Here is a 115,343-nt window from a genome sequence, read left to right as displayed (position 1 = left end):
GCGGGGACACCCTCGGGGTTTTCCAACTCGACGGCGGACCGATGCGTGCGCTGCTGCGCTCGATGAAGCCGGACTCCTTCGACGACATCAGCGCGGTGCTGGCCCTGTACCGGCCGGGCCCGATGGGTGCCAATGCCCACAACGACTATGCCGACCGCAAGAACGGCCGTAAGCCGGTTGAACCCATCCACGCGGAACTGGCCGAGCCACTCGAGGACATCCTCAGCGAGACCTACGGCGTGATCGTGTACCAGGAACAGGTCATGACCATCGCGCAGAATCTGGCCGGGTACAGCTTGGGTCAAGCAGACCTTCTGCGCCGCGCGATGGGCAAGAAGAAGAAGGAGATCCTGGACAAGGAGTTCGGACCCTTCGCCGAGGGCATGCGGGCCAACGGTTACGGCGACGCTGCGATCGCCAAACTGTGGGAAACGCTCGTCCCCTTCGCCGACTACGCGTTCAACAAGGCGCACTCGGCTGGCTACGGCCTGGTGTCCTACTGGACGGCCTACTTGAAGGCCAACTACCCGACCGAGTACATGGCCGCGCTGCTGGAGTCGGTCAAGGACAACAAGGACAAGAGCGCGATCTACCTGGCCGAATGCCGGCACATGGGCGTCAAGGTCCTGCCACCCGACGTCAACGACTCGCAGTCGCGCTTCACCGCGGTGGACGACACGATCCGCTTCGGGCTGTCGGCGGTGCGCAACGTCGGCGAGGCGGTCGTGGAGTCGATCATCGCCTCCCGCACGGCGAAGGGACGGTTCGGCGACTTCGAGGACTTCCTGGCCAAAGTCGAGGCCTCCGCGTGCAACAAGCGGGTGGTGGAGTCGCTGATCAAGGCCGGGGCGTTCGACTCTCTGGGCCACACGCGGCGGGGTTTGATCAGTGTCCACGAAGCCGCCGTCGACGAGGCGCTGAGCACCAAGCGCGCCGAGGCCATCGGACAGTTCGACCTTTTCGGCGACATGGCCCAGGACGAGCAGAGCGAGGAACTCGCGCTGCAGATCCCAGTCGGGGAGTGGGACAAGGCGGTGCTGCTGGCCCATGAGCGGGAAATGCTCGGGTTGTACGTTTCCGACCACCCGCTGTTCGGTCTCGAGGCGCAGTTGCGTTCGCTGGCCGACGGGGCGATCGCGGACCTCACCGGATCGGACAACGCCGACGGCCGGGTGGTCACCATCGCGGGGCTGGCCACGCAGGTGGCGCGCCGCATCACCAAGGGCGGCAAGCCTTACGCGCAGATGGCCATCGAGGACCTCACCGGCGAGATCCAGGTGATGGTCTTCCCCAAGGTGTACGAGGCGGTCTCGCCGTACTGCCATACGGACGCGATCCTGGTGATCAAGGGACGTCTGGACATCAGCGAGGACTCACCGCGGCTGATGGCCATGGAGGTGTCCGCCCCGGACCTGTCCGTGGACCGCAATAGTCCCTTCGTCGTCACCGTGGCGGCTCAACAATGCACCCCGGACACCGTGGAGCGGCTCAAGTCGGTCCTGGGCTCCCACCCGGGTGCCAGCGAGGTCCACCTGCAGATGGTGTCGGGCGGGCGCACCACGGTGCTGCGGCTCGACGAGGGCTTCCGGGTCTCCGCGACCTCGTCGCTCGGCGCGGACCTCAAGGCCCTGCTGGGACCGCACTGCATCCCGAACCCGTGAAGCGGTCACTGCTACCGGCCGGGGTGATCGCCCGGTACGTGGTGCTGGGTGCGGGGCTCGGGATCCCCGTCGGGGTTCTCTGGGTGTGGTGGGCACCACGGGTGCTCGTGCGGTCCTTGGCTGACGCCGATTTCGTCGATGCCTACCCGCAGGGCTTCGCCGTCGCGGATCTGACGCTGGGCACCTTGCTGCTCGCGGCCGGGCTGGGGATCGGCCTCGTGGCGGCTGTGCGTCTGCACCGCACGGGCTTCGTGGGCGGCTGGGCGCACGTCGTCGGCGCCATCGTCGCGGCGACGGTGTGCGCAGCAGTGGGCCGGGTGGTGGGCTGGTGGATCGCGGGTCGGGCCGCGGTCGAGCAGTCCGACGGGACGATCGCGCTGCCGGTCACGGTGGGCGCCGAAGGGGTACTGATCCTCGGTGCGTTCATGGCGCTGCTCGTGGTGGTGCTGGGCGCGGCCTTCTCGCGGGACCCGGTCACGAACGGATCGGGGCCGTCCGGGCCTTCGTGAGGGATATCAGGTCGTCGGGTTTGAGTTCGATGTCCAGTCCCCGGCGCCCGCCCGACACGTAGATCGTCGAGTGATCCAGCGCCGAGGCGTCGATGATGGTGGGCAGGTGCTTGCGCTGACCGATGGGCGAGATGCCGCCGACGACGTAGCCGGTGGTTTTCTCCGCGACCTTGGCGTCGGCGATCAACGCCCGCCCCGCCCCCAGTGCCGCTGCCAGGGCCTTGAGGCTCGGCTGGCTGCTGACCGGAACGCAGGCGACCACCAACTGCCCGTCGACGTCGGCCACCAGGGTCTTGAACACCCGCGCGGGGTCCAACTGCAGCGCCGCGGCCGCCTCGAGCCCGAACGCGGTCTCATCCGGGTCATGGCCGTACTCGTGCGCGGCGTACGGAGTGCCTGATTCCTGCAAGGCGACCAGCGCGGGCGTCGATGCGCTCTTCTTCTTGGCCGACACACCGATGAACCTACCCCGGACGGGCTTGGCCGGACCATGGCGGTGAGGGCGGCTTCGTACGATGGTCACATGCTCGCCCGCATCGACCTGAGAACCGGACAGTCGTTCGACGTCCCCCGCGCCGCGCCGCAAGGCCAGGCCGCGGCGGTCGCGCACATCATCGACCAGGTGCGCCACGGTGGAGCTGAAGCGGTGCTGGCCGCAGGAGAGCGCTTCGACGGGATCCGTCCTGCGTCGTTGCGGGTGCCGGCCGATGTGATCGCTGCGGCGGAGCAGGCCCTCGATCCGCTGGTCCGCAAGGCGCTGCTGACCGCCATCGACCGCACCACCCGGGTGCACAGCGACCAGTTGCCCGCCAACGGTGTGACCGAACTCGGTCCGGGGGCCATCGTCCGGCAGACGTGGCGGCCGGTGCGCCGCGTCGGGTTGTACGTCCCCGGCGGCCGGGCGGTGTACCCGTCCAGCGTGGTGATGAACGTGGTCCCGGCCAGGGTGGCCGGCGTGGAGTCCATGGCGGTGGTCAGTCCGCCGCAGACCGACAACGAGGGCTGGCCGCACCCGACCATCCTGGCCGCATGTGCGCTGCTGGGCATCGACGAGGTGTATGCGGCCGGTGGCGCGCAGGCCGTGGCCATGTTGGCTCTCGGGGTGGAGGGCTGCGAACCGGTGAACATCGTCACCGGCCCCGGCAACATCTACGTCACCGAGGCGAAGCGGCTGCTGAGGGGTCAGGTCGGCATCGACAGCGAGGCCGGTCCCACCGAGATCGCCGTCGTCGCCGACGACAGCGCGGACCCCGCGTACGTCGCCGCGGACCTCATCTCGCAGGCCGAGCACGACGTGGTGGCCGCATCCGTGCTGATCACCGATTCCGAGGCCCTGGCCGACGCCGTGGACCGCGAACTGGCGCTTCAGGTGGCTGCAGCCAAGCACAGCGAGCGCATCCGGGAGGCACTGACCGGTCGGCAGAGCGCCGTGGTGCTCACCCGCGACCTGGCCCAGTCGCTGGAGTGTGCGGACGCGTATGCGGCCGAACACCTCGAGATCCACACCCGCCATGCCGCGCAGGATGCTGCCGCGATCCGCAACGCCGGTGCCATCTTCGTGGGCCCGTACAGTCCGGTGTCGCTCGGTGACTACCTGGCCGGCTCGAACCACGTGCTTCCCACTGCGGGGTGCGCCTGCCACTCCAGTGGCCTGAACGTCACCACCTTCCTGCGCAGCGTGCAGGTCGTGGAGTACGACCGTGCGGCCCTGGCGGGGCTCACCGACGAACTCGAGGCGCTCGCCCTGGCCGAGGATCTGCCGTCGCACGCGTGGGCGGTCACCGTCCGGCGCGATCACGGGGCCGACGCGTGAGTGATCTTCCCCTGCGCCCCGAACTCGTCGGGCGCACTGCCTACGGTGCGCCGCAACTCGAGGTCCCCATCGCGCTGAACACCAACGAGAACCCCTACCCGCCTCCGCCGGAGATGATCGCGCGCATCGGTGCGCGGATCGACCCGTACCTGAACCGGTACCCGGACCGCGACGCCGTGGGGCTGCGCGAGGCGCTGGCCGGGTACCTCACGGGCCAGACCGGGGTGCGGGTGACCGGTGACCGGGTGTGGGCGGCCAACGGGTCCAACGAGATCCTGCAACAGGTCCTGCAGGCGTTCGGAGGACCCGGGCGGACCGCACTGGGCTTCCAGCCGGGTTACTCGATGCACGAACTCATCAGCCATGCCACGGGCACGGGCTTCGTGCCGGTCGCCCGGGATGGTCTGACCCTGCCGCCGGGACGCATCGTCGACGCCGTGCGCGAGCACCGGCCGGACGTGCTGTTCCTGTGCAGCCCCAACAACCCCACCGGCGACTCGCTGCCGCTGGCGGCGATCGAGGACGCCTACGCCGCCGTCGCCGAAACCGACCGCGGCATCGTGGTGGTGGACGAGGCCTACGCGGAGTTCGCCAGTGTGCCGAGCGCGGTGGGCCTGCTACCCGGACGCCCCCGCTTGCTCGTCACCCGGACGATGAGCAAGGCCTTCGCATTCGCCGGCGCGCGCGTGGGTTACCTGGCGGCCGACCCGGCGGTCATCGAGGCGTTGTTGCTCGTACGGTTGCCGTACCACCTGTCGGCGCTGACCCAGGCCGCCGCACAGGTGGCCGTGGAGTTCGCCCCCCGCCTCACCGAGCAGATCCACCTGCTGTGCCACACTCGCGACGAGTTCGTCGCACAGGTCGTTGCGCAGGGCTGGAACTGTCCGCCCTCGGATGCGAACTTCGTGCTCGTAGGGCCCTTCACCGACCCGGCGGCGGCGTGGCAGCGCCTGCTCGAACAGGGCATCCTGGTGCGCGACGTCGGACTGCCACGCTGGTTGCGGGTGACGATCGGCACCACCGAACAGATGACCACCCTGGCCGCCGCGATGGCCGGCCTGGAAGACCTCAGGGAGACCCCATGAGCCGTACCGCGCGCATCGAGCGGACCACGAAGGAGAGCGAAGTGCTCGTCGAGCTCGACCTCGACGGGACCGGACGCTCGGAGATCTCCACAGGGGTCCCGTTCTTCGACCACATGCTGGACCAAGTGGCCCGCCACGGCGGTCTGGACCTGGTCGTCCGCACCCGCGGTGACCTCGAAGTCGACGCCCACCACACCGTGGAGGACACGTCGCTGGCGTTGGGCCAGGCCCTGCGGGAGGCGCTCGGCGACAAAGCCGGAGTGCAGCGCTACGGCAACGCGATGATCCCGCTGGACGAGGCGCTGGCGGTCTGCGTCGTCGACCTGTCCGGCCGCCCGTACCTGGTCCACGAGGAACCGGACCTGGTGGAACTCATCGGTACGTATGACACCACCCTGACCCGCCACATCTTCGAGTCCATCGTGGCGACCGCGAACATCACACTGCACATGCGTGTGCAGTCCGGCCGCAACGCGCACCACATCGTCGAAGCACAGTTCAAAGCGTTCGCGCGGGCTCTGCGGCAAGCGATCGCGGTGGACCCCCGGGTCAGCGGCATCCCCTCGACCAAGGGCACTCTCGGCTCATGACCACCGTGGTCGTGCTCGACTACGGCTCGGGCAACCTGCGCTCGGCGCAGCGCGCGCTGGAAGCCGCCGGCGCCCAGGTGACGGTGACGGCCAGCGCCGACCAGGCTGGTGCTGCTGATGGCCTGGTGGTGCCAGGGGTGGGGGCCTTCGAGTCGTGCATGCGTGGACTGCGGGCCGTGGGCGGTCAGCGGATCATTGATCGGCGCCTGTCCGGCGGGCTGCCGGTGCTCGGCATCTGCGTCGGGATGCAGATCATGTTCGAGGCGGGGGAGGAGCACGGCCTGGTGTCGCCCGGGTGCGCCCAGTGGCCGGGCCGGGTGACGCAACTGACGGCGCCGGTCCTGCCGCACATGGGGTGGAACACGGTCAGTCCGCCCACGAACTCCGCGTTGTTCGCGGGGGTGTCGCAGCAGCGGTTCTACTTCGTGCACAGCTACGCCGCCGCTTCGCTGGACCTGCCGGACGCGGGCACTGCGGCGGTGAAGCGCCCTGCACTGACGTGGACCGAGTACGGCGGACGCTTCCTCTCGGCGGTCGAGAACGGACCGCTGACCGCCACGCAATTCCATCCGGAGAAGTCCGGTGCAGCAGGAGTCCAACTGCTGCGCAACTGGCTGGCCACGCTGCCGGGCGCCCGCGCCGGCCGACTGTGAGTCCCGGCGCCGGCGCGCACTGACGCTCGTCGTGCGACGAACGTCAACCAACTGCATGGGCCCCACCCAACGCCGGGCTCGTTGCCGGGCCACTCCGAGCGCGGGAATACCTCCGGCATCGGTGGTGTTGAGATACCCATACAGGGTATAGGAGAGACTTCATGGCAACCACAGACCTGACCGCTGAGACCTTCATGACGACCGTCGAGGGCACCGGAATCGTCCTCGTCGACTGGTGGGCCGCCTGGTGCGGTCCGTGTCGCATGTTCGCCCCGGTGTTCGAGCAGGCCTCCGAGGACCACCCGGACATTGTGTTCGGCAAGGTCGACACCGAGTCCGAACAGGCGCTGGCCGCGCAGGCGCAGATCTCGTCGATCCCGACGCTCATGGCCTTCCGCGATGGCATCCTGCTGTACGCGCAGCCCGGTGCATTGCCGGCGCCGGCGCTGACCGACCTCATCGATCAGGTGAAGAAGCTCGACATGGACGCCGTGCGCGCGGAAGTGGCCAAAGAGCAGGCCTGAAACAGCGCGTCGCAGTGGTGGCCCGCACGCCGCTCCTGCCTAGAGTGTGCTCGTGGCAGACCTGGAGTTCCGAAGTGACGTGACGGTGGAGTTGGTGCGGGCGGCCGCGCAGGACGCGGACGTGCTGTTCGCGGCGAGGGTGTCCACCAAGGGCGAGCAGTCCCTCGAGGATGTGGGGGGAGACGCCGAGCGGTCCCAGGGTCTGATCAACTACCTCATGCGGGACCGCCACGGTTCCCCGTTCGAGCACAACTCGATGACCTTCTTCGTGAGCGCCCCGATCTTCGTCTTCCGGGAGTTCATGCGCCACCGGATGGCCTCCTACAACGAGGAGAGCGGACGTTACCGCGAACTGCAGCCGGTGTTCTACGTCCCGGGCCCCGAGCGCAAGTTGGTGCAGGAGGGCAAGCCGGGAGCCTACGACTTCGTCGACGGCACCGCCGAGCAGTACGAAACCGCCGTGGCGCAGACGAAGGCGGCCTGCGAGCAGGCGTATGCCGCCTACCAGGCGATGCTGGCCGCCGGAGTCGCCCGGGAGGTCGCCCGTGGCGTCCTGCCTGTCGCGACGTACAGCTCGATGTACGTCACCATGAACGCTCGCTCGTTGATGAACTTCCTGTCGTTGCGCACGAAGCGCCCCGACGCGGCCTTCCCCTCTTTCCCCCAGCGGGAGATCGAGATGGTGGCTGACCGGATGGAGCAGTTCTGGACCGAACTCATGCCGCTGACCCACTCCGCGTTCGAGCGCAACGGCCGGGTCGCCCCGTAGGTGCCTGGCTGGCAGGTAGCGTGGAGGCCATGCATCAGCCACTGGGCACCGTGATCACCGCGATGGTCACGCCCTTCGAAGTGAACGGCGCGCTCGACGTCGACGGCGTCGCGGCTCTGGCCACCCACCTCGTCGACCTCGGGAACGACGGACTTGTCGTCAACGGCACGACTGGGGAGGCTCCGACCACCACGGATGCTGAGAAGGCACAGGCGGTGCGCACCGTCGTCGACGCCGTGGGCGACCGCGCCCGGGTGATCGCCGGGGTTGGCACCAACGACACCGCGCACAGCGCGGAACTGGCGCGCCAGGCGCAGGCCGCGGGTGCCCATGGCCTGCTGGCGGTGACCCCGTACTACAACAAACCCCCGCAGGACGGAATCCTGCAGCATTTCCGCGCTGTTGCGGACGCGACCGACCTGCCCGTGATGCTCTACGACATCCCCGGCCGCAGTGCGGCCGAGATCGCGACGGACACGCTCATCGCCCTGGCCGAGCACCCCAACATCGTGGCCGTCAAGGATGCCAAAGCGGACCTGGCCGCCTCAGCGCGGGTGCTGACCGCCACGGACCTGCTCTGGTACTCCGGTGACGACGTCCTGAATCTGCCGTTGCTGTCGTTGGGGGCGACCGGGTTCGTCAGTGTCAGCGGCCACTTCATCGCCCCGGCACTGGTGGCCTTGCGCGATGCCTTCCTCGCCGGTGATGCCGAGACGGCACGAGCCGTGCACTTCGCCACTCTGCCGGTCACCGATGCGATCTTCGTGACCCAGGCGGCCATGACCGTCAAGGGGGTACTGAACCGGCGCGGGCTGCCCGCCGGCCCGGTGCGCGGCCCACTGGTCGCGGCGTCGGTTGCTCAGGTGGACGGGGTGGTCGCAGCGCTGGAGGCCAGCGGTGCCTGAGGCGGCGCCGCCACTTCCCGATGGCGGGCTGCGGGTGATCGCACTCGGCGGTCTCGGCGAGGTCGGCCGCAACATGACGGTCTTCGAGTCCGAGGGCCAGATCCTCATCGTCGACTGCGGGGTGCTGTTCCCCGAAGACTCCCAACCGGGCGTCGACCTGATCCTGCCGGACTTCGAGTACTTGCGCGATCGTCTCGCCGACATCGTCGGGGTGATCCTCACGCACGGCCATGAGGATCACATCGGTGCCGTGCCGTTCCTGCTGCGGGAACGTCCGGACATCCCCATCTACGGCTCCCGGCTGACCCTGGCCCTGCTTGAGGCCAAGTTGCGCGAACATCGCCAGAAGCCCCCGTTGCACGTGGTGGTGGAGGGTGACACGCAGCGGCTCGGGGCCTTCCGGGTGGGCTTCCTGGCCGTCAACCACTCCATCCCCGACGCATTGGCGCTGGTCATCGACACCACCGCCGGCCGCGTGCTGCACACCGGCGACTTCAAGATGGACCAACTGCCCCTGGACGGGCGCATCACCGACCTGCGCGGTTTCGCCCGGGCGGGCGAGGAAGGCGTGGACCTGCTGCTGGTGGACTCCACCAATGCCGAGGTCGGCGGTTTCGTGACGTCGGAGTCGGAGATCCTGCCTGCCCTCGAGCAGGTCATGGTGACGACCCCGAAGCGGGTGATCGTCGCCAGCTTCGCCAGCCACGTCCACCGGATCCAGCAGGTCATCGACGTCGCCACCCGCAACGGTCGCAAGGTGGCACTGGTGGGCCGGTCGATGGTCCGCAACATGAACATCGCCCGCGACCTCGGATACCTGCAGGTGCCCGCGGGCACGCTGGTCGCGGCCGATCGGATGGGGGATCTGCCCGACGAAGAACTGGTGCTGGTCTGCACCGGGTCCCAGGGCGAGCCGATGGCGGTTCTGTCACGGATCGCGGCGCACGACCATGAGATCCGCGTCGGCGCCGGGGACACCGTGGTGCTGGCGTCCTCTTTGATCCCGGGCAACGAGAACGCCGTGAACCGTGTGATCAACGGCCTGACGGTGACCGGAGCCCGAGTGGTGCACAAGGGCAACGCCCTGGTCCACGTGTCGGGTCACGCCGCCGCGGGTGAGCTGCTCTACCTGTACAACGTCGTCAAGCCCGCGAACGTCATGCCGGTGCACGGCGAGGTCCGCCACCTGCACGCCAACGCCCGGCTGGCGCATCAGACGGGTGTTCCGCGCGACCGCATCATGATCGTCGCCGACGGCACCGTCGGGGACCTCGTGGACGGGGTGGCGGCAGTGGCCGGCGAGGTGCCCTGTGGTTACGTGTACGTCGACGGTGCCAGTGTCGGTGACATCACCGAGGGCTCCTTGAAGGACCGTCGAATTCTCGGCGAGGAGGGCTTCATCTCCGTGGTGGTGGTCGTGGACCACGTGGAGGGCAAGATCCTCGCCGGCCCGGAGATCCACGCCCGGGGTTTCGCGGACTCCGACGACGTCTTCGACGCGGTCGTCGGCGAGATCGCGGCCAAGATCGTGGGTGCGCTCAAGGACGGTGTGACAGATCAGCACGCTCTGGGGCAGGTGGTGCGGCGCACCCTCGGCAGGTGGGTCAACGCTCAGCACCGGCGCCGGCCGATGATCGTGCCGGTGGTCATCGAGGGCTGAGGTCCGGCTGTCGCCCGCGCGACACGACCTGCTTCGCACCGCGCGGCGGCACGGGGGTGTCCCCACCGGCAGATACGCTGGACCTCATGGCTTCCCGCACGTCCACTCGTGGTTCGCGATCCGGCTCCGGCCGGTCGTCGAGTTCCAGACCCCCTGCCAAGAAGGCCACCGGTGCGTCGGCGGCCAAGAAGGCGACTGCCCGCAAGACCGGGGGCTTCGGTGCTTTCCTGCGCGCGGTGATCCGGGCGCTGAGGACCGCCTGGCTGGCCACCGCCCACTTCATGGGTGCGGCAGTGCGTCGCGTCGGTCATGGTGCCCGTGATCTCGATCCGGCCCTGCGCCGCGACGGGATCGGGCTGCTGTACGCGATTCTCGCGGTGGTGGTCGGCGCCGTGGCCTGGTGGGGCGCGCGCGGCGGGCTGGAGCCCGCCATCTCCTTCGTGGTCAGCGGTGCGGTGGGCGCCCTTGATGTCCTGGTGCCGGTGTTCCTGGTCTGGATGTCGTGGCGCACCCTGCGCCATCCCGAGCGCCGGTTCAAGGCTCACCACCTGATCGGTGGTCTGCTGGTGCTGTTCTCCGCTGCGGGTCTGGTCCACGTCATCGCAGGAGCGGCTCAGCCTATCGACGGCCGGGAGGCCATGCGCTACGGCGGCGGCTGGGCGGGCTGGTTGGCGACCACGCCGTTCCTGTCCCTGTTGGGACCGATCCTCACGGGCGTCATCCTCTTCCTGATCCTGGTGGCGGGTCTGCTCATGGCCACCGGCACCTCGGTGGCCGATCTGCGCCAGCGCATCGCCGGTGTGAACACCTCCGCGGCCACCGGGTGGGTGAAGCAGCGGCTGGGGTCGGTGTCGAAGCGCGATCAGGACATCCCGGAGGACCTCGCCGGGGACGAGGCGTTCGTCAGCCCGGTGGCGTCCGCCCCCGAGCCGGCAGAGCCCGTGGACGACACCACGCAGCACATCGACCTGACTGATATGGGGCCGCTGGCACAGGACCTGACGGTCGAGGTCGACCCCGCGGACATGATGGACTCGTTGGACCTCGCGGTGGCCGAACAACTCCTGCTCTCGGGGGATGTCGTCTACCGGCTCCCGCCACTGGATCTGTTGAAGCCGGGCCCGCCGCACAAAGCAGCCACCTCGGCCAACGACCTGGTGGTCGCCGCCCTGACCGGCGTGCTCGACCAGTTCGAGGTGGACGCGCGGGTGACCGGGTTCAGCCGTGGTCCGACAGTGACCCGGTACGAGGTGGAACTCGGCCCGGCGGTCAAGGTCGAGCGGGTCACCGCCTTGAGCAAGAACATCTCGTACGCGGTCAAGAGCCCGGAGGTGCGCATCCTCTCGCCGATCCCCGGCAAGTCGGCCATCGGCATCGAGATCCCCAACACCGACCGCGAGAACGTCAGCCTCTCCGACGTCCTGCGCAGCCGTATCGCCCAGTCCGACAGCCACCCGATGCTGGTGGGCCTCGGCAAGGACGTCGAGGGCGGGTACGTGTGCGGGAACCTCGCGAAGATGCCGCACCTGCTGGTTGCCGGCGCCACCGGCGCGGGCAAGTCGGTGTGCATCAACACCCTCATCAGTTCGGTGCTCAGCCGCGCCACGCCCGACGAGGTCCGCATGGTGCTCATCGATCCGAAGCGGGTGGAGTTGAGCATCTACGAGGGCATACCGCACCTGATCACCCCCATCGTGACCGACCCGAAGAAGGCCGCGGACATCCTGCAGTGGGTCGTCAAGGAGATGGAGACGCGCTACGACGACCTCGCGGCGTACGGCTTCCGGCACATCGACGACTTCAACAAGGCGGTGGCTGCCGGCACCGTGGTTCCGCCGCCAGGCACCCAACGCACCCTGCAGCCCTACCCGTATTTGCTGATCATCGTCGACGAGCCCGCCGACCTCATGATGGTGGCACCGCGCGACGTCGAGGACGCGATCGTACGGATCACGCAGTTGGCGCGGGCGGCGGGTATCCACCTCGTCCTGGCGACGCAGCGGCCCAGCGTGGACGTCGTGACCGGGCTGATCAAGGCGAACGTGCCCTCGCGCCTGGCCTTCTCCACATCCAGCCAGACCGACAGCCGCGTGATCCTCGACCAACCAGGTGCCGAGAAACTCATCGGTCAGGGGACGGGTTGTTCCTGCCGATGGGCGCCAGCAAGCCCATCCGGCTGCAGGGCGCTTTCGTCCCCGAACATGAGATCCGCAGCATCGTGTCGCACTGCAAGGCCCAGATGGCCCCGGTCTACCGGGAGGACATCCAGCAGGCGGCAGGTTCGCGGGCGATCATCGACGACGACATCGGCGACGACCTGGAGCTGGTGTGTCAGGCCGCCGAGCTCATCGTCAGCACGCAGTTCGGCTCCACCTCCATGCTGCAGCGCAAATTGCGCGTCGGCTTCGCCAAGGCGGGCCGGCTGATGGATCTGCTGGAGGTGCGAGGCGTCGTGGGCCCGAGCGAGGGTTCGAAGGCGCGCGAGGTGCTCGTGACCCCGATGATCTGCCGGCGGTGATCGCCGACCTGCGCGGGGTGGGCGGCGACACCCCGTGACCCGCCCGTCGGTTGCGATCGTGACCCTCGGTTGTGCCCGCAACGAGGTCGACTCCGAGGAGTTGGCCGCGGACCTGGCACACGACGGCTGGGATCTCGTCGACGACCCGCAGCAGGCGGACACGGTGCTGGTGAACACGTGCGGTTTCATCGAGGCGGCCAAACGCGATTCGATCGACACCGTCCTGCAGATGTCGGATCTCCCGGGCAAGGTCGTGGCCGTCGGTTGCATGGCCGAACGGTATGGCGCGACGTTGCAGGAATCCTTGCCCGAGGCCGACGCGGTCCTCGGCTTCGACGCCTACCCGCAGTTGCCCGCCGCGCTGCGCAGGGTCCTGGCAGGGGAGCACCTGCCCTCGCACGTCCCCCTCGACCGGCGCCACCTGCAACCCTCAGCACCCGCCGAGCGCTCCGGCGAACAGACTGTCCTGCCGGGCCATGTGGGGGTCCGGCGCCGGCTGTCCGACGGCCCGGTCGCCTCGGTGAAGTTGGCTTCTGGCTGCGACCGGCGCTGCACGTTCTGCGCCATCCCGTCCTTCCGGGGGGCGTACGTGTCGCGGCGCCCGACCGACATCGTCAACGAGGTGGCCTGGCTGGCCGGGCAGGGAGTGCTGGAGGTCAACCTCGTCAGCGAGAACTCCACGTCGTACGGCAAGGACCTCGGGGACCTGCGCCTGCTGGAGTCCCTGCTGCCTGAAGTGGCCGCGACACCCGGCCTGGAGCGGGTCCGGTTGGCCTACCTGCAACCGGCGGAGATGCGCCCGGATCTCATCCGGGTGATCGGGACCACCGTCGGCGTCGCACCGTACTTCGACTTGTCGTTCCAGCACGCCAGCCCGTCGGTCCTGCGGCGCATGCGTCGGTTCGGAGGTGGCGACGACTTCCTGGCCCTGATCGACAGGATCCGGGAGGTCAACCCGGACGCCGCGATCCGGTCCAACGTGATCGTCGGATTTCCGGGGGAGACAGCGGCAGATGTGGATCTGCTCGTGGACTTCCTCAGCCGGGCCCAACTCGACTTCGTGGGGGTGTTCGCCTACTCCGACGAGGAGGGAACGCAGGCCGTGGACTTCCCCGACCACGTCGATCCCGACGAGATCGACCTGCGCGTCGACCTGATCGCGGACGTGGCTGACGAGGTCATGGCGCAGCGTGCGGCGGCGCGTGTCGGGCAGTCCGTACGGGTCATCGTCGCGGCTGGGTCATCGCAGTTCCAGGGGCCGGAGGATGGCACGACACGACTACGGGGGCCGGCGGAGCGGCCCGTGGTCGTGGCCCGTGTGGTGGATTCCGAGGGTGCGGATCTGGTGGCGGAGACCGCATGACTGAGCAGTCGCCCCGGTGGGGTCGCCCCGACCCGATGGCGGACCCCCCGAGCCCGTCGCAGTGGCGGAACCTGCCCAACGCCCTGACGATGCTGCGACTGGCGCTCGTCCCGGTGTTCGGCTACCTGTTGCTGGCTGCGGACTCCGATGGCGCACGGTGGCTGGCGGCTGTGGTGTTCGTGGTCGCCAGTCTCACCGACCTCGCCGACGGGGCGATCGCCCGTTCGCGCAACCTTGTGACGACCTTCGGCAAGGTCGCCGATCCGATCGCCGACAAGGCGCTCACGGGGGTGGCTCTGCTCGGGCTCAGCTGGCTGGGTGAGTTGCCGTGGTGGATCACAGTGGTGATCCTCGGCCGGGAGATCACGATCACCCTCACCCGGTTCATCGTGATCCGGCACGGGGTGATCCCCGCCAGCCGCGGCGGCAAGGCCAAGACCGTCTCACAGATGCTGGCCATCCTGCTGTACATCGTCCCGGTGGCAGGCTGGGTCGCCGATATCCGGGGTTGGGTCATGCTGATCGCCGTGGCGCTCACCGTGCTGACGGGGATCGACTACGTGGCGCGGGCGGTGCACCTGCGCCGGAACAGTGAGCGGACCGCGATGAAGAAGGCCCGGCGTGAGCACGGCGCGTGACTTACTCGACATCCTGCGTGACCGCGGGCAATCGTTGTGCACCGCGGAGTCCCTGACCGGGGGGCTGTTGTGCACCGGCCTGACGGAGATCCCCGGGGCCTCCGACGTGGTCCGAGGTGCAGTGGTGGCCTACACGATGGCGGTGAAGCGCGACGTCGTGGGCATTGACCCGGAGATCCTGCGCGTCCACGGTGCGGTGTCCGCCGAGACCGCGGCCGCCATGGCTGATCGCGCCTGCGGCCTCTTCGGCGCCACATGGGCGTTGAGCACGACCGGCGTGGCTGGGCCGGCGTCGCAGGAGGGCAATCCCGTGGGAACGGTGTTCGTCGGGCTGTCCGGGCCACGCCGCGAGGTGGTCGAACTGCACCTGCGCGGCGATCGCCAGGCGATCCGCGAGCGGACCTGTGAAAGCGCCATGCGACTTCTGCTGGGGCTGTGGAATACCCGGGGTAGGCCTTTTCGTTGCGGTAAATGTGGTGTTAACACTGTTGGCGCACAGATGCTGATGTCACACCCGTCGTTTACATTCGTGCTGTAGGAGGAGGAGAGATGGTCGTTCTCCGGCAAGTCGTCGGCGATGAGTTGCGTCGCCGCCGCATGGATCAGGGGAGGACGTTGCGTGACGTTTCCACGGCCGCGCGTGTCTCCCTCGGCTATCTCTCCGAGGTCGAACGCGGCCAGAAGGAGGCGTCCAGCGAATTGCTGGCCGCCATCTGCGGTGCTCTTGAAGTGCCTTTGAGTGAGGTCATGCGCTCGGTCAGCGACAACGTCGCCCGCGCCGGCAACTGATGATCCGAACGGGGACGCGACGGGTCTTGACTCCGTGATCACCGCCGTGTGACCCATCTTGACGTCCGCTCGCCTGTCAGTCTTCCGCTTGCGCGTGGGACCGCAGACGCTGCCCTCCGATACGTACAGGGTTTGCTTCGTCTGGCCGGCGAACTCGACAATCGGCGCACTGCGATCCCACTCCGGGCGGCATGGGGGCCCGGTCCGCCGCCACGGGGAAGGTCCTGTGACCATCGGCCGTCGAGGCGCGGATCACCGCAAACCTGAGGGGGTGAGCCTGAGGCCTGCGTCCACCAGCACGTCCCGCATCTGTGCGTCAAAGGCCTCCTCGCCGTTGATCCGCCGGATGCCCAGGCGGGGCCGGCGTTCCCGCAAGGCGTCGACAAGGACCAGCGCGCTGTTGGCCGTCGCCGCCGGCCAGACCAGCAGCGACCGCGCAGCCGCATCGAGGTAGAAGTGCGGGCCGTCTGCGGCGAGCAGGACCAGCGCCCCGGACTTGCGCAGGGGGCGGCCGCCGGCGACCTCTGGCCACGGCACACTGACGCCCAGCGGATTCGCCGGATCGGTGGCGGCCAGCAGGACCGGCTCGCTCGCACGTTCCTGGCGCAACTGCTCCAGGGCCGGGGCCGTGGTGAACTGCGCGCCGCCGAGGCCCTCCACCGCGTAGACCTGTTGGCAGCGGCCAGCGTCGTCGAGGCGCCGGAGCACCCCGAAGAGGGCGTGGAAGCCCCCGGGTACCCGCTCGGCGCCGACCGCGCTGCGGTCGAGCACCCCCATAGCGGTCGAGCAGGGTCTGCGCCCACACCAGCGGAGTGTCCGGCTGCCCCGGGCGGAACACCGCCGACCACCGGCCTGGCAGCGGTGGCGCGGTCGCACGCCGGCTGCGGACACGCCCGCCGGGCCGCCGGTAGGACCGCAGAGCGGCTAGTGAGTCGTTGGTCAGCATGCTGCGCCAGACCAGGCCCCACACGGCCGCCTCGAGGGCGTCCGTCGCGAGATCGGGCAGCCGTTGCGCCAGGTCGCGGACGAACCACCCACCCCCGTGCCGGACCACGTCCCACAACTGCGCCTCGACCTCGGACAACTCCTCGGTGTCCGGGACCGGCAACAGGTCCTCGAGCCCCGCGGGGACGAACGTGATCAAGGCGTCCCGGGCGCCCAGCCTCCCGGCCCCGCACCAGACGATCTCGCCGGCTGCGGTGAGCTGGTCGAGGTGATGAGGCTCGTATCCGGCCACACGGGCGGGCAGCAGATCCTGCTCCCAGACGGTGGCTGCGGCGACATAGCCGGTGAGGCGTCCGAGGGCTGCTCGCAGCGCGCCCGGGCCCCGTCCCGGTGACGTCACCCGCTGCCATCGCGGCAGGAATCCGCACAACCGCTCCACGGGCACGGGTTCCTGCGTGCCGCGCAGCAACGCCGCAGTCCGACGGCGGATACGCTGCAGCACCTCGGGGTCCACCCACTGCCCGTGCTCACCCGCTGCGGAGAACCGCCCCCAGCGCAACAGCCCGGCGGCCTTGCGGCGTTGGAGGAGCTCGTCGACCACGCGCACGCCCAGTCCGAGGTGTGCCGCGGTCTCAGCGGTGGTGAACGGGCCGTGGGTGCGGGCGAAGCGGCCGATCAGGTCACCCACGGGATCGGCGACCGGTTCGGTGAACACGAACGGGACCTCCGGCGGCAGGACGACACCCAGTGCGTCGCGCAACCGCGGCATGTCCTCCACCGCGGCCAGCACCTCCCGGCCGGCGACCCGTACCCGGAACGCCCGGCGGGCAGCGATGAGTTCTCCGACCAGTTCCGGATCGACCTCTCTGACCCCCAAGTCGTCGTCGTCGGTGAATCCCACTGTGCGCAGGAGATCCGCGAGGTCGTCGGCCATCCGCACGCGACCCGGTTGGCGCCATTGCACCTCGGCCTCGACCTGGTCGATGGCCTCCTGCGGGATGATCGAGCGCAGGTCGGTGTCGCTGAGCAGGTCGGCCAGCAGCGCGTGGTCGAGTTCGAGGGCCGCTGCCTGCTGGCCGAGGGGGTTATCGGCCTCGTACATGAACACCGAGACGTAGGAGAACATCTGGGTCTGTGCCATGGGACTGGGGGTGTCCGTCCGCACCACGTCGACGCCGATGAGGCCGTCGCGCACCTCTCGCATGACCTGCTTGAGAGTGGGCAGGTCGTAGACGTCATCCAGGCATTCGCGCACCGCCTCCAGCACCATGGGGAATGCGGGGTAGGTGCCGGCCACCGCCAGCAACTGCGCCGAGCGCTGACGCTGCTGCCACAGCGGGGTGCGTTTGCCGGGTGCGTTACGCGTCAGCAGCAGGGCGCGGCTCGAACACTCCCGGAACTTCGCGGCGAACAGAGCGCTGCCCGTGACCTCTCGGCTCACCTGCGTGGTCAGGTCGTCGGGATCGAGTAGCACCGCGTCCACGACGGCGTCCCACCAGGCCTCGTCCTGGTCGGTGTCGAGCAGGCGCAGCACCAGCCCGTCGTCAGTGGCCATGATGTTCGCGTCCACACCGAAGGTCACCCGGATCCTCGCCGACGCCAGTAGGGCCCACGGTGCGGTCACCCGCGCACCCCATGGTGCGTGCACCACCATCCGCCAGTCGCCGATCTCGTCGCGGAAGCGCTCCACAAGCACCCGCCGATCTGTGGGCAGCACGCCGGTCGCGCCGAGCTGTTCATTGAGGTACGCGACGAGGTTCTCACGGGCGAACGTGTCCAGGTCGGTGTCGGCCAGTCGGCGTGCGGGTGACTGGGCCTCTGCCTCCCGCAGGAACGCCCCAATCGCTGCACCCATCTCCGCGGAACGGCCTTGTGCATCTGCGTGCCAGAAGGGGAGTTTGCCGGGCCGACCCGGAGCCGGCGTCACGAGGACCCGGTCGAAGGTGATCTCCTCGATACGCCACGACGAGGCACCCAGGGAGATGACGTCACCGACCCGCGACTCGTACACCATCTCCTCGTCCAGTTCACCCACGCGACCGTCCTTGGTGCCCGCGATGAACACCGGGAACAGGCCGCGGTCCGGGATCGTGCCGCCCGAGATCACCGCCGTTCGCTGGGCGCCCGCGCGGGCGGTCAGAAGGTCCGCGGTGCGGTCCCAGACAAGGCGTGGACGCAACTGCGCGAAGTCGTCGGACGGGTAGCGCCCCGAGAGCATGTCGAGGATCCCCTCGTACGCGTTGCGCGGCAGGGCGGTGAACCCGGCGGCGCTGGTGATCACCTCGTGGAGTTCGTCGACGTGCCAGTCCTGCATCGCCACCATTGCCACGATCTGCTGGCTCAGCACGTCCAACGGGTGCCGGGGGAGGCGGGTCGGTTCGATGCGCTGTTCCCGCATCGCCTCCAGCGCCACGGCGGTGGCCAACAGGTCCCCGCGGTGGGTCGGGAAGAACACGCCGCGGCTGACGGCATCGAGCCGATGGCCGGCGCGGCCGAGGCGCTGCAGGCCCGACGCCACTGACGGCGGGCATCCCACCTGCACCATCAACTCGATGCTGCCCATGTCGATGCCCAGTTCCAGGCTGCTGGTGGCCACCACCGCGGGCAGTCGCCCGGACTTCAGGTCGTCCTCGATGTGAGCGCGCTCGGACTTGCTCACCGAGCCGTGGTGAGCTCGCGCCACGACGTGCTCTGTCCTCGGGCAACACCGGCCTGGGCCATGAGTGAGGCGGGCACGGCATCGTCGGACGGCTCGTCGGCAGCCAGTTCGTTGAGGCGGCTGGACAGCCGTTCGCAGACCCGCCGGGAGTTGGTGAACACGATCGTCGAGGTGTGCTGCTCGATGAGCGACAGGATGGACATCTCGACCGCCGGCCAGATCGACGCCCGCCGCGGCTGGCCGTCCTCGACCGGCTCGTCGAACGCCGTCATGTCGGGCAGGGGTACGTTCACACTCAGCTCGACCGCTTTGCGCAGACCCGGATCAACCACGCGCACGTCGTGACCGGCATGCAAGAAGTGCGCGACCGTGTCCACGGGCCTCACGGTGGCCGACAAGCCGATCCGTTGAGCGGGCGTTCCTGTGAGCAGGTCGAGGCGTTGCAGTGAGAGGCTCAGGTGGGACCCGCGCTTCGTGCCGGCCACCGAATGGATCTCATCGATGATCACCGTCCGCACGTCGGACAGGAATGCGCCGGCGCGTGACGTCAGCAGCAAGAACAGCGACTCGGGCGTGGTGATCAGTATGTCCGGCGGCGTGCGGGCCATGCGCTGCCGCTCGGCGGCCGGGGTGTCGGCGGTGCGGATAGCGGTGCGGACCGTCCCCGTCTGCTGCCCCATGTCGCGCGCCACCCGCTCGATCCCGACCAGGGGGGCGCGCAGGTTCCGTTCCACGTCGGCGGCCAGCGCCCGCAGTGGCGAGATGTACAGCACCCGGCAGCCCAACCCCGGTTCGGCGACCAGCCCGTCGAGTGCCCAGAGGAACGCCGCCAGCGTCTTGCCTGATCCGGTGGGGGAGACCACCAGGGTGTCGGACCCCGTGGCGATCGAGTCCCAGGCCTGCACTTGCACCGCCGTGGGGGCGGCGAAGGCCTGGCTGAACCAGACACGTGTGGCCTCGCGCATGCGCGGGTGAAGGTCGGCAGTGGGCACATCGACATTCTGCCGCCGGGGTCTGACGCCGGGCCCGTCGGTGCGTGGCCGGCCCGCCGGTGCCGGCCGCCCTCCTCGGGCGAAGGGCGGGAGAGGTTCGTACATCGGGGAGCGAAGCAACCGGGGTTGGACCGCTCCCGGGTAGCGGTATCGCTCCCGCCTTGGGCTGGGAGCGGGCGCCGCCGGGCCCGACTGCGAGACTGGTCCGGTGCGACTCACGGAGTTCTGGGCCCGGATGGAGCAGGTGCTCGGAGCTGGCTACTTCGCGTCGTGGGCCCACGATCACGTGCTGACCGAACTCGGCGGGCGCACCGTGGAGCAGGCACTGCGCGACGGGGAGGACGCGAAAGCCGTGTGGCGGGCGGTGGTGGCGAACCTCGGGCTGCCGCCGCGCTGGCGCTGACTGGGCGTGTCGGCTTCCCTGTCGAACAGGCGTTCGTTATTCTTTCCACAGGAACGGCGCGGCGCGGTACGCATGTCGCACCTCCTGGGTAGCGTCGCAGACGAAGCCCACGCACGACGTAGCGGAAGGATCCACCGACATGGCCCAGGACAGTAAGAAGAAGGTCGCGCCGGAACGCGCGAAGGCGCTGGAGCAGGCGCTGGCCCAGATCGACAAGCAGTTCGGCAAGGGATCGGTCATGCGCCTCGGCGACGAGGGCGGACCCCGATCGAGGTGATCCCGACCGGTTCGATCACGCTGGACCTCGCGCTGGGCATCGGTGGGCTCCCGCGCGGCCGCGTGGTGGAGATCTACGGCCCGGAGTCCAGTGGTAAGACCACAGTGGCCCTGCATGCGATCGCGAGCGCGCAGAAGGCCGGCGGCATCGCCGCCTTCATCGACGCCGAGCACGCCCTGGACCCGGAGTATGCGGCCAAGCTCGGGGTGGACATCGACGCCCTGCTCGTCAGCCAGCCGGACACTGGTGAGCAGGCCTTGGAGATCTCCGACATGCTGGTGCGTTCCAGCGCCATCGACATCATCGTCATCGACTCGGTGGCGGCGCTGGTGCCGCGGGCGGAGATCGAGGGCGAGATGGGCGACAGTCACGTTGGGTTGCAGGCTCGGCTGATGAGCCAGGCGCTTCGCAAGATGACCGGCGCGCTCAAGGGCACCGGGACGACGGCGATCTTCATCAACCAGTTGCGCGAGAAGATCGGCGTGATGTTCGGCTCACCGGAGACCACCACGGGTGGGCGTGCCCTGAAGTTCTACTCCTCGATTCGGCTGGATGTGCGCCGGATCGAGACGCTCAAGGACGGCACCGAACCCGTGGGCAACCGCACTCGCGTGAAGGTCGTCAAGAACAAGGTCGCACCTCCGTTCAAGCAGGCTGAGTTCGACATCCTCTACGGCATCGGCATCTCCCGCGAGGGCGGATTGATCGACCTGGGTGTGGAAGAGGGTCTGGTCCGCAAGTCCGGGGCTTGGTACACCTACGAAGGCGATCAACTGGGGCAGGGCAAGGAAAACGCGCGGGCGTTCCTTCGTGACAACCCGGACCTGACAGACGAGTTGGAGAAGCGGCTCAAGGAGAAGCTGGGCATCGGCGCGAGGCTGGACGCACCGGCCGATGAGGTCGTCGACCTGACGGCCGGGGTGCCGGAGCCGGGGCCGCTGGACCTGTGAGCGAGCAGTCGTCCGATCCCAAGGAGGTCGGCCGCCTGATCGCACTGCGGCAGTTGGAGGCCCGACCGCGTACGCAGCGGGAGATGCACGAGATCCTGTGCGCCCGGGGGATACCCTCCGACGTCGCCGACGAGATCGTCGACCGGTTCGTCGAGGTGGGTTTGCTCGACGACCGCGCCTACGCCCGGCTGTGGGTCGAGTCGCGGATGCGCACCCGTGGTCTGGGTACCGCCGCACTGCGCCGGGAACTGCGCTCGCACAAGGTGCCTGATGTCGTCATCGACGAAGTGCTGTCGGGCGTGGACGTGCAGGACACGCTGGAGGCCGCGGTCGCGCAGGTTCGCGGGCGCGTGGCGCGTTGCCTACTCCCGCTGGACCTGAAGGACGAGCGGCGCCTGGTCGCGTTCCTGCTGCGGCGGGGCCACTCGCTGGACGACGCCCGAACGGCCATCGCACGTGCGGTCGAGGAGGTCACCTCGGAAGCCGTGTGAACAGCCGGCACGTACCCTGGAGGGACCATGCCCCGCACCTATGAAGTGCGCACCTACGGGTGCCAGATGAATGTTCACGACTCCGAACGCCTCGCCGGACTGCTGGAGGAGGCCGGCTACACGCGTGCCGCGGACGAGGCGACGCCGGATCTGATCGTGTTCAACACGTGCGCGGTGCGGGAGAACGCAGACAATCGCCTCTACGGGAACCTGGGGCACCTGCGGCCGTTGAAGCAGGCTAACCCGCAGCTGCAAATCGCCGTCGGTGGGTGCCTGGCACAGAAGGACAGGTCGACCATCGTCGATCGCGCACCCTGGGTGGACGTGGTCTTCGGCACCCACAATCTGGGCTCGTTGCCGGAACTGCTCGAACGAGCCCGCTTCCGCAATGAGGCGCAGGTGGAGATCCTGGAGCAACTCGCCGGCTTCCCGTCCAACCTGCCGACCCGGCGGGAGTCGGCGTACAGCGGCTGGGTGGCGATCAGCGTCGGGTGCAACAACACGTGCACGTTCTGCATCGTGCCGTCTCTGCGTGGCAAAGAGCAGGACCGCGCCCCCGAGGACATCCTGGCCGAGGTGGAGCACCTCGTCGCGGACGGCGTGCTGGAGGTGACCCTGCTCGGGCAGAACGTCAACGCCTACCGGTACGGGGGGACGCACGGGTTCGCCGAACTGTTGCGCGCCTGCGGCAAGGTGGCGGGGCTGCGCCGGGTGCGGTTCACCAGCCCGCACCCGAGGGACTTCACCGACGACGTGATCGATGCCATGGCGTCGACGCCGAACGTCATGCCCCAGTTGCACATGCCGCTGCAGTCGGGCAGTGACGAGGTGTTGCGCAGGATGCGGCGCAGTTACCGCGCTGACCGATTCCTAGGGATCCTGCAGCGAGTCCGGCGGGCCATGCCCGATGCGGCGATCACCACCGACATCATCGTGGGGTTCCCGGGCGAGACCGAGGAGGACTTCCAGCAGACCCTCGACGTCGTGCGGGAGGCACGGTTCGCCGGTGCCTTCACGTTCCAGTACTCACCACGGCCCGGGACCCCAGCGGCCGACTACCGGGATCAGGTGCCTCACGACGTTGTCCAAGCGCGGTACGTGCGACTGGTGGACGTCGTTGAGCAGATCTCCTGGGAGGAGAATCGCGCGCTGGTGGGTGAGCAGGTCGAGGTCCTGGTGGCCGTGGGGGAGGGGCGCAAGGACGCCCACACGCGGCGCACGTCCGGCAGGGCTCGCGACGGGCGCCTCGTGCACTTCCTGGACCCCCAGGATGTTGCCCGTCCCGGGGATCTCGTGACAGTGCAGGTGACGTACGCCGCGCCCCACCACCTCGTGGCCGACGGGGAAATGGTGCACGTGGAACACACGACGGCCGGGGATCGGCATGCGGCTGCGGCACAGCAGGCTACGCCGGGCGTCTTGCTCGGCCTGCCCACTGTGCGTGCCACGTAGCGACTACATAGAGCACGCCGTACTGGTCGTCCACCGCGAGGACCTCGGCCTCGTCGACCGCGGCCACGCAGCCACCGAGGGCCCGCCACGACAGCGCCTGCCGCACCCACAGATGCGGCGGTCTGCAGATCCAGGTCCGCCAGCGCCACGGCATCGCCGCCTCGAAGGGCGTCCATGACACCGGTGTCGAACGGGACGGCCCGGTCGTCGAGATGTCCGGGAGCCTTCTCCGAGCGCGACGAACTGCCGTCCCCCATGACCAGTACCCCATCGAAGTCGGCGAGGCGTTCGGCAGCGAGTTGGGCGCCCAGAACGTGCGCCGGACGCCCCGCCAGCAGCCAACCGGCGATCGCGACGGGCAGGGGCTCGGCGCATCCCGCGCCCACTGTCACTCCGTAGCCGCTCAGCGACCATGAATCCAAGGCATGGTCGGCGTCACCGGGCACCAGCACAGCCAGCGCCTCGGCGTCCCGGCACACCAGATCCACCCCGCGGCGAGCGGCGCTGCGGATGGTGTCAAGGTCGCGGGTGGCCCCGGTGGCCACGTCCGGCATCAGCAGGGGGGCGGTGGGCAGAAACGCGATCCGGGCCGAGCCCACCCCGGGACTCAGCCCTCCTCCGGTTTCTTCGCCACGGCGCCCTTGAGAGTCCCGGCGGCCTCGGTGGCCTTCTGGGATGCCGCAGCGGCCGCGCTCTGGGCGTGGCTGACTGCGCCGGACACCGCCCCGTCGACCTTCGCCGTGACCGCGGAGGCGCCGCCACCTGTTTTCTCGTCGATGGTGTCAGCCACCTTGTCCAAGGCAGCGGCGATCTTGTCTCCCTGCTCGTCGGCTGCGGCCACCGCCTTGTCCACCAGGTCGTCGGCCTTCTTCTTCATCTCGTCGAACGTGCTCACAGATGTCTCCTTCGCCGGGATCCGCGCGGCGTCCCCAGGATAGGGAGGACAATCGGGGGGTGTCGAACGAGACGACCCCGGTGCTAGCGATCGTGGGACCCACCGCGTCCGGCAAGTCGGCACTGGCGATGCGGGTAGCTGAGCGGTGGGACGCCGAGATCGTCAACGCCGATGCCTTCTGCGTGTATCGCGGGATGGACATCGGAACAGCCAAGCCCAGCCCAGGCGACCGCCTGGCCGTGCCGCACCACCTCATCGACACCCATGATGTCGAGGACCCACTGGATGTCGTCTGGTTCCGCGACCGGGCCCGCGAGGCCATCACGGCTGTGCGAGACCGCGGCCGGACCCCACTGCTGGTCGGTGGGTCGGGGCTCTACGTACAAGCGGTGCTGGACGATCTGCGGTTCCCGGGGACCGACCCGGTCGTGCGTGAGCGTCTCGAGGGTGAGTTGCGGGGGGTGGGTCCGGAGCGGATGCACGCCCGGCTGGCTGAGGTCGACCCGGCCGCCGCGGCCGCGATCCTGCCCACGAATGCCCGCCGGATCGTGCGCGCCCTGGAGGTCAACGAGATCACCGGCGAACCGTTCACAGCGACACTCGCCACAGGCGGGGAATGGACGCCCACCCTGCGCGTCGGGTGGGATCCAGGAACGGACGCCGTCGACCGGGCCATCGGACTGCGGGTCGATCAGATGTGGGACGCAGGGCTGGTCGGTGAGGTGCTCGGCCTCGCGGAGCGCCTGCGGCGGGCCAGGACCGCATCGCGTGCGGTGGGCTACCGGCAGCTCCTCGACGCACTGGACCGCGGCGACGATCCGGACACCGCCCGTGAGCAGGTTGTCGTCGCCACCAGGAGGCTTGCCCGCCGCCAACGTTCCTGGTTCCGGCGTGATCAGCGCGTTCGCTGGGCGGAATCCCTGTCGCAGTTCGAGGCGATCCTTGGCACTCTAGAGCCATGAGTACGCGCAGAGTCGCCTTCACCAAAGGCCATGGCACGGGCAATGACTTCGTGCTGCTTGCCGACCCGCGCGACGAACTGCAGGTCACGCCGGAGGCGGTGCGGGCGGTCTGCGACAGGCGGTTCGGGATCGGTGCGGACGGCCTGATCCGGGTCGTCCCGGATGGCGACAGCTGGTTCATGGACTACCACAACGCCGACGGGTCGATCGGTGAGATGTGCGGCAACGGTGCCAGGGTGTTCGCCGCCTTCCTGCACAGGGAGGGTTTCGTGGACGGTGACGAGTTCAGCATCATCACCCGCGGTGGCAGCCTGCGGGTGCGCATGGACGCGGACATCACCGTCGACATGGGCCCGGCCAGGAACAGTGACTCGGCGGTCACGGTGCAGGTCGGTGACCGGGTGTGGCCAGCAGATGCTGTCTTCATGCCCAACCCCCACGCGGTCACCTTCGTCGACGAGCTGGACGACGTGGGGGACCTTCACGATGCGCCGACTGTGCGGTCGTCGGTGTTCCCGGAGGGTCAGAACGTCGAGTTCGTGGAAGTCCTCGAACCCGGCCGCCACGCGCGGATGCGGGTGCATGAGCGCGGTGTCGGGGAGACCCTGTCCTGCGGCACCGGGATCTGCGCGGTCGCGGACCGGGTGCTGGCGCGGGCGGGGGTCGAAGGTCCGGCCGAAGTCCGGGTGGATGTGCCGGGCGGGAGTCTACGGGTGACACGCACTGCACACGGCACGCTGGATTTGACCGGCCCCGCCGTACTGGTAGCCGATGGCACCCTCGGCGAGGATCTCTCGGAGTTGTTCTTGTGACCGACCTGCGTATTGAAGATCAACTGGCCGATCGTGAGGCGCTGCGCCGCGTCCCGGGGCTGTCGACCGAACTCGAGGACATCACCGAGGTCGAATACCGGCAGGTCCGCCTGGAGCGGGTGGTCCTGGTGGGGGTGTGGACACATGGCAGCGTGCAGGACGCTGATCGGTCACTGGCCGAACTCGCGCGGCTGGCCGAGACCGCCGGTTCGGTGGTGCTCGAAGGGGTGACGCAGAGGCGCTCAGTGCCCGACCCGGCCACCTACGTGGGATCCGGGAAGGCCCGGGAACTGCGTGACATCGTGCGGGCCACCGGCGCCGACACCGTGATCTGCGATGGGGAACTCACCCCCGGACAACTGCGCAAACTGGAAGCCGTGGTGGGGGTGAAGGTCGTCGACCGCACCTGGCTGATCCTGGACATCTTCGCCCAGCATGCGCGCAGCAAGGAGGGCAAGGCACAGGTCGCCCTGGCGCAGATGGAGTACATGTTGCCCCGGCTGCGCGGTTGGGGGGAGGCCCTCAGCCAGCAGGGCGCGGGTATCGGCACCCGTGGACCTGGCGAGACCAAGATCGAGACCGACCGCCGTCGCATCCGCGCGCAGATGACCCGGCTGCGTCGCCAGTTGCGCGGGCTGGACCGGGTGCGCTCGTCCAAGGCGGCCCGACGTCGCCACTCCGACGACCCCTCCGTGGTGCTGGCCGGCTACACCAACGCCGGCAAGTCGAGTCTCTTGAACCGGCTCACCGGAGCGGGCCTGCTCGTGGATGACGCGCTGTTCGCCACACTGGATCCGACCGTCCGCCGAGGCCGCACGCCGTCGGGCCGGAACTTCACCATCACTGACACCGTCGGTTTCGTGCGGCACCTGCCCCACGAACTCGTGGAGGCCTTCAAGTCCACGCTGGAAGAGGTCGCCGCGGGCGACCTGCTGCTCATCGTCATCGACGGCACCGACACCGACCCGTTCGGGCAGTTGCAGGCCGTGCGTGACGCGATGCGGGACAGCGACCCCCACCGGGCAGAACTGGTAGTGGTCAACAAGGCCGACGTGGCCGACGCGGATATCCTGGCGCAGATCCGGCGCGAGATCCCGGCGGTCCTCGAAGTCTCCGCGCTCACCGGCGCCGGGATCGATGACCTGCTCACCGCCTTGGACGAGCGCCTGCCCGATCCGCGCATGAGCGTGGACCTGGTGATCCCCTACGAGCGCGGCGATCTCGTCGCACGGATGTACGCGGTCGGTACCGATGTCAGCGTGGACCACGAGGAGCGCGGGACCCGGGTGCGCGCGAAGGTGCCCGCGGAACTGGCCGCCGCGATGACACGGTCCGCGGTCGATGGCCAGGAGTCACTGGAACACGAGGGTCATACACAGGCCGGTCCCTGACCGGGGCGCATGCCTGCCAGACTGAACCGGTGACCTCGGACCTGCAGCACCTCCTCGACCTGGTGGTCAGCGACCTGCACGGCAGCAGGCGCCCCGGGCAGCAGGAGATGGTCCAACTCACGGCGGACGCTCTGTCCTCGCAGCGCACCGTGCTGATCCAGGCCGGCACCGGTACGGGCAAGTCGGTGGGGTATCTGGTGCCCTCAGTGGCGCATGCCGCCGCAGCCGAGCCGGGGAGATCGCGGGTGGTGGTGGCCACCGCCACCCTGGCGTTGCAGCATCAGCTCGTCGAACGGGACCTACCGCGGGTGGTCGCGGCCCTGGCTGATGAGTTGCCACGCGAGGTGCGTTTCGCGACCCTGAAAGGCCGGAGCAACTACCTGTGCCTGGCCCGCACCGCAGGCGGCGAGGACGCCGATCAGCAAACCCTCGACCGCACGGAACTGGAACGCCAGGCCGAGCGCGTGCGGGCGTGGGCAGGGCGCACAGGGACCGGGGATCGCGATGAACTCGAGGACGTCTCGGGCCTGGTGTGGGGTGCCTACTCGGTCACCGCGTTGGAGTGCTCACGCGGCTCGGGGTGCGCTTTCGTCGAACAGTGCTGGGCTGAGAAGGCCATCGCCGAAGCGCGTGCTGCTGACATCGTGGTCACCAACCACACCCTGCTGGCACTCAACGCGGTGCAGGAGGCCATCGTCGGGGAGCACGACGCCGTAGTCGTCGATGAAGCCCACGCCCTGCCGGCAGCCCTGCAACGGGCGGCGACCAACGAGTTGAGTGTGGAGGCGGTGCAGCGGGCGGCGCGGCGGACCCGCGCAGCCGGCTGCGCCGAAGAGGCCGATCGCCTGTTGGACAGCGGTGACGCTCTCGAGACCGTACTGCAGGTGTGGGACGCGCCGGAGGGCCGGCGACTGGCCGATCTGCCGGCGCCAGTACTGCAGGCTCTGACGGCGGTCCGGGAGGCCGCGAGCATCGCTGGGGCGGCCCTGCGGCGGTTGACGCAGGGGGACGCTGCAGCGCGGCAGCGGGCCCTGGGCGGGGTGGAGGAAGTGGCCGATGCAGCAGGTGAACTGCTGTCCGCCGACGAGTCGCGAGTGATGTGGCGCCGGCGCGACCGCCTGGTCGTCCTTCCGCTCGACGTCTCCGGGGTGGTCCGCGACGGGATCATCGGGGAGAGGGCGGCGGTGTTCACCTCGGCCACGCTGCAACTCGGCGGGTCGTTCGCCACGGTCGCCGAGCAACTCGGCCTGCGCAAAGGGGAGTGGGTGGGACAGGACGTCGGCAGCCCGTTCGACTACTCCGCGCAGGGGATCCTGTTCGTGCCGGACCGGCTCGCGCCCCCGGGGCCCGGCTGGCCCACCCCGCAGGCGCTCGGCACCGCCTGCGATCTGGTCGTGGCAGCAGGTGGCCGTGCCCTGGTGCTGATGGCCTCCTGGGCCGGTGTGGCGGCGATGGCCGATGCACTTGGTGCGGTGGTCCCCGGCGACCTCATCGTCCAGAAGCGGGGAGAGCCGACGGGTCCGTTGATCCGGTCCTTCTCCGAGCAGGAGGACAGTGTCCTGGTGGGGACCCTGGGGTTGTGGCAGGGGGTCGACGTACCTGGCGCGGCGTGCACCCTCGTGGTCATCGACAAATTGCCGTTCCCGCCGCCGACCGATCCTGTGGTCAGCGCTCGACAGGCCGCTGTGGACGCCCATGGTGGCTCGGGATGGATGCAGGTATCCCTTCCGCAGGCTGCCGTGACACTCGCCCAGGGCGCTGGCAGGCTCATCCGGACCACGCAGGACCGCGGTGTCGTGGCGATCCTCGACAGCCGGCTGGCGAATCGGCGCTACGGCAGCTACCTGCGCCGGAGTCTGCCGCCGTTCACATTCATGACCGACACCGCGAAGGTGTGCGAGGCCCTGCGCCGCCTCGATGCCGGCCTGAGTACCTAGATCCGGCGCAGGACCGCGACGACCTTGCCCAGGATCTGGGCCTGGGAACCGTCGATGGGTTCGAATGCGGGGTTGTGCGGCAGCAGCCAGACGTTTCCGTCCCGGCGCTTGAAGGTCTTCACCGTGGCCTCGTCGTCGAGTAGCGCCGCGACGATGTCGCCGTTCACGGCATCGGGTTGGCGGCGCACCACGACCCAGTCGCCGTCGCAGATCGCTGCCTCCACCATGGATTCGCCTACGACGTTGAGCAGGAACAACTCGCCGTCGCCCACGAGTTCCGCGGGCAGCGGGAAGACCGATTCCACCGACTGCTCGGCAAGGATGGGCCCGCCCGCAGCGATTCTGCCGATCAGGGGGACGTATCGCGGTGTCGGCTTGGCGTCCCCACTACCGGTCACGTCGATGTCGCCGGGGGAGAGAACCTCGAGGGCACGTGGCCGATGGGGATCCCGGCGCAGATAGCCCTTCCGCTCGAGCACCTTGAGCTGGTAGTTCACGCTCGAGGGGCTGGTCAGGCCCACGACCTCGCCGATCTCGCGCACCGACGGCGGGTACCCGCGGGTCTCCACCGCGTGCTTGATCTCTTCCAAGATGCGGCGCTGGCGTTCGGTGAGGCCATCGGCGCCGGCGGGGGCGTCGGGGAGTTCAACGACTTCGGACTGTTCCCCAGCAGGGTCCACCTGCCCGCTGCGGGCGGTTCGCGACATGTCAGCCTCCTCGTCTGTGGACCCGGACGAACGTCCGTTCCAGGTGTCACGCTAGCGGGCTGCCGACCGAATATCAAACATGTGTTCGACATCTGTGGAAACGTGTCGCACCCTTCTGGTAGACATCGAACATGCGTTCATGAAGAACGTGTGTTCGATTGATAGGAGTGATCATGGCTACCATCAGCGCTTCCCCCGGGATGGTCCGTGGATCCCTGCCCTGGGCGCGCACCCGGGGTCGTGCGGTCGGCCTCGGAGAACCCGTCCACCCGCCGGAGCCGGCAACCGGTGACGTGCCAGTGCCGGTCACCGACGCGTTCCCATGGCGGCTCGTCGCGGCCATGGTGACCGCCTTCGTGGCGACGCTGTTCTTGAGCGGCCCCATCTCGCAAGGGGCGACATCCGTGGTCGCTCGAGTGCCCGCCGCGGCTTCGGCGGTGGCCCCGGAGTCCGTCGCCCATCCGGCCCGCACGGTCGCAGCGGGGGACACCCTGTGGGCGATCGCTGAGGACTGGACGCCGCAGGCGGACCCGCGCGCGACGGTCGAGGCGATCCGCTCCCTCAACGGTCTTTCCCCTGAGCATCAACTCCAGGCCGGCGAGGTCCTGCTGCTACCGGTCGGCTCCTGACGCGCCGGTCTGGAATGGGGCGAATGGGACAGGCCGCGACACTGTCGCCGAAGTGCTTGCGCGCAATGCGTGAGGCGCATACGGTTGCCACCACATGTAGTACTTACACCGATGTGATTCATCCACAGGTTGTGGTCGGCTCGGCACAGGTTGTCCCCAGGAAATCCGCCGCCGCGTCCACAGCACACCGCGTAGATGGCCCGCGGAGGTCGTGGCACCCGCCAGGTTTGGAGACCAGATGCACTGCCCGTTCTGCCGAAGCGACGACTCCCGGGTCGTCGACTCCCGGCTGGCCGACGACGGCGCGGCCGTGCGGCGCCGTCGGCAATGCATGGCGTGCCAGCGCCGTTTCACCACCATTGAAGTGGCCGCGTTGAACGTGGTGAAGCGCTCCGGCGTGGTGGAGCCGTTCCGGCGCGAGAAGATCATCAGCGGCGTCCGGAAGGCGTGCCAGGGCCGGCCGGTCTCCGAGGACGAACTCGCCGTCCTGGCCCAGCAGGTCGAGGACACGCTGCGGGACGTCGGCAGCGCGGAGGTGCCGGCGCACGAGATCGGGCTGACCATCCTGGGTCCCCTCCGCGACCTCGACGAGGTCGCCTACCTGCGTTTCGCGTCGGTGTACAAGGCGTTCGACTCGCTCGAGGACTTCGAGCAGGAGATCGCCGCATTGAAGGCCAGCACACCGCGCAGCGGTGTCCGGAAAGTGCGGATCGATATCACCGAGGGGCACAAACGAGCCCTCGCCACTGTTGTCCAGAAGGAGGACACATGACCGACCAATCCATGCCCAGGGCTCGCACGGCGGGTGCGAAGGGCTCCGAGGTGACCGTGCAGACCACTGGTCTGACGATCGAGCGCCTGTACACGACCCCCGGCGTGCACCCCTACGACGAGGTGGAGTGGGAACGCCGGGACGTGCTCCAGACCAACTGGAAGACCGACGAGGTCGTCTTCGAGCAGCGCGGGGTCGAGTTCCCGTCCTTCTGGTCGATCAATGCTTCGACCATCGTGACCACGAAGTACTTCCGCGGGGCGTTGGGCACCGATCAGCGGGAGTGGAGCCTCAAACAACTCATCGACCGGGTGGTACTGACCTACGTCAAGGCGGGCCGTCAGCACGGGTACTTCGCCACCGAGCAGGACGCTGAGGTGTTCGAACGCGAACTGACGTGGATGCTGCTCAACCAGGTCTTCTCGTTCAACTCCCCGGTGTGGTTCAACGTGGGGACCAATTCCCCGCAGCAGGTCAGCGCCTGCTTCATCCTGTCGGTCGACGACACCATGGATTCGATCCTGAACTGGTACCGCGAGGAGGGCCTGATCTTCAAGGGCGGCTCGGGCGCCGGGCTGAACATCTCGCGCATCCGCTCGAGCAAGGAGTTGCTGCGCTCCTCCGGCGGCACCGCCTCGGGTCCGGTGTCGTTCATGCGCGGCGCCGACGCCTCGGCCGGCACCATCAAGTCCGGCGGGGCCACTCGGCGGGCGGCCAAGATGGTCGTGCTCGACGTGGACCACCCGGACATCGAGGAGTTCATCGAGACCAAGGTCAAGGAGGAGGAGAAGATCCGTGTCCTGCGCGACGCCGGCTTCGACATGGACCTCGGCGGCAAGGACATCACCAGCGTCCAGTACCAGAACGCCAATAACAGCGTGCGCGTGTCCGACGAGTTCATGCGGGCCGTGGAGACCCGCGACGAGTTCGGTCTGCGGGCCCGTACCAACGGCGAGGTGATCGAGACCCTCGACGCCAAGGCCCTGTTCCACCGCCTGGCGGAGGCCGCGTGGGCCTGCGCCGACCCCGGCATCCAGTACGACGACACCATCAACGACTGGCACACCAACCCGGAGACCGGGCGGATCACGGCGTCCAACCCGTGCTCGGAGTACATGTCGCTGGACAACTCCTCGTGCAACCTGGCCTCGTTGAACCTGCTGAAGTTCCTCAAGGAGGACGGCAGTTTCGATGCCGCCACCTTCGGCAAGGCCGTGCAGCTGATCATCACCGCGATGGACATCTCGATCTGCTTCGCCGACTTCCCGACGGAGTCGATCGGTCAGACAACGCGTGATTACCGCCAGCTCGGCATCGGCTTTGCCAACCTGGGCGCGCTGCTCATGGCCTGCGGCCTGCCCTATGACTCCGATGCGGGGCGGGCTCTGGCCGGGTCCATCACCAGCCTCATGACCGGCGCCGCGTACAAGCGGTCGGCGGAACTGGCGGGCGTGGTCGGGCCGTACGAGGGTTTCTCGCGCAACGCTTCCGCGCACGCCCGTGTGATGCGCAAGCACGCCGCCGCGACCGACAGTGTGCGATCGGTGTCGTCCCTGGACGGTGACGTCCTGCGTCTGGCCTCCCAGATGTGGGAGGAGGGCAACAGCATCGGGGCCACGAACGGCTGGCGCAACGCGCAGGCCAGCGTGCTGGCACCCACCGGGACCATCGGCTTCATGATGGACTGCGACACCACGGGCATCGAGCCGGACTTCTCGCTGGTGAAGTTCAAGAAACTGGTCGGTGGCGGGTCGATGCAGATCGTCAACCAGACGATCCCGCGTGCGCTGGCCAAACTCGGGTATGCGGAGGAGACCGTCGAAGCCATCGTGGAGTACATCGCCACGCACGGACGTGTTGTGGTCGCCCCCGGGCTCAAGCCCGAGCACTACCCGGTGTTCGACTGTGCGATGGGTGAGCGCGCGATCAGCCCGATGGGTCACGTGCGGATGATGGGCGCGGTCCAGCCGTTCCTGTCCGGCGCGATCTCCAAGACGGTCAACATGCCGGAATCGGCCACGGTGGAAGAGGTCGAGGAGATCTACTTCCAGGGCTGGAAGATGGGTCTGAAGGCGCTGGCGATCTATCGCGACAACTGCAAGGTGGGCCAGCCGCTGTCGGATGCGAAGGCTGAGAAGAAGGCCGCGCCCGCCGAGGTGGTCGTCGAGCACCGCCCGGTGCGCAAGCGGCTGCCGAAGGTCCGTCCGAGCCAGACCATCTCGTTCAGCGTCGGCGGCGCCGAGGGCTACATGACGGCCGGTTCCTACCCGGACGACGGCCTGGGTGAGGTGTTCCTCAAACTCGGCAAGCAAGGCTCGACGCTGGCCGGTGTGATGGACGCGTTCTCCATCGCCACCTCGATCGCTCTGCAGTACGGCGTTCCGCTGGAGGCGTTCGTCTCCAAGTTCGTCAACATGCGCTTCGAGCCGTCCGGGATGACCGACGACCCGGACATCCGCATGGCGCAGTCGATGATGGACTACATCTTCCGGCGGCTGGCGCTGGACTACCTGCCCTACGAGAAGCGTGCGGCGCTGGGCATCTTCACCGCCGAGGAGCGTGCCGAGCAACTCAACGAGTCCGGCGGCCACGCGGCGCAGTCACCGACGGCCGCGCCGGAGCTTGTCGAGGAAGATCTCGGACCGGCCACGGCAGAACGCAAGCTGGGCGCCACGAGCGTGCCGAGTTCGGTGCACTCATCGGCTGAACTGCTCGAAGCGATCACCGGCAAGACCGCCGACGCGCCGCTGTGCATGACGTGCGGCATCAAGATGCGTCCGGCCGGTTCCTGCTACGTGTGCGAGGGTTGCGGCTCTACCAGCGGCTGCAGCTGACACAGTCGGGGGAGGGCGGCTCGGTCCACGAAGACGGGTCGCCCTCCCTTTTTCAAGCCGGATCAGCCGCGGGGGGACGCTCCGGGTGGCCAGCCAGGAGCCGGCGATCACCAGCGGGAAACCGATGAGCATCCCCGTGGTGACCTGCTCGGACAACACCAGCACGCCGAGCACCAGGGCCACGGCCGGGTTGATGAAGGTGATCACGACCGCGCGCACAGGCCCGGCCGCGGCGATGAGCCGGAAGAACAGGATGAAGGCCAGTGCCGTGCAGACCAATCCGAGAACGAGCAGCGATCCGATGGTGGCTGCCTGCAGCGGCATGGCGGCCACCAGCGCTGGACCGCCCGGGGGCAAGTAAGCGATCGTCACGATCAGCACGGAGACCGTGATGGTGCCCAGGGCCGGCGCCGGGTTCTGCTGTCGGTCGATGATGATGGGTGCGATGGCGTAGCACGCGGCCACGGTCAGCATCTCGAGGATGCTCAGCGGGTCCAGATGTCCGCCGCGGGCGTCGAATCCCACCAGAGCCCCCACGCCGATGACCCCGAGTCCCATCCCTGTCAGCCGTACCGGTGCCAGATTGCGGCGGTCGCCGAGCAGGGCGGTGAGGACCGCCCCGATGATCGGCACAGCGGCCAGCAGCAGGCCGGCCAGTGCGCTGGAGATGCGCACCTCGGCATGGCCCAGCAGCACCCATGGGATGCCCATTTCCAGGACTGCGAAGATGGCGGCGGGCCGCCAGTGGCGCAGAGCCGGCCTGAGTGCGCCGGTGTGCAGGGCCAACGGGAGGAGCACCACCAGTGCCAGTGCAGTGCGGCCCAGCACCATGGCCGCCGGCGGGACCTCGGCGACGGTGATCTTGATGAAGAGGTAGGGCAGGCCCCAGATGACCGACATCGCCACGAACAAGGCCCAGGCCTGAGTCGACATGTGGTCATGGTGATGGGCGCGCGCACCGTCCGCGGCCGGGGTCGTGGGTGCGGACGGTGGCTCGGACGGGAGAGCCATGGGCCTGATCCTATGAGCCTGATCGCGCACAGGGGCCACCTGCGTGGGCCTGGGGCAAAGACCTGTCCAGCGGCCTCACCAGCCGAGCGGGGCCGGGCTGGCAGAGTGGACCTCGTGAGACTCGACGTCATTGGTGACCACGATCCGCGGGTGCCCTCATGAACGCGTTCCTCGACAGCGGAGAGGTTCTGCTACATATCGGTCCGCCCAAGACCGGCACCACCGCGCTGCAGCACTCCCTGGCTCAAGCCCGGCCGGAGTTGAAGGCGCAGGGTGTGCTGTATCCGGGCAAGCGGTTCTCTCACTGGACGCCTTCATGCTCCGCGCTCGGCATCGCCACCACGGCCCATCCAGCCGACCCGCCGGTCGCGCCCGAGGTGTGGCAGAGGTTCATCGCCCGTGTCGCCCGGCGCAAGGACCGGGCGGTGGTGTCCAGCGAGCAGTTCGCCGACGCCGCCCCTGCCCTCGCCACCAGGATCGTCGACGACCTCGGCGGGCCGGGTGCGGTGCGGGTTCTGCTGACCCTACGGCCCTTGGCCCTCATCCTGCCGAGCTCGTGGCAGCAGTCGCTGAAGTCGGGGGCCCCGAAGCCGCTCCCCGGGCCCCTGCGGCATGCGAAGTCGCGGGTCGTGAAGCCGTACGAGCACTGGTTGCAGGAGACGCTCAGAGGGAAGAACGCCACGTTCTGGGGCCGCTTCGACTACTCGGGTTTGCTCGCCCGGTGGGCGCAGATCGTGGGTGCGGACCGGGTTGCAGTGATCGTGGTGGACTCCGGTGACCCATTGCGGATCCTGCGCGACGCCGAGGGCGTGATCGGACTCATCCCCGACACGCTGCAACGGGTCACGACCAAGACCAATCGTTCGCTGACCTACGAAGAGGCGGCCCTGGTGCGCCAGTGGCTGGTGGAGCTGGAGCGCAAGGCACCCATGCCCACCGAGCAGTACCACCAGTGGATCCGGCGCGGGGCCTTGTGGGGTCTGGTCGACGGCCGCCAGCCCGGCGTGGACGAACACGCCATCCGGACACCGGCGTGGGCGCTGGAAGAGATCGACGCGCGGACTGCGGCGATGACCGCAGCGATCCGGCAGTCCGGCGCAGCGGTCTACGGAGACCTCGACAGCCTGGTGGTGCCGGCAGCCCCGTCGGCGGATGTCGAGGGCGAGGTCAACACCGTGCCGGTGGACGTGGCCATCCAGTTGCTCATGGGCTTGGCCACTATGGCAGCCAAGGACGCCAGCCACCGCTGACCGGCGGTCAGGGCAGCGGGAAGGTGGTGGCTTTGTCGCGGGTGACGGTGACGACGCCGTCGGTCACGGAGATCCCGGGTGCGGTCTCGCCGGCGGCGAGCACGCTGATCCAGGTCCGTTTCTTGCCCTTGCCGATGATCCCGCCCCGTTGCAGGGTCGTTCCTTTGACCAACTCGCCGTAGCCGTTGGTGAACCACCCGTCCGCCCGGCTGCCGCCCGGGCGGTACGTGCGGACCGTGCCCCCGCCCCGGAACAGCATCCGGGCCTGGGCTGTGGGGGAGACCAGGATGGCGCCCCGCGATGACGTCGACACCTTTACACCGTTGGGCACCTGCCAGCGCTGGTCGGCGCGGATGCGCTTGCGGGCCTTGATCGTGTCCACAACCACCAGCGAGTCGAGGGCGGTGTCGTAGTACACGCAGCGGGTGATCCGGGCGGCCAGATAGGTCCGGTCCTTCAGGCACGTGCGGCCGTACGGGTCCTCGGTGGCCGCCAGCACCGACGATCCGGTGGAGGCGGCCTGCGAGGCCACCAGCGGGAGTCCCAGGGTGCCGGTGGCGGACTTCTTCTTCGGCTTCTTCTTGGGCTTCTCCGTCACGCGGATGACGCTGTGGCCGGAGCGGCTGACCATGTAGTCGCGTATGGCCGAACTGTCGTAGCGATACGGACCCGGATCGCCCACGAACTCGGTGCCGTAGCTGTTGAACGTCACCGAGCCGAGGTCGCTGTGCACGTGCGCCGTCACGTAGGGCCGCGACACGCGCACCGAATAGAACGTGGGCCGGTGCCCGTCGACGTTGGTCCAGCTGTTGCGGCCGAAGACATAGCCGCCGCTGAAGACCTCGTACAGCGACTGCGGGGGCGCGCCCTCGGCCCCCTCGGTGGCCGCCCACCGGGCCTCGGAGTCGGGGGCGAACCACTTGGGAGCCAGGGTCGCCCGATGCGTGTCCCCGGTCATGACCAGGTGGAAGTTCGGGTCCACGGCTGCCGCGAGGAAGCGCTGCACGCGGTTGGTGGCGGCGTAGACGCGGTCGTACGGCACCCCGCAGCGGTCGTAAATGGGCGCGAGGTTCTGCAGCAGCCGCAACGTGTAGTAGGCGTACCACGGCGAGCCCTCGCGGTCGCTGCCGTCGTTGAGGATCAGATAGTCGGCCAGGCGGTCGAGGTTCGCCGCAGCCCGGTCGCGCTGCTCGGTGTCGCCGAGGTAGCAGAAGGCCGCCAGCGCCGCACCCTGGGAGTGGATCCCGGTGTTGTTCGTCCCGCTGCCGATCTTGAAGGTCCTGATCTGGGTATTGGCCTCCTTACGGGTGGCCTTCACGAACTTGGCGCCGTTGCTGATGTCGGAGGCGCAGGTCAGCGTCCACAGGCGTTCGCCGGCGATGATCGGCTGCGTCACCGACCAGGTCCGCTGCTTCTTCTTGCGGTGCTTGCCCAGCCAGTCACCGATGAGCCCGAAGAACCTGTCCACCATTGCGGTGTCGTCGCGGCGCGCCCCGGTGTACAGCAGCGGCACTGCCCAGTGCAGACCGTTGACGTGGGTGTTGCCCGAGCCGTCGAGTGTCTTCTGGGGCTTCCAGTCAGGTTTGGTCCCGAGCCGGTAGTAGCCGTATTGCCCGAGATCGACGATGCCGTCGTCCATGATCGAGTCCGCCTCCGCGGCATCCCCCTTCCGGTTGGGGATCAGCAAGCGGCACCAGGCGTCCTCGCGGATGTTCTGCCCCATGGGAATGCCGTACGGGCCGGGAGTCGCGCTGGGGGTCGGGGTCGTGCTGGGGGTTGGGGAGGTGCTGGAGCTCGGGGAGGTGCTGGAGCTGGGCGTGGCCGACGGATCGGGGTCGCCGGGAGCCGCCAGGGCGCCTTGCGACACGCCCGCGGTCAGGGCGAGCACTGTCAGCACGATCACCGGTGTGCGCATACCTTTGTCCTATCAGAGTTCCCGCGGATGGCAGGTGAGCCCAGCCACCAATGCCCCATCTTCGGACGACAGCGGCGCCAAGGGAGTTCCCGTGCAACCGAAAGAGGCCGAGCAGATCGTGGAATTGCTGCGAGCCCGGCGCATCATGGCGCATGTGCACCCCACGGGTCTACAGAAGCGCGCGATTCGCGTCGTGCTGCCCGGTGGTCGCGAGGCGATCTGGGACGCGGACTCCGCGGCCGGTCTGGAGGCACAGATCCTCGCCGATGGCATGTTGGTCGGCTTCGTCCCGCTCATCGCGGGGTCGGAGGACTTCGACGCCACGCAGGCCGCGCAGGCCATCGCGACGGCCGACTACGGGCTGGGATAACTGACCGCAGGGATCCACAGATCCGCGATGGGGTCTGTTCGGCGCAGCGCTGGGCGCGGCAGCGTGGGGGAATGACCTTGCGCCTGGACACCCCCGAGGCGGCTCTGGCCGCCATCCCCTACCTGCTCACCTTCACCCCGGCCGACTCCCTGGTCCTCCTGCTGCTCACTGAGCACAGGAACCTGCAGGTCAGCTTGCGCGTGGACCTGCCGGCCGCCAGCGACCCGAACTGGCTGCTGACCGTTCTTCAGGGGATCCCGGATCCGGTCCCGGACGCAGTGCTGCTGATCGGGTACGCCGACGCCTTCCCGGCAGAACACGCACAGGCCGTGGGCGAGTGGGTGATGCATGCGTTGGCGCCGGTCATGGACGTGATCGATCTGCTGGTGGTGAACGGCGGCGGGTTCAGCTCCGCGCTCTGCGACGGCGACCGCGGGCAGGTCAGACCATGATGCAGGTGACCGAACACCCGGTCGTCGCCGAGTGCATCGCCGCCGGGATGACGTGCGCCCCGCACCGAGACGTTCTCGTGGCTGCGGTCGAGCACATCGACGACGAGGTGACCGAACAGGTGCGCCGCACGCTGCGGCAATCCGTGCGAGGGGACTACCGCCGGCGGCGCGATGAAATGGAAGAGACCGCCCTGAGCCTGCTGTTGTCCGACGGCCCGTTGTCTGCGCAGGACGTTGTGTGTGTGGCCAGGGCGTGCCGCGACGTGCACGTGCGGGATCCGCTGCTGAAGATCCTGCTCGCCGAATGTTCCGACGACCGGTACGGCCTCAGCCGCGTTCGCACCCGCCTGGTGTACTGCCTGCGTCACACACCTGGCCGGCATGCCGGCTCTGTCGCAGCGACGTTGGCGCTGGTGTGTTGGGCAGACGGTGATGGGGCCGCAGCGCTGGTGGCCGTGGACCGCGCGATGGAGTCAGACCCGGCGAACACCTTGGCGCCGCTCGTGGCTGACGCGCTGCAGAACAGTCTGCCGCCGGACACCTGGGCGACGATCACCGGTGATATCCCGCTGGAGGTAATGCGCGGCAGGAGGCGGCGCAGCGCGAGCCGGCCGCGGGACTTATCGTCGGGTCATGCACCTGGCACAGGATCCGGCAGCGGACGAGCTGCTGGACATCGACCCGTTCGCGCTGCTCGTCGGCATGCTTCTGGATCAGCAGCAGCCGATGGAGCGTGCCTTCGCCGGCCCTTACCGGATCTGCCAGCGCCTCGGCTGGGAGCGCCTGGATCCCGCGGCCGTGGCGGAAGTGGGAGAAGAGCGCCTGATCGACGTCATGAAGCAGACCCCGGCGGTACATCGTTACCCGGCGAACATGGCGCGCAGAATCGTTGCGCTCGCCGAGGTAGTCGTGGCCGACTATGCGGGGGATTGCGGGCTCATCTGGGCTGGTGATCAGGCACACGACGTCTACTCGCGGCTGCGGGCGCTGCCGGGTTTCGGGGAGGCGAAGGCCAAGATCTTCCTGGCGCTGCTGGGCAAGCAGCGCGGTGTGACGCCCTCAGGCTGGCGCGAGGTGTGCGCACCCTATGGCGCGGAGGGGACGACGCTCTCCGCCGCCGACGTCGTGGATACGCGAACCCTGTCAGCGGTCCGGGCCACTAAGCGAGAACTGAAGACACGCGGTTCCTGATCGGGCATCTGCCAGGGGAATACGGCAGGCGTGCCAGAATGTTGACCTGGGTGTGCAGCCGTGTTGCTGCAACAGTCCTGAGAGACCCGATCCTCGACGAGAGGTTGTTACGTGCCGATTGTGAAGTCGAAGAAGGCCGCCTCCGCGGCCAAAGCGACGCCGGCGAAGAAGTCGCCGACGAAGCCCACCGGCACGGCGGCGAAGAAGACTCCGGCGAAGAGCGCGGCCAAGCCCGCCGCCAAGGCCGCGGCCAGCGGACCCACAGCGAAGAAGGCGGCCGCGAAGAAGGCGGCCGCGAAGAAGGCACCGGCCAAGAAGGCCACAGCCAGAGGTCGCAAGACCGCTGAGGCGGATCCGGTATCTCCCACCGAGCTCACCCAGGCCGCGGAACTCGAGCAGGACCTGGAGAAGGAACTCAAAGAGGACCTGAAGGGCATCGAGGAGGAGAAGGAGAAGGAGAAGGAGGCCACCTTCACCCTCTCCGACAGCGACGACTCGGACGAGCCGGTCGCGCAGGTGACGCAGGCAGGTGCCACCGCGGACCCCGTCAAGGACTACTTGAAACAGATCGGCAAGGTCCCTCTGCTCAACGCCGAGCAGGAGGTGGAACTGGCCAAGCGCATCGAGGCGGGCCTGTTCGCCGACGAGAAGTTGGCGGAGAACCCGGATCTGGACACTGAGACCCGGATCAAGCTTGAGTGGATCGCCGAGGACGGCCGCCGGGCCAAGAATCACCTGCTCGAGGCCAACTTGCGACTGGTGGTGAGTCTGGCGAAGCGGTACACCGGTCGCGGAATGCTGTTCCTGGACCTCATCCAGGAGGGCAACCTGGGCCTGATCCGTGCGGTCGAGAAGTTCGACTACACGAAGGGCTACAAGTTCTCCACGTACGCCACGTGGTGGATCCGGCAGGCGATCACCCGTGCCATGGCCGACCAGGCCCGTACCATCCGCATCCCGGTGCACATGGTCGAGGTCATCAACAAGCTCGCGCGCGCAGCGGCAGATGCTGCAGGACCTCGGTCGGGAGCCGACCCCGGAGGAGCTGGCCGCCGAACTGGACATGACCCCCGACAAGGTGGTGGAAGTCCAGAAGTACGGCCGTGAGCCCATCTCGCTGTCCACGCCGCTGGGCGAGGACGGCGACAGTGAGTTCGGTGACCTCATCGAGGACTCCGAGGCCATCGTGCCCGCGGATGCCGTGTCCTTCACCCTCCTTCAGGAGCAGTTGGAGTCGGTTCTGGACACCCTCTCGGAGCGTGAGGCAGGAGTGGTCCGGATGCGCTTCGGACTGTCCGACGGCCAGCCGAAGACCCTTGACGAGATCGGCAAGGTCTACGGCGTCACTCGTGAGCGGATCCGCCAGATCGAGTCCAAGACGATGAGCAAACTCCGCCACCCGTCCCGCAGTCAGGTCTTGCGGGACTACCTGGACTGATCCGCCGGGGTTGCGCACACCAGGGTGTAGGTCCCCAGGTACACCGAGGGGCCGACCGCGTCGATGTGCCAGCCGGCAGCGGTCAGTTCCGCCAACTGCAGAGGATGCCGGCTCAGAGCCACGGTGCGCCGCACCTGCCCCAGTGGCGCCAGCGGTTCGAGAATCCGGATGTGCCCCCGGGATACCCGGGCCATCTCGTGCAAGATGAGCCTGCGCCTCTCGGGCGCCAGGAGGCCAAGGAAGGCCGAACTGACGACCATGTCGAAGCGCCCGTCCGGAAAAGGCATCGCGTCCGCGTCGGCGCACACGCGCCGTACCGAGCGCCCCTGGGCGAGCATGGCCAAACTGCGGTCCAGGCCCGTGTAGTCGTCGACGTCCGCGGCGGCGGCGGCGGTGCCGCACCCGACATCCAGGACTGAGCCCGAAACGCCGACTACCAGTCGGCGGCGCGTTCGCCCCCAGCCCGACAGTGTCATCGCCGGGTCGTAGAGCGGCGCCAGGAGATCACCGGGCGCCATCACGCCACCCGGGACCGACGTGCCGGCTGGTGTGCCGCTCCACCAAGCGCCACCCCGTCCGGCACGTGCGTGTGCTGTCTCCGCCCACGGCACATGCGAACCTTCGGCCTTGTGCTCGGCCAACATCTCGGCCCACAAGGGCTCGATGAAGTGATAGGTGACCCAGCGCTCCACATCGTGGTAGCGGTCGAACCCGCGGGGCGTCAGCCGGTAAGTCCCGTGATCCGGGCGCACCAGACCGGCAGCGACGAGGGGAGCCATGGCCGCTCGGAGCAGTCGCACCCAGCCGCCGTAGGACTGCGCCAGGGACGACGGGCGGATCGCGCCGGCATAGGCCTGCCAGAAGGCGTCATACGCCATGCCGCCCAGGCTCCCCAGGTGCAGCCAACGGGCCAGGGGTGGTTCGCCCGATGCCACCGCGTCGATGTAAGTCAGCAGGCCGAAGTGGTTGACGTAGAAGTCGTGGCCGGCGAAGGAGGAACTCCCAGCGCCGAAGCCCATGAAACGCCGACGGGTGATCGAGGTGTACGACGCGGCCCCGATCCTGTTGAACGTCCACACGGAGCGCCGCTGGTACCCCATTTTCGCGGCCAGGGCGCTGACCTCGGCCAAGACCGCGTGTTCGCGCCGGCGGTCATGGCGGGCCACGCCGAACGGCGTGTAGCCGAACCGCATCAGCGGGTAGGTGCTCACCTGATCCACGCCCTCTTCGAAGCACACCCGCACATCGGCCAAGAATGCGCCGGGGTGCTGGGACGGTTCCTCAAGGGCGACGTCCACGATCAGGTCGACGTCCACGCAGTCGAACAGTTCGCGGGCGTTGGCCATCGCGGTCCGTGCCATTGCCGCGTCGTGCGGTCGGCGGAGGTGCCGTAGGACGGGGTCGTGGAAGGACTGCGCCCCGATGCTCACCGCGGTGAAGCCGATGTCCCGCAGCGTCTTCAGGCGCTCGGTGGTGCCATGCAGGGGGAGGACTTCGATCGCCCGCTCGCCCGCCACCGGAATCCTCGCGAGGACTTCGGCGAGGCGATCGGGATACAAGGTCGGCGTCCCGCCACCCACGTACAGAGAGACGAACGGCCCGGGGGAGCCAACCTTGTACATGTCGATCTCGTCGAGCAACGCCGCGAAGTAGGAGTCGGCGAGATCAGCCCGGGCGAGGACTTTGTTGTAGGGGCAGAACGGGCAGATCCATTCGCAGAAAGGTACGTGGACGTAAGCGCCGACAGCGCCGTCGAACGATGCCATGACCTCCGACGGCCGCAGACCCACCGCCTGCGGCTGGGGCATGACTCCATTGTGGCACCGGCGCCAGGACGACGCCGACGGCCATCCCACGACGGCAAGATCAGCGGTTCGTTGTCACCCGCGATCACAGGTGGTCGTCTGGTGGTGGTGTTTGTCGTACCCCGTGGGTAGGTTCGTACTGTTCGAATCGGTGGGGGTGGTGGTGGTGTTCGAGGTGTCGCGGCAGGTGGCCCGGCGGTTGTCGCTGGCCGCGGAACTGCCCGCCGAGCATCCTGCGGTGTTCGATGAGATCGGCGGGTTGGTGGATGGGTTGCCGGACCCGCAGTGGTTGTGCGCGGAGCAGCGGGCGGGGTCGATGGCGGTGGCGGCCCGGTTACGTGACCGGTTCGACGCCTACCTGGCCGACCTCGCGGCCGCCGCTGATGAGCACGCGGATGCCCGGGTGTTGCACGCCGGCAGCACCGGGATGCTGGTCGCGGTGGCCACCGGCGCCAATCCGCAGACCGGTTCGGGTCTGGTGGCCCGCGGGAATGCCCTGCAGCACCTGCCGGTGGTGCATGCGGCGTTCCGGGCCGGGCGGATCTCCGCGGCGCATGTGGGGGTGATCACCGCGGAAAGCCCCCGGATCCCCACCTTCGCCGACCTGGAGGCCGAGGTGGTCACGATCGCCGAACAGGTCGAACCGGCCGAGTTGCGCCGGTTCCTGCGGCTGCTGGCCGACCAGTGCCGCCCGCAGGCCCGCGACGACCAGGCCCAGGCGCTGCACGCCAAACGCAGCCTGTCGCTGTCGGAAACCCCGGACGGGATGTTCCGCCTCGACGGGTACCTCGACCCGGTCGCCGGGGCGAACCTGCGCGACGCGTTGGCCCCGTTGATGGCCCGCACCGGCCGCGACGACCCCGCACCCCCAAACAGCGCCGCGCCGACGCGTTGGGCGACCTGGTGGCCGCGGGGGCGGCGAACCGGCACCCGCTGGGGGTGTCCCAGGTCAGCGTGCTCGTCGATCTGGAAGATCTGTCCGCCGGGGACCACACCCAACTCGACGACGAGTCGGTGCTGGGCACCCGGATGTCCGACCTGCTCACCTGCACCGCGATCGTGTCGGTGATCCTGGGCACCCGCCGGGCAGGGGTGTTCGTGCCGCTGGCCCTGGCCCGCGGCAAACGCGGGGCCAGCACCTCCCAATGGCGGGCCCTGATCGCCCGCGACCGCGGCTGCATCCGCTGCGGGCGGGCCCCCCGCTACTGCCAGGCCCACCACATCCACCACTGGGCCCACGGCGGGAAAACCGACCTGTCCAACATGGTCCTGCTGTGCCAGACATGCCACCACGACCTGCACTTCGGCCACTACACCATCACCATGAACCAGGGCATCCCCCACATCACCCCCACCACCAGCCGCGCACCACCCCGCACCGCCTGACCGAGCAGATCAGCGCGGGAACTTGACGGTGCGGCTCGGCTTGCTGCGTCCCGCGTCGGACTGGGCGATGACGTAGAACCACGACGTCTTGGTTCGCTGTGCCTTGATCTTCGCGGCGGTCTCCGTGGTGCGCTTGACGATCTTGAACGACGTTCCGTTCGTGGAGCGGTATACGAGGTACCGGTCAACCGGCGAGCCGTGTTCCTCAGCGGCCCGCCAGCGGACCTTGACGAACTTCTTGCCCCAGCGCTGTACGCGTGGCTTGCCCGGCGCCGCAGGCGGGTTCTGCGTGACTGTTCCCGGGAAAGAGGGCTGCTGGTATTGCGGCGGGTCTGACGGGGTGGGCGCAGGTTCTGTGGGGTCGGCGGGTGCATCGGCGGGTGCGCCGATCGTGAAGTCGGGACCGACGGCCCAGGCCAGCGGCACTTCCTGCCCGTCCACGGGACGGACCCGCCATCGGTAGGTCCCGGGGGCAGGCGGAGTGTCGACGCTTGTGCCGTAGGCGAGGTTGTCCGTCTTGACGGACCTGGCTGCGGCCCAAGTGGTAGCCGTGTATTGCAGCTCGTACTTCATGACCCCGCCTGGGCTGAAGGAGGAGTCCAGGGCTTGGGACGCTGTGAGCGCGTCCCCCCACCGCAAGACGGCATTTCTCCCACCGTCGGTGGACGTGGCGCTCAGGTCCCCGGCGGGAGCGCTGTGTTTGGAGAACCTACCCACGTACGCCGGGTCGTTGATGGCGTAATCATCAACGAGGCAGATGAGGTCGTCCTCCGCGATGCTGTCGTACACGCAAGGTTCGACGTGCCAGTAGTAGCTGCGGTTGGGGCCGTTGTCGTCGTACGTCTCGGGGGGGACCAGCATGGCCGCCCTGGTCTGGTAGGTCGCAATCAGGTTCGTGAAGTCTCCGTCGAGGGCGACGGTGACCGCGTAGCCGTCGGCGCCGGCGGCAGGTTCCCAGCTGAGCAGCGGAACGTCTGTGCCCGACATGGACAGTTCGTCAGGCATGGCCGGATACCACATAACGCCCGAACCGGTGACGGGATCGGTCACGGTGAACGTGAGCCATGAGCCCAGGGGAGCACCCGGCTCGGGGCGCTGGTTGGACCATATGCCGTAGATGGTCGTACCCGGGTAGTCGGGCCCGGTGCCCACGTCCACCGCCCGGACGCGCACCGCGTAGGGAGCCCCCGACTCCATCGGCAGAGCGACCCGGAAGTACTGCGCCTGGGCATCCGGGTCGCCCGGAATGGTCGGTGCCGTCACGGTGAAGGTTCGCGGGTCCCCGCCCACGGATGTGACAGTCGCAGGGAACGGGTCCACGACGACCTGGTCCCCGGCTTCGTTGAGGAACCGGACGTAGACGAAATCGCCGGTCTGGATGTCATCACTCTGGATGGCCACCTGGTCGGGGCCCGGGCTGGACCACTCACTTGCCCCGACCCACGAGCGGACGGGGGATTGGACAGTCGCGCAACTGGAAAGGGCTGAACGGCGTGCGTAGCTGCTCTCGAACGGGGGTGCGAACGCGGAGTGCGGTGTCTTGCAGACCACACCGTCGATCACGTCGGTGCTCAGGGGATCGATCTCCACCTCGTAGTGGGAAGCACCCGGCACCGGATCCCAGGTGATGGCCACGCGGTTCAGCGGGGGTGTGTTCCCGCCGCTGACGAGGCGCACGTTCTCCACGCGAGAACCCGGACTGGCTGCGGCGGCACCGGCCGGTTCGTCGGTGTTCGTCCACCTGCGGGTGAACTCCCGTGTCGCGCTCCACGCGCCCTCGTCGCCGTTGGCCGCAACGGCGCGCACATGCCAGTAGTGGGTCTTGGCCGTATAGCTGAACGTGCGCACATACGTCGTGCCGTGGACCCCGCGGGGCACCGCTTCATCGCCGGGATCGGTGACCGTCACGAACTGGTCATCAAGGGCCACCTCGATCTCGTAGCGATCCGCGCCCGTCACCGGCGACCAGGCGAAGACCGGTTGGTCGACGGTGGCGCCGGCGGTGGGTGTCGAGGAGGTCGGTGCCGGCAGGGTCGCGGCGTTCGCGGTCATTGGAGGCGCCACCAGGGCCATTGCGGCAACCAGGATCGCGGCGGCCGTCCATCGGGGCTTCATCACACCATCCGTCCTCTCACCTGGGCACGAAGACCTTCGCGGGCCGGCCTTCACCACCACGACTGACCGCATTGACCATGAACCAGTACTTCTGCTTCGTGCTGACCCGATAGGCAGCACGCAGGCGGTCTACAGTGTTCAGGGGCTTCCAGCGCTTGCCGTTGCGGGAGTAGAACACCTGGTACCCCTCGACCGGGAAGTAGCGGGGTTTCGGAGCCTCCCAGGTGAGGGTCACCCGCTTGCCCTGGCGCACCGCCCGCAGGTGCTTGGGCTGACCAGGTTCGGCCACTCGCAGCCGGAAGGAACGTGTCGCGCTCCAAGGCCGGGCCTGCCCGCTGCCATCCACGATGCGCACGCGCCACTCGTACCGCTGCCCGAAGGACAGGCGCGGGCCCGGTGCTGCTTCGGTCTCGGACTGCATGTACACGGGAAGATCGGTCAGGACCCCGGTCTCCGGCCAATCCCCGCCGACATTGCGCAGTTGGACCTCGTATCCGTCGATGCCGCCGATGGAGTCGTAGGAACGACGCAGGTTCTTGTTCACCTTCATGGCGGTACGGCTGAACGGCGCCCACCCGACCCGGGACCAGGGGCCGAACCGCTTCGCCCGGTCCGTCCGCGTCAGCGGCGACAGTTTCTTGAACGAGCGATAGGCCCCGGTGCGATGCACGACCTTGTTGGACGACACACATGCGTCCATGGCGTCGTCGCCCTGACAGGGCACCACGTACCAGAAGTAGGCACGCTCGGAGTTGTCCTCGGGGATCCGCTCCAATGGGATGAACCGCGTGTTGGTCGTGGAGTACTGACCCACCTCGGTGGTGAAGTTGCGATCGGCGGCGATGACCACCTTGTAACTCGTGGCCCAGTCCACTGGTTCCCAGGCCATGACCGGGGCGTCGAGGAACACCGTCCCGTCAGCCGGAGCCAGCAGTCGAGCGGGCTCACGTCCCGAAGTCCCCTTCATGGGGTCGCCGTTGACTGTGAAGAACTGCGGGCCGGGTGGTGTCTCTGTGGCCCGCCGGGCTTCGTCGGACCAGAGCGAGTAATTCTCCGTGCCGGCACTGGTGAGATCGACGGCGCGCACACGCACCCAGTAGTTGCCGGCCTCGATCTGGCAACCGTAGTCGCCGACATCGTCGATCAGGCTCAGACCGGGGCCACCCTGCGACGTAGGACCTGTCTGGGGCAGGGTCACCGACTCGATGTTCGGCGTCAGCACCGTGTGCGGTGTCAGGCACACGACGGAGTCCTCGGGGGAGTACGAGGGGACCAGGTCGGGATCCATGTCGTAGGCCGGATCGAGTTCCACCACGTAGTACGACGCATTGGCGACAGGTTCCCAGGAGATCTGGATGGCGTTGATGGGCGCCTGCACGCCCGGATCGGGCAGGAAATCCTCCACAGTGACCTTGTCGGGCCTGGCCAGCTCCCGGGCTCCGCTGTGGGCGTCGGGCACCATCCAGCGCTGCGTGAACTCACGGGTCTTCGACCACCGGGTCTTCAACCATGGGGTCGGCGGTTCGGCTAGTGCGCGTACCCGCCACCAGTACGACGCGGCGGGCCATTGCTCGGTGTCGATGAACTGCGTGGCGCCGGTCTTGATGGTCTCCACGATGTCCGCGAACCGACGGTCCTGCGCGATCTGCACTTCGTACAGCGAGGCGCCGGACACCGGCCGCCACCTCAAGTTCGGGTACTGGACCTTCGCATGGTCCCTGGGCCCGACCATCACGGGTCCCGGAGGTTCCTTGGCAGCCTGGGTGGGGGCACTGGCTACGGTGAGCGCGACGACCGGCGCCAGCACCGCAGCTGCTACTCGGAGCAGGATGGAGGCCACGCTTTTCCTTCGGCACGATTTACCGGACCCTTGACTGGCGTGGGTCGTCCGGGTGCCACAGCCATAGACTCGGTGTCCGTGAGCCAGTGGACCACTGACGGCGACGGTGCCGTCCTGCGTATGACCTTCTGCGACCCCGCCAGCCGGAACCGGCTGACCACCCCGATGCTGGAGGAGGCGCGGGCGATCCTCACCAAGGCGGTGCTGGAAGGTGTTCGGGTCGCCATCGTGCGGGCGGAGCCGGTCAAGGGCACATGGTCCAGCGGGCACGACATCAGTGAGATCCCGCTGGAGGCCTCCGAACACGTGTGGGCCAACCCGTTGGAGGGCTTCCTGGAGTACTTCCGCCGGCTGCCTATCGCGACCATCGCGGAGGTGGGCGGGGATGTGTGGGGCGGCGCGTGCGAACTGGTGCTCAGTTGTGACCTGATCGTCGCCACCGCAGATACCCGCATGGCGATCACCCCCGCGCGGTTGGGCGTGGGGTACCCCCCGTCAGGTGTGGCGCGCTTCCTGGCGTGCCTGCCGGCGCAGATCGTGGCACGGATGTTCCTGACCGCGGAGCCGATCACCATGCAGACGGCCTTCGAGCTCGGTGCGGTCACCCAGACGGTCGGGCGGGCCGAGGACCTGGAACCCGCCGCCCGCGCCTGGGCCGAGAAGATCATCCGCAATGCGCCGCTGACGATCGCCGCCACGAAAGCGGCGCTGGCGGAACTGTCGGATGCTCATCTGCCGCCCGAGGTGGCCCACCGGGTGGACGAGACGGTGGCCCGGGCGTGGACCAGCAAGGACCTGGCCGAGGGTGTCAAGGCCTTCGAAGAACGCCGGCCCCCGGAATTCCGGGGGCACTGAGCGTCAGAGGCGCTGAGCGTCAGACCTCAGTTCGCGCTCTCGTCCATGCGGTCGGTCTCGTCATGGATGGTCGCCGCCAGCGGTTCGAGCGCCGGGAGGTGCTTGCGTGCGTGGTGACCGCAGAAGAGCAACTCACCGCCGGAGCTGAGAACGACCCGTACATAGGCCTGCGCCCCGCACCGGTCGCACCGGTCGCTGGCCGTCAGCGGACTGGGCGTCAGTGTCGTCATCACTGGAACCACCTCCTCGCGGTAACTTGCCCTTCACCGTACTTAACACTGTTACAAGCATCGGGGATTCCCGCATCAAGGATTAACTGTGTTTCGCGGCAAGCGAATCCATCCACACACGCGGGTGCTTGGCCGTAGACCGGGTAGTCGGCCTCTACTGTGGATGAGTGCCCACGAAGACCGCGACCTACTCCGCTGACGCGCTGACCGTTCTCGAGGGTCTGGATGCGGTCCGCAAGCGTCCGGGCATGTACATCGGATCCACGGACTCGCGCGGTCTGATGCACTGCGTCTGGGAGATCATCGACAACGCTGTGGATGAGGCGCTGGCCGGTTTCTGCACGACGGTGGACGTGGTGATCCACCCGGATGGCAGTGTCGAGGTCCGCGACAACGGGCGCGGCATCCCCGTGGACGTCCAGAAGAAGTCCCGGCTGACCGGTGTCGAACTGGTCATGACCAAACTGCATGCCGGTGGCAAGTTCGGCGGCGGCTCGTACGGGGCGGCGGGCGGATTGCACGGGGTGGGTGCCTCGGTGGTCAACGCGCTCTCGGCCCGACTGGACGTCGAGGTGGACCGGGCGGGCAAGACGTACGCGATGTCGTTCCGCCGCGGAGTGCCCGGCATCTTCGACGGCGAGGGCCCTGACGCGCCCTTCACTCGCAAGGCCGGGCTGCACCCGAGGGGTTCGGTGCCCAAGACGCGGACCGGGACGCGCATCCGCTTCTGGCCCGACCCCCAGATCTTCACCAAGGACACCACGTTCGACCGCAACGCACTGTGGGACCGTGCGCGGCAGACCGCGTTCCTCGTACCTGACCTCTCGCTGCATGTCCAGGACGTGCGCCACGAGTTCGACCACCTCGAGGAGACGTTCCGTTTCAAGGGCGGGATCGGGGAGTACGTCGACTATCTCGCCGATGACGAGCCGGTGACCGGGATCATCCGACTGGAGGGCGAGGGGCATTTCACCGAGCACGTGCCGGTGCTCGACGGCAAGGGCCATCTGAGCACACAGGACGTGGAACGCACCTGCACGGTGTCGATCGCGATGCGCTGGGGGACGGGCTACGAGACGGTGACCCGCTCGTTCGTCAACGTCATCGCCACGCCCAAGGGCGGCACGCATGTCACCGGTTTCGACCGGGCCCTGACCAAGACCGTCAACGAGCAGTTGCGGGCTGCGCGGGTGCTGCGCGCGAGTGAGGACGCCGTCGGCAAGGACGACATCCTGGAAGGGCTCACGGCGGTCGTGACGGTGCGCCTGGCTGAGCCGCAGTTCGAAGGGCAGACCAAGGAGGTCCTGGGGACTCCACAGGTGACCGGCATCGTCTCCCGGGTGGTCGCCAAGCGACTCACCGAGTGGTTCACAAAACCGCCCCGCGGGGAGAAAGCAAATGCCAAGGCGGCGCTGGACAAGGTGGCCAACGCGGCCCGTGCCCGGCTGGCCGCGCGGCAGACCCGGGATGTGCAGCGCCGGAAGAACGCCCTGGAGTCCTCGGCTCTGCCTGCCAAGTTGGCTGACTGCCGCAGCAGCGCCACCGACTCCACGGAACTGTTCATCGTGGAGGGCGACAGCGCGTTGGGGACGGCCAAATCCGCCCGCAACTCCGAGTTCCAGGCCCTGCTGCCGATCCGCGGGAAGATCCTGAATGTGCAGAAGGCGTCGATGGCCGACATGCTCAAGAACGCCGAGTGCGCCTCGATCATCCAGGTCATCGGTGCCGGGTCGGGCCGCACGTTCGACCTCGAGCAAGTGCGCTACGGCAAGATCATCCTGATGACGGACGCTGATGTCGACGGCGCTCACATCCGGACGCTGCTGCTCACGCTGATCCACCGGTACATGACACCCTTGCTCGACACCGGACGGGTATACGCCGCGGTCCCGCCGCTGCACCGCCTGGAGATCATCAAGCCCGGGGCGAGGAACGAGATCCGCTACACCTACTCCGACGAGGAGATGAAGAAGGTGGTGTCGGATCTGCAGAGGCGGGGACAGCGCATCAAGGACCCGATTCAGCGCTACAAGGGTCTGGGGGAGATGGACGCCTCACAACTGCGCGAGACGACGATGGACCCGGCCCGGCGGCAGTTGCGGCGGGTCACGGTCTCGGACGCCTCAGCGTCCAACGACGTGTTCGGCATGCTGATGGGCAACGAGGTGGGCCCACGCCGGGAGTTCATCGTGGAGGGTTCGCTCGAACTCGACCGGGAGATGCTGGACGTCTGAGCCGTCGCCTCAGAAATCGTATAGTTCCAAGGCGCCGGTCGCCACGTCGTACATCGCGCCGGCCACCACCACGTTGTCGGGGATGAACGGGAACGACCGGATCCGCTGGACGTCAGCGCGCAGGGTGGTCATCGGGTCGTCGATCGTCCGGAACTCCAGCGACCGGGTGTCGACGCCGTGCTCCTCGAGGATGGCGTCGTGGACCTGGGCTTCGGTGTTCTTGGCCATGCGGCAGTCCGTGTGGGGCATGACGATGACCCGGTCCACGTTGAGCAGGTACGTGGCGAGCACCAGGGTGCGAAGGACATCGTCGGTGACGCGGGCACCGGCGTTGCGCAGGATCTTCATGTCCCCGGCGTGCATGCCGAGGGCGGCCAGTGGGTCGATGCGCGAGTCCATGCACGTGATCAGCGCCAGGCCCTTGGCGGCACGGCCCGACAGCCCGGAGTGGTGGTGGTCCTGGACGAACTCCCGATTGCCCGCGAGCACATCCTCGAATCTCGACGTGTTCATCGCCTTCGAATGTACCTAGGCCGACGATTCCCCGGAGGAGTGCCCCGGGAAGACGCCGTGCGTGGGGTCGATCAGGGGGGCGGCATTGTTGACCGCCAGCGCGGCCTCGCCGAACCCCACCGAGATCAGTGGCACCTTGCCCGGGTAGGTCGCGATGTCCCCGGCGGCGTACACGTGCGGCAGGGTGGTGGCCATGGTGGTGTCGACCGTCAGATGCCGCTTGTCCAGCTCCATGCCCCAGTCGGCCAGGGGGCCGATGGAGGCGATGAAGCCCAGGGCCGCGACCACGGCGTCCGCGGGCAGTCGCTGCTCGTCACCGGTCTGCTTGTGCGTCACGCGCACCCCGGTCACGTAGTCCGCCCCCTCGATGCCCGTCACCTCGCTGGACGTCACCAGGCGCACGCCGAGTTCGCGGACCTTGTCCACGGTGCCGGCGTGGGCGCGGAAGGCCTCACGGCGGTGGACCAGTGTGACGCTGGCGGCGATCGGATGCAGTGACGGGGCCCAGTCGAAAGCTGAGTCGCCGCCCCCACGATCACGACGTCCTGGCCCGCGTGCGTCCAGTTTGGGTACGAAGAACACGATCCCGGCCCCCGTGAACTCGTCCGCGGCGGGCAACGGGCGGGGCGGAAGGCGCCGATGCCGCTGGTGATCAACAGCACCGTTGCCTTGATCGAGGTCCCTGACTCCGTCGTGACCAGTACCCCATCGCCGGTCTGCTCCAGCGAGACGGCCTGATCGCCCAGGACGTAATCGGGGGAGTAGGAACCAGCCTGTTGCGCCAGCCCCTCGACGAGGTCGCGGCCCCGGATGGCCGGGAAGCCGGCCACGTCATAGATCAGCTTCTCCGGGTACATCGCCGATATCTGGCCACCGATCTCGGGCAGGGTGTCGCACACGACGGTCCGGAACCCCCGGAATCCCGCGTAGTATGCTGCGTAGAGGCCGACCGGCCCGGCCCCGATGATGAGCATGTCGGTGGTGTGCTTCACGACTGCCGCCATTTGATGCTGCAGCCCATGGACGGTCGGTGCGGCTCGGGGACCGGCTGGCCGGCAAGGACGTGCTGGATCGCGGCGGTCAGCAACTCGCCCGTGCGGGGCTGCCCGTTCTTCGGCGTGGAGCCGTCGAACGCCCCCCGGTACGCCAGCACGCCAGCCCGGTCGTAGAGGAAGAGGTCGGGGGTGCACACAGCACCGAAGCCGCGAGCGACCGTCTGTTCCGCGTCGATCAGGTATGGGAAGTCCCAGCCGGCACGGGCCGCCTGCTCCCGCATCCCCTCCGGGGAGTCCTCCGGATACGCATCTGCGTCGTTGGGGTTGATCGCCACGGTCCGCAATTCGGGGGCTGCGGCGATGACGTGGCCCAGGTCCTGCTCGATCCATCTGACGTACGGGCAGTGGTTACACGCAAAGACCACCAGCAGCGGGTGCCCTTCCGCATACTCGTGCAGATCGACCAAGGTCTCGTCGAGATCGAGGAGGGTGGCTTCGGGCAAGGGCGCGCCAAGAGGCACCATTCCGGATTGCAGGGCCATGATTCGAGCCTAGTCGCCCACCCACGCTGGCACGGGTAGTCACGGCCGGTGCCCGCCGGCAGCACAAGCAGGTGAATTCAAGGGTCCATCGACGACGTGGTCCCGCACGGCGTGTCAGTGTGGAGGCATGCCGTGGGTCGTGGGGGCTGTGGTGGGGGCAGTCGTCGTGGTGGCGCCCGTACTGCCCGCTGCGAATACCGTCGACGTCGAGTGGAACAAGGGGGGCGGGCCGGCCGCGATGCGCAGGGGAGTGCCGAACCCGCCCGGCTGGTACCGCGCGGCCGTGGGCCCTCGCACCGATGAGAAGGTCCTGTACCTCACCTTTGATGACGGGCCGTCGGCGCACACTCCCCGGCTGCTCGGGGCGCTCCACCGCCACCGGGCGCGCGCAACATTCTTCGTCGCCGGTGGTCCGGCTAGGAGCAATCCGGCGCAGATCCGGCGCATGCACCGCGACGGGCAGGCCATCGGCAACCACACCTGGTGGCATCCGCGCCTGACGCAGGTCCGCACCAAGCGTGTCCGCAGCGAATTGCGCAGCACGCAACGGGCGGTGGGCTCGCCGATGGCCCCCTGCATGCGCCCGCCCTACGGCTTGATCGATGGGCGAGTGGCGAGAGCAGCCATCGGGGTGGGCTTCCAGCCGGTCCTGTGGACCGCGCACGTCGACGACTGGTCGCCGCATCCCTTGTCGTGGACGATCGCGCGCCTGCGCAAGGCCACCAAGCCGGGTGCCGTGATCCTCATGCACGACACGCACGCTCAGACAGTCACTGCCGTGCAGCGGCTGCTGCCGTGGTGGAAGAAGCACGGGTGGCGCCTGCGGGCCGTGCCGGCATGCCGGTCCGACGAGTCATCGCGCTGACGCGGCCGCCTCCTACAAGGCGTGCCCGCACTTGGGGCAGAACCGGTCATCGGCCTCGTGCGGTCTGCCGCAGTTGGGGCAGAACCGGTCCCCGGACTCCTCGCCGGTGTCGGCAGCGCCTTGGCTCTCGGGCTCAGCCGGTTCAGCGGGCGGCAGCACCTCCGTCGGCTGCGTGGGCCCCGGCTCGGGTGGCGGCGGGGGAGTGGCCACTGCCGGCGCTGATGGCGGGGTGGCCGATGCCGGCGGTGGGGGCGGGGTGAGATCGGCAGCCGCCGGAGCCGGTGCTGGGGTCGCTCCGGGGATGCCCGCGGTCACGGCTGCCGGCTTGCGGCGACGACTGACGACGATCGCGATCACCACTGCCACCGCGACGAGCGCGAGCACCAACAGACCGATCCACAGCAGCGGTGACGAGAACAACCCCGAACTCTCCGGCAGGTCCTGCGCCTTGCGCAGGTACTCCTGGGCGAACTGGTGGCTCGGCACGAGGTCGAGCACCCGCTCGAAGTCCGCGATGGCCTCCTCCCGGTTCCCGTCGAAATATGCGGCGAGTCCGGCGCGGTAGAGGTCGGTGACTTCTCCGAGGGTGTTGTCCACCCCTTCGCCGCGCATCAGTTCCCGCAGGTTCTGCGAAGGCTGCACGAAGTTGAAGGGCTGGGTCTCACCCTCGATCTTGAAACTGTTCACACCGATGACGTCGCCGTCCAGACCCACGGTGGGTCCACCACTCATCCCGCCGGAGACCGCTGCACTGATCTCGTAGACCGGGAGCAGACCACCTGAGACGGTCTTCTCGGCGCTGATCGCGCCCTCCTTGAAACTCGGGTTGAAGTTGGCATCGGTGACCAGGTCGACGGAAGCGGGGTAGCCGACGGACACGATTTGCGTGCCGACACCGGTGTCTGCGTTGTCCGACAGTGGCACCACGGTGAGATCGCGGGCCTCGATCTTCAACAAGGCCACATCGCCCTGGTCGAACGACCGCTTGGCGAGTACGCGCGCGGGCAGCGCCTTGCCGGAGGGCTCGCCGGAGACACTGACTCCGTAGGCGACGTTGACCGTCAGGTCGGGCGTGCCCTCGGTCTTGGCGCCGTCGATGCGCCAGTTCTTCGCGAAAGTCGCGATGGTGTCCATCGACGGGGTGGCCTGGTAATAGTCGTTGTTGTAAGCCCACTCCACGACCTGTGTCAGAATCGCCTCGCGGATGCTCGCGTCGTAGTCGACGCAATGCCCGGCGGTCGCGATGTAGCCATCGGGATTCACCACGAATCCGGTGCACTGGAACGTCGCGGTGAAGGGGTCCTCGGTGAAATACTGCTTGTTCGTCTCGTCGTAGACGAAGCCGGTCCAGGTCACCTCCTCGTAGACCACCGCCGGCTGGACGCGGGCCTGTACCTCCTCCAGGGGCGTGGCGGGTGGCGTGTCCTCGGTCCCCGCGGCCAGGGCCGGGCCGGGCACCAGGCAGACGACCGCCGCGAACAGTGTCGCGGCAACTGTTCGTAGGCGCATCCTTGAAGTCGACATGGGCTCCCTCTCGTCACATGCGGGCGGCACACCCCTGTGGCCCGAATCGCATAAGGCTACCGCGGTCGGGGCCGGTGATACCCGACATACGCAGCCGCTCAGTCGAACAGGACTGCGTCGACGGCATCCGGGGCCGCTGCCGCCTGACCGATTAGGATCTTCGCCCCCGGACTGGCGGTGCCAGAGGCGTCGCGGCGTTCGTCCACGTCGGGCAGTGGCAGGGGTTTGCCGCTGGGGGAGCAGGCCAGGGGAGCCGGGCCCACCGCCGCGGTGAGCAGCGCGGATTCTGCTGCCAGCAGACGGTGGCAGCGCACACCGACCCGTCGCGACCGGTGCGGGGAAGCTGCTCAGTGCGGCGACCTTGACGGATGTGGCGGCCGCCCCGGTACCGGCCACCGTGACCACCAGCGTCCGTTCGGCGCCAGCGCCGGCCGCCACGACCCGAGCGTCGTCTTTCAGGCGCATGCCGGCGACCCCGCGAGCCCCGGCGCCCTGGACCGGGACTGTCGAGACCCCGGTGCGCAGCAATTGACCCGCGGAACTGATGAGAACCAGATCCGCCGCCTCGTCTGCAGCGAAGGCGGCGACCAGTTCGTCCTTCGCGTCCATGGCCAGGGCCTGTCTGCTGCCCGGCTCGACGACGAACCTCTTCACCTTCCCCATCGCGGTCACCAGTGTCAGGGTCGACCCGTAGGTCGCAATTCCCACGACGTCGGCGTCCGGCGGCAGATGCAGGAATTCCTTGACCTGCACCGTGGCCTTGAGTGAGGGGGAGTCGGCGGTGCCCGGCAGCGCGGGCAGGTCGACCACCTCCAGAGGCACGACCTGGCCCCCTGACGTGACGACGGCCACCTGGCCCCGGGTGGTGGCAGGCAGCACAGCCAGCAACGCGTCGTGCGCCACGCGCTTGGTGCCGGCGTGTGGGGGCTCAGCCGACGCGGTCCGCGCAGCCATGCCGGTGATGCTGACGAGCACCTGGCAGGCCTCGTCCGGGATCTCGAGATCGGCACTGGCGATGGTGGGACCCGCGGAGTCGAGCAGCACAGTCCGCCGCGGGGTACCGAAGGTGTCAGCAACCTCGGCCAGTTCCGCATCCAGCGTCGCTTTCAACACTTCGTCGCTGGCCAGCAACTCCTCCAGGGCGCTGATGTTCGCGTGCAGATCGTCACGCTCGGCCTCCAGTTCGATCCGGGAGAATTTCGTCAGGCGGCGCAGTGGCATCTCGAGGATGTAGTTCACCTGCTCGACCGTGAGGTCGAAGATGCTCATGAGCCGCTCGCGGGCAGTCGCGGTGTCATCACTGCCGCGGATCACCTGGATGACCTCGTCGATGTCGAGGATGGCGATGAGCAAGCCGTCCACGAGATGCAGGCGCTCCTGGGCCTTCTTGAGGCGGAACCGGCTGCGCCGCAGGATGACCTGGACCCGGTGGTCGAGGAACACCTGCAGCAGCTCCCGCAGGCCCAGGGTTCGTGGCGCACCGCCGACCAGGGCCACGGCGTTGATGGTGAAGTTGTCCTCCAGTGGGGTCAGCCGGTACAGGTCGGCGAGCACGGCGTCGGGGTTGAAGCCGCTCTTGACCTCGATCACCAGGCGGGTGCCCTGCTCTCCGTCGGACAGGTCGGTGACGGCCGTGATGCCGGTGATCTTCTTTGCGTCGTGCAGTTCCTTGATCTTCTCGATGATGCGCTCGCCGCCCACCGCGTAGGGCAGTTCGGTGATGACGATCCCGCGCTTTCGCGGGGTCAAGGACTCCACGTGCGCGGTGGCCCGGATCTTGAAGGCACCCCGTCCGGTGGCGTACGCGTCCCGAATCCCGTCCAGTCCAATGATCTGCCCGCCCGTGGGCAGATCCGGGCCCGGCACGTAGCGCATGAGGGTCTCCAGGGATGCCTGCGGGTGCTTCAGCAGATGGCGCGCTGCCGCGATGACCTCGGAGAGGTTGTGCGGTGCCATGTTGGTGGCCATGCCCACGGCAATGCCGGTCGTGCCGTTGACCAGCAGTGCGGGAATGGCCGCGGGCAGCACATCGGGCTGCACCTCCCGGCCGTCGAAGTTCGGGACGAAGTCCACAACGTCCTCGTCGATCCCGTCGAGCATCGGGCGAGCAGCCGCCGAGAGGCGGCATTCGGTGTACCGCATCGCAGCCGGACCGTCGTCCGGGGACCCGAAGTTCCCGTGGCCGTCGACGAAGGGCAGTCGCATGGAGAAGGGTTGTGCCATGCGTACCAGGGCGTCGTAGATGGCCGAGTCGCCATGGGGGTGCAAGCGGCCCATGACCTCTCCGACGACTCGTGCGCACTTGACGTGGCCGCGGTCGTTCCACAGGCCCATCTGACCCATCTCGTAGAGGATCCGGCGCTGCACGGGCTTGAGGCCGTCGCGGGCATCCGGCAGTGCGCGGGAGTAGATGACCGAGTAGGCATACGTGAGGAAGCTCGACTTCATCTCGACGGAGACGTCGATGTCCGTCACGTGTCCTTCGTCAGGAGGGATCAGGGTGCCGGAGGCCATGGGCCTCATTCTCACTCAGGAGCGCGACATCGGCGGCGAAGGGGGCATCGGGTGTGGATGGTGTCGGCGCGTCCGCGTCGCGAGGCACCCAGTTCAGAAGTCGATCTGGTTGGGCCACAGCCCCGATTGGAAGGCGGTAGAGGCGACGCACAGGCCGAGGAGGACGACAGCGGCCAGCCAGGTGGGCAATCGGCGACCCCATGCGGCCAGCGGGAACACGAGAGGGAATGCCATGAGCAGGAAGCGCATGCTGTGCGGGTGGTAGGACGCCTGGGCGATCACACCGGCGAGGAGTAGCCCCGAGTACATGTTGAGCGGCCAGGGCAAGCGCAGCACCAGAGACGCCACGAACAGTAGGCAGGCAGCCACGATCGTCCACGCCGCCACCTGGAAGATCGGAGGGCCATGCAGGAGGTGCTCGTGGAGGAAGCGGACTTTGGAAGCCCCCCAATCGCTCACGGACTGCCATTCCTGCTGCACTGCCAGCCAGCCGTCGAGCCGACCGGTGCGGTGGGCGACCAGGCCGAGGAATGCCAGGAGACCGAGCGGGGCGATCGCGGTGACCGCCAATCGGGTCGTCAGCCGGTTCGGCCGCACCCAGGCGGCGACCATCACCGGAACGATGACGGCGATCGCTTGGAAGCGCGTGAGGCCGGCCAGTGCTGCCAGTACCGCGGCCCACACGGGGTGTCGGGCCAGCAGCCACAGGCTGCCCGCCGCGAGGGCGACGAACAAGGACTCCGGGCGCCCGCTGGACAGAGCAACGTTGACCGGCATGGCGCCCCAGAGCGCGACGGCGATGACCCCTGCCCGCTCGTCGAAGACGTCCCTGGCGATGAGTGCGATGAGTGCCGATGCCACAAGTGACGCCGTAGTCGCCAGCACCAGGGCCCCGAACAAGGGCTCGATGCCGGCACTGGACAACATCCTGATGGCGGCCGGGAACAGCGGGAAGAACGCCAAGTTCGAGTGGCGATCAGGTGTGCGCGCACAACCAACCTGGGTGTGATCGGGGCAGAGGACGCGCAACTGCGGCGACAGGTCAGCGGCGTCATCGTAGCCGTGGGCGGCGATGGCCTGGTACCACCGGGGATCCCAGGTCAGCGTGAGCAACTGCAGGAATGACTGGCCGTCCGGGACCGCGAGGAAGGTGCCCGCCAGCGACACCACTCGCGTCGCGGTGAACGCCAGTACTGCGACAAGCACGTAGGACAAACCAGGCCGGCGCACTAGTGACTCCCGTGGAACGTGAGGACCAACCTACTGCGTCATGGAACGCCAGGTCTGGCGGTGCGGTCATCGATGCCGTGCGGGGCTGGACTGCAGGAGATCCCCGGAGGTGACGCCTGTATGACAGGTGTGGAACGTTGCCGGGACGATCAGGCTGCGGAGTTCGCGATCGCGTCGATCTGCGCAACGATCATCTGGAGGTCGCTCTGCAGGTTGTCGCGCAAGAACGGGTCGTCAGTGGCGGCGATACGGGCTACGAGCAGTTGCTCTCGTTCGCGCAGAAGGCCCAAATCGGCGGTCATCAGGCACCTCCATTACATGCTCTAGGTGGGCTGTTCTTTCCCACGACCGGAGTATCGGCCGTTGACAAAGTATTCATAAGTGAATCGGACGGCAACTCGAAAACATCTTAGCGCTGCCCGGCGTGTCGGATCGCCGGGGATCCACAGTCGCTGAATCGGCGCGTGCGACGGGCCATCGCTACGGTGTAGCCATGACCTCGCACCCGGTGTCGGAGGAGTACCCCGAACACTGGGAGGCCGACGTGATCCTGCGCGACGGGCGGATCTGCCACCTGCGCCCGATCCTCCCCGAGGACGGCGAGGCGCTGGCCGCGTTCCACGAGAGCCTGTCCGCGGAAACGGTCTACTACCGATTCTTCGCCGCGTACCCCCGGCTCACCGACAAGGATGTGCGCCGCTTCACCACCGTTGACTTCGTGGACCGGGTGGCGATCCTCGCGCTGATCGCGGGCCGGATCATCGGGGTGGGCCGTTACGACCGCATCGACCGCGCCGAAGCCGAGATCGCCTTCGTCATCAGTGATGAGCATCAGGGCCGCGGGCTCGGCTCCATCCTCTTGGAACACCTCGCGGTGGCCGCGCGCGAGCGTGGGATCACGCGATTCGTGGCTGAGGTCCTGCCCACCAACCGGCGCATGCTGGCCACGTTCGAGGAAGCGGGGTACACCCCGTCGCAGGCCATGGACGAGGGCGTGGTCAAACTCCACTTCGACATCAAGCCCACCCAGTCGTCGCGCGACGTGATGCAGGCCCGCGAGCACCGGGCCGAGGCCCGCTCCATCGCGGCACTGCTCGCACCTCGCGGTGTGGCCCTGGTGGGCGCCAGTCGCAGGGAGGGAACGGTCGGCAATGTCCTGCTGCAGAACCTGCGTGACGCGGAGTTCACCGGTCCGCTGGTGGGGATCCACCAGGAGGTCGATGAGATCGCCGGCGTGGCCTGCTACCCGAGCGTGAGCGAGGCGCCGGGACCCATCGATCTGGCCGTCATCGCGGTGCCGGCCGAGCAGGTGCTGGATGCGATCAGCGACTGCGGGCGCGCCGGGGTCATGGGCGCGGTCGTGGTCAGCGCAGGTTTCGCCGAGTCGGGTTCCCAAGGCAGGGCCCTGCAGCGGCGCCTCGTGCAGCACGCGCGGGCCAACGGGCTGCGGATCATCGGGCCCAACGCGCTGGGGATCATGAACACCGATCCGCATGTGCAACTCAACGCGTCCCTCGTCCCGTCGCCCGTCCTGCGGGGCCGCATCGGGTTCTTCGCGCAGTCCGGCGCGTTGGGGGTTTCCCTGCTGATGACCGCGCGGGACCGGGGCTTGGGCGTCTCCACTTTCGTCTCGGCGGGCAACCGGGCCGACGTGTCCGCCAACGACCTCCTGCAGTACTGGGAGGACGACGAGTCCACGAACCTCGTTCTGCTGTACCTGGAGAGCATCGGTAACCCCCGAAAGTTCGCCAGAGTGGCTCGTCGGCTCGGCGCCCGCAAGCCGATCGTCGCGGTGCGTTCTGGCCGGAGCACGCAGTCCTTGCCACTGGGCCACACCGTGCGGCGCACGGCCTTGCCGGCGGCGGCCATCGACGCCATGTTCGAGCAGGCCGGCGTGATGCAGGTGGACTCACTGTCGGAGTTGTTCGACGTGGCCAGCCTGCTGACGTTCCAGCCATTGCCGCGCGGTCGCCGGGTGGCCATCGTCGGCAACAGCGACGCACTGGGAGTGCTCACGGCCGACGCCTGCGAGACCAACGGACTCGACGTCGCCGGCGATCCCGTGCTGCTGCACCATGACACCGCCGTCGGGCAACTGCGCGAGGCCGTGGAGGGGGCGATCGGGGACCCGGACACCGACGCCGTGATCGTCCTGCACGTGCCGGTGATGCGCGGCGACAACCCGAGTGTCGGAGATGCTCTGCGCGATCTGGCCGAGGAGTCCACGAAGCCGATGCTGGCCGTGCTGATGGCTGAGGACCACGACCGCCGGGTGATCCCGGTGGAAGGGCCGCACGGACTGCCCGGCCGCGGCTCGGTCCCCGTCTTCCACGAGGTGGAACCCGCAGTCAAGGCGCTGGCGACACTGGTCTCCTACGCCAGGTGGCTGGACACCCCCCGCGGCAGTGTTCCGGTCCTGCCGGACGTCTCACCGCGCCAGGCCCGCACCATCATGCAGGAGGTCCGGGACCGGGCTGTGGCCCTGCACGGCGAGCAGTCGTTGGTGCCCATGGACAACGACGACCTCCAGCGGATCCTGCAGTGCTACGGGATCCACCTGTGGGACTCCTATGTGGTGACCAGTGAGGCGCAAGCGGTCGCGGTGGCCACCGAGATCGGGTATCCGGTGGTGATCAAGACGGCTCACCCGGGACTTGTGCACCGCCCCGATCTCGGGGGAGTGCGCATCAACCTGGAGAACGAGGCGTCGGTCCGCACCGCCTACCTGTCGCTGATCGCCACCCTGCCCCCGGAGGCTCAGAAGCGGCTCATCCTGCAGCAGCAGGCCCCCGCCGGCGTGGCCTGCGTGGTCGAGAAGCGTGAGGATGCGCTGTTCGGGCCGGTGGTGTCCTTCGGGATCGCCGGGGAGGTGACCCGCCTGCTGCAGGACCGAGGCTTCCGAATCCCACCGCTGACGGACCGCGACGTCGACGACCTCATCAAGGCCCCGAAGGCCGCCGCTGCTGTTCGGCTACCGGAACTCGCCCCCGTGGACATCGAACTGCTCGCCGGTGTGATCCACCGGGTGGGGCAACTGGCCGACGACCTACCGGAGATCACTCGCTTGGAACTCAACCCCATCATCGTGTCGGGCCGCAGCCTGTCGGTAGTCGGCGCCGGGGCGTGGTGCGGGCCGGTCATGATCCGCGCCGACCTTGAGGCGCGCCGCTTGCCGGGATGAGTGGCTGACGGCTGTGCACATGTGACGTGCCCGCCACCTCGGCGGCAGTGTCAAGATGGATGTCATGGCACTTCCGACCCGCCCCACCTTGCGACAGGCGATCGAGCGCACCGGCTACTACCCCGACGTGGTGCAGGATGTCCTCGACAGCGCCATCAGCGCCGAGCCGGTCCGTGACTTCATCGTGCAGCACGAGACGACCTTCGACCGCGCCGACGAGATCCGCCGGCACATAACGGTGCTCCTGCTCACCGACACCCGACTGCTGGTGGTGCACGTCGATGAGCACACCGACGGTCAGCCCGAGGGTGCAGTGCAGGCGACCTCCACGACGGAGTCCGTGCCGTTGGCGGCGATCGGCCCCGTGGTGGTGCAGAGGTTGTGGACAACCCCGCGCACTTCCGGCCCGGCGACCTGCCGACGGAGGTGGTCCTCACGGTCAACTGGGGGAGCATCAGTCGCATCGACTTGGAGCCGGCCACATGCGGGGACCCCCAGTGTGAGGCCGATCACGGGTACACCGGTGCGCTGGCCATGGACGACTGGAGCCTGCGGGTGTCCCGGGCCGCCGACGGCGACGACGTCGTCGCCGGTGCCATACGCTTCGCCGCCTCCCTGATCGCCGCGACCTCCGGCTGAGGCCAGAGCGTCAGAAGATGCGGCTGGGGTCGTCGGTGAGCGGCGATTGAACTGCCACCGGTGCCGACTGCGCGCTGCGGACGGCCGCTTTCGCCGCCGGGTGTTGGGCGTCCCAATGCTGTGGCAGCGCCGGTCGCCCGTCGTCGGTCACGTCGACCACGCGGCGGGCCTTGAGCAGGTCGGCCGTGGCAGCATCGGCCGGAGCCAGCGTCCCTTCGCTGGTGCGGAAGATCAGGCTGAGCACCTCCTCGTCGGTGGTGCTGGCGTCGATGCGCCACGTGCCGTCCTCGATCTTGCGGCAGGACCACTGGAGTTCCTCGGCGGGGACATCCGCCCGGCGGGCGGCCCGGTCGACGAGATCGTCCACCAGGACCTGCTGGCCAGCGGCGTGGATCGACAGCCGGCGGGCGCGCTGGATGACGAAGTCCATCTCTGCGAGCACCGGCTCGGCGAACCGCTCGACGAAGTCGACGGCCAGACCGGTGCGCGCAGCGACCTCCTCGATCCCGAGGCCTTGGCGCACGAGGGCCTGGATGTCACGGGGGGTGATGGCCGGGGCAGCGGTGCGCGAAGCGTTGCGCTGGAGGCCGCGGCGGGCCGCAGACGCGATGCCGTCGTCGATGGGCAGGCAGTACTGCACGCCGCGGCTGTCGACGAGCACCATGTGGCTGCCGTCGTCGGACAGTCCTTCGAACTGCAATTCCCGCATACGGGTCGACCCCCAGGTCTCGTGTGGTGACTGCAGTCAGTGTGGCAGACCCGGCCGCACGCGCCGGTTCACCGCGCGGCGTGTCTCACGCCGGACGGACCGCGGCCTTCGCCGCGATGACCTCCAGGGCGTGCTCCTCGGCGCGGTGCACGCTGCGCCCGCCGATCCAGCTGACTGCGCAGGCGGCCACGGCGCACCCGGCCGTCACGAGATAGGCGACGTGGGCCCCGTGGGCGTCGATGATGACGCCGGACACCGGCGTGGCGAGGGCCAAGCCGAGGGCCATCCCGGTACTCGTCCATGTGATGCCCTCGGTGAGTTGGGTGCTGGGCACGATCCGCTCCACGAGGGCCGTTCCAGAGATGAGGACCGGAGACACGGACAGTCCAGCCAGGAACGCCACGGGGGCCAGTGCCACGACGGTGGGGGCCAGGGGGAATCCCAGCGTGACCACGGCCATCACCGTGAGCATGGCGGTCATCCGCCGGCCGTGGAACGCCGGCGGTGGCAGGGCGCCGTAGGTAAAACCCGCCAGCAGCGAGCCGAATGCGTAGATGGCCAGCAGCACCCCGGTGGCCGACGTCGCCTGCTTCTCCTGCGCGAAGGCCACCGTCACCACCTCGAAGGAACCGAAGATGCCGCCGACGAAGACGAACGCGAGGAAAAGCAGCGGCATGCCGGGTTGCAGGACTGCCATTCGCCCGATACGCCGCGAGGCGCCGTGGGGTTTGGGCTCGGTGCGGCGCTGTGGCACCAGCCAGCCCGTCCCGAGCAGGACGAGGATCACGCACACGACCAGGGCGGCGGCCGGGTGTACCTGCAGTGCGAGCACGGTGGCCAGCGGCGGACCCACCACGAACACGACTTCGTCGAGGATGCTCTCCCAGGCGTACGCCGCGTGGATGCCTGTGGAGCCGGGCAGGACGTACGCCCAGCGGGCGCGCACCAGGGAACCGAAATTGGGCATCATCATGCCTGCCCCGACGGCCAGCGGCAGAACCCCCCACAGAGGCAGGCCGGCGTCCAGGGCGGCCATGAGCCCGACCATGAACACGGTGTAGGCGGCTACCGCCCAGGGCAGGATCCGGTGCTGGCCATGGCGGTCCACGAAACCGCTGACCACCGGTCCACCGACCGCGGCAGCGACGGCGAAACTGGCTGCGATCGTCCCAGCCACCGCGTAGGAAACCCCGCGCGACGTCTCGAGCAGGACGATGCCGAGGCTGATCATCGAGATGGGCAGGCGTCCGACCAGACCCGCCGAGGTGAAGGACGGCGCACCGGGGGTGCGCAGGACGTCGGCGTAGGTGGCGAACACTTCATCCAATGTAGTCCGGCGGACGTGCGGGCCCGGCGCGGCTATGGGCACGATGGGCACATGGATGCAGTCTTGCTGGTGTCGTTCGGGGGGCCGGAATCGCCTGACGAGGTCATGCCGTTCTTGCGGCGGGTGACGGCCGGGCGCAATGTGCCCGAGGAGCGGCTGCTGTCGGTGGCCGAGCACTATTACGCCCGCGGTGGGGTATCGCCCATCAACGCCCAGAACCGGGAGTTGCAGCAGGCCCTTTCCGAGGAACTCGCCGGTGATGGACTGACTGTCCATTGGGGTAACCGGAACAGTGCCCCGTGGCTGGGCGACGCATTCGCCGAGATGGCCACGGCAGGCGTGGATCGCGCGATCGCGGTGTTCACCAGTGCCTACTCGTCGTACTCGGGCTGCCGGCAGTACCGGGAGAACCTGGCCGACGCACTCGGCGACACCGACATACAGGTGCTGAAGATCCCCGCGTACTTCAACCATCCCGGATTCGTGCGGGCGAACAGGGACCATCTGGAGGCCACGCTGCGCGGGGCGGGGGAGGGTGCCCATGTCTTGTTCGCCACGCATTCCATCCCGGTCGGCATGGCGGCGTCCGCGGGGCCCGGCGGCGGCCAGTACACGCGGCAGCACCTCGCGCTCGCCGAGTTCCTGATGTCACAGATGACGCAGCGTCTGGGCCGCGGCCATCCCTGGGAACTGGTCTTCCAGTCACGCAGCGGGCCGCCCCAGGTGCCCTGGCTCGAGCCGGACGTCAACGACCGCATCGAGCAGTTGGCCGACGCCGGGGTCCGCGAGGTGGTCGTGGCGCCGATCGGCTTCGTCAGCGACCACATGGAGGTGGTCCAGGACCTCGACACGGAGGCTGCCCGTACGGCGCAGGACCGCGGGGTCGGGTTCCACCGGGTGCCCACGGTGGGCGCCGACGAGCAGTTCGTCCGGGGCCTGGCCGACGCGGTGCGGGCCGTGCGTGCGGGCCGGGCTCCTGACACTGCGTTCGATGAGCCCCTGCCGACGCCTTGCCTCGCGGGGTGCTGTCCCAATCCGCGGGATCCGCGACCGGCGCTGTGCGAGCGGGTCTCATGAGCGACGACCTGCTGGAGATCGCCACCCGCGCGGCCGCGGCGTCCGCGCAGTTCCTCGTCGACGGCTGGGCGCAGCGCACTGTGGTCTCGACGAAGAGCTCGCAGACCGATGTGGTGACGCAGATGGACCGGGGGTCGGAGGACCTGCTCGTCGAGACGATCCTGGCCGCACGGCCGGACGACGCGATCCTGGGCGAGGAGGGCGGCTCGCGGGAGGGGACCAGTGGGGTGCGCTGGGTCATCGACCCGCTCGACGGGACGGTGAACTACCTGTACGGCTTCCCGGTCTGGGCGGTGAGCGTCGCCGCGCTCGTGGACGAAATCCCGGTCGTGGGGGTGGTGCACGCCCCGAGCCTGGACAGCGTGTGGCGCGGGGTAGCCGGTGAGTTCGCCGAGATCAACGGCCGGAGTATCCACGCATCGGACTGCGCCACGACCGAACAGGCGCTGGTCGCGACCGGGTTCGGCTACGAGGCGCAGGAACGCGCCCGGCAGGGCAGCATCGTGGCCGACCTGCTGCCCAGGGTGCGCGACATCCGCAGAGCGGGCGCGGCCGCAGTGGACATGTGCTTCGTCGCGCAGGGTGTCTTCGACGCCTACTTCGAGGGCGGTACTCACCTGTGGGACCGGGCGGCGGCCACTGTGATCTGCGGGGAGGCGGGCGTGCGCGTCGGCGGTCCCACCGGCGGCCCGTCGCGGGACTCCATGACGGTGGCGGCCAACGCGGCGCTGTACGGACCGCTCTGCCGACTGCTCGAGGAGGTGGGGGTCACACCATGAGCAAGACTGATCGCTACGTGCAGTACCTGGCCGCCGAGCGGGCTTCTGGACGCCTGTACCGGGCCCTGGCCGCGATGACCTCGGGGGGCCGCAGGGAGGCGTTGCTGGAACTGGCGGCCATGGAGGACCGGCATGCTGCGCACTGGATGGCACTGCTGCACACCGCCGGTGTCGCCATCCCCGAGGATCCCGGCGAACTGGAGCCCGATGACGCCGCGGTGCTGCAGCGGGCACGGGCCATGGGCCTGGATGCGGTGCTCGGCGACCTGGAACGGGCCGAGCGCGAGGCACAGGGGATGTACGACGCCGAGCCGGACGCGCTGCCTGGGATGTCCGACGACGAGCAGCAGCACGCCGGTGTGCTGGCCGGGCTGGCGCACAGCGGCGAACCAGCCACCCCCGACGACGTTCGCGCACAGCTCAACCGAGCCGAACCGTGGCACCGTACGGACAAGTCCGGCGCCCTGCGGGCCGCGATCTTCGGGATCAGTGACGGCCTGGTGTCCAACACCGCGCTGGTCATGGGGTTCGCCGGAAGTGGCGTGGATCGGGGGACCGTGCTGTTCGCAGGCGTCGCCGGATTGCTGGCGGGGGCCTTCTCGATGGCCGCCGGGGAGTATGTGAGCGTGGCCAGCCAGACCGACTTGTTCCGGCGGGAACTGGCCCTCGAGGAGCAAGAACTGCGGGACAAGCCGCAGGAGGAGCAGCGGGAGTTGGAACTGCTCTACCGGGCGAAGGGTCTGGATCCACAGGCCGCCCGGAGCACGGCCGAGAAGATCATGGCCGATCCGAAGACCGCCCTGGACACACTGGCCCGCGAGGAGCTCGGTCTGGACCCCGATGATCTCGGAGACCCCAAGCGGGTCGCGGCTTCCAGCTTCGCCGCGTTCGCGGTAGGCGCTGCGGTCCCCGTGGTCCCGTACGTGTTCGCCTCCGGTGTGATCGCGCTGACCATCGCGGTGGTGTTCGCGGTGATCGCGCTGGTGGTGGTCGGCGGCACGGTCGGTCGGCTGTCAGGCCTGGGCGTGGTGCGCTCGGCGATGCGGCAGTTGGCCGTGGGTGGCGGGGCGGCCGCAGTGACGTACGTGGTGGGCAGCCTGGTGGGCGTCGGCCTGGGCTAGAGAGCCGCTCAGTCGATCCGGCGCAAGTCCGCGTTGTACCAGTGCGCGTTGTGCACGTAGACGTTCACCGAGTCGTCGAAGTCGCCGGGATGGACCACATCGGTTTTGATCTTGGCCGGCACTCCCAGCGCCATCGCGTACGAGGGCACCTCGGTGCCGTTGGTGACCATCGCTTGCGCGCCGACCAGTGCGTACCGGTGTATCACCACCCGGTGCAGCACCACCGCGCCCGATCCGATGAGGCAGTCGTCGGCGATGGTGCAGCCCTCGAGGTGGACATTGTGACCCACCACGCAGCGGTCGCCGATGATCGTGTCCAGCGTGCCTGTGCAGTGCACGATCGTGCCGTCCTGCACCGACGTCTGCGCCCCGACCCGGATGGCGCCGTGGTCGCCGCGCAGGACGGCGGTGGGCCAGATTGACGCCTCCGGACCGATCGTGACGTCGCCGATCACGACGGCGTCAGGATGGACGAAAGCGGTCGGGTCGATGGTCGGCCTGCGCTCACCGAGGGCGTAGAGGGGCATGGTCCTATCTCACCCGAACGTCCCAGGTGCGCGCAAACCGCCGTGCTGGTGGCAGGTTGTGCCCCCCACAGTGTCCGGCTGGGGGTGGGTGTGGCAAAGTCAGCGGTCAGAACAGGCATCGCCGGGCATGAATTCGGGCCCTCTGGTGTTGAACGAGCATCCGCAACCTGAGCAGGAGAGGGCATGGCAACCGACTACGACGCACCCCGCAAGACCGACGAGGAACTGTCTGAGGACTCCCTGGAGGAACTGCAGGGCCGCGTCAAGACGGCATCAGGCGGCGTCGACGAGGACGAGACCGAGATCGCTGAGAGCCTTGAACTGCCCGGCGCGGACCTGTACAATGAAGCGCTGACAGTCCAGGTGGTGCCGAAGCAGCAGGACGAGTTCACGTGCTCGGTCTGCTTCCTGGTCCACCACCGCAGCCAACTGGCCAGCGAGAAGAACGGCGTCTACATCTGCACGGAGTGCGCCGGCTGATCGCCGATCAGGCCGGCAGTTCGGCCCGCGGCTCGTCAGCCCACCGGGCCATGCCCTGCTGGACCGCGACGTCCACCAGTGCTGCTACGACCGCGGTGGCAAGGGCCCAGACCAGCACCCGCCGGAAGGGAACGTCGGTGTCGTCCTTCTTCGGGATCGTGCCGTCGTGCCGGCGCCGGTACAGTGCGTCCAGTGACCTACGGGTGGCCCACGCGGCACCGAGGGAGACCACAGGGGTGATGAGTCGGGGGTTCACGCAATCCTCCACAGGTGTCGTCTCTGGCGATCCTATCGGCCCAGGCCGCGCCTGGACGGTGATTGCCTCGGCGATGTCCCGTCGTCCGTTTCAGATGCCGGGGCCGGACAGCGACTCGGCCAGCTCCTGCGGATGCCCGGAACTCACCAGCCAGTAGGGGACGTCACCGGAGCGCAGATCGATCTTCACGCCCTCTTTGGTGGCCAGATTGCGCAACACCAGGCGCGCCCGGGAATCGGCCAGCGGTCCGGCAACGGCCTGCACCCCGGGGCCGTCCAGGGCGGTGACCGCGGCGATGTCCGACAGCGGCAGCGCCTCGTCGCCGATGTGCAGGCGCTCGGCATCGACGCTGAGCACCAGCCGGCGGCGGCTGACGACCAACCCGCCCACGACCACCAGCACCACGAACACCACCAGTGCCACCGGCACGGTCACGACCGCGGCGAATGTGAAACACAGCAGGGCGAGCAGTCCGGTCACGACGCCGTACGCCCACCACGGTGGACGCAGCACCTCCCGATAGGTCATACCGGGATTGTCCAACGGGCCCCCGGACGCTCGTGCACCCGGCCATAGGATCGGCAGCGTGGGAACCGAACAGATGAGTTGGCCGGACAGTCCTACCAAGCCGCCGCCGGGCGCGGTGATGCCCGACCGCCACCCGCAGGCAGTCGCTGAGGGGCAGGAGATCCCCAGCCACTACGACCGTTGCTACGGGTGCGGTGGCTGGCATCCCGCGGGACTGCACATGCGGGTGGTCGCCGGTGACCGCAGCGTGCACGCGGTGTTCGAGGTCACGGACATGCACCAGGGTGCACCGGGCCTGGCCCACGGCGGTCTGCTGAGCACCGCGTTCGACGAGGCGCTGGGGGCCTTGAACTGGCTTCTGCTGGTGCCGGCGGTGACGGCCCGGCTGGAGGTGGACTTCCGCCGGCCAGTGCCGGTCGGCTCGGTTCTGCACATCGACGCCCACCTGGTCGGGCAGGTGGGGCGCAAGGTCTACACGCAGGCCCTGGGCCGGCTCGGTGAGGACGGTCCGGTGGCTCTGACGGCCAGTGCGCTGTTCCTGCAGGTCCCCTTGGAGCACTTCCAGGCCAATGGCCGTGCGGAGGACGTACGGGCGGCGGCCGACCGGACGGTGCCGGGCGACGGACTGGCGGTCAACCCGTGAACGTGCTCATCCAGCGCCTCGACCCCGGGTTGCCGCTGCCGGCCCGGGCCCATCCCGGGGACGCCGGGCTGGACCTGTTCTCCCGTATCGACATCACTGTGGAACCTGGGCAGCGGGCGTTGCTGCCCACGGGGGTGGCGATCGCGCTGCCGGACGGATATGCGGCCTTCGTGCATCCCCGCAGCGGCTTGGCCGTGAAGCACGGTGTCGCTCTCGTGAACGCTCCCGGCACGATCGACGCGGGTTACCGCGGCGAGATCCAGGTCTGCCTGGTGAATCTCGACCCCCACGAAGCGGTGACTTTCCGCCGCGGCGACCGCATCGCCCAACTCGTGGTCCAGGAGGTTCCGCCGTTGCATCTGATCGAGGTGGAACGCTTGCCGGGGTCCGCGCGGGACACCGGCGGTTTCGGATCCACCGGCGGGCATCGCGGCTCGCAGTGATTCAGGCGGGCGCGTTACGGTGGGACGGGTCGAACCATAGGAGAGACAGTGTTCAAGCGACGTAGAGGTGGGTCCGACAGCCAGTCCGAGGCGCAGCAGCCCGGCGAGATAGAGCAGACCGGGGACGTGGACGAGGGCGCTGAGGCGGCGACGAGTGAACCCCAGGTCACCGGGACCGGCCCGTTCGACATCGCCGACGCGCCCCGTGACGACGTTGCGCGGGTCGACCTCGGCGGGCTGCAGATCCCGATCGTGGACAACATGCAGCTCAGCCTCGAGGGTCACAACGAAGAGGCGAACACGTTCGCCCTGGCGGTCGTGGTGCTCGAGGAGCAGCAGGCCGCCCTGCAACTGATGGCCGTTGCGGCCCCGCGCTCCGGGAACTTCTGGTCCGAGGTCATGGATGAACTCGACGCCGAGATCACGCAGGCGGGGGCACGGTGACACGCTCGGAAGGTCGTTTCGGCGCTGAGCTGGCAGGCGAAGTGCCCGCGCAGGACCCCCAGGGCAACACCACGATGCAGCCGGCACGTTTCGTAGGCGCTGAGGGCAATCGATGGTTCATCCGCGGGATGTTCATGGGCACCGCCGCGACGAGTCCGGCGATGGGTGAGTTCTTCGAGGACATCATCGCCGGGTGCATCGTGAACCGGGGGGAGCGCCCCATGGCTCCCGGGGACCTCATCGCGCTGAGCCCGCCGGAGGGGATGGTGGCCGACGAGGACGATGAGGATGACGACGAGGGCAGTGCGTACGAGGACATGGAGCCTTTCGAGCGTGGGCCGGAGATCACCGAGATCCGCTGACCCCGCGCGGGCACGTCAGCGCGGCACTCACCTCACAGGGCCTCCGCCAGCCGCCCGGCATCACCACCTGCCAGATCTCTCGGGAGGACCGTCAACTGCGCCCCAGGGATTCTGACCGCCCAGGTGCGCGCGACCTCCAGTGGGTGCGTCGGGTCGTCGGCCAGACCCACGATCCGGGACTGCGCGTTGATCCCTGCGAGTTCTTGCGGCTGTGGGGCGGGCTGGGCTGCGGCCACCCGCAACGCCTCGATCAGGTCCGCCGACGGCATCGACGTCCATGCGCGCCGCAGCTCTTGGACGATCCAGTCGTCGGGGCCGGCCGCCAGGGCGACGTCAGTGAGCACTTCAGCGGTTGAGGTCTCCTCGATCCGGCGTGCGGTGTCGTACGTCAAGGCCGCCACGGGGCCCGGATCGCCCTGCCAAGCCGGCATCACGGCGTAGAGGCGGCCGGCCCACGCCCGGTGCGCGCAGAACCTCGCGGCGGCATGGGCGCCGAGGGACACTCCGCCCACAATGTCCTGATCCGTGGGCGCTGCCCGTTCGATGATCGTCACCATCTGGGCCATGGACAGCCCGCGCACATCCGGGGCGATCAGTTCCCAGCCGCGTGAGCGGACCGTCGGGCCGAAGGCCCGGATGATGAACTCGGGGTACGAGCCGGCACCGTGCAGCAGCAGGCAGCGGGTCACGGTCCCATTGTGTCCGGGGCGTAGCGGCGTACCCTGTACCCGTGACCGCAGAGAAGTCGTGGCGTGCCCGCACGAGTACCGGGCAGACATGCCAGCACGTCCTCATCTGTGATGCCGAGGTGGGTGAGGTCGTGGAGGTCACCGGCGCGGTGCACAGCGTGACCCTGCACCCCAGTGGCGGTGTGGAGTCCTTCGAGGCCGACGTCGCTGATGACACCGGCATGGTGCACCTGGTGTGGCTGGGCCGCCGCCGGCTGACCGGTATCGTCCCCAGCCGCCGGATCAGCGCCCGGGGCCGGGTCGCGATCCGCGACGGCCGGAAGGTGATCTTCAACCCGGAGTACGAACTGACGATCCCGGGTCACGAGTGAGTGCCGACGAGCCGGCGGCGCAGCCGGCCCATCCGGAGGCGGTCCTGCTCGAGCGCGCCATCGGGGGCTGGCGCGGGATGATCGACTCCGCGCTGCCATCAGTGGTGTTCCTGGGCGTGTATCTGCTCAACGGCCGGGTGCTGCAGCCAGCGCTGGTGGCGGCCCTGGCCACCGGCGCGGTGATCCTGGTGCTGCGACTGTTCCGCCGGGAGCCGCTGACCCAGGTCCTCGCAGGTTTCGCCGGGGTGGCGATATCCGCCTTCGTCAGCGCCAGGACGGGGGAGGCCCGCGACTTCTTCCTCTGGGGCTTCTTCGTCAACGCGGCCTACGGAGGGGCGTTCCTGATCTCCCTGGCCGTCCGTTGGCCGCTCATGGGTGTGGTGGTCGGAGCCATGACCGGCGATCCGTCCGGGTGGCGCCAGGACCCCGAGGAACGGCGGGTGTTCGCCGCAGCCACCTGGGTATGGGTGTTCGTCTTCGGTGCCCGGATGGTGGTGCAACTACCGCTATACCTGGCCGGCTGGGTGGGGGCACTCGGGGTCGCCCGCATCGTCATGGGCTGGCCGCTGTTCCTCTTCGGGGCGTATGTCACCTATCGGCTGCTGCGCCCCGTCTTCGACCGCAAGCGGCTAGCCCAGGCGGCGGCCGAGCAGGAAGCCGATGAACGCACCGAAGAAGCCACCCACCCCGAGCCAGAAGCCGGGCACCCACGGCAGGACGCCGAGCACCAGGCCGACGACGCCGACCACCGCTGACACGACCAGCGCAATGCCGATGCCTGCCGAATCCCCATCGGTCTCAGCGGGAAGGTTCTCCTGGCGCTTGGCCGGCGGCGGGCTGCTGGCCGTGGCCCCGTCGATCTCGCGCAGGAGCCGCTCGATGTCGTCGTTGTCGCTCATGGCTCCATCTGAACACACCGGGGTGTGAGCTGGGTAGGGACGACCGGGGTAGCGAGCGCGCAGTCGACCTTGAAAGGGTGGGTACATGGCGTCGAAGACCAAACGAGCGAATCCCTCTCGCAGCCGGGTGAAGGTGTCGCCGGGGGCCCTCGAACCGGCGGAGGTCGAGGTCCTCGACCGCTGGTTCCGGGCGGCCAACTACCTGTCCGTGGGCCAGATCTACCTGCTGGACAACGCGTTGCTCGAACGGCCGTTGCGGCCCGAGGACGTCAAACCGCGACTGCTGGGGCATTGGGGCACCACCCCCGGGCTCAACTTCATCTACGCCCATCTCAACCGCGTCATCCGCCGGGACGACACCGACATGATCTACATCGCCGGGCCGGGACACGGCGGCCCCGCGATGGTCGCCAATGCGTGGTTGGAGGGGACATATTCGCACTACTACCCCGACGTCAGCCAGGACCGGGCCGGCATGGCCAAGCTGTTCAAGCAGTTCTCCTTCCCGGGTGGCATCCCTTCCCATGTGGCGCCCGAGACGCCGGGGTCGATCCATGAGGGCGGCGAACTCGGCTACTCCCTGTCCCATGCCTTCGGTGCGGCGTTCGACAACCCGGATCTGGTCGTGGCCGCTGTGGTGGGTGACGGCGAAGCGGAGACCGGGCCGCTGGCGACCTCCTGGCACGGCACGAAGTTCCTCAACCCGGTGACCGACGGTGCGGTGCTGCCGATCCTGCACCTCAACGGCTACAAGATCGCCAACCCGACGGTGCTCGCACGCATCCCCCATGAGGAACTCACCGCGCTGCTCGTCGGCTCGGGATGGAAGCCGCACTTCGTCGAGGGACCGATCCCGAACGGATGCACCACCTCATGGCCTCGACCCTGGACACCGCCATGGCGGAGATCGCTGAGATCCAGCGGGCAGCCCGCGAGGAGGGCAAGACCACCAGAGCCCAGTGGCCGATGATCGTCCTGCGCAGCCCGAAGGGCTGGACCGGCCCGGCGGTGGTCGACGGCAAGCGGGTGGAGGGCACGTGGCGCAGCCATCAAGTGCCGCTGCTGAACACCCGGACCGACCGCCAGCACCTGCGCATGCTCGAGCAGTGGATGCGCTCCTACCGCCCGGAGCAGTTGTTCGACGAGACCGGACGACCGCAGGCGGACCTGCTGGAACTGGCGCCGGGGGGCGACAAGCGGATGTCCGCTCAGCCGCATGCCAACGGCGGCCGTCTGCTGCGACAACTGCGCCTTCCCGCGTGGATGGATCATTGCGTCGCGGTGCCGGAGCCCGCAAAGGCGACCCACGAACCGACGCGGGTGCTGGGTGGCTTCCTGCGCGATGTGATGGGCATGAACCTCGATGCCGGGAACTTCCGGATCTTCGGCCCCGACGAGACCGAGTCGAACCGGCTGACCGGCGTGCTGGAGGTGACAGGCAAGACCTGGGAGGCAGAGAAACTCCCGGACGAATGGGACAGCCTGCTCAGCCGTGACGGCCGGGTCATGGAAGTGCTCAGCGAGCACACGTGCCAGGGGTGGCTGGAGGGTTACCTGCTCACTGGACGGCACGGGTTGTTCTCCTGCTACGAGGCGTTCATCCACATCGTCGACTCGATGGTGAACCAGCACGCCAAGTGGCTGAACACGACCCGCGACATCGGGTGGCGGATGCCCATCGGCTCCCTGAACTACCTGCTCACGTCACATGTGTGGCGCCAGGACCACAACGGCTTCTCCCACCAGGATCCAGGCTTCATCGACCACGTCGTGAACAAGAAGGCCGATGTCATCAGGGTGTACTTGCCGCCGGACACCAACACGCTGCTGTCCACCGTTGACCACTGCCTGCGCAGCCGGGACTACATCAACGTCGTGGTGGCCGGCAAACAGCCGGTGCTGGATCTGCTGGACGCCGAACAGGCCCGCCTGCACTGCACCCGCGGGATCGGCATGTTCGAGTGGGCGGGCAACGACGGTGGTGGGGATCCCGACGTCGTGCTGGCGTGTGCCGGCGACGTGCCGACCATGGAGGTGCTGGCTGCGGCGGCGATCCTGCGCGAGCACCTACCGGACCTCCGGGTGCGAGTGGTCAACGTGGTGGACCTCATGCGCCTGCTCCCGCATTCGGAGCATCCGCACGGCCTGCGCGACAGCGAGTTCGACGCCCTGTTCACCACCGACAAGCCGATCATCTTCAACTACCACGGTTACCCGTGGTTGATCCACCGGCTCACGTACTCGCGCGCCGGCCACGACAACCTGCACGTGCGCGGCTACAAGGAGGAGGGGACCACGACGACGCCGTTCGACATGTGTGTGCGCAACGACATCGACCGGTTCCACCTCGTCATCGACGTCATCGACCGGGTCCCCGGGCTCGGCGCCCATGCGGCCGGTCTTCGCCAGGCGATGGTGGACCGGCGACTCGAGCACGAGCACTACATCCGGGAGCGCGGCGAGGATCTGCCCGAGATCAGGGAATGGGTATGGCCGTTCTGAACCGCCGTCGCCCCGCCCGGGCTCATAGCCTGAGGTCGTGAAGGACTTCGCAGCGGCCGACGTCACCCGCATGTACCGGGAGGAGTACGCGCAGGCACTCAACGCCCTCGGCCGGTTCAACCTGGCGATCTTCGGCAAGACCGGCACCGGGAAGAGCACGCTGATCAACGCCATGTTCGGCGAGGATGTTGCGGCCACCGGCACCGGGCGCCCCGTCACGACCGGGCTGGACTACTACGTACACCCGAACGGCATCCTCGGGGTGTACGACTCGCGTGGCTTCGAGACCGGCGAAGCGGGCGACCGCATCCTGGCCGCCCTCGAGGAGATCGTGACCACCAGTCGCGGTGGTGAGGCCTCAGCGCAGATCCACGTGGCCTGGTACACGGTGCGCTGGAGCGACCGGCGCTTCGAGGAGCACCAAGCCGCTTTCGTGCAGCGACTTCACGACCTCGGGGTTCCGGTCCTGTTCGTACTCACCCAGGTGCCGTGCAACACCGCCGGCCAGATCCACGAGGATGCCCTGGAGTTCGCCCACTACGTCGCGGCACTCGGGCTTCCGTTGGCCGGCGATGGGCGGGTCTTCCTCACCAACGCCAAGGCAGACCCGTTCCTCGGCACGGTGGTGTTCGGGCTGCAGGAGTTGCTCGACGCCACCTTCGACACGATCCCGGAGATTGCTGTGGCTGCGCTGTCCGCCGCCCAGCAGCTCGACTGGGGGCGTAAAAGACACGCTGCTAAAAAGATCATTACAACAAGCGCGTCGACTGCCCTGGCCACCGGCGCGACCCCGATTCCGTTTGCCGACGCGGCCATCCTGGTCCCGCTCCAGATCGCGATGATCGCGCGGCTCACCGCCGCCTACGGCACCACCCTGCCCTCGGCCCAGTTGGCCTCCCTGGTGGGTTCGTTGATGCTGTCCAGCGGCGCGACCACCGCCGGCCGCTGGATGGTGTCTTCGCTGTTACGCGTGGTTCCCGGCGGGCAACCGGCCGCGATGTTCATCTCGGGAACCGTGGCTGCCAGCATGACCACAGCGATGGGCTGGGCGTGGGTGGCGGTGTTGGAGAAGTACCTCGTGAACGGCGACATCAGCGACGAGCAAGCCTTGCGCACGGTGTTCGCCGAGGAGTTCCGCCGCCGGTTCAAGCTCACGCGCGGCGCGTCGGCGAAGGAGCTACCGGCGGGGGAGTGAGGCTGGCCAGCGCGCCGGGACTCCACCGGTATCGGGGAGAGATGCGGAAGGGCGGGAGCGATCCAACCCGGTCGGATCGCTCCCCGTTGGAGGTAACTCTCCCGCCTTCGGGTCAGGGCGCCTTCTTCGCTGGAGCCTTCTTGACCGGAGCCTTCTTGACCGGAGCCTTCTTGACCGGATTCACAGGCGCCGCCGCAGGGGCTGGTGCCCCCAGCGCGACGACCTCCTCCAGACCCGCCCGCAAATCGTCCACGAGTTCAGCCGGGTCGGTGACGGCGACGGTGTCGATGTTGACTCCGACCTGTGCGACGCCGTTGTACGACATCAACGCGCAGTTCACTGCGGCGCCGGCCTTCGGGGCGTAGGGCAGCATGCGCAGGATCTGGGCGCCGGCGAAGTAGACCGGTATGGGCGGGCCGGGCACGTTGGTGGCCACGAAGTCGGTGCCCTTCATCAGCCCACCGGCGACGGCGGTCGAGATGGTGCGCGGCAACATCGTGAGAAGGCGGAAGACCTGGTCGGTGAGCACGGCGGCTGGTTCGGTGCGGGCCTGCCGCAGGACGGGGTGCAACTGCTGGATGCGCTTGCCCGCGTCGCCCTCGTTCATCGGTACCGGGAACCGGGCCGGGACCCAGGCGTTGCCCTGCTTGCCGGCATCGGCGGGGCTGCGCAGGTTGACGGGCATGTTGACGCGCAACGCGTCCGGGATCGTCCCGTGCCGGTCGTGGTACCTCCGCAGGCCACCCACCACACCTGCGACGAAGGCATCGTTGAGCGTGCCGCGCCCGACTTTGCCAGCCTTCTTGAGGTCGTCGAGCGGGACGTCGATGAGGTCGAAGTACACCGACAACGAGCGTTCGCCGAACACGGTGGACATGGGCTCCGACGCCGGTGCCAGCATCCGCGACAGGGATGCGGCCATCTCCGCAGCCGAGGTGGCCATCCCAACCGGGTCGCTCACGGCGTCCTGACGAAGTCCGTGCCCGTACCGAAGGCACTGCGCACGTCGCTGGCGGTGGTGCGCGCCTCGAACGACATGCCCTGCCGCAGGCGGTCGGTGATCGAAGCCGGCTGGCCCGTCGGCACGGCCGGCATCGGACCGAGGTCCTGGCCGGCGCGATCGAGGTCGAACAGCATCGCCGCCATCTGCAGGCCGCCGATGCCATCGGTCACCGAGTGGTGGATCTTGGCGATGAAGGCCGCTTGCCCGTCCTGGAGACCGGACACCAACTGCATCTCCCACAGCGGCCTGGCCTTGTCGAAATCCCCTTCGGCCATCTGCTCGGCCAGTCTGAAGACCGGGCGCATCGTGCCGTCCGGATTGGGGGCTTTGACCCACCGCAGGTGGTAGTCGAGGTCGAAGTTGGGGTCGATCTCCCAGCGTGGCGGGGCCAGACTCAGCGGGTTGCCGACCGCCCGTTGGCGCAACTTGGGGATCGAGCGCGTCATCCGGTCGATGCGACTGCGCACCACTGACTCGTCGGGTTCGCTGTCCAGCAAGAGCACCAGAGTGATCACCGATCGCAGGATGGGGTCCTCCTCGACCCCGAACATCACTGCGTCGGCCCAGTCCATGCGCGGGTCAGCCACGGTTCCTCCACAAGACGGCGGTCTCTTGGCGCCATCTTGTCGAAGTCACCCCATGGTGTGCACGCCGACGGACGAGCCGGTCGCTGACCGTCACCGCCGCGCGGTGGCGGCGGGCATAGGATCGGGGGCGTGGATTTCGAACCCAGCTCACTCGCCAAGGAACACATCGGCCGCCTCACGGACTTCATGGCTGAGCATGTCTACCCCGCCGAGACGGTGTATGCCGAGCAACTCGAGGAGTTGACCGCCGCTGGTCGCGGCCATGAGCAGCCGGCGGTCATGCGCTCCTTGAAGACCGAAGCCCGACAGCGAGGACTGTGGAACCTGTTCCTCCCGGATGAGTCGGGACTGTCGGTCACCGACTACGCGCCTTTGGCCGAGATCACCGGGCGCAGCCCCCATCTGGCCCCGGAGGCACTGAACTGCTCGGCACCGGACACCGGGAACATGGAGGTCCTGCACATGTTCGGCACGTCCGAGCAGAAGCGGACCTGGCTCGAACCTCTGCTCGGCGGTGAGATCCGCAGCGGCTTCGCGATGACGGAGCCGGAGGTGGCGTCTTCGGACGCGACCAACATCGCGACCCGTATCGAGGCAGACGGTGACGACTACGTCATCAACGGCCGCAAGTGGTGGACGACCGGGGCGATGGACCCGCGCTGCCAGGTCCTCATCGTGATGGGCAAGACCGACCCCGAAGCTGAGACCCACCGGCAGCAGAGCATGGTGCTGGTGCCCATGGACACCCCCGGGGTCAGGCGCGAGCGCAACCTCACCGTGTTCGGCTACACCGAGCAGCCCGGGCACGCCGAGATCACCTTCACCGACGTGCGGGTGCCCCGCGGCAACCTGATCGCCGAGGAAGGGATGGGCTTCGCCATCGCCCAGGCGCGGTTGGGCCCGGGCCGGGTCCATCACTGCATGCGGGCGATCGGGATGGCCGAGCGTGCACTTGACCTGATGTGTGACCGGGCCCTGGAGCGGGTGGCCTTCCACCGCCCGCTGGCCGGCCAGGGGGTTGTGCGGGAATGGGTCGCCAGGTCCCGCCTGGCGATCGACCAGGCCCGGCTACTCGTCCTGCACACGGCGTGGGTCATCGACAACAAGGGCGCCAAGGCCGCCCGGCAACAGATCGCCGGCATCAAAGCCGTTGTGCCGCAGATGGCGCTCGAGGTCGTGGACCGGGCGATCCAGACCCATGGCGGTGCCGGCGTGAGCCAGGCGACGCCCCTGGCAGAGATGTGGGCGGGTTTGCGCACACTGCGGATCGCCGACGGGCCCGACGAGGTGCATCTGCGCGACGTTGGCCGTCTGGAACTGAAGGCGCACCTCGATGGTTGAGCTGGAGGTACGCGAGCAGGACGCCTTCGAAGTCGACGCGTTTGCCGGGTGGCTGGCGTCGGAGGTTCCCGGGCTCGGGGACGTCGCACGGATCAAGCAGTTCGCCGGGGGTGCGTCCAATCTGACCTTCCAGATCGACTGTGCCCACGACAGCGTGGTCATGCGCACCTCGCCGACCGGGCGCAAAGCTGCCTCCGCGCACGACATGCAGCGGGAGGCCCGGTTGCTGACGGCACTGCGACCGCAGTTCGACAAGGTGCCGCAGGTGCTCGCCGTCGCCGGTGATGACTCCCCGATCGGCCGGCCGCTGTTCGTCTGCGAGTTCGTCTCGGGCACGATCGTGCGCCGTGAGCTACCGGATGATGCACCGGTGGCAGAGATGGCCGACACCTTCATCCAGACCCTGGTTGACCTGCACGCCGTCGACACTTCGGCCGGCGAACTGGCCACCTTCAACAAGGGCCAGGGTTACGTCCGCCGGCAGGTGGAGGGTTGGAACGCGCGGTACCGGCAGGCCCGCACTGACGACGTGCCGGACGCCGAGTCGGTCATGGCCTGGCTCGCCGACCGGCAGCCTGCAGACGTGGCCGCGTGCGTGATCCACAACGACTGGCGCTTCGACAACATCGTGCTGGATCCGCAGAACCTGGCCAGCGTCAAAGCCGTGTTGGACTGGGAACTGGCCACGGTGGGAGATCCGTTCATGGACCTGGGATCCGCCATGGCCTACTGGGTGCAGGCTGACGACGAGCCGGGCATGCAGGCCTTCCGCATGCAACCGTCGACGGCGGACGGGATGCCGACGCGCGCGGAGTTCGTGACGGAGTACTGCCGACGAGCCGGCCGGGATCGCCCGGACTGGCTGTTCTACGAGGTGTACGGCCTGTTCCGGTTGGCGGGGATCGCTCAGCAGATCTGGTACCGGTACTACCACGGCCAGACGTCCAACCAGGCCTTTGCCATGTTCGGTCCCGCGGTGCAGTTCCTCATCGCCCGGTGTGAGCGGCTCATCGGGTCTTGAGTCCAGCCGTCACGGGCGGCACTCCTCCACAGGAAGGTTGCCGGCGGCCCGGTGTGGGGGCGTGGGCTGCACTCCTGCGCCATCGGGGAGTGAAACGGTCAGCGGGGAGCGATGCAACCGGGTTCGATCTCTCCCGGGTGTCCGGATCTCTCCCGGGTTGAGGTGGAGCGGCCGGCGGCCCGGTGTGGGGGCGTGGGCTGCACTCCTGCGCCATCGGGGAGTGAAACGGTCAGCGGGGAGCGATGCAACCGGGTTCGATCTCTCCCGGGTGTCCGGATCTCTCCCGGGTTGAGGTGGAGCGGCCGGCGGCCCGGTGTGGGGGCGTGGCGGCCGTACCGGCACGCGCTACCGTAGGTGGCCGACCACTGTGGAGGCGTCATGTCGCAGGCACCTGCGGACCCGGAGGCCGGTCCGCGCGATCCGCGGCGACCATGGCAGATCGCCGTCGCGGTGCTCGGTGTGCTCACGCTGACTCTGCTGATCATCAACGTGGTTCTGCGCACCCGCGCCGACTCGGCGGTCCGCAGCGAGAACGAGGCGGTCGCCGCTGCGGAGGAACTGAGGGCGCAGACAGCTCAGTTGTCGGCGCGCAGCGAGGAACTGCTCACCCAACTGTCGACGTCGAAGGAACGCCTCGCGGAGGTCACGGGTCGGCTCAATCTCACCGAGGAGCAGGTGGCCGCAGCCGACGCGAACGTCAACAAACAGGTCGCTGCGCAACGGGCTGCCGAACGCGAACTGCAGCAGGCCGACGGGGGGCTGCGCCGTGCGCGGGCCGAGGTGGCGGCACTGCAGGCCCAGTTGCGCAATGCGCAGACCTGCTCAGCCGCTGCGATCGCCGCACTGGCCCAGATCCACTCAGGCCCGGACATCGAGTCCGGCTCCGAGCAGGCGGCCGCGACGCTCGAGGCGGTGCTGCCCGCCTGCCGGGCCGGGTTGCGGTAACCCATGGAACTCGACGGCAACGGCTGGGTGTCATGCGGGTGTGGCTCCCGGCACTGGGGCCGACATGGTGCGGCGGGACTGTTCCTGGTCGTGGCGGATCACGTGCTCGTGCAGTTGCGCCCACGCTGGGCCCATCAGGGAGGGACGTGGGCGATCCCGGGAGGTGCCCGCGACTCGCATGAGGGGGTCGTTGCCGCCGCGCTGCGCGAGGCACAGGAGGAGGCGGCCCTGGACCCCTCCTCCGTGAGCGTGCTGGGGGTGCGCCGGTTGCAGCACCCGGACTGGCGCTACGACACGGTCATAGCCAACGCAGGCCGGCGCCCCCTGGTCGCCCCGCATGCCGAGAGCGTGCAACTCGAGTGGGTGCCGCTGCACGCGATCGCGGAATGGGACCTCCACCCGGGGTTCCGGGAGTCCCTGCCGGACCTGGGTGCGCCCCGGATCGCGTTGCTCGTCGACGCCGCCAATGTGGTCGGCAGCCGGCCCGACGGCTGGTGGCGCGACCGGGCCGGTGCGGCGCAACGACTGCTCGAACGGCTGGAAGCACTGGCCGGGCGGGTCGTGCGGTACGACGGGCACCCGCATCTGGTGTCCAGCATCGACGTCGTCGTTGAGGGTCGTGCCCGGGATGTGCCCGAGCGGCCGCTGGACGGCTTGGTCCGCGTCCTGCGCGCAACCGGGTCCGGGGACGACACCATCGCGGAGCGCGGGCGTACGCTGGCGGACGTGCTGGTGGTGACCTCCGATCGTGGTCTGCGGGCCCGCGTGGACCGCACCATCCCGGTTTCGCAGTTGTGGGAATGGCTCGATGGCTGACCGGTATCTGGAGCGTTTCGCGTGGCTCTCGCTGGCGACGGGCATCCTGGTGCTGGCGCTGAAGACGCTCGCCTGGCAGCTCACCGGCTCGGTCGGTCTGCTCTCGGACGCGCTGGAGTCCACGGTCAACATCGGAGCGGCACTCGTTGCGGTCTTCGCCCTGCGGGCGGCGAACCGGCCTGCGGATGCCGAACACCACTTCGGCCACGGCAAGGCGGAGTACCTGTCGGCCATGGTCGAAGGCGTACTGATCCTCGGGGCATCCGCGGCCATCATCGCCACGGCGGTGAACAGGCTGCTCTCGCCGCAGCCGCTGGAGCAGGTGGGGATCGGGTTGGTTGTGTCGGTGATCGCCTCGGTGCTCAACGGGGTCGTGGCCCTGATCCTGATGCGGGTCGGGCGCGCCCACCGATCCATGGTCCTGGTGGCCGACGGCAAGCACCTCATGACCGATGTCTGGACCTCGGCCGGGGTGGTGGTGGGCGTCGGTGCGGTCGCGCTGACCGGTTGGGTGCCCCTGGACCCGCTCATCGCGCTGGCGGTGGGGGCCAACATCTTGTGGACGGGCTGGAAACTGCTGCGCGACTCCGTGTCGAGCCTGCTCGACGAACGACTGTCGGACGCCGACATCGACGAGGTCGTCGCCGTGCTCGCCGCGCACGAGGCCGAGGACGTCCGGTTCCACGCGCTGCAGAGCCGGGCCTCGGGACGGCAGCGGTTCGTGTCCGTGCACATGCTGGTGCCGGGGGACCGAAGCGTGCGGGAGGCACACGATCTGACCGCTCAGATCGAGGAAGAGATCGACGACCGGTTGCCGGAGACGGTCGTCACCATCCACATCGAGCCGCTGGAGGACCCGCGGGCCTGGAACGACATCCCGGTAGGTGCCGAGCACCGGATCGACGCCTCACGTACGCGGTTCGGTCAGGGGCCGGTCACCGGATAGCCAGGGGTGTTCGCCGGCGAGCCAGAGCTCGTGCTGCACGGGCCAGGTGTCAAGGTAGACCCGCGCTCGGGCGTCCAGCACGGTCGCCTCGGGGGTGGCCGCCCGCATCGCAGCCACCACGCCGGGAGGGCAGTTGGCGCACAGCGCGGCCCAGTCCATGGCGGGGTCCGCCCGGGACGCGCCGTCCCAGTCGAGGATGGCCACGAGGTCACCGTCCGCGGTGACCACCAGGTTCCCGGCGCTGAGATCGCCGTGCACCAGGCACGTGGGCGCCGTGCGGGAGATCTCCGCGGCTGCCTGACACTGCCGCGCCGGGGCGATGCGGGCGAGCACTTCCCACAAGATCGTCCATGTCGGGTGGTCGGCGGGTAGGTCCGCGACGTCGCGCATCATCGCGGCGACCCGGGCCACCTCGCGGCCGAGCCGTCGCTGCGCCGCCTCCGACAGGTCCGTCTCCATGAGGGGCGTGCCATGGGCGCGCTGCATCACCAGATGAGGGTGGGGTCCGTGATCGTGCACCGCCAGCACGGCGGGTACAGGCAGCCCCGCCGCCCGCGCCAGTTCCTGCCAGGCGGCGGTCTGCCGCAGGCGCTCCCGGTCCCACTCCTGGATCGGATAGCGACGCACGACGTCCCCTTCGACGACGATCCGATTCCGGTTGGTCCGCACGACCCCATTCTTCCGGCGGTGAACACCGGGTGACAGCCGCCCCCGACAGGGCGATGATGATTACATGATTACGCAGCAAGAAGTGACAGCATGGTTGACCGGGCGCCTCGGCGACTGGTTCGAGGATTTCGACGTCGTGGTAGACCGCGAGGAGATCACCGTGGTGGGCCGCCTGCCCGGCGAGGGGCTCACGGACGCGGCCGCACAGACTGGTCGCATCACGCGTTTCCGGGAACAGACCCGCGACGAGCGCATCGCCATCGCCCGGGAACTCGAGCGCGCCACCGGGCGCAAGGTCGCGTGGGGCGCCCGGTGTGGTGATACCGAACGGATCTTCACGCGGTTGAGCGTGCCGGTGATGACACGACTGAAGCAGGACGACCGCCGGGTGCTCGACACGCTGGTCGCGGCCGGTGTGGCCCGTTCCCGCTCGGATGCGCTGGCGTGGTGCGTACGCCTCGTTGGCCAGCACGAGGCCGAGTGGCTCGACGAACTGCGCCAGGCGATGCGCTCTGTCGACCGGGTCCGGGAGCAGGGTCCAACGCCGTGAGGCGCCGGGTGGTGCGTGCGCAGCGATAGCGTGGGGCCGTGCGGTGCATCGCAGCGGTCACGGCAGCCACGGTCTCGGTGGGTGGGCTGCTGGCCGGACCCGCACAGGCAGGTTCCGGCGGTAGCGATCAGGTCAGGGTCACCATCGCCGACGTCGTCCTGGCCGGTTATGCCTGCACATCAGCGCCAGTCGACCTCGCCGTCGATGTGCCCGCGTGGGCCGGCTGGGCGGTCTCTGTGATCGCGGCGCCCACGGGCACGCCGCGGCTCGACGCGGTCGGGTTCGGCGGGCGCGGGCCGGGGTCCTTGCGGGGCTCACTGCTGATCTGCCCGGCAGACAGTGCCGGGACGTGGACGGCAACGGTCACGTCCCGGGTGCTGCTGAGCATGAGCGAATTCACAGTGACGTTCAACGTGGGCAAGCAGCAGACCTCGACCGTGCTGACCCGGGTGCGCAGCAGCAGCACGATCGTGCGGGTCCGCGGGTCCGTGCTCAGCACCGGGGGTTTCGCGGGCCGGGCGCCGCTCAGCGTTCAGGGCCTGCGCCCCAACGGCAAATGGCGCTTGCTCGGTCACACCGCCGCCAACCGCAAGGGCGTGTTCCGGTTCGACTCACCGGTGAGCGTGCGGGCGGTGAAGGTCGACTATCCGGGCGACAACGTCACGCTGGCGAGCCGGGCCCGGGCCCGCGCTGAACGTATCAAGTGACCTGTCAGTACCAGTTCTTGGCCTTGAAGTGCGCCCACGCGCCCTTCGGATCGCCGTAGCGGGCTTTGATGTACGACGCACCCCAGCGGATCTGGGTCTGGGGGTTGGTCTTCCAGTCCGCGCCGGCGGTGGCCATCTTGTCGCCGGGCAGGGACTGCGGGATGCCGGTGGCACCGGACGACGGGTTCACCGCCAGGTGGTTCCAGCCGGACTCCCGGGTCCACAGTTGCTCGAGCGGGAACCACTGATCGTCGCCCCAGCCGTAGGTGTTCAGGATGTACACACGCGCGTACAGCTTGTTGGCCTCGATCTGGGATGCGGTGATGGCAGGGAACGGAGGCGACGCCGACTCGGTCTCCGCGGCCTGGACCGCGAAGGTCTTGATCGGGCTGCGGACGCGCTTATGATCGGCGGTCGCCGGCACCTTGACCCGCCACCGATTGCGATCGGGAGCCACCGTCAGGGCCACCCGCACCCGCCCGTCGGCCTGGGTCATCTTGACCTTCTGCGTGACCCAGGTGCTGCCGTCGCTGCTGTACTGGATCTCGACCTGGCGGGGCGCGCCGCCGATCACCCGCAGGCGATTGCGGTGCACGGTGCCGTCGGTGGTCGTGCGCACTGTGGCCTTGAAGCCTTTGACGACGGTGCGCTGTCGAACGGTCTGCACCTGCGCGTCAGGGGTGGGGGTGGGCGCCGGTTCGGCCACCGCCGGGGTGATCCCGACGGCCATGATGACCGCCGCACAGGCAATCACTGGCATCTTCTGCTCCACGTGGCTGGACGTTATCTGTGACCGGTTTCACGAGGCAACCGGTCGGCTGTGACATACCGCACATCGGTACATTTAGCCTTCGAGTTGAATCTAACCGTCCGTTCACGGCGTGTCTCACTTGACAGCCGGCCGCCCAGCGTTCGGCGTCACTCATCACGCTGCGTAGCAACGCTTTACGGCAGGATGGGGGCATGGAGGTTTCCGAGACCCTGCTGCCCGGCGTCGGCATCCGCTACGAATTCCAGACGAAGGCCGGCCAGCGCGTGGGCATCATCGTGTACCGCGAGGGGAACAGCGAGTTCGTGCAGTACGACCGCGACGACCCCGATGCGAGCAAGAGCCTGCTGGAACTCAACGAGGACGAGGGGGAGGCGATCGCCGAGATCCTCGGCGCCCCCCGTTTCGCCCGAAAACTCGCCGACCTGACCCGGGAGATTCCGGGACTGCACTCCGAGCCCATCAAGCTGCCGAGCACGTCAGCGTTCGTGGGCACCAGGCTGGGGGAGACCCACTGCCGCACTCTGACCGGCTCCAGCATTGTGGCCATCGTGCGCGGCGACGAGATCATCAGCTCACCCACCCCCGACCAGTTGCTCCTGGCTGGAGACGTCCTGGTGGCCATCGGGACGAACTCCGGTGTGCGCAAGGTGCGTGAACTGCTCGAAGCGCAGTGACGCATGCAGGGTGATGCGTCGTTCCTCGTGGAACTGGGGTTCCTGCTCATCCTGCTGGGAGGCGCGGGGGCGCTGGCCCTGCGCGTCGGCCTGTCCACCGCACCACTGTTCCTTCTGGCAGGCTTGCTGATCGCCGAAGGCGGACCCATCTCCATCAGCAGCGCCGAGCCCTTCCTGGAAGCTGCGGCCGAGGTCGGGGTGGTCCTGCTGCTGCTGGCCCTGGGCCTGGAGTTCTCCACGGAGGAGTTCGCCAGTGCCATGAAACGGCATACGCCCAGCGGGTTGGTGGACTTCCTGCTCAACGCGCCACCGGGCTTCATCCTGGGTTTGCTGCTCGGGTGGGAACTGCCGGCCTGCCTCGCCCTGGCCGGTGTGACCTGGGTCTCCTCGTCGGGGATCGTGGCCAAGGTCCTCGGGGATCTCAACCGCCTTGGCAACCGGGAGACCCCCGCGGTGCTGTCGCTACTGGTGCTCGAGGACATCTCGATGGCCGTCTTCCTGCCGATCCTCGGGGTCTTCCTCGTGGGCGGCGCCCTGCTGTCTGGGGCGTTGGGAGCCGTCCTGGCCATCGGCATCGTCGTGGCCGTGCTGTTCGTGGCCCAGCGCGCCGAGTGGCTGGCCGAACGGCTCATCAACCACGAGGACGACGAACAGGTCCTGTTGCGGGTGCTGGGCCTGACGTTGCTGGTGGCGGGTCTGGCCGAGGTGCTGGGCATCTCCTCGGCGGTCGGGGCCTTCCTTGTGGGCCTGGCGATCCCGACGGATGCCGCCAGGCGCGCGCGACGAGTGCTCGAACCGCTGAGGGACCTCTTCGCGGCTGTCTTCTTCCTCGCGTTCGCGTCGCAGACGGATCTGGCGACGATCCCGGACGTGCTGCCCGAGGCGATCGTGCTCAGTGTGGTGACCCTGCTCACCAAAGTCGTGACGGGGTGGTACGCGGCGGCAAGGGAACAGGCTGCCACGCGAGGACGGATGCGCGCGGGCACGGTCCTTGTGGCGCGGGGGGAGTTCAGCATCGTGATCGCCGGACTGGCGGTCACGTCGGGCTTCGCGGAAGTCGGGGTGCTGACGACCACCTACGTATTGCTGCTGGCCGTCATTGGCCCGATTCTCACCCGGTTCGCCGACGCCCTCGCAGCGCCGTGGGTACGGAGGGCTGCGAGGGCGTCGGCGTGACTAGTCGGTGACCTGCTCGAACTGCTCGACGCCGTCGATGACGTGTTCGAGGGTGCTCTCTGTGGCCAGTTCGTCGGTGCCGAGGTCGAACACTGCGGGGGGTGTGGGTGGGTGCATCATGGCTGCCTCCTGAGGGCTTGTTGGTTGGCCTCCACCGCCCACTCTTCCCACCCTCGACCCACCTGCCAACCCTTACCCGTCGGTAACGGGTCATTCGGCCGATTACTCGCGAGTATGGTCGTGTCTGTGACGGTATTGCCCTGCGACGTGGTAGTCGTCGGCGCCGGGCCGATCGGCCTGGAGACCGCGGCGGTGCTGACGCAGGATGGCTACGACGTGCGGGTCCTGGATGCCGGACCCATCGGAGCCACCATCGCGCGCACCTTCCCCCCGCAGACCCGGTTCTTCACCTCTCCGGAACGCCTGCAACTGTCCGGGACCGCCATCGCGCCGGTGAACCAGGAGAAACTGACCGGCGAGGAGTACTTGGCCTACCTGCGTGAGTACGTGGCCGGGCACAGGCTGCGTGTGGACACCTTCACCCGGGTCGTCGACGGCAGCACAGATCCGCTGACGGTGGTCGCGAGGACCCTGGCGGGCATGGAGCGGACCTACACCGCGCGGTGGTTGGTACTGGCAACGGGAGGCACCGATCGGCCGCGCCGCCTCGGGGTGCACGGGGAGGACCTGCCCCATGTGCGGACCTTCCTCGGTGATCCGCATCGGTACGCCGGGCGCCGGGTCCTGATCGTCGGCGGCCGCAACTCCGCGGTGGAATCCGCGCTGCGTTGTTATCGGGTCGGTGCGCAGGTGGCGTTGTGCTACCGGCGCCCGCAGATCCACGATCGGGTCAAGTTCTGGCTGCGTCCGGAGGTGCAGTCCCTTCTGGACGAGGGGGCGATCACGGGCTACCTTCCGGACGAGGTCCTCGACATCGGCCCGGACTCTGCGCGGCTGGCCCGGGCGGGAAATGTCGCCGTGGATGACGTCGTCCTGCAGATCGGCTTCGAGCAGGACGGATGGCTCTTCGACCTGTTCGGCGTGCAGCGGGGCGGCCCCCGTAATGCGCCGCTGGTGGACCCGTGGACCATGCGCTCGAGCAACGACGCGGTCTTCGTGGTGGGGACCGCCATCGCCGGCACGCAGGACCGGTTCGAGGTGTTCATCGAGAACTGCCACGACCACGCGCAGCGGGTGGCTGCGTGCCTGGCGGGTAGGCCCGCGCCACCGCCGCGACCTGACCGCATCCTGCCGGAGGCGTAGTCCAGAGCTCAGCCGGTCGCCAGCGCCGTCAGCGCGTCCGCATCAATGCGTTGGACGGTCCAGTCGTCCATCCCGACCGCACCCAACGTCCTGTAGAAGCCGATGGCCGGGAGGTTCCAGTCGAGGACGGACAGTTCGAGACGGGCGTACCCCCGGTCGACGCACAGCGTCGCGAGGGTCTGCAGCAACGCCCGCCCGGCGCCGTGGCCGCGGGCCTGCGGGGTCACGTACAGGTCCTCGAGATAGACCCCGTGGGTGCCCTCCCAGGTCGAGAAGTTCAGGAACCAGATGGCCATCCCCACGACCTCGTCGTCGATCTCGACCACGTGCGCGAACACGTGGGGGGTCTCGGCGAACAGCACCTCCTGCAGCTGCGCCGCGGTCGTGCGCACCGCGTCGGGTTCGCGCTCGTACTCCGCGAGCTCGCCGATGAAGCGCAGCAGGGAGGGGACATCGGCCGGGATGGTCGGGCGTACGCGCATGTCTGCACACGATACGCGTGGGGTGGGCGTGCCCGGACAGATCATCGCTAGCCTGGCGCCATGCCCGCCGCACCCCACCACACGCCGACCGCGTCCGACGCCCTGGTGATCTTCGGGATCACCGGCGACCTCGCAAAGCGCATGACCCTGCAGTCGCTGTACCGCCTCGATGCCGCCGGCCTGCTGAAGGTCCCGGTCATCGGGGTGGCCGTGGACCACTGGACGCATGAGCAACTGCGCGACCACGCACGCAGCTGCGTGCAGGGTGCTGGCATCACCATCGACGAGGAGGTCTTCGCGAGGTTCGCCGAGAGGCTGTCCTATGTGGCGGGGGACTTCGCGGACGAGGCCACCTACGAGCGGCTGAAGACGACTGTGGGGGCGGCGACGGCACCCACGTTCTATTTGGAAGTGCCGCCGTCGCTCTTCGCGATGGTCGTCAAGGGCCTGCACGACGGGGGTCTGACCCAGGATGCCCGCGTGGTCATCGAGAAGCCGTTCGGCCATGACCTGGCTTCGGCCCGGGAGCTCAACGACACGCTGCACGAGTACGTGCAGGAGTCGCAGATCTACCGCATCGACCACTTCCTCGGCAAGATGTCGGTCGAGGACATCATCTACCTGCGTTTCGCCAACGCGGTGCTGGAACCCGTCTGGAACCGCAAGTACATCTCGTGCGTGCAGATCACCATGTCCGAGGATCTCGACGTCGCCGACCGGGGATCGTTCTATGACGCCGTCGGGGCACTGCGCGACGTGGTGCAGAACCACCTCATGCAGGTGTTGGCGATGGTGGCCATGGAGCCCCCATCCGGGGCGTCCGTGGACATCATCAGCGACCGCAAATGGGATGTCTTCCAGGCGATGCCGGACGTGGATCCCGCTCACTGCGTGCGTGGCCAGTACGAGGGCTACCACGACGTCGACGGGGTGGCTCCCGGTTCGACCACGGAGACGTATGTGGCCCTGCGCCTGGCCATCGACAACTGGCGCTGGCAGGGGGTGCCCTTCTTCCTGCGGGCGGGCAAGTGCATGCCGGAGAAGGTCACCGAGGTGCGCATCGTCTTCCAACGGGCGCCCACGCTGCATTTCGCCGCCGGGAAGAACCGGATCGCGCCGAACCAACTGGTCCTGCGGATCGACCCTGACGCGGGCTCCTCCCTGCTGCTCCACGCGCGCGACGCCGATGACGACGGTGTGCGGGGGATCCACCTGGACATGGACTTCGCGAGCGAGGGCGGAGCCGGGCGCACGCCGTACGAGGAACTGCTGTCAGCCGCGCTGCGTGGCGACCGCTCGAACTTCACGCGGCAGGACTCGGTGGAGGAGACATGGCGCATCGTGCAGCCGCTTCTCGACGATCCGCCGCCGGTGGAGTCGTATGTGCCAGGGACCTGGGGACCCGCACGTGCCTCGTCGTTGGCCTCACACCGGGGCGGGTGGCATCAGCCCTGGCTGTGATCCTGGGCCAGGGTCAGCGCGCCCGTCACACCGGCGTCCGCGCCGAGGCCCGGCGGCACCACGCGGGGGGTGGGGATGTACCCGGCCAGCGACTGCTCCAGCAGGGGGGTCAGGCGCCGGTGCAGACCGTCCCTGCTGCCCACACCGCCGCCGACGACGATGCACTGCGGACTCAGTACGCAGGCGATGTTGTGCAGGCCGGCGGCCACGATGCGGGCCTGGGTCTCCCACGCAGGATCGTCGTCATCGATCGTCTGTCCCGGGCGTCCCTCCCGGGCAGCCATCGCCGGACCCGAGGCCAGGCCCTCCAGGCAGTTGCCGTGGTAGGGGCAGATGCCCCCGCCGACATCGACGCCAACGAACATGTGACCCATCTCCGGGTGCTGTGCGCCGTGCAGGATGCGGCCGTCGACCAGCGCGCCACCCCCGATCCCGGTGCCGATGGTGATGTACACGATGTCGGTCAAACCCTGCCCCGCGCCGTAACGCTGCTCACCGAGCGCGGCGGCGTTGACATCGGTGGTCAGGACCAGCGATGCGTCGATCCGTGCGGCCAGCATGCCCAGTAGGTCGACCCCGGCCCATCCGGGTTTCGGGGTGGACAGGATGTGTCCGTAGGTTGCGGAACCGGGGTCCGGGTCACAGGGGCCGAAGGTCGCCACTCCGACGACGGGCACGGGGTTCCCGGCGAAGAACTCCGCGCATCGGTCCACCAGGACCTGCGGATCGTCGCCGGTCGGGAACTGTGCCCGTAGGGTCACCACGCCGTCGGCTCCCACCGCACACACGGTCTTGGTGCCGCCGGTCTCGATCCCGCCGTACATGTCGCCCAACATAGCGGCGTGAACGACCCCGTCGCAGGCGTGGGTTACCGTGGACGAAACAACGCCGGAGGTTCTTGTAGTGAAGTTGTTGCTGGCGCTGGCTGTGCTGGCCGGTGCCTTGATGGGACCCGCGGCGTCCCCGGTCGCGGCCGTCGACGATGTCCCGCGCACGGGTGCCGATGCGTCCTGGCCGAACTGTCCCAAGGGCATGGGCATCCCATCCCGTAAGACCAAGGGCCTGCCGATGCCCACCAAACGTGCGCAGTTCGTCATCCTCGGTCTGACCAACGGGCCGGGCTTCTACCCGAATCCCTGCCTCGCGCGCCAGGTGCGGTGGGTGAAGAAACGGGAACTGCACATCGGCACGTACGCGATGACGACCTTCCCGAAACGCAAGCAGGTCCGCGCTTACGGCGAGCAGGGACCATGGTCGGCCGCGAGCTACCGGGACCGGTTGCGCAACGCCGGCTACGCGCAGGCGCAGTTCAACCTGCAGACCATGGAACGTGTCGGCCTGGACTCGGGATTCATGTGGGTGGACGTGGAGCCCTACCCGGTAGCCCCGTGGACCTCGAACCGCAAGAACAACAAGGCGGTCCTCGACGGGGCGTTGCGTGGTTATCGGGACGCCGGTCTCGAGGTGGGCTTCTACACCTCGCCGGGACCCTGGAGCGACATCATCGGCACAGCTCGCTACGGGCTGCCGGAATGGCGCACTGCCGGGGGTCACCCCTGGTCGGACACCGACTTCTCCGACTCCCGTCGCATGTGCCGCGTGTCGTCCGTGCAGGGAGGGCCGATCCTCGTGGCGCAGTGGTGGGACACGGTGCGTGACCACGACCTGTTGTGCCCACGCGCCCGCACGTCCGAGTGGGTGGACCGTCTGTTCATCAACCCGGGAGAGTACGCATGAGGCGGATCCTCTTGGTAGTCGCCCTGGTCGTCGGCACCTTGGGCGCGACCGCGACGGTGATGGCACCCGCCAACGCCGCGCCGCCTGCATCCGGCTGCTTCACCTACGACTCCGAGCAGTGGGTGCAGACATCCTTCACCGCTTCAGCAGTCGACTGCCTGACGCCGCACAACGGCGAGGTCCTGGGCACGATCACATTGCCCGCGGAGATCGTGGCGACCGGCTACGCCTCCTCGTCGATGAAGGGATACGCCTTCCGGACATGTCAGGCGGTGGCCGTCGACTACGTGTGGACAGCTGCGAAACCCAAGTATCCGAAGGCCAGTTACGTGATGCCGCGCACGGCCCGGCTCAATGTGCAACTACCCACTCCGGAGCAGTGGGCGGCCGGCGAGCGTTGGGCCGCCTGCCTGGGGCAGAGCCGCAACGTGGCACTGTCGGCGCCGCAGACGCGGTCGGGATCAGTGCGGGGTCAGGGCCTCAAGCCCAGCGTGTGCCTGAACCCCCGGGGCTGGGGCGGCATGCGGTGCGCCAAGACCGACGCGGTCCGGTTGACCAATCAGGTCTGGATCCCTTCCTCGTATGCCGCGGTCTACCCCGGAACGAACCGCATGCTGGCCCAGACCCAGAAGCGCTGCGTGAAGTTGCGCAAGAAGGGCTGGACGCTGCGCACGTGGTACGTGCCGGGGGAGTCGGCCTGGAACCGCGGTAATCGCTATGGGTTCTGTGAGATTGTCAAATGACCTGAGGCGTGTATTGCCAATTGTGAATATTGCTTTCACAATGGATACATGACACGTCTCACCAAGTCGCAGGTCGCCCTCATCATCGCGGGCCTGCTGTACGTCATCTCCCCACTGGATTTCATCCCCGAACTCATCGCCGGTCCGCTCGGCATCGCCGACGACGCCGCGATCCTCGGGCTCATCGCCGCCACGATCCTGCGGGCGGCCCAGAAGCCGCAGGTGGTCACGGTCGATTCCCGCTCGTGACCGCGTCCGCGCCGAAACCCACCAGGGCGCAGCAGCGCCGCCAGGAGGAGTTCCAGCGGCTGTGTGCGACGGGCTGGACGGTCTGTTGCGGCGGGGGCGCGAGCCGGCAGGCGCCGCGACCGGAGCAGCCTGCGCCGAAACGCGACTGACGATCGCCCGGACTAACCGGTCGTGCCCAGGGCGCTGCGCAGGTAGTTGAACAGGGCGGCGCCCGAGTTCTCGCTGTACTGGTGCAGTTCCTGCGGGCTGGCCGTCACCTGGTCGCCGTGGAGGCGGTTGAGCAAAGTGGTACAGATCATCGCGAATCTCGAGAAACCCCAGTGATTGAGGTAGCCGGCCAGCATGGCTCCCTCCATCTCGATGTTCCGTACACCGTTGTCGTGGATCCACTCCAGCCACGCCATTTTCGTTTCTGGCGTCTCCATGCAGACCGCCCCGTCGAGCCGGAACTGCTCCAGGAAGAACTCGTTGCCCGCCACGGTCTTGCCGGTGACCATATCGAACTCGGCGGCGTCGTTGGCCGCCACGATCGCCTCTGCTATCGGAGCCGGGAATGTGGAGTCGAACCAGTACTCGCCCATACCGCCGTTGAGGACCCGGTAGGGGCGCAGGTCGGCCATCACACCTTCGGTGGTGACCACGATCGTGCCGCCCTCGACGCCGACACCGCCGCTGGTCCCGACCCGTGCCCAGAAGACCTCGTCCATGGCGCGGGCGTCACCGGCCTTGAGGAAGTACACCATCCGCATGAGTTCCTGCACCGCGATGCTGGCACTGGGCATGCCCATGCCGTGTGAGGCGAAAAGGACCCCCGCGCAGTAGCGCGTGACGAACCGTTCCTCCTTGGGCACCGCCACGATCTCGGCGCCGCCGTTCAGGTCGCTCCAGATCTGCGCGAATTCCTTGATGCGCTGACCTGAGCCGGCCATGATGACGGCCCGGACATCCCGGAAGCGCTGGATCAGCGGGTCGTCGCTGGACAGCCCGAAGTGGTAATACACATCGACGTGCTCCCCAGTCAGTACGGGGTCCAGGAACGCGTGGTTGACGTTGTGGTCCTTCATGAGGCGAGCCTAGGGCAGCGGCCGCCAGCGTCACGCGATGAAACGTGTGGTGATCACGCGGCCGTCGCGGGAGCCGTCGGCGGCGGTGTGATCGGCGACCACAAAGGTCCGTTGCAGCCACCTGTCCGTGCCGTCGAAACGCGGCGTGAAGGGTGTTCGCCCGTGAACGGCCACGTCGTTGTCGACGACGAGGAGGTCGCCCGCCTTCAACGTCACCCGGTGGCGTGTTCGCGGACGAGCCGGGCGAGTTCCTCCAGCGCCTCCTGCGCCACCGGATCCGTACCGCTCATCAGGTCGGCGTCGAGCCACATCTTCGGTGACTCCGGGTCGCCGTAGAGGACCGGCCGGGGGACGGACTGCGCAGCGGATCGGCCACCGGCGTAGGACTCGTCGATGCCGGTGGTGAAACGTGGCTGGAACAGTACCGCCCGCGAGCGTGGGGACAGGGTGCCGAGCACCGCGGCGATGCTGCACAAGGTGGTCGCTGCAGCGGGGTCGCCCCGCAGGCACAACAGCAGCAAGTAGCGCGGCCGGTGCGGGTGGAACGCCGCCTCGGTGTGGAACTCCAGCATGGACTTGCTGGACGTGGACACCTGGCGGTCGGCGTTGTGGCGGGTGGGGGAGATGTTCTGCACAACGTCACCCCCGTGCTCCGGCAGGTAGCCCACCGGACGGCCGAGGATCCGGCCCACCGTGAGCAGGGAGAACTCCGAAACCTGATCGGGCTTGTCAGCCTGCAGGGGTTCTTCCGGCGTGGGCGGGAGGTCTCCGAGCGGCATGTTCTCCAGCAGCAGGGCACCGGACGCCGGCCCGTCGTCGACGAAATCGACGAGCGCCTCGTAGACCGTGGCCGGCAGGGTGCGGCCTGCGTGCGCGACGGCGCGCAGGAAGTCCGGGGAGTTGATCGGCGCAGCTGGTCGGCCACCGGCTGCCAGTCAGAACCGTCCACCACGGCCACCGGCGGATGCTCGACCTCGGGACCGGGTGCTGTGAGCACCGCGTGCAGCGTCTCCTCCACCTCGGGATCGTGCTTGTCCAGCACCGTGCGTGCCCAGAACAGCGCGCCCTGGTCATCGGCCGCCACGTCCTCCCAACGACCGGCTAGCAGGCCGAGGCCGTCGACTCGGCCGGCCACGGGGATGCCGTCCGCAGTGGCCCACACCTCGTCGCACTCCATGCCGAACGCCTGGCTCAAGGGGAAGCGCAGCCCCGCGGCGTCCACGGGGTACACGGGGTCGGCGACCAGCGGGTCGTGCGACGGATGAGGTGGCAGGGGTACGGTCGGCACTCCGAGCGCCTCGAACACCTCCGGCGAGGTGGAGCACACCACGCGGCCAGTAGCACGCAGGTGCGCGATGAGTTCTGCGTCCGGCACGTGCCGCAGGATGACGACGTCGGCTTCCTCCCCGACGGCTGTGGTGATGCCGAGGGGCTCGAGAACTTGTGCCAGCACGCTCACTGTGGAACCTCCATGTCGATAGGGGTGACCTTCGACCACTCGTCGGCGGGGGATGGGTGGCCCCCCTCATCGCCATTCTGCCAGCAGGGTGGCCCGAGGAGCATCGGATCTCACCGGTGAGGCGGCCTTCAGCAACGGTTTTCGCGGTGGGAGACGGGTTCAACGACCGGTTCCGTCGTAGTGCCAGGAGGGCAGCGGGCCAAGCGGGGCCGAATGCGCCGCTCGCCTACTGTGGACGGGTGCGAAGGATCCTGGTGGCCGGGCTGGCCGTGGCGCTGATCGGGGGGTGCGCGGCGTCCGACACCGGTGATCCCGCGGCGGTCGCCGCCGACCCGCCTTCGTCGCTCGCCACGGGGGACAGCGCGGTGGACGAAGTGTACGAGGAACTGACCCCCCGCCAGCGGATCCGCCAACTGCTGATGCCTTCGCTGGACTCCCTGGACCCGGCGGCTGCGCGTGCTCTTGTGCGCCGGACGCGCCCGGGCGGGCTCATCGTGATGCCGCAGGGGACCGCGCGCCAGTGGCGCAGGGTGGTGCAGGCCGCGCAGGCGCAGGCTCGGGCCTCGGGCCTGCCGCCGTTGCTCATCGGCGCCGATCAGGAGAACGGCTCTCTCGTGCGGCGCCTGCGGATGCCCGTCACGCTGCCCGGGGCTATGGTGCTCGGTGCCGCAGTGGCGGGAAACCGTGGTTCCGGTACGACCGCTGCGGCCGACGCGGCCGAGATGACCGGCAGGTGGCTCGCTGCTGCAGGCGTGAACATCGACTTCGCGCCAGTGGCCGATGTCAACGTGCGTCCCAGTAATCCGGTGATCGGGATCCGCTCCCCGGGTGCCTTCCCAGACGTTGTGGGTGACGCGGTCACCGGGCAGGTGAGTGGCTTCGATGCCGCGGGAATCCTCTCGACAGCCAAGCACTTCCCCGGTCACGGGGACACCGCGACCGACAGCCACCTGGGACTGGCCAAGGTCACCCACTCCCGGGCCCAGATGCGGCGTATCGACCTGCCCCCCTTCCAGGACGCCGTGGATGCGGGCATTCCGGCGGTCATGGTCGCGCACGTCACGGTGCCCGCGGTGGATTCCAAGCCGGCCACGGTCTCCAGGAAGGTGGTCACCGGGATCCTGCGCGACGAGATGGGCTTCGACGGCCTGGTGGTCAGCGACTCCCTGGGCATGGGAGCTGTGGCCAGCCGGCCGAATCTCTACCGCGATGTGGTGGCGGCCGGTATCGACGTTCTGCTGATGCCCAACGACCCGGGGGCGGCCGTCGCCGAGGTGCGCCGGGCGGCCGGCGGGGCGGTGCTGTCACGAAGCCGGGTGCGCGCGGCGGTCCGGCATGTGCTGGCCGCCAAGGCGCGGTTGGGTCTGCTCGATGGGCGGCCCCAGTACCCCGCGATGCCCGGCAAGGCAGACTCCCGGCGGGTGGCCCGGACCACGGCCGCAGCGGGCATCACCGTGCTCGGCACCTGCCGCAACCTGGTACGCCGCGGCGCGACCGTGTCCGGCTCCGGCCCGGTCGCCGTGGGGGTGCGGCAGGGTCTGCGGGCGGCGGGTGTGGGGTCGGGTCCGACCCGGATCGTGGTGTCTCCCGGCTCGCCGGGTGCGACGGACGTGTGGGTCGCCACCGGCCCGCCCTACCCGGCGCTGCAGGCGCCGGCGCGTCAGCGGGTGCTGACGTACGGGGATGTGCAGGCCTCCGGGTGGGCGGCCGGTCAGGCGCTCGCCGGCGAACTGACCGCGCTGGGTGGACTGCCGGTGCGCGGGCCCAAGCCCTGCGCCGCGATCGGCTGAGCAGGCACGGCGACACCGCCGCAGGTCAGTGCAGCAGGTCGGACAGCGCCTTCTCCTGCTCCTCGGCCGCGACGAACAGCAACTCGTCGCCGACCTCCAAGGGGTCGTCCTGCGTGGCGGAGATCACCCGGTCCTCGCGCAGGATCGCGACCAGTGACGTGTCCACCGGCCACTCGACGTCACCAACGGCCATCCCGATCACGGCCGAGTCGTGCGGAAGTGTCATCTCCACCAGGTTCGTCTTGCTCTGGCGGAAGGTCAGCAGGCGCACGAGGTCGCCGACTGCCACGGCCTCCTCGACCAGGGCACTGAGCAGTCGCGGGGTGGACACTGCGACGTCGACGCCCCACATCTCATCGAACAGCCACTCGTTCTTCGGGTGGTTGACGCGGGCGACCACTCGGGGTACCCCGTACTCCGTCTTCGCCAGCAGGGATACCACCAGGTTCACCTTGTCGTCACCTGTGGCAGCCACCACGACCTGGCAGCGCTCCAAGCCGACCAGATCCAGTGACGCCATCTCGCAGGCGTCCGCCTTGACGATGTCCACGCCCTCGATACGGGATCTCTCCACGAGGACCGGGTCCTTGTCGATGAGCATCACGTCGTGGCCGATGCCTGCCAGTTCGCGGGCGATCGACTTGCCCACCTTGCCCGCACCGGCGATCGCGACCATCATTGCGGCACCACCGCCCTCCCGGCGCAGCGTTCGTACACCTCGGTCAGAGCCTCTTTGGCGCTCAGCAGCACGGGATCGTCCCCCTCCTGCAGGACGCTGTCGGCAGTCGGCACGACCACCCCGCCCTCCCGGTAGATCAGCGCCACCCGGGTCGGCAGCCCGAAGGACAGATCCTCGGCGCGGTGTCCATACCAACTGCGGTCCAGGATGACCCGGTGCATCACGGCGGCCCCGGTGTCGTCGGCCCACAACTGCTCGGGTTCGCCCGGCAACAGATGGCGCATCATCTGCTCGGTCGTCCAGGCCACGGTGGCCACGGTCGGGATACCGAGACGGGCGTAGATCGCCGCGCGCCGGGGGTCGTAGATGCGGGCCACCACCCGGTCCACCCCGAACTTCTCCCGCGCCACCCGGGCGGCAACGATGTTGGAGTTGTCACCGCTGCTCACCGCGGCGAACGCCTGGGCTTCTTCGATGCCCGCGCTCTCCAGCGCATCGCGGTCGAACCCGATGCCCTGCACGGTCTTGCCTTCGAACGCCGTGCCCAGGCGGGCGAACGATGTGACGTCCTGATCGATGACAGCCACCGAGTGGCCCAGCTCGTCAAGGGTGCGAGCCAACCGGGAACCGACGCGACCGCAACCCATCACCACGAAGTGCACGAGTCAAACGCTACTCGCGTCACGATCTGCGTGCGCACCGGTAAGCCCCTCCTTGCTCGCAACAGCGCTTACCGGGGCCCTACCATCGAGTCGTGCTCACACCGAAGGAGCTCGTCCTCGGCCGGGCTCAGCGCAGTGACCGACTGCACTCGACCCTGTTGCCGAAGCGCATCGCCCTACCCGTGTTCGCCTCCGACGCGCTGTCGTCGGTGTCCTACGCCACGCAGGAGATCCTGCTGGTGCTGTCCTTGGGCGGGCTGGCTCTATTCGCCTTCTCGCCCTGGGTCGCGCTCGGCGTGGTCGCGGTCCTGCTCGTCGTGGTGGCGTCGTACCGGCAGAACGTGCAGGCCTACCCCAGCGGCGGTGGCGACTACGAGGTGGTGACCAAGAACCTCGGACCCAATGCCGGACTGACTGTCGCCAGTGCCCTGCTGGTCGACTACATCTTGACCGTCGCGGTGTCGATGTCCGCCGCGTCGGCGAACATCGCCTCAGCCATCCCATGGTTCGGCCAGCACCTGGTGGCGCTGACCACCGGGCTGATCGTGGTGGTGACGCTGCTCAACCTGCGCGGGGTCCGGGAGTCGGGGACGCTGTTCGCGATCCCGACGTACGCGTTCATCTTCGGGATCTTCGCGATGATCGTCACCGCCGGCTTCCGGCTGGCCGCCGGCGACACCCTCCTCTCCGAGTCGACCGCCTACGAGATCAAACCTGAGGAAACGTTCGCCGGCGCCGCATTGGTGTTCCTGTTGGCCAGGGCCTTCTCCTCCGGGTGCACGGCCCTCACGGGTGTGGAGGCGATCTCCAACGGGGTGCCGGCCTTCCGCAAGCCCAAGAGCAAGAATGCCGCGACCACGCTGGTGATGCTGGGTCTGCTGAGCATCACGATGTTCATGTCGATCACGATCCTGGCGCTGGTGACGAAGGTGAAGGTCACCGAGAACCCGGAAGACCTCATCGGCCTGCCGCCGGGTCAGGACCAGAAGACGGTCATCGCCCAGATCGCGCAGGCGGTGTTCAGCAACTTCCCGGCGATGTTCATCTTCGTCTCGACGGTCACGGCCCTGATCCTGGTGCTGGCGGCCAACACGGCGTTCAACGGCTTCCCGGTCCTGGGATCGATCCTGGCGCAGGACAACTACCTGCCCCGGCAGTTGCACAACCGTGGTGACCGGCTGGCGTTCAGCAACGGCATCGTGACCCTGGCGTTGATGGCCATCGTGCTGGTGGTCATCTTCGAGGCCAGCGTCACCGCCCTCATCCAGCTCTACATCGTCGGGGTCTTCATCAGTTTCACGCTGAGTCAGTTGGGCATGATCCGGCACTGGACGCGGTTGCTGCGCACCGAGGAAGACCCCACGGTCCGGTCGTCCTACGTGCGGCGGCGGATCATCAACTCCATCGGGTTCGTGATGACGGGCAGCGTGCTGATCATCGTGCTGGGCACGAAGTTCACCCACGGTGCGTGGATCGTGTGCATCGCGATTCCGGTGCTGTTCACGATCATGAAGGGCATCCAGGGCCACTACGACAAGGTGGCCATCGAACTGACCCCGCTGGACGACGAGCGCTTCCTGCTGCCCGCTCGGGTCCACGCCATCGTGCTGGTCGCGAAGATCCACAAGCCCACGCTGCGGGCACTGGCGTACGCCCGCGCGACCCGGCCCTCCACGCTGGAGGCACTGACGGTAGAGGTCACCCCGGGCGACTCGGAAGCGATCATCGAGGAGTGGGAACGCCGCCAGATCCCCGTGACGCTGAAAGTCCTGGAGAGTCCGTTCCGCGAGATCACGAAGCCAGTGGTGGACTACGTGCGCAACTTCCGCCGGGAGAGTCCCCGGGATCTGGTGACCGTCTACGTCCCCGAGTACGTCGTGGGGCACTGGTGGGAGCAATTGCTGCACAACCAGAGCGCGCTGCGGCTGAAGAGCCGGTTGCTCTTCACTCCCGGTGTCATGGTGGTCAGTGTGCCGTGGCAGTTGGAGTCCAGTGACCGCGTGGCGGACAAGGACGAGGCGGAAGCGCCTGGCGCGCTGTACCGGGGTATTCCCACGCGCAGCCCGGAGTGACCGGTGCCGGAGATCGTGGTGCGCGCCGACGCTGCGGCGCACGGTGGCACCTGTGTGGGACGCGTGGACGGCCGCGTCGTGTTCTGCCGCCTGTGCCTGCCCGGTGAGACCGTCCGGGCGCAGGTGGACGACGACGGGCCGGACGCGCGGTTCTGGCGTGCCGAAGCTGTCGCTGTCGAGTCCGGTTCCAGCCCTGACCGGGTCGTGGCCGCGTGTGCTTGGTTCGGGCCGGGTCTGTGCGGCGGCTGCGCCTGGCTGCACGCCGACGGGGCCGCCCAACTCCGGATCAAGGAGCAGGTGCTCGAAGAAACCCTGCTGCGGATCGGTGGCATCACCTGGACCCCGGAGGTGCGGGACCTGGGCCTGGCCACGGGATGGCGCACCCGACTGACACTGCATTCCGATGCCGGCGGCCGGGCGGGGTTCCATGCCGCGCGCAGTCACGAGGTAGTACCCATCGGTGACTGCCTGCAGGCTGATCCCGCTCTTGGACTCACCGAGCTGCTGACCCGGCGCTGGCCACCCGACGCGCAGATCCACGTCAGCGTCAGCACCTCGGGCAGGGCTGTCGTCGTGACCTCCGCTGTTGGCAGGACGGCCGAAGGTCCTACCGAACACGTTCACGTGGTTGCCGGCCGGCGGTTCGCCTGCGCGGCGGACGGCTTCTGGCAGTCGCATCGCCTGGGTGCGCAGGTGCTGGTGGACTCGGTGAGGGCACTTGTCGGCGAGGCTTCCGGGACAACCCTGCTGGACCTTTACGCCGGCGTCGGGCTCTTCGGTCTGTCGATGAGCGAGCACTGGCAGCAGGTGGTGCTGGTCGAGGGGGACCGTCGTGCCGCAGGCTATGCCCGGGCCAATGCCGCGGGTGACCCGTCAACCCGGGTCGTGGCACGCGACGTCCGGCGCTGGGCACACCACCCCGAACCGGCCGACGTGGTGGTGCTGGACCCACCACGGGCCGGGGCGGGACGGGCCGTGGTCACCGCCATCGCCGCCACCCGGGCGCGGACGGTCGTGTACGTGTCATGCGAACCGTCGACCTTGGCCCGGGACCTGGCCTGGTTCCGCGACGCGGGTTACGAGCCTGATCGCATCGAGGGCTTCGACCTGTTCCCGGGGACGGCCCACCTGGAGACGGTCGTGCGGCTGCGCCCCACCCGACGGTAGCCGCCTGGCGTTCCGGGCCGTGCCGATGGCGCACTAGGCTGGTGGCGACCGTCCGGCGATGGGAGATGTAGTGGCAAGCCTCGACAGTTTCGGTGCCAAGTCGCAGTTGCAGGTGGGGGAGGAGTCCTTCGAGATCTTCCGCCTCGATGCCCTGGGCGAGCTGGACCTCCCCTACACACATCGGGTCCTCCTGGAGAACCTGCTGCGTACCGAGGACGGCGCCAATGTCACCGCAGACCAGATCCGGGCGCTTGCGGACTGGGATCCCACGGCCACGCCCAGCCAGGAGATCCAGTTCACCCCAGCCCGGGTCATCATGCAGGACTTCACGGGGGTCCCGTGTGTCGTCGACCTCGCCACCATGCGCGAGGCGTTCACGGCGATGGGCGGGGATCCGGCGCGCATCAACCCGCTGGCGCCGGCCGAACTCGTGATCGATCACAGCGTCATTGCGGACTACTTCGGGACGCAGCAGGCGCTGCAACTGAACGTGCAGCTGGAATACGAGCGCAACCGCGAGCGGTACCAGTTCCTGCGCTGGGGGCAGAGCGCGTTCGACGAGTTCCGGGTGGTGCCGCCGGGCACCGGCATCGTGCACCAGGTCAACATCGAGCACCTCGCCCGGGTCGTGATGATCCGCGACGGGCAGGCCTACCCGGACACCTGCGTGGGCACCGACTCCCACACCACCATGGTCAACGGACTCGGCGTGCTGGGCTGGGGGGTCGGTGGCATCGAGGCCGAGGCGGCCATGCTCGGGCAGCCGGTGAGCATGCTCATCCCGCGGGTCGTGGGATTCAAGCTGTCCGGCAAGTTGCCCGCCGGGGCGACCGCCACGGACTTGGTCCTCACCATCACGGAGAAGTTGCGGCAGCACGGCGTCGTCGGCAAGTTCGTCGAGTTCTACGGTGACGGCGTGGCAGCAGTGCCCCTGGCGAATCGCGCAACCATCGGCAACATGAGCCCCGAGTACGGCTCCACGGCGGCCATTTTCCCCCTTGACGACGAGACGCTGGCCTACCTGCGGCTCACCGGCCGCAGCGACCAGCAGATCACCGTCGTGGAGGCCTACGCCAAGGCCCAGGGGCTGTGGCACGACCCGGCGCGTGAGCCGGCCTACTCCGAGTACCTCGAACTCGACCTCGGCGACGTGGTACCCAGTCTCGCCGGGCCGAAGCGCCCGCAGGACCGGGTGCCGCTGGCCACCGCGGCGCACGCTTTCGGTGAGGCGCTGCCGGCCTACACCGACGACCCTGCCACCACGGCAACCCTGACGATGGAAGGCCAGGAGGTCACCATCGGGCACGGTGCAGTGGTCATCGCGGCCATCACCTCGTGCACGAACACGTCCAACCCGTCGGTGATGCTGGGCGCCGCGCTGCTCGCCAAGAAGGCGGTGGAGGCCGGCCTGACGCGTAAGCCGTGGGTGAAGACGTCCTTGGCCCCGGGATCGCAGGTCGTCACCGACTACTACGAGAAGTCCGGGCTGATGCCGTACCTGGAGAAGCTCGGCTTCGACATCGTGGGGTACGGCTGCACGACGTGCATCGGCAACTCCGGCCCGCTGCCCACGGCGTTGAGCGAGGCGATCCAGGGTGCGGACCTGGCGGCGGTGTCCGTGCTCTCCGGCAACCGCAACTTCGAAGGGCGCATCAACCCGGACGTCAAGATGAACTACTTGGCCTCCCCGCCACTGGTGGTGGCTTACGCCCTGCTGGGCCGGATGGACGTGGACATCGTCACCGAGCCGCTGGGCACCGGCGCCGACGGCCGACCGGTGTACCTGCGCGACATCTGGCCCACCGACACCGAGGTGCAGGACGTCATCCGGCAGGCGATCGACGACGACATGTACGCCCGGCGATACGCCGACGTGTTCGCCGGTGACCAGACCTGGCAGAACCTGCCCACCCCGACCGGCTCGACCTTCGCTTGGGACGCCGATTCGACCTACGTGCGCAGGCCACCGTACTTCGAGGGCATGCAGGCCGTTCCGGCACCGGTGACCGACGTGACTGGCGCCCGGGTCCTGGCCAGGCTCGGGGACTCGGTGACCACCGACCACATCTCCCCGGCCGGTGCGATCAAGGCCGATTCCCCTGCTGGCCGGTACCTCGCCGCGCACGGGGTGTCTCCCAAGGACTTCAACTCCTACGGGTCGCGCCGCGGCAACCACGAGGTCATGATCCGCGGCACGTTTGCCAACATCCGGCTGCGCAACGAGTTGGTCCCCGGCGTCGAAGGCGGCTTCACCGTGGACTTCACCACCGGCGAGCCGTCGACGATCTACGACGCGGCCCAGAACTACGCCGCCACCGGCGTGCCCCTGATGATCCTGGCCGGCAAGGAGTACGGCTCCGGCTCGTCGCGGGACTGGGCGGCCAAGGGCACGTCCCTGCTGGGGGTGAAGGTCGTGATCGCCGAGTCCTTCGAGCGCATCCATCGGTCGAACCTCATCGGCATGGGCGTGCTGCCGCTGCAGTTCCCGCCCGGCCAGACCGCCGACACCCTCGGGCTGACCGGCACGGAGACCTTTGATGTCACGGGGATCTCCGATCTCAACGCCGGTGGGATTCCGGCGACCGTGAAGGTACGGGCGGCATCGGACACCGGCGTTGTCGAGTTCGATGCCGTGGTTCGCATCGACACCCCTGGCGAGGCCGACTACTTCCGCAACGGTGGCATCCTGCAGTACGTGCTGCGCTCGCTGCTGGAGTCGTGACCACTGCGCCACCCGGGTGGCCGTCCGACCTCCCACCTCCGGGGGCGGGCTTCGAGGAGTCGGTCACCGGATGGCTGCTCGATCGCCTGCCGCCGGAGTACCGCCTGTCACCGGCCCGCAAACACCCGCTGATCCTGGCGATGGTGGCCGAGCATCACGCGCGGGCGACCCTCGATGGGACCCGTGAGGTCTACCGGCAGTTGCGTGCCCGGATGCGCGACTGGCTCGAGCCGACCGAGATCGACGCGGGGTTGTTGGCCCTGGAGGATCTCGCGGCGCAGTTCAGTCGCAGCGCGCGCGAGGTGGGCCTGGTCGAGCAGGCCCTGCGCGGGCAGGTATGGCGACCACGGCTGTGAGCGCGGGGCCCCCGCGTCCCGACGGGCGCCCCGCGTGGGTCGCCGTACACTTGAACGGTGTCCGTTCTCGAGGGGATCCGTGGTCCCGACGACCTGCGCTCGCTCGATGACGGGCAGTTGGAGCAACTGGCCGGCGAGATCCGTGAGTTCCTGGTGGCGAAGGTGTCGCGCACCGGCGGTCACCTCGGCCCCAACCTCGGTGTCGTGGAACTGACCCTGGCCATGCACCGGGTCTTCGACTCCCCGCGCGACGCGCTGCTCTGGGACACCGGTCACCAGGCGTACGTCCACAAGATTGTGACCGGACGCCGCGACGCCTTCGACACGTTGCGCCAGAAGGGTGGGCTGTCCGGCTATCCCAGCCGCGCTGAGAGCCCCCACGACTGGATCGAGAACTCCCACGCGAGTACCGCACTGGCGTACGCCGACGGCTTGGCCAAGGCCTGGGAGGCCCGCGGCATGCTGAACAGCCGGCACGTCGTGGCGGTGATCGGCGACGGTGCCCTGACCGGGGGTATGGCCTGGGAGGCGTTGAACAACATCGCGGCGTCCAACCGCCCGATGGTGGTCATCGTCAACGACAACGAGCGCAGTTACGACCCGACCATCGGCGGGCTGGCCAACCACTTGGCGACCCTGCGCACGACGAAGGGGTACGAGCGGTTCCTCGAGTGGGGGCGCAAAGTCCTGGACCGCACGCCGGTGGTCGGACGGCCGGCCTTCGAGACCCTGCACGGGCTCAAGAAGGGGGTCAAGGACGTTGTCGCGCCGCAGGGGATGTTCGAGGATCTCGGCCTGAAGTACCTGGGCCCGGTCCCCGGGCACGACCGGGAGGCGGTGGAGCAGGCGCTGCGGCGGGCCAAGCGCTACCCCGGCCCGGTCCTCGTGCACGTACTGACGCAGAAGGGCCGCGGCTATCCGCCGGCCGAGCAGGACGAGGCCGACCGTTTCCACGGCGTCCCGGTCATCGACCCCGCCACCGGACGGCCGACTGCCGCGGCGCGCACGAGCTGGACGTCGGTGTTCTCCGATGAGATGTGTGCTGTGGCCGCGGAGCGGCCCGACGTCGTCGCCATCACCGCTGCCATGCTCGGCCCGACCGGCCTGGCGGCCATGAAGCAGCAGTACCCGCAGCGGGTCTACGACGTGGGTATCGCCGAGCAGCACGCCATCACCTCGGCTGTGGGCATGGCCATGGGCGGGCTGCATCCGGTGGTGGCCATCTACGCCACGTTCCTCAACCGCGCCTTCGACCAAGTGCTCATGGACGCCGCGCTGCACCGTGCAGGTGTCACGATCGTGCTCGACCGTGCCGGTGTCACCGGCGACGACGGTGCCAGCCACAACGGGATGTGGGACATGTCGATCCTGCAGGTGGTGCCGGGGCTGCGGCTGGCAGCTCCGCGCGACGGGACCCGGCTGCGGGCGAACCTGCGCGAGGCGGTCGCGGTCGGTGACGCCCCGACAGTGGTGCGATTCGCCAAAGGGGCGCTGCCCGAGGACATCCCGACTATTCGCAGCCAAGGCGGAGTCGACCTTCTGTACGACCGGGGGCGGCCGGACGTGCTCATTGTGGCCGTGGGTGCCATGGCCGGGCCGGCGCTGGACGTGGCTGACCGGTTGGCCGACCAGGAGATCGGCGCCACCGTCGTCGATCCGCGGTGGGTCAAACCCGTGCCGGACGAAGTGGTGGAGATGGCGCAGCGGTATCGCCTGGTGGTCACCATCGAGGACAACGGGGTGGTGGGCGGGGTTGGCGCCGCCATCGCCGGGCGGATGCGGGAGGCGGGGTCACGGACACCTCTGCGCACAATCGGGATCCCGCAGAGGTTCCTCGATCACGGCAGTCGGGCGCAGGTCCTTGCCGAGGCCGGGCTGACGGCCCAGCAGATCGGCCACCAGGTGATCGGATGGATCAGTGCCGACTCAGCGGCGCTCGACCTGGACGCCCACGTGGACGAGTCCGCGGAGTAGCCGACGCGCTACGCCGAACGGGTGACGTTGAGTGACGGTTTGATTACGCTGGGTCCATGGCGGGACCAATGGTGACGCTGCCTGGTCGCCTCGCTGCCTCCTGGGTGGCTGTGCTGATCTGCGCGTACATTCTGGCCGCCTTCTCGACACCAGGATCCGGTTTGCCACCCGTGGCGTTGCCGGCCGGAATTGTTGTCGCCGCGGCCGTTGCGCTGCCCCGGCCGGTGGCGGGCGCGGTCTGCACGGCGGCGCTGGTGAGCCTCGGCTTTGTCTACGGGCAGGCCGGATACTCCGTCGGGGCGGCCATGGCACTGGCGGTGGGTGTGCTCAGCGGCTCGCTGCTGATGGCCACGATCTTGCGCAGACTGCACGTGTTCCGGGTGCAGGCGCTGGCGGACCTGTTCACAGTGGGTGTGGTGGCCGTTTCCGTCAGCGGAATGACCGCGGGCGCTTTGGTTGTCGTGCGCCCCGAGGCTGTGGGGGACTGGCCGCTCTGGTGGCTCACCGTGTGTCTGGGGATGGTGCTGCCCTTGCCGGCTCTGGTGCAGATGGATCAGTGGCATCTGCCCGAGCATCGCGGCCGCCGGGTGGAGCTGGTCCTGCTGCTGTCGGCGGTGGGTGTCCTGACGTTCCTGGCCTACCTGGCTCGTGCCGCCGTCGTCCCCGGGCGACCCGGGTACCTGCTGCTGCCGGTGTTGCTGTGGCTGGGGCTGCGCATGGGCCTGGTGGCCGTGAGCGGAGCAGGCACGGTGGTGGCTGCTGTGCTCATCGGTGGTGAGAGCAGCGTGGGCTGGAAGAACGCCGTGAGTGTCGCCTGGCCCATGCACGTGGTGACGGTGCTCGCCACTGTCATAGGGGTCCTGGTGCTGTACGCGGTGGCTCTGCAGGAGCAGCGTCGGCGTGACGGGGAGCGACTTCTGCAGGACAGTCAGGACTTCGTGCGCGCCATGCTCAGCAACAGCCCTGCGGTGGTGGCCGTCACCCACTACGACCAGCAGGGCGTCGGCACTCTGGACATGGTCAGTCCGATGCTCTGCAGCGTGCTCAACACCTCAGCCGAGGAACTGCGAGGCCGTTCCTGGCCCGACGTCCTCGGCGAAGTCCTGGGTCGGCAGGCGCAGCAGGAGGATCTGCAGGTGCTGCGTTCCAGCCGGTCCCAGGTGTTCGTCAGCCGGGTGGGTCCGCGCCGGGCGCGGCGGACACTGATGGCCACGAAATTCCCCCTGCCGCGGACGGCCAGCGGCGACCGCTCGGTGGGGATGGTGGCGCTGGACGTCACCGAGCATCGACGCCGGGACCGGATGATGCGACTGACGTTCGACCTTTCCCCCGTGGCCATGGCGCGACTGGCGGTCTCCGGTGACACCCTCGGCCCGATCCTGGACGCGAACGCCGCCCTCGGGGCCCTCCTGGGCACGGATCCGGTCGGGCTGCGCGGGGACGACCTGCGCCGTTTCCTGCCTCCCGAGGAGCGAGAGGTGGCGTGGTCCCCGGACGTGGTGCGCGAGGAGGGCAGGGGAACCGCCCGTGAGGTCCGGGTGGTCACGGCGCAGGGTCGCACGCTGTGGGTGGCCATGACCATTTCGGTACTCCATGGCGGCGATCGCGACGACGAGGCGTTCGCGCTGGCGGTCATCGAGGATGTGACGGACCGCCACGATGCCGAGCAGACGCTGACCTATCAGGCCCGTCATGACGCCCTGACCGGCTTGCCGAACCGGTATGCACTGGTGGAACGTCTCGAGGCGTCTCTGCAGCGGCTGTGGGGGACCAAGAGCCATGTGGCGGTGCTGTTCTGCGACCTCGACGGTTTCAAGACCCTCAACGACACACTGAGCCATCGGGCCGGCGACGTTGTGCTGGTGGCGGTGGCCGAGCGCTTGCGGGGGGCCGTGCGGCCGCAGGACACCGTGGCCCGGCTCGGCGGCGACGAGTTCGTGGTGATCGCCGAGGACGTGGCCACCCCGCAACAGGCCCTGGATCTGGGTGGGCGGCTGTGCGACAGCATGCGGGCGCAGTTCCGGGTGCAGGGCCGTGAGGTCGGGCTGAGCGTCTCTGTGGGTGTCGCCACCACGGTGGACCCGCGGACCAGCAGCGAGGATCTGCTGCGGCAGGCGGACCTGGCCATGTACCGCGCCAAGGACGCCGGCCGCAACCGTGTCGAGCCGTACGTGGACAACCTGGAGGTTGCGGCCCTGACCCGCATGGAGAACCAGGAGTACCTGCGCCGCGCCATCGCCGATGGGTCGGTTCACATGGAGTACCAACCGGTCGTCCCGCTGGACGGCGGCGAGGTCAACGACGTGGAGGCGTTCGTCCGGATCCCCGCACCGGGCGCGGTGGGGGCGGGTGACTTCATCGACAGCGCTCAGCGCAGCGGGTTGATGGGGGCCCTCGGTGGTGAGGTCCTGCGCCTAGCCGTCGACGATCTGGCGCAGTGGCGCCGGGCGGGCCTGAAGGTGCGCGTTCAGCTCAACATCTCGCCCGCCCAGGTGGCCGAGCAGGGATTCCCGCAAGCGGTCCTGGATCAGGTTCTGGCCGCGGGTCTGCAGCCGGGTGACCTGGGCTTCGAGGTCATCGACTCCCCAGTCCTTTGGGAGTCCGAGCAGACCATGTCCGGCCTGAGCCAACTGCATCACCTCGGGTTCCAGGTGGGCATCGACGGCTTTGGGACCGGCTACATGGGACTGTCCGCCCTCAAGCGGGTGGCCGCGGACTACGTGAAGATCGATCGTTCCTTTGTGGCGGGCGTGGTCGGCAGCCGCGAGGACCAGGTCATCGTGCAGGCGATCATCCAGGTCGCCCACGATCTGGGCCATGAGGTTATCGCCATCGGTGTCGAGAGCCCAGCGCAGCTCGAGGCGCTGCGCGCCCTGGGCTGCGACCGGGTGCAGGGCTACCTGCACAGCGCCCCGGTGCGTGCGAGCAGGGTGCCGGAGATCGTGGCTGCAGTCGGCTGAACACGGCGCAGGCCCCGCCTCCCGGGAAGGAGTGCGGGGCCCGCGTCAGTGAGACGTTACGGCAGGCTTGCCATACCGGCGGGCAGAAAGCGCTTTCCGTTGACCTGCTGGCTGACCCCCGCCCGGTCGAGGTACGGGGTGATCCCGCCGAGGTGGAAGGGCCAGCCCGCGCCCAGGATCATGCACAGGTCGATGTCCTGCGCCTCCGCCACGACGCCCTCGTCCAGCATCATCTGGACCTCCTGGGCCATGGCGCTCAGCGCGCGGTCACGCACCTGCTCCTCGGACAGGGGAGCATCGCCCTGGGTGAACAGGGCCGCCACCTCCGGGTCGACCTCGGGGGTACCGCTGTCATAGGTCCAGATCGCCGTCTTGCCGGCGTCCACGATCCTCTTCAGGTTCGCCGACACGTAGAACCGGTCGGGGAACGCCGCCTGCATGGTCTCCGACACGTGGTACGCGACAGCCGGTCCGACCAGCTGCAGCAGCGTGAAGGGCGACATGGGCAGGCCCAGCGGGTCCAGCGCCCGGTCGGCCACCTCGAACGGGGTCCCCTCGTCCACGCTCTTGGTCACCTCCCCGAGGAAGCGGGTCAGCAGCCGGTTGACCACGAAGGCGGGGGCGTCCTTGACGAGAACACACGATTTCTTCAGCGTCTTGCCGACCACGAAGGCCGTCGCCAGCGCCGCATCGTCCGTGGCTTCGCCGCGCACGATCTCCAGCAGTGGCATCACCGCGACCGGGTTGAAGAAGTGGAAACCCACGACCCGCTCGGGGTGCTTGAGCCCCGCCGCCATCTCCGTCACCGACAGTGACGAGGTGTTGGTGGCCAGGATGCAGTCCTCGCGCACGACCTCCTCGACCTGCGCGAAGACCTGCTGCTTGACCTTGAGGTCCTCGAAGACGGCCTCGATCACGAAGTCCGCATCGGCGAACGCGTCCTTGGTCACCGAACCGGTGATGAGCCCTTGAGCCGGTTGGCCTTGTCGCCGTTGACCCGGCCCTTGGCGGCCATCTTGTCGATCTCGGAGTGGGCGTACGCCAGACCCTTGTCCACGCGGGCCTGGTCGAGGTCGGTCATGACCACGGGGACCTGCAGGCGCTGGGCGAACAGCAGGGCCATCTGGCTGGCCATCAGCCCGGCGCCCACGACGCCGACCTTGGTGACCGGGCGAGCCAGCTTCTTGTCGGGCGCCCCGACGGGACGTTTTGCGCGCTTCTGCACGAGGTCGAACGAGTACAGCCCGGCGCGCAGGTCGTCACTCATGATGAGGTCGGCCAGGGCGTCGTCCTCCGCGGCGAACCCTTCGGCCCGGGTGGCTGTCTTCGCTGCCGCGATGAGGTCCAGCGCCCGGTAGGGGGCAGCCGTCGCGCCCTTCAGCCGGGCGTCGAGGGCGGCTCGCTTCGCTGCCACCGTCTCGTCCCAGGCCGCGCCGCGATCCAGTTCCGGCCGGTCGACGGCGATCTCACCGGTCAGAACCTTTGCGGCCCACAGCAGCGATTCCTCGAGGAAGTCGGCCGGGGCGAACATGGCGTCAACGATGCCGAGGTCGAGCACCTGCTTGGGCTTGAGTTGACGGTTCTGCGCCATCGGGTTGTCGATGACGACCGTGCAGGCCTTCTCCGGGCCGATGAGGTTCGGCATCAGGTACGCCCCGCCCCAGCCCGGGATCAGCCCCAGGAAGACCTCCGGCAGCGAGAAGGCCGCCGCCCCCGAGGACAGCGTGCGGTACTGGCAGTGCAGAGCGACCTCGACGCCGCCGCCCATCGCCGCGCCGTTGACGAAGGCGAACGTCGGGACCTCGGAGTCGCCGAGCATGCCGAGCACCTCGTGGCCGAGTTTGCCGATCGCCAGCGCCTGTCCCCGGTCGGTCAACCGCGGGACCCCGGTGAGGTCGGCCCCCACCGCGAAGATGAACGGTTTGCCCGTGATGCAGATGGCGGCGACCCCGGGAGTCTCCTTGGCCTTCTGGATCGCGGCCTTGAGCTCCAGCAGTCCGCCCGGACCGAACGTGTTCGGCTTGGTGTGGTCGAAACCGTTGTCCAGGGTGATGATCGCCGCGGTGCCGGCCCCGAGCGGCAGGTCGGCGGTGCGCAACTTCGCGTGGGTGACGACCTCGTCGGCGAACTGGATCGACTCGTCGAGTCCGGCGTCGGCGTCGGTCTGGGGGATGGGCTTGGCGATGCTGTCGGTCATGTCTCAGGCCTCCTGCGTGTGGTTGGGGTTCTCCCAGATGACCGTGCCGCCCATTCCCAGGCCGATG

General features: G+C 68.6%; 96 protein-coding genes and 11 pseudogenes (2 of these 107 cut by a window edge). 70 read left to right on the top strand and 37 right to left on the bottom strand.

Going from position 1 to position 115,343, the window contains the following annotated elements; genetic code table 11:
• Both dnaE and IPG68_10265 read left to right on the top strand, forming a co-directional pair.
• Positions 1-1,661, top strand: partial view of a DNA polymerase III subunit alpha gene (gene dnaE, locus IPG68_10270; protein ID MBK6763616.1) — the 3' end only. It extends 1,873 nt beyond the left edge of the window; 1,661 of the gene's 3,534 nt are visible here — the last part of the coding sequence; the start codon falls outside the window, past its left edge; its stop codon occupies positions 1,659-1,661.
• Positions 1,658-2,170: a hypothetical protein gene (locus tag IPG68_10265; protein MBK6763615.1), complete on the top strand. Its 513-nt coding sequence runs from the start codon at positions 1,658-1,660 to the stop codon at positions 2,168-2,170. The genes dnaE and IPG68_10265 overlap by 4 nt, the downstream gene beginning before the upstream one ends.
• On the opposite strand, the gene ybaK is transcribed toward IPG68_10265, so the two are convergent.
• Positions 2,136-2,624, bottom strand: coding sequence for a Cys-tRNA(Pro) deacylase (gene ybaK / locus IPG68_10260; protein MBK6763614.1), 489 nt, complete (start codon positions 2,622-2,624; stop codon positions 2,136-2,138). The two genes, IPG68_10265 and ybaK, sit on opposite strands and share 35 nt — an antisense overlap.
• 69 nt (positions 2,625-2,693) lie before the next feature.
• Here ybaK and hisD point away from each other — a divergent pair, with 69 nt between their 5' ends.
• The 13 genes and pseudogenes from hisD (at position 2,694) to IPG68_10195 (ending at position 15,477) form a co-directional block, all read left to right on the top strand.
• Positions 2,694-3,983 carry a histidinol dehydrogenase gene (hisD, locus tag IPG68_10255; GenBank protein ID MBK6763613.1) on the top strand — a complete coding sequence of 430 codons (1,290 nt, stop codon included), beginning with the start codon at positions 2,694-2,696 and terminating at the stop codon, positions 3,981-3,983.
• A complete protein-coding gene (locus IPG68_10250) occupies positions 3,980-5,068 on the top strand; it encodes a histidinol-phosphate transaminase (protein ID MBK6763612.1) in 1,089 nt (362 codons plus the stop codon). Before hisD ends, IPG68_10250 begins: the two co-directional genes overlap by 4 nt.
• The gene (hisB, locus tag IPG68_10245) at positions 5,065-5,658 is read left to right on the top strand and encodes an imidazoleglycerol-phosphate dehydratase HisB (GenBank protein ID MBK6763611.1); all 594 of its coding nucleotides are present in this window, start codon (positions 5,065-5,067) and stop codon (positions 5,656-5,658) included. Before IPG68_10250 ends, hisB begins: the two co-directional genes overlap by 4 nt.
• Complete coding sequence (hisH, locus tag IPG68_10240) at positions 5,655-6,311, top strand: imidazole glycerol phosphate synthase subunit HisH (protein ID MBK6763610.1); 657 nt, start codon at positions 5,655-5,657, stop codon at positions 6,309-6,311. Before hisB ends, hisH begins: the two co-directional genes overlap by 4 nt.
• A gap of 161 nt (positions 6,312-6,472) precedes the next feature.
• Positions 6,473-6,835, top strand: coding sequence for a thioredoxin (trxA, locus tag IPG68_10235; GenBank protein MBK6763609.1), 363 nt, complete (start codon positions 6,473-6,475; stop codon positions 6,833-6,835).
• Between the two features lie 52 nt (positions 6,836-6,887).
• Positions 6,888-7,604 (top strand): FAD-dependent thymidylate synthase, encoded by a 717-nt coding sequence (locus tag IPG68_10230; protein MBK6763608.1) that lies wholly within the window; start codon positions 6,888-6,890, stop codon positions 7,602-7,604.
• Positions 7,605-7,633: 29 nt separating this feature from the next.
• On the top strand, positions 7,634-8,509 hold the full coding sequence (dapA, locus tag IPG68_10225; GenBank protein ID MBK6763607.1) for a 4-hydroxy-tetrahydrodipicolinate synthase: 876 nt from the start codon (positions 7,634-7,636) through the stop codon (positions 8,507-8,509).
• A 73-nt stretch (positions 8,510-8,582) separates the two neighbouring features.
• A complete protein-coding gene (locus IPG68_10220) occupies positions 8,583-10,169 on the top strand; it encodes a ribonuclease J (GenBank protein ID MBK6763606.1) in 1,587 nt (528 codons plus the stop codon).
• An 86-nt stretch (positions 10,170-10,255) separates the two neighbouring features.
• Positions 10,256-12,725, top strand: a pseudogene (locus tag IPG68_10215) (DNA translocase FtsK).
• Between the two features lie 17 nt (positions 12,726-12,742).
• Positions 12,743-14,050, top strand: coding sequence for a MiaB/RimO family radical SAM methylthiotransferase (locus tag IPG68_10210; protein MBK6763605.1), 1,308 nt, complete (start codon positions 12,743-12,745; stop codon positions 14,048-14,050).
• Entirely contained in the window at positions 14,047-14,688 is a 642-nt protein-coding gene (pgsA, locus tag IPG68_10205; GenBank protein MBK6763604.1) for a CDP-diacylglycerol--glycerol-3-phosphate 3-phosphatidyltransferase, read from the top strand. Before IPG68_10210 ends, pgsA begins: the two co-directional genes overlap by 4 nt.
• Positions 14,672-15,226 (top strand): nicotinamide-nucleotide amidohydrolase family protein, encoded by a 555-nt coding sequence (locus tag IPG68_10200; protein MBK6763603.1) that lies wholly within the window; start codon positions 14,672-14,674, stop codon positions 15,224-15,226. The genes pgsA and IPG68_10200 overlap by 17 nt, the downstream gene beginning before the upstream one ends.
• Before the next feature lie 11 nt (positions 15,227-15,237).
• The gene (locus IPG68_10195; GenBank protein ID MBK6763602.1) at positions 15,238-15,477 is read left to right on the top strand and encodes a helix-turn-helix transcriptional regulator; all 240 of its coding nucleotides are present in this window, start codon (positions 15,238-15,240) and stop codon (positions 15,475-15,477) included.
• 252 nt (positions 15,478-15,729) lie between these two features.
• Here IPG68_10195 and IPG68_10190 read toward each other — a convergent pair.
• Positions 15,730-20,046, bottom strand: a pseudogene (locus IPG68_10190) (DEAD/DEAH box helicase).
• A gap of 235 nt (positions 20,047-20,281) precedes the next feature.
• On the opposite strand from IPG68_10190, the gene IPG68_10185 reads away from it, so the two are divergent.
• From IPG68_10185 to miaB, 4 genes and pseudogenes are all read left to right on the top strand, one after another.
• Positions 20,282-20,476: a DUF3046 domain-containing protein gene (locus IPG68_10185; protein ID MBK6763601.1), complete on the top strand. Its 195-nt coding sequence runs from the start codon at positions 20,282-20,284 to the stop codon at positions 20,474-20,476.
• A 139-nt stretch (positions 20,477-20,615) separates the two neighbouring features.
• Positions 20,616-21,703 (top strand): annotated as a pseudogene (gene recA / locus IPG68_10180) (recombinase RecA).
• On the top strand, positions 21,700-22,194 hold the full coding sequence (locus IPG68_10175) for a regulatory protein RecX (protein ID MBK6763600.1): 495 nt from the start codon (positions 21,700-21,702) through the stop codon (positions 22,192-22,194). Before recA ends, IPG68_10175 begins: the two are co-directional and overlap by 4 nt.
• 27 nt (positions 22,195-22,221) lie before the next feature.
• Positions 22,222-23,646, top strand: a complete 1,425-nt coding sequence (gene miaB, locus IPG68_10170; protein MBK6763599.1) for a tRNA (N6-isopentenyl adenosine(37)-C2)-methylthiotransferase MiaB — start codon at positions 22,222-22,224, stop codon at positions 23,644-23,646.
• A 607-nt stretch (positions 23,647-24,253) separates the two neighbouring features.
• On the opposite strand, the gene IPG68_10165 is transcribed toward miaB, so the two are convergent.
• Positions 24,254-24,541 carry an antitoxin gene (locus tag IPG68_10165; protein MBK6763598.1) on the bottom strand — a complete coding sequence of 96 codons (288 nt, stop codon included), beginning with the start codon at positions 24,539-24,541 and terminating at the stop codon, positions 24,254-24,256.
• Between the two features lie 2 nt (positions 24,542-24,543).
• Here IPG68_10165 and miaA point away from each other — a divergent pair, with 2 nt between their 5' ends.
• The 4 genes from miaA to IPG68_10145 are packed head-to-tail and all read left to right on the top strand — an operon-like array spanning position 24,544 to position 29,643.
• Positions 24,544-25,503 carry a tRNA (adenosine(37)-N6)-dimethylallyltransferase MiaA gene (miaA, locus tag IPG68_10160; protein MBK6763597.1) on the top strand — a complete coding sequence of 320 codons (960 nt, stop codon included), beginning with the start codon at positions 24,544-24,546 and terminating at the stop codon, positions 25,501-25,503.
• The gene (locus tag IPG68_10155) at positions 25,500-26,315 is read left to right on the top strand and encodes a diaminopimelate epimerase (GenBank protein MBK6763596.1); all 816 of its coding nucleotides are present in this window, start codon (positions 25,500-25,502) and stop codon (positions 26,313-26,315) included. Before miaA ends, IPG68_10155 begins: the two co-directional genes overlap by 4 nt.
• Positions 26,312-27,706 (top strand): GTPase HflX, encoded by a 1,395-nt coding sequence (hflX, locus tag IPG68_10150; protein MBK6763595.1) that lies wholly within the window; start codon positions 26,312-26,314, stop codon positions 27,704-27,706. Before IPG68_10155 ends, hflX begins: the two co-directional genes overlap by 4 nt.
• 29 nt (positions 27,707-27,735) lie before the next feature.
• The gene (locus IPG68_10145; GenBank protein ID MBK6763594.1) at positions 27,736-29,643 is read left to right on the top strand and encodes an ATP-dependent DNA helicase; all 1,908 of its coding nucleotides are present in this window, start codon (positions 27,736-27,738) and stop codon (positions 29,641-29,643) included.
• Here the strand turns inward: IPG68_10145 and lexA are convergent.
• Complete coding sequence (lexA, locus tag IPG68_10140; GenBank protein MBK6763593.1) at positions 29,640-30,350, bottom strand: transcriptional repressor LexA; 711 nt, start codon at positions 30,348-30,350, stop codon at positions 29,640-29,642. The two genes, IPG68_10145 and lexA, sit on opposite strands and share 4 nt — an antisense overlap.
• A 173-nt stretch (positions 30,351-30,523) precedes the next feature.
• Here lexA and IPG68_10135 point away from each other — a divergent pair, with 173 nt between their 5' ends.
• On the top strand, positions 30,524-30,979 hold the full coding sequence (locus IPG68_10135) for a LysM peptidoglycan-binding domain-containing protein (GenBank protein MBK6763592.1): 456 nt from the start codon (positions 30,524-30,526) through the stop codon (positions 30,977-30,979).
• Positions 30,980-31,217: 238 nt separating this feature from the next.
• Positions 31,218-31,751, top strand: a complete 534-nt coding sequence (gene nrdR / locus IPG68_10130; GenBank protein ID MBK6763591.1) for a transcriptional repressor NrdR — start codon at positions 31,218-31,220, stop codon at positions 31,749-31,751.
• 2,696 nt (positions 31,752-34,447) lie between these two features.
• On the opposite strand, the gene IPG68_10125 is transcribed toward nrdR, so the two are convergent.
• Complete coding sequence (locus tag IPG68_10125) at positions 34,448-35,518, bottom strand: DMT family transporter (GenBank protein ID MBK6763590.1); 1,071 nt, start codon at positions 35,516-35,518, stop codon at positions 34,448-34,450.
• Positions 35,519-35,754: 236 nt separating this feature from the next.
• Here IPG68_10125 and IPG68_10120 point away from each other — a divergent pair, with 236 nt between their 5' ends.
• Entirely contained in the window at positions 35,755-36,846 is a 1,092-nt protein-coding gene (locus IPG68_10120; GenBank protein ID MBK6763589.1) for a hypothetical protein, read from the top strand.
• A 7-nt stretch (positions 36,847-36,853) separates the two neighbouring features.
• On the opposite strand, the gene IPG68_10115 is transcribed toward IPG68_10120, so the two are convergent.
• Entirely contained in the window at positions 36,854-38,761 is a 1,908-nt protein-coding gene (locus IPG68_10115; protein MBK6763588.1) for a heparinase II/III family protein, read from the bottom strand.
• A gap of 91 nt (positions 38,762-38,852) precedes the next feature.
• On the opposite strand from IPG68_10115, the gene IPG68_10110 reads away from it, so the two are divergent.
• The 5 genes and pseudogenes from IPG68_10110 to IPG68_10090 all read left to right on the top strand — a co-directional run bounded on the left by IPG68_10110 (position 38,853) and on the right by IPG68_10090 (position 42,212).
• Positions 38,853-39,131: a hypothetical protein gene (locus IPG68_10110; protein ID MBK6763587.1), complete on the top strand. Its 279-nt coding sequence runs from the start codon at positions 38,853-38,855 to the stop codon at positions 39,129-39,131.
• A gap of 71 nt (positions 39,132-39,202) precedes the next feature.
• Positions 39,203-39,583 (top strand): DUF4192 family protein, encoded by a 381-nt coding sequence (locus IPG68_10105; GenBank protein MBK6763586.1) that lies wholly within the window; start codon positions 39,203-39,205, stop codon positions 39,581-39,583.
• Positions 39,580-40,119: pseudogene (locus tag IPG68_10100) on the top strand (DUF4192 family protein). Before IPG68_10105 ends, IPG68_10100 begins: the two are co-directional and overlap by 4 nt.
• A gap of 97 nt (positions 40,120-40,216) precedes the next feature.
• Entirely contained in the window at positions 40,217-40,774 is a 558-nt protein-coding gene (locus IPG68_10095) for a Fe-S cluster assembly protein HesB (protein MBK6763585.1), read from the top strand.
• A gap of 111 nt (positions 40,775-40,885) precedes the next feature.
• Positions 40,886-42,212 (top strand): annotated as a pseudogene (locus IPG68_10090) (RNA polymerase sigma factor).
• Here the strand turns inward: IPG68_10090 and IPG68_10085 are convergent.
• Positions 42,200-44,020 carry a radical SAM protein gene (locus IPG68_10085; protein ID MBK6763584.1) on the bottom strand — a complete coding sequence of 607 codons (1,821 nt, stop codon included), beginning with the start codon at positions 44,018-44,020 and terminating at the stop codon, positions 42,200-42,202. The pseudogene IPG68_10090 and the gene IPG68_10085 overlap by 13 nt on opposite strands.
• A 331-nt stretch (positions 44,021-44,351) precedes the next feature.
• Positions 44,352-44,744, bottom strand: coding sequence for a hypothetical protein (locus IPG68_10080; GenBank protein MBK6763583.1), 393 nt, complete (start codon positions 44,742-44,744; stop codon positions 44,352-44,354).
• Between IPG68_10080 and IPG68_10075 the strand changes: the two genes are divergently transcribed.
• The gene (locus IPG68_10075) at positions 44,702-45,403 is read left to right on the top strand and encodes an HNH endonuclease (GenBank protein MBK6763582.1); all 702 of its coding nucleotides are present in this window, start codon (positions 44,702-44,704) and stop codon (positions 45,401-45,403) included. The two genes, IPG68_10080 and IPG68_10075, sit on opposite strands and share 43 nt — an antisense overlap.
• Positions 45,404-45,412: 9 nt before the next feature.
• Here the strand turns inward: IPG68_10075 and IPG68_10070 are convergent, their stop codons facing one another.
• A complete protein-coding gene (locus IPG68_10070) occupies positions 45,413-47,518 on the bottom strand; it encodes a fibronectin type III domain-containing protein (GenBank protein ID MBK6763581.1) in 2,106 nt (701 codons plus the stop codon).
• A 16-nt stretch (positions 47,519-47,534) separates the two neighbouring features.
• Entirely contained in the window at positions 47,535-49,358 is a 1,824-nt protein-coding gene (locus IPG68_10065) for a fibronectin type III domain-containing protein (protein ID MBK6763580.1), read from the bottom strand.
• A 78-nt stretch (positions 49,359-49,436) separates the two neighbouring features.
• On the opposite strand from IPG68_10065, the gene IPG68_10060 reads away from it, so the two are divergent.
• The gene (locus IPG68_10060; GenBank protein ID MBK6763579.1) at positions 49,437-50,213 is read left to right on the top strand and encodes an enoyl-CoA hydratase/isomerase family protein; all 777 of its coding nucleotides are present in this window, start codon (positions 49,437-49,439) and stop codon (positions 50,211-50,213) included.
• 26 nt (positions 50,214-50,239) lie between these two features.
• Here the strand turns inward: IPG68_10060 and IPG68_10055 are convergent, their stop codons facing one another.
• On the bottom strand, positions 50,240-50,446 hold the full coding sequence (locus IPG68_10055; GenBank protein MBK6763578.1) for a hypothetical protein: 207 nt from the start codon (positions 50,444-50,446) through the stop codon (positions 50,240-50,242).
• 164 nt (positions 50,447-50,610) lie between these two features.
• Between IPG68_10055 and IPG68_10050 the strand changes: the two genes are divergently transcribed.
• On the top strand, positions 50,611-52,677 hold the full coding sequence (locus tag IPG68_10050) for a type IIA DNA topoisomerase subunit B (GenBank protein ID MBK6763577.1): 2,067 nt from the start codon (positions 50,611-50,613) through the stop codon (positions 52,675-52,677).
• A 9-nt stretch (positions 52,678-52,686) separates the two neighbouring features.
• Here the strand turns inward: IPG68_10050 and IPG68_10045 are convergent, their stop codons facing one another.
• The 3 genes and pseudogenes from IPG68_10045 to IPG68_10035 form a co-directional block, all read right to left on the bottom strand.
• Complete coding sequence (locus IPG68_10045) at positions 52,687-53,190, bottom strand: carbonic anhydrase (protein MBK6763576.1); 504 nt, start codon at positions 53,188-53,190, stop codon at positions 52,687-52,689.
• 15 nt (positions 53,191-53,205) lie between these two features.
• Positions 53,206-54,194, bottom strand: a pseudogene (locus tag IPG68_10040) (NAD(P)/FAD-dependent oxidoreductase).
• Positions 54,179-54,727, bottom strand: a complete 549-nt coding sequence (locus IPG68_10035; GenBank protein ID MBK6763575.1) for a thioredoxin family protein — start codon at positions 54,725-54,727, stop codon at positions 54,179-54,181. Before IPG68_10035 ends, IPG68_10040 begins: the two are co-directional and overlap by 16 nt.
• Before the next feature lie 127 nt (positions 54,728-54,854).
• On the opposite strand from IPG68_10035, the gene IPG68_10030 reads away from it, so the two are divergent.
• The gene (locus IPG68_10030; protein MBK6763574.1) at positions 54,855-55,592 is read left to right on the top strand and encodes a polysaccharide deacetylase family protein; all 738 of its coding nucleotides are present in this window, start codon (positions 54,855-54,857) and stop codon (positions 55,590-55,592) included.
• A 12-nt stretch (positions 55,593-55,604) separates the two neighbouring features.
• Here the strand turns inward: IPG68_10030 and IPG68_10025 are convergent, their stop codons facing one another.
• The 4 genes and pseudogenes from IPG68_10025 to IPG68_10010 all read right to left on the bottom strand — a co-directional run bounded on the left by IPG68_10025 (position 55,605) and on the right by IPG68_10010 (position 61,162).
• Positions 55,605-57,101, bottom strand: a complete 1,497-nt coding sequence (locus tag IPG68_10025; protein MBK6763573.1) for a trypsin-like peptidase domain-containing protein — start codon at positions 57,099-57,101, stop codon at positions 55,605-55,607.
• A gap of 113 nt (positions 57,102-57,214) precedes the next feature.
• A pseudogene (locus tag IPG68_10020) lies at positions 57,215-59,639 on the bottom strand (DNA topoisomerase IV subunit A).
• A gap of 84 nt (positions 59,640-59,723) precedes the next feature.
• Entirely contained in the window at positions 59,724-60,860 is a 1,137-nt protein-coding gene (locus tag IPG68_10015) for a glycosyltransferase family 39 protein (GenBank protein ID MBK6763572.1), read from the bottom strand.
• 149 nt (positions 60,861-61,009) lie between these two features.
• The gene (locus IPG68_10010; GenBank protein MBK6763571.1) at positions 61,010-61,162 is read right to left on the bottom strand and encodes a hypothetical protein; all 153 of its coding nucleotides are present in this window, start codon (positions 61,160-61,162) and stop codon (positions 61,010-61,012) included.
• A gap of 191 nt (positions 61,163-61,353) precedes the next feature.
• Here IPG68_10010 and IPG68_10005 point away from each other — a divergent pair, with 191 nt between their 5' ends.
• On the top strand, positions 61,354-64,041 hold the full coding sequence (locus IPG68_10005; GenBank protein MBK6763570.1) for a GNAT family N-acetyltransferase: 2,688 nt from the start codon (positions 61,354-61,356) through the stop codon (positions 64,039-64,041).
• Between the two features lie 64 nt (positions 64,042-64,105).
• Positions 64,106-64,680, top strand: a pseudogene (locus tag IPG68_10000) (phosphodiesterase).
• A 10-nt stretch (positions 64,681-64,690) separates the two neighbouring features.
• Here the strand turns inward: IPG68_10000 and IPG68_09995 are convergent.
• Positions 64,691-65,389: a DUF3071 domain-containing protein gene (locus tag IPG68_09995; protein ID MBK6763569.1), complete on the bottom strand. Its 699-nt coding sequence runs from the start codon at positions 65,387-65,389 to the stop codon at positions 64,691-64,693.
• A gap of 85 nt (positions 65,390-65,474) precedes the next feature.
• Entirely contained in the window at positions 65,475-66,707 is a 1,233-nt protein-coding gene (locus IPG68_09990; protein MBK6763568.1) for an MFS transporter, read from the bottom strand.
• Positions 66,708-66,767: 60 nt separating this feature from the next.
• Here IPG68_09990 and hemH point away from each other — a divergent pair, with 60 nt between their 5' ends.
• From hemH to IPG68_09975, 3 genes are read left to right on the top strand one after another with little or no spacing between them, the layout of a single operon-like run.
• Complete coding sequence (hemH, locus tag IPG68_09985; GenBank protein ID MBK6763567.1) at positions 66,768-67,793, top strand: ferrochelatase; 1,026 nt, start codon at positions 66,768-66,770, stop codon at positions 67,791-67,793.
• Complete coding sequence (locus IPG68_09980) at positions 67,790-68,572, top strand: inositol monophosphatase (protein ID MBK6763566.1); 783 nt, start codon at positions 67,790-67,792, stop codon at positions 68,570-68,572. Before hemH ends, IPG68_09980 begins: the two co-directional genes overlap by 4 nt.
• On the top strand, positions 68,569-69,693 hold the full coding sequence (locus IPG68_09975; protein MBK6763565.1) for a VIT1/CCC1 transporter family protein: 1,125 nt from the start codon (positions 68,569-68,571) through the stop codon (positions 69,691-69,693). Before IPG68_09980 ends, IPG68_09975 begins: the two co-directional genes overlap by 4 nt.
• An 8-nt stretch (positions 69,694-69,701) precedes the next feature.
• Here the strand turns inward: IPG68_09975 and IPG68_09970 are convergent, their stop codons facing one another.
• Positions 69,702-70,220 (bottom strand): gamma carbonic anhydrase family protein, encoded by a 519-nt coding sequence (locus IPG68_09970; protein ID MBK6763564.1) that lies wholly within the window; start codon positions 70,218-70,220, stop codon positions 69,702-69,704.
• 183 nt (positions 70,221-70,403) lie between these two features.
• Here IPG68_09970 and IPG68_09965 point away from each other — a divergent pair, with 183 nt between their 5' ends.
• Entirely contained in the window at positions 70,404-70,700 is a 297-nt protein-coding gene (locus IPG68_09965) for a DUF4193 domain-containing protein (GenBank protein ID MBK6763563.1), read from the top strand.
• Between the two features lie 7 nt (positions 70,701-70,707).
• Here IPG68_09965 and IPG68_09960 read toward each other — a convergent pair whose 3' ends face one another.
• Positions 70,708-70,956: a DUF4235 domain-containing protein gene (locus tag IPG68_09960; protein ID MBK6763562.1), complete on the bottom strand. Its 249-nt coding sequence runs from the start codon at positions 70,954-70,956 to the stop codon at positions 70,708-70,710.
• Positions 70,957-71,046: 90 nt separating this feature from the next.
• On the bottom strand, positions 71,047-71,484 hold the full coding sequence (locus IPG68_09955) for a DUF3093 family protein (GenBank protein ID MBK6763561.1): 438 nt from the start codon (positions 71,482-71,484) through the stop codon (positions 71,047-71,049).
• 73 nt (positions 71,485-71,557) lie between these two features.
• On the opposite strand from IPG68_09955, the gene IPG68_09950 reads away from it, so the two are divergent.
• Genes IPG68_09950 through IPG68_09935 form a run of 4 tightly spaced genes read left to right on the top strand, consistent with a single transcriptional unit; the run spans position 71,558 to position 73,376 of the window.
• Positions 71,558-72,127, top strand: coding sequence for a PaaI family thioesterase (locus IPG68_09950; protein ID MBK6763560.1), 570 nt, complete (start codon positions 71,558-71,560; stop codon positions 72,125-72,127).
• Entirely contained in the window at positions 72,124-72,570 is a 447-nt protein-coding gene (dut, locus tag IPG68_09945; GenBank protein ID MBK6763559.1) for a dUTP diphosphatase, read from the top strand. The genes IPG68_09950 and dut overlap by 4 nt, the downstream gene beginning before the upstream one ends.
• Before the next feature lie 48 nt (positions 72,571-72,618).
• A complete protein-coding gene (locus IPG68_09940) occupies positions 72,619-73,014 on the top strand; it encodes a DUF3710 domain-containing protein (GenBank protein MBK6763558.1) in 396 nt (131 codons plus the stop codon).
• Complete coding sequence (locus tag IPG68_09935; protein ID MBK6763557.1) at positions 73,011-73,376, top strand: DUF3710 domain-containing protein; 366 nt, start codon at positions 73,011-73,013, stop codon at positions 73,374-73,376. Before IPG68_09940 ends, IPG68_09935 begins: the two co-directional genes overlap by 4 nt.
• Before the next feature lie 32 nt (positions 73,377-73,408).
• Here the strand turns inward: IPG68_09935 and IPG68_09930 are convergent, their stop codons facing one another.
• Positions 73,409-74,065, bottom strand: a complete 657-nt coding sequence (locus IPG68_09930) for an alpha/beta hydrolase (protein ID MBK6763556.1) — start codon at positions 74,063-74,065, stop codon at positions 73,409-73,411.
• 41 nt (positions 74,066-74,106) lie between these two features.
• Between IPG68_09930 and IPG68_09925 the strand changes: the two genes are divergently transcribed.
• The 4 genes and pseudogenes from IPG68_09925 (at position 74,107) to IPG68_09910 (ending at position 79,032) form a co-directional block, all read left to right on the top strand.
• Positions 74,107-74,436: an OB-fold nucleic acid binding domain-containing protein gene (locus IPG68_09925; GenBank protein MBK6763555.1), complete on the top strand. Its 330-nt coding sequence runs from the start codon at positions 74,107-74,109 to the stop codon at positions 74,434-74,436.
• Positions 74,433-75,191, top strand: coding sequence for a DUF3159 domain-containing protein (locus tag IPG68_09920; GenBank protein MBK6763554.1), 759 nt, complete (start codon positions 74,433-74,435; stop codon positions 75,189-75,191). Before IPG68_09925 ends, IPG68_09920 begins: the two co-directional genes overlap by 4 nt.
• A gap of 229 nt (positions 75,192-75,420) precedes the next feature.
• A pseudogene (locus IPG68_09915) lies at positions 75,421-77,837 on the top strand (phosphoketolase family protein).
• A gap of 37 nt (positions 77,838-77,874) precedes the next feature.
• Complete coding sequence (locus tag IPG68_09910; protein ID MBK6763553.1) at positions 77,875-79,032, top strand: DUF697 domain-containing protein; 1,158 nt, start codon at positions 77,875-77,877, stop codon at positions 79,030-79,032.
• A gap of 112 nt (positions 79,033-79,144) precedes the next feature.
• Here the strand turns inward: IPG68_09910 and IPG68_09905 are convergent, their stop codons facing one another.
• Entirely contained in the window at positions 79,145-79,993 is an 849-nt protein-coding gene (locus IPG68_09905) for a DUF1298 domain-containing protein (GenBank protein ID MBK6763552.1), read from the bottom strand.
• Complete coding sequence (locus IPG68_09900; GenBank protein MBK6763551.1) at positions 79,990-80,622, bottom strand: hypothetical protein; 633 nt, start codon at positions 80,620-80,622, stop codon at positions 79,990-79,992. Before IPG68_09900 ends, IPG68_09905 begins: the two co-directional genes overlap by 4 nt.
• Positions 80,623-80,751: 129 nt before the next feature.
• On the opposite strand from IPG68_09900, the gene IPG68_09895 reads away from it, so the two are divergent.
• The 5 genes from IPG68_09895 to IPG68_09875 all read left to right on the top strand — a co-directional run bounded on the left by IPG68_09895 (position 80,752) and on the right by IPG68_09875 (position 85,691).
• Positions 80,752-81,963 (top strand): acyl-CoA dehydrogenase family protein, encoded by a 1,212-nt coding sequence (locus IPG68_09895; protein ID MBK6763550.1) that lies wholly within the window; start codon positions 80,752-80,754, stop codon positions 81,961-81,963.
• On the top strand, positions 81,956-82,984 hold the full coding sequence (locus tag IPG68_09890; GenBank protein ID MBK6763549.1) for a phosphotransferase family protein: 1,029 nt from the start codon (positions 81,956-81,958) through the stop codon (positions 82,982-82,984). Before IPG68_09895 ends, IPG68_09890 begins: the two co-directional genes overlap by 8 nt.
• 378 nt (positions 82,985-83,362) lie before the next feature.
• Positions 83,363-83,929, top strand: a complete 567-nt coding sequence (locus tag IPG68_09885; protein MBK6763548.1) for a hypothetical protein — start codon at positions 83,363-83,365, stop codon at positions 83,927-83,929.
• A 3-nt stretch (positions 83,930-83,932) separates the two neighbouring features.
• A complete protein-coding gene (locus IPG68_09880; GenBank protein ID MBK6763547.1) occupies positions 83,933-84,745 on the top strand; it encodes an NUDIX domain-containing protein in 813 nt (270 codons plus the stop codon).
• The gene (locus tag IPG68_09875) at positions 84,738-85,691 is read left to right on the top strand and encodes a cation transporter (GenBank protein MBK6763546.1); all 954 of its coding nucleotides are present in this window, start codon (positions 84,738-84,740) and stop codon (positions 85,689-85,691) included. Before IPG68_09880 ends, IPG68_09875 begins: the two co-directional genes overlap by 8 nt.
• On the opposite strand, the gene IPG68_09870 is transcribed toward IPG68_09875, so the two are convergent.
• A complete protein-coding gene (locus IPG68_09870; GenBank protein ID MBK6763545.1) occupies positions 85,653-86,360 on the bottom strand; it encodes an aminoglycoside 3'-phosphotransferase/choline kinase family protein in 708 nt (235 codons plus the stop codon). The genes IPG68_09875 and IPG68_09870 overlap by 39 nt on opposite strands.
• Positions 86,361-86,424: 64 nt before the next feature.
• On the opposite strand from IPG68_09870, the gene IPG68_09865 reads away from it, so the two are divergent.
• Positions 86,425-86,910 (top strand): hypothetical protein, encoded by a 486-nt coding sequence (locus IPG68_09865; protein ID MBK6763544.1) that lies wholly within the window; start codon positions 86,425-86,427, stop codon positions 86,908-86,910.
• A 38-nt stretch (positions 86,911-86,948) separates the two neighbouring features.
• Positions 86,949-87,617, top strand: a complete 669-nt coding sequence (locus IPG68_09860) for a hypothetical protein (protein ID MBK6763543.1) — start codon at positions 86,949-86,951, stop codon at positions 87,615-87,617.
• 4 nt (positions 87,618-87,621) lie between these two features.
• On the opposite strand, the gene IPG68_09855 is transcribed toward IPG68_09860, so the two are convergent.
• Entirely contained in the window at positions 87,622-88,377 is a 756-nt protein-coding gene (locus IPG68_09855; protein MBK6763542.1) for a hypothetical protein, read from the bottom strand.
• 203 nt (positions 88,378-88,580) lie between these two features.
• Between IPG68_09855 and IPG68_09850 the strand changes: the two genes are divergently transcribed.
• The 3 genes from IPG68_09850 (at position 88,581) to IPG68_09840 (ending at position 91,502) form a co-directional block, all read left to right on the top strand.
• A complete protein-coding gene (locus IPG68_09850; protein MBK6763541.1) occupies positions 88,581-89,063 on the top strand; it encodes a cation:proton antiporter regulatory subunit in 483 nt (160 codons plus the stop codon).
• A gap of 3 nt (positions 89,064-89,066) precedes the next feature.
• Positions 89,067-90,239, top strand: coding sequence for a cation:proton antiporter (locus IPG68_09845; protein MBK6763540.1), 1,173 nt, complete (start codon positions 89,067-89,069; stop codon positions 90,237-90,239).
• A 246-nt stretch (positions 90,240-90,485) separates the two neighbouring features.
• Entirely contained in the window at positions 90,486-91,502 is a 1,017-nt protein-coding gene (locus tag IPG68_09840; GenBank protein MBK6763539.1) for an NAD(P)-binding domain-containing protein, read from the top strand.
• Between the two features lie 8 nt (positions 91,503-91,510).
• On the opposite strand, the gene IPG68_09835 is transcribed toward IPG68_09840, so the two are convergent.
• A complete protein-coding gene (locus IPG68_09835) occupies positions 91,511-91,984 on the bottom strand; it encodes a GNAT family N-acetyltransferase (GenBank protein ID MBK6763538.1) in 474 nt (157 codons plus the stop codon).
• A gap of 60 nt (positions 91,985-92,044) precedes the next feature.
• Here IPG68_09835 and zwf point away from each other — a divergent pair, with 60 nt between their 5' ends.
• Positions 92,045-93,445, top strand: coding sequence for a glucose-6-phosphate dehydrogenase (gene zwf / locus IPG68_09830; GenBank protein ID MBK6763537.1), 1,401 nt, complete (start codon positions 92,045-92,047; stop codon positions 93,443-93,445).
• On the opposite strand, the gene IPG68_09825 is transcribed toward zwf, so the two are convergent.
• Positions 93,430-94,281 (bottom strand): ROK family protein, encoded by an 852-nt coding sequence (locus IPG68_09825; protein MBK6763536.1) that lies wholly within the window; start codon positions 94,279-94,281, stop codon positions 93,430-93,432. The two genes, zwf and IPG68_09825, sit on opposite strands and share 16 nt — an antisense overlap.
• A gap of 67 nt (positions 94,282-94,348) precedes the next feature.
• Here IPG68_09825 and IPG68_09820 point away from each other — a divergent pair, with 67 nt between their 5' ends.
• From IPG68_09820 to IPG68_09810, 3 genes are read left to right on the top strand one after another with little or no spacing between them, the layout of a single operon-like run.
• On the top strand, positions 94,349-95,182 hold the full coding sequence (locus IPG68_09820; protein ID MBK6763535.1) for a hypothetical protein: 834 nt from the start codon (positions 94,349-94,351) through the stop codon (positions 95,180-95,182).
• Positions 95,179-95,925, top strand: a complete 747-nt coding sequence (locus IPG68_09815) for a septum formation family protein (GenBank protein MBK6763534.1) — start codon at positions 95,179-95,181, stop codon at positions 95,923-95,925. Before IPG68_09820 ends, IPG68_09815 begins: the two co-directional genes overlap by 4 nt.
• Positions 95,926-95,973: 48 nt before the next feature.
• Positions 95,974-96,174, top strand: coding sequence for a DUF1232 domain-containing protein (locus IPG68_09810; protein MBK6763533.1), 201 nt, complete (start codon positions 95,974-95,976; stop codon positions 96,172-96,174).
• 161 nt (positions 96,175-96,335) lie between these two features.
• Here the strand turns inward: IPG68_09810 and IPG68_09805 are convergent, their stop codons facing one another.
• From IPG68_09805 to IPG68_09795, 3 genes are read right to left on the bottom strand one after another with little or no spacing between them, the layout of a single operon-like run.
• Positions 96,336-97,238: a uridine phosphorylase gene (locus IPG68_09805; protein ID MBK6763532.1), complete on the bottom strand. Its 903-nt coding sequence runs from the start codon at positions 97,236-97,238 to the stop codon at positions 96,336-96,338.
• Between the two features lie 30 nt (positions 97,239-97,268).
• Positions 97,269-97,454, bottom strand: a complete 186-nt coding sequence (locus tag IPG68_09800) for a TauD/TfdA family dioxygenase (GenBank protein MBK6763531.1) — start codon at positions 97,452-97,454, stop codon at positions 97,269-97,271.
• Positions 97,451-98,017 carry a TauD/TfdA family dioxygenase gene (locus tag IPG68_09795; protein ID MBK6763530.1) on the bottom strand — a complete coding sequence of 189 codons (567 nt, stop codon included), beginning with the start codon at positions 98,015-98,017 and terminating at the stop codon, positions 97,451-97,453. Before IPG68_09795 ends, IPG68_09800 begins: the two co-directional genes overlap by 4 nt.
• Positions 98,018-98,936: 919 nt before the next feature.
• Between IPG68_09795 and IPG68_09790 the strand changes: the two genes are divergently transcribed.
• The gene (locus IPG68_09790; GenBank protein ID MBK6763529.1) at positions 98,937-100,487 is read left to right on the top strand and encodes a glycoside hydrolase family 3 protein; all 1,551 of its coding nucleotides are present in this window, start codon (positions 98,937-98,939) and stop codon (positions 100,485-100,487) included.
• A 25-nt stretch (positions 100,488-100,512) separates the two neighbouring features.
• On the opposite strand, the gene IPG68_09785 is transcribed toward IPG68_09790, so the two are convergent.
• Complete coding sequence (locus IPG68_09785) at positions 100,513-101,166, bottom strand: TrkA family potassium uptake protein (GenBank protein ID MBK6763528.1); 654 nt, start codon at positions 101,164-101,166, stop codon at positions 100,513-100,515.
• Positions 101,163-101,828, bottom strand: coding sequence for a TrkA family potassium uptake protein (locus IPG68_09780; protein ID MBK6763527.1), 666 nt, complete (start codon positions 101,826-101,828; stop codon positions 101,163-101,165). The genes IPG68_09785 and IPG68_09780 overlap by 4 nt, the downstream gene beginning before the upstream one ends.
• Positions 101,829-101,920: 92 nt before the next feature.
• On the opposite strand from IPG68_09780, the gene IPG68_09775 reads away from it, so the two are divergent.
• The 6 genes from IPG68_09775 to IPG68_09750 are packed head-to-tail and all read left to right on the top strand — an operon-like array spanning position 101,921 to position 113,079.
• Positions 101,921-103,900 carry an APC family permease gene (locus IPG68_09775; GenBank protein ID MBK6763526.1) on the top strand — a complete coding sequence of 660 codons (1,980 nt, stop codon included), beginning with the start codon at positions 101,921-101,923 and terminating at the stop codon, positions 103,898-103,900.
• 3 nt (positions 103,901-103,903) lie between these two features.
• Positions 103,904-105,067 (top strand): class I SAM-dependent RNA methyltransferase, encoded by a 1,164-nt coding sequence (locus IPG68_09770; protein ID MBK6763525.1) that lies wholly within the window; start codon positions 103,904-103,906, stop codon positions 105,065-105,067.
• A 58-nt stretch (positions 105,068-105,125) separates the two neighbouring features.
• Positions 105,126-107,789 carry an aconitate hydratase AcnA gene (gene acnA / locus IPG68_09765; GenBank protein MBK6763524.1) on the top strand — a complete coding sequence of 888 codons (2,664 nt, stop codon included), beginning with the start codon at positions 105,126-105,128 and terminating at the stop codon, positions 107,787-107,789.
• Complete coding sequence (locus IPG68_09760) at positions 107,786-108,145, top strand: hypothetical protein (protein ID MBK6763523.1); 360 nt, start codon at positions 107,786-107,788, stop codon at positions 108,143-108,145. The genes acnA and IPG68_09760 overlap by 4 nt, the downstream gene beginning before the upstream one ends.
• A gap of 57 nt (positions 108,146-108,202) precedes the next feature.
• Complete coding sequence (locus tag IPG68_09755) at positions 108,203-110,119, top strand: 1-deoxy-D-xylulose-5-phosphate synthase (protein MBK6763522.1); 1,917 nt, start codon at positions 108,203-108,205, stop codon at positions 110,117-110,119.
• A 56-nt stretch (positions 110,120-110,175) separates the two neighbouring features.
• Positions 110,176-113,079, top strand: coding sequence for an EAL domain-containing protein (locus IPG68_09750; protein ID MBK6763521.1), 2,904 nt, complete (start codon positions 110,176-110,178; stop codon positions 113,077-113,079).
• Between the two features lie 56 nt (positions 113,080-113,135).
• Here IPG68_09750 and IPG68_09745 read toward each other — a convergent pair.
• Together IPG68_09745 and IPG68_09740 are read right to left on the bottom strand one after the other, a co-directional pair.
• Positions 113,136-115,276 (bottom strand): annotated as a pseudogene (locus IPG68_09745) (enoyl-CoA hydratase/isomerase family protein).
• Positions 115,277-115,279: 3 nt separating this feature from the next.
• Positions 115,280-115,343: pseudogene (locus tag IPG68_09740) on the bottom strand (thiolase family protein) (it continues 1,140 nt past the right edge of the window).

This window comes from Micrococcales bacterium, assembly GCA_016703125.1.
In the GTDB taxonomy this organism is placed as follows: Bacteria; Actinomycetota; Actinomycetes; order S36-B12; family UBA10799; genus JADKAV01.
Note: the sequence above shows the minus strand (reverse complement) of the source record. Positions and strands in the feature narration are given on the sequence as shown.

Excerpts from the sequence above, each read along its gene's own strand:
- hisD (MBK6763613.1), top strand. The coding sequence starts at position 2,694 with ATGCTCGCCCGCATCGACCTGAGAACCGGACAGTCGTTCGACGTCCCC.
- hisB (MBK6763611.1), top strand. The coding sequence starts at position 5,065 with ATGAGCCGTACCGCGCGCATCGAGCGGACCACGAAGGAGAGCGAAGTG.
- hisH (MBK6763610.1), top strand. The coding sequence starts at position 5,655 with ATGACCACCGTGGTCGTGCTCGACTACGGCTCGGGCAACCTGCGCTCG.
- trxA (MBK6763609.1), top strand. The coding sequence starts at position 6,473 with ATGGCAACCACAGACCTGACCGCTGAGACCTTCATGACGACCGTCGAG.
- dapA (MBK6763607.1), top strand. The coding sequence starts at position 7,634 with ATGCATCAGCCACTGGGCACCGTGATCACCGCGATGGTCACGCCCTTC.
- IPG68_10220 (MBK6763606.1), top strand. The coding sequence starts at position 8,583 with ATGACGGTCTTCGAGTCCGAGGGCCAGATCCTCATCGTCGACTGCGGG.
- pgsA (MBK6763604.1), top strand. The coding sequence starts at position 14,047 with ATGACTGAGCAGTCGCCCCGGTGGGGTCGCCCCGACCCGATGGCGGAC.
- IPG68_10195 (MBK6763602.1), top strand. The coding sequence starts at position 15,238 with ATGGTCGTTCTCCGGCAAGTCGTCGGCGATGAGTTGCGTCGCCGCCGC.
- miaB (MBK6763599.1), top strand. The coding sequence starts at position 22,222 with ATGCCCCGCACCTATGAAGTGCGCACCTACGGGTGCCAGATGAATGTT.
- miaA (MBK6763597.1), top strand. The coding sequence starts at position 24,544 with ATGTCTCCTTCGCCGGGATCCGCGCGGCGTCCCCAGGATAGGGAGGAC.
- IPG68_10155 (MBK6763596.1), top strand. The coding sequence starts at position 25,500 with ATGAGTACGCGCAGAGTCGCCTTCACCAAAGGCCATGGCACGGGCAAT.
- lexA (MBK6763593.1), bottom strand. The coding sequence starts at position 30,350 with ATGTCGCGAACCGCCCGCAGCGGGCAGGTGGACCCTGCTGGGGAACAG.
- IPG68_10135 (MBK6763592.1), top strand. The coding sequence starts at position 30,524 with ATGGCTACCATCAGCGCTTCCCCCGGGATGGTCCGTGGATCCCTGCCC.
- nrdR (MBK6763591.1), top strand. The coding sequence starts at position 31,218 with ATGCACTGCCCGTTCTGCCGAAGCGACGACTCCCGGGTCGTCGACTCC.
- IPG68_10125 (MBK6763590.1), bottom strand. The coding sequence starts at position 35,518 with ATGTCGACTCAGGCCTGGGCCTTGTTCGTGGCGATGTCGGTCATCTGG.
- IPG68_10120 (MBK6763589.1), top strand. The coding sequence starts at position 35,755 with ATGAACGCGTTCCTCGACAGCGGAGAGGTTCTGCTACATATCGGTCCG.
- IPG68_10115 (MBK6763588.1), bottom strand. The coding sequence starts at position 38,761 with ATGCGCACACCGGTGATCGTGCTGACAGTGCTCGCCCTGACCGCGGGC.
- IPG68_10105 (MBK6763586.1), top strand. The coding sequence starts at position 39,203 with ATGACCTTGCGCCTGGACACCCCCGAGGCGGCTCTGGCCGCCATCCCC.
- IPG68_10095 (MBK6763585.1), top strand. The coding sequence starts at position 40,217 with ATGCACCTGGCACAGGATCCGGCAGCGGACGAGCTGCTGGACATCGAC.
- IPG68_10085 (MBK6763584.1), bottom strand. The coding sequence starts at position 44,020 with ATGCCCCAGCCGCAGGCGGTGGGTCTGCGGCCGTCGGAGGTCATGGCA.
- IPG68_10070 (MBK6763581.1), bottom strand. The coding sequence starts at position 47,518 with ATGAAGCCCCGATGGACGGCCGCCGCGATCCTGGTTGCCGCAATGGCC.
- IPG68_10045 (MBK6763576.1), bottom strand. The coding sequence starts at position 53,190 with ATGAACACGTCGAGATTCGAGGATGTGCTCGCGGGCAATCGGGAGTTC.
- IPG68_10035 (MBK6763575.1), bottom strand. The coding sequence starts at position 54,727 with ATGGCCCTGCAATCCGGAATGGTGCCTCTTGGCGCGCCCTTGCCCGAA.
- IPG68_10030 (MBK6763574.1), top strand. The coding sequence starts at position 54,855 with ATGCCGTGGGTCGTGGGGGCTGTGGTGGGGGCAGTCGTCGTGGTGGCG.
- IPG68_10025 (MBK6763573.1), bottom strand. The coding sequence starts at position 57,101 with ATGCGCCTACGAACAGTTGCCGCGACACTGTTCGCGGCGGTCGTCTGC.
- IPG68_10010 (MBK6763571.1), bottom strand. The coding sequence starts at position 61,162 with ATGACCGCCGATTTGGGCCTTCTGCGCGAACGAGAGCAACTGCTCGTA.
- IPG68_10005 (MBK6763570.1), top strand. The coding sequence starts at position 61,354 with ATGACCTCGCACCCGGTGTCGGAGGAGTACCCCGAACACTGGGAGGCC.
- IPG68_09995 (MBK6763569.1), bottom strand. The coding sequence starts at position 65,389 with ATGCGGGAATTGCAGTTCGAAGGACTGTCCGACGACGGCAGCCACATG.
- hemH (MBK6763567.1), top strand. The coding sequence starts at position 66,768 with ATGGATGCAGTCTTGCTGGTGTCGTTCGGGGGGCCGGAATCGCCTGAC.
- IPG68_09980 (MBK6763566.1), top strand. The coding sequence starts at position 67,790 with ATGAGCGACGACCTGCTGGAGATCGCCACCCGCGCGGCCGCGGCGTCC.
- IPG68_09975 (MBK6763565.1), top strand. The coding sequence starts at position 68,569 with ATGAGCAAGACTGATCGCTACGTGCAGTACCTGGCCGCCGAGCGGGCT.
- IPG68_09970 (MBK6763564.1), bottom strand. The coding sequence starts at position 70,220 with ATGCCCCTCTACGCCCTCGGTGAGCGCAGGCCGACCATCGACCCGACC.
- IPG68_09965 (MBK6763563.1), top strand. The coding sequence starts at position 70,404 with ATGGCAACCGACTACGACGCACCCCGCAAGACCGACGAGGAACTGTCT.
- IPG68_09955 (MBK6763561.1), bottom strand. The coding sequence starts at position 71,484 with ATGACCTATCGGGAGGTGCTGCGTCCACCGTGGTGGGCGTACGGCGTC.
- IPG68_09950 (MBK6763560.1), top strand. The coding sequence starts at position 71,558 with ATGAGTTGGCCGGACAGTCCTACCAAGCCGCCGCCGGGCGCGGTGATG.
- IPG68_09890 (MBK6763549.1), top strand. The coding sequence starts at position 81,956 with ATGGTTGAGCTGGAGGTACGCGAGCAGGACGCCTTCGAAGTCGACGCG.
- IPG68_09885 (MBK6763548.1), top strand. The coding sequence starts at position 83,363 with ATGTCGCAGGCACCTGCGGACCCGGAGGCCGGTCCGCGCGATCCGCGG.
- IPG68_09880 (MBK6763547.1), top strand. The coding sequence starts at position 83,933 with ATGGAACTCGACGGCAACGGCTGGGTGTCATGCGGGTGTGGCTCCCGG.
- IPG68_09875 (MBK6763546.1), top strand. The coding sequence starts at position 84,738 with ATGGCTGACCGGTATCTGGAGCGTTTCGCGTGGCTCTCGCTGGCGACG.
- IPG68_09865 (MBK6763544.1), top strand. The coding sequence starts at position 86,425 with ATGATTACGCAGCAAGAAGTGACAGCATGGTTGACCGGGCGCCTCGGC.
- IPG68_09855 (MBK6763542.1), bottom strand. The coding sequence starts at position 88,377 with ATGCCAGTGATTGCCTGTGCGGCGGTCATCATGGCCGTCGGGATCACC.
- IPG68_09850 (MBK6763541.1), top strand. The coding sequence starts at position 88,581 with ATGGAGGTTTCCGAGACCCTGCTGCCCGGCGTCGGCATCCGCTACGAA.
- IPG68_09845 (MBK6763540.1), top strand. The coding sequence starts at position 89,067 with ATGCAGGGTGATGCGTCGTTCCTCGTGGAACTGGGGTTCCTGCTCATC.
- IPG68_09835 (MBK6763538.1), bottom strand. The coding sequence starts at position 91,984 with ATGCGCGTACGCCCGACCATCCCGGCCGATGTCCCCTCCCTGCTGCGC.
- zwf (MBK6763537.1), top strand. The coding sequence starts at position 92,045 with ATGCCCGCCGCACCCCACCACACGCCGACCGCGTCCGACGCCCTGGTG.
- IPG68_09825 (MBK6763536.1), bottom strand. The coding sequence starts at position 94,281 with ATGTTGGGCGACATGTACGGCGGGATCGAGACCGGCGGCACCAAGACC.
- IPG68_09815 (MBK6763534.1), top strand. The coding sequence starts at position 95,179 with ATGAGGCGGATCCTCTTGGTAGTCGCCCTGGTCGTCGGCACCTTGGGC.
- IPG68_09810 (MBK6763533.1), top strand. The coding sequence starts at position 95,974 with ATGACACGTCTCACCAAGTCGCAGGTCGCCCTCATCATCGCGGGCCTG.
- IPG68_09805 (MBK6763532.1), bottom strand. The coding sequence starts at position 97,238 with ATGAAGGACCACAACGTCAACCACGCGTTCCTGGACCCCGTACTGACT.
- IPG68_09795 (MBK6763530.1), bottom strand. The coding sequence starts at position 98,017 with ATGCCGCTCGGAGACCTCCCGCCCACGCCGGAAGAACCCCTGCAGGCT.
- IPG68_09785 (MBK6763528.1), bottom strand. The coding sequence starts at position 101,166 with ATGATGGTCGCGATCGCCGGTGCGGGCAAGGTGGGCAAGTCGATCGCC.
- acnA (MBK6763524.1), top strand. The coding sequence starts at position 105,126 with ATGGGAGATGTAGTGGCAAGCCTCGACAGTTTCGGTGCCAAGTCGCAG.
- IPG68_09750 (MBK6763521.1), top strand. The coding sequence starts at position 110,176 with ATGGCGGGACCAATGGTGACGCTGCCTGGTCGCCTCGCTGCCTCCTGG.